The 114,622-nt window shown below is 64.0% G+C and carries 107 protein-coding genes and 6 tRNA genes (2 of these 113 running past the window's edge); 38 read left to right on the plus strand and 75 right to left on the minus strand.

What is annotated here, in order from left to right:
• The 5 genes from R2676_RS08065 to R2676_RS08085 form a co-directional block, all read right to left on the minus strand.
• On the minus strand, positions 1-244 hold the beginning of the coding sequence (locus R2676_RS08065; RefSeq protein WP_206275420.1) for a transglutaminase family protein. It extends 602 nt beyond the left edge of the window; 244 of the gene's 846 nt are visible here — the first part of the coding sequence; it begins with the start codon at positions 242-244; its stop codon lies beyond the left edge, outside the window.
• 58 nt (positions 245-302) lie between these two features.
• The gene (locus tag R2676_RS08070) at positions 303-1,253 is read right to left on the minus strand and encodes an alpha-E domain-containing protein (RefSeq protein ID WP_102065042.1); all 951 of its coding nucleotides are present in this window, start codon (positions 1,251-1,253) and stop codon (positions 303-305) included.
• 82 nt (positions 1,254-1,335) lie between these two features.
• On the minus strand, positions 1,336-2,820 hold the full coding sequence (locus R2676_RS08075; protein ID WP_027677712.1) for a circularly permuted type 2 ATP-grasp protein: 1,485 nt from the start codon (positions 2,818-2,820) through the stop codon (positions 1,336-1,338).
• Between the two features lie 105 nt (positions 2,821-2,925).
• Entirely contained in the window at positions 2,926-5,448 is a 2,523-nt protein-coding gene (locus R2676_RS08080) for a DNA internalization-related competence protein ComEC/Rec2 (RefSeq protein ID WP_206275421.1), read from the minus strand.
• A 9-nt stretch (positions 5,449-5,457) separates the two neighbouring features.
• Positions 5,458-6,270, minus strand: coding sequence for a TatD family hydrolase (locus R2676_RS08085; protein WP_206275422.1), 813 nt, complete (start codon positions 6,268-6,270; stop codon positions 5,458-5,460).
• Between the two features lie 98 nt (positions 6,271-6,368).
• On the opposite strand from R2676_RS08085, the gene R2676_RS08090 reads away from it, so the two are divergent.
• On the plus strand, positions 6,369-6,674 hold the full coding sequence (locus R2676_RS08090; RefSeq protein WP_206275423.1) for a DUF2845 domain-containing protein: 306 nt from the start codon (positions 6,369-6,371) through the stop codon (positions 6,672-6,674).
• Positions 6,675-6,694: 20 nt separating this feature from the next.
• Here R2676_RS08090 and lolD read toward each other — a convergent pair whose 3' ends face one another.
• Together lolD and R2676_RS08100 are read right to left on the minus strand one after the other, a co-directional pair.
• The gene (gene lolD / locus R2676_RS08095; protein WP_206275424.1) at positions 6,695-7,423 is read right to left on the minus strand and encodes a lipoprotein-releasing ABC transporter ATP-binding protein LolD; all 729 of its coding nucleotides are present in this window, start codon (positions 7,421-7,423) and stop codon (positions 6,695-6,697) included.
• The gene (locus tag R2676_RS08100; RefSeq protein ID WP_206275425.1) at positions 7,416-8,666 is read right to left on the minus strand and encodes a lipoprotein-releasing ABC transporter permease subunit; all 1,251 of its coding nucleotides are present in this window, start codon (positions 8,664-8,666) and stop codon (positions 7,416-7,418) included. The genes lolD and R2676_RS08100 overlap by 8 nt, the downstream gene beginning before the upstream one ends.
• Positions 8,667-8,737: 71 nt before the next feature.
• On the opposite strand from R2676_RS08100, the gene R2676_RS08105 reads away from it, so the two are divergent.
• The 5 genes from R2676_RS08105 to R2676_RS08125 all read left to right on the plus strand — a co-directional run bounded on the left by R2676_RS08105 (position 8,738) and on the right by R2676_RS08125 (position 12,420).
• Positions 8,738-9,829 (plus strand): hypothetical protein, encoded by a 1,092-nt coding sequence (locus R2676_RS08105; protein ID WP_206275426.1) that lies wholly within the window; start codon positions 8,738-8,740, stop codon positions 9,827-9,829.
• A 32-nt stretch (positions 9,830-9,861) separates the two neighbouring features.
• A complete protein-coding gene (recJ, locus tag R2676_RS08110) occupies positions 9,862-11,556 on the plus strand; it encodes a single-stranded-DNA-specific exonuclease RecJ (protein ID WP_316857001.1) in 1,695 nt (564 codons plus the stop codon).
• A 178-nt stretch (positions 11,557-11,734) separates the two neighbouring features.
• Positions 11,735-12,064, plus strand: coding sequence for a ferredoxin FdxA (fdxA, locus tag R2676_RS08115; RefSeq protein WP_009238498.1), 330 nt, complete (start codon positions 11,735-11,737; stop codon positions 12,062-12,064).
• A 109-nt stretch (positions 12,065-12,173) separates the two neighbouring features.
• Positions 12,174-12,249 (plus strand) — tRNA-Asn (locus R2676_RS08120).
• An 80-nt stretch (positions 12,250-12,329) separates the two neighbouring features.
• Positions 12,330-12,420 (plus strand) — tRNA-Leu (locus R2676_RS08125).
• A 39-nt stretch (positions 12,421-12,459) separates the two neighbouring features.
• Here R2676_RS08125 and R2676_RS08130 read toward each other — a convergent pair.
• Together R2676_RS08130 and R2676_RS08135 are read right to left on the minus strand one after the other, a co-directional pair.
• The gene (locus R2676_RS08130) at positions 12,460-13,194 is read right to left on the minus strand and encodes a DUF899 domain-containing protein (RefSeq protein WP_206275483.1); all 735 of its coding nucleotides are present in this window, start codon (positions 13,192-13,194) and stop codon (positions 12,460-12,462) included.
• Between the two features lie 155 nt (positions 13,195-13,349).
• Positions 13,350-14,453 carry a YeiH family protein gene (locus R2676_RS08135; protein WP_206275484.1) on the minus strand — a complete coding sequence of 368 codons (1,104 nt, stop codon included), beginning with the start codon at positions 14,451-14,453 and terminating at the stop codon, positions 13,350-13,352.
• A 92-nt stretch (positions 14,454-14,545) separates the two neighbouring features.
• On the opposite strand from R2676_RS08135, the gene R2676_RS08140 reads away from it, so the two are divergent.
• Entirely contained in the window at positions 14,546-15,472 is a 927-nt protein-coding gene (locus R2676_RS08140) for a LysR family transcriptional regulator (protein WP_206275485.1), read from the plus strand.
• Between the two features lie 39 nt (positions 15,473-15,511).
• Positions 15,512-15,587, plus strand: a tRNA-Lys gene (locus tag R2676_RS08145).
• 149 nt (positions 15,588-15,736) lie between these two features.
• Here the strand turns inward: R2676_RS08145 and R2676_RS08150 are convergent.
• The 3 genes from R2676_RS08150 to leuC form a co-directional block, all read right to left on the minus strand.
• A complete protein-coding gene (locus R2676_RS08150) occupies positions 15,737-17,059 on the minus strand; it encodes a 2-hydroxycarboxylate transporter family protein (RefSeq protein WP_206275486.1) in 1,323 nt (440 codons plus the stop codon).
• Between the two features lie 98 nt (positions 17,060-17,157).
• Positions 17,158-17,820, minus strand: coding sequence for a 3-isopropylmalate dehydratase small subunit (gene leuD / locus R2676_RS08155; protein ID WP_206275487.1), 663 nt, complete (start codon positions 17,818-17,820; stop codon positions 17,158-17,160).
• A complete protein-coding gene (leuC, locus tag R2676_RS08160; protein ID WP_206275488.1) occupies positions 17,813-19,234 on the minus strand; it encodes a 3-isopropylmalate dehydratase large subunit in 1,422 nt (473 codons plus the stop codon). The genes leuD and leuC overlap by 8 nt, the downstream gene beginning before the upstream one ends.
• 136 nt (positions 19,235-19,370) lie before the next feature.
• Between leuC and R2676_RS08165 the strand changes: the two genes are divergently transcribed.
• Positions 19,371-20,285, plus strand: coding sequence for a LysR family transcriptional regulator (locus R2676_RS08165; protein WP_206275489.1), 915 nt, complete (start codon positions 19,371-19,373; stop codon positions 20,283-20,285).
• A 15-nt stretch (positions 20,286-20,300) separates the two neighbouring features.
• Here the strand turns inward: R2676_RS08165 and R2676_RS08170 are convergent, their stop codons facing one another.
• The 5 genes from R2676_RS08170 to gudD form a co-directional block, all read right to left on the minus strand.
• Positions 20,301-21,236 (minus strand): aldose 1-epimerase, encoded by a 936-nt coding sequence (locus R2676_RS08170; protein ID WP_206275490.1) that lies wholly within the window; start codon positions 21,234-21,236, stop codon positions 20,301-20,303.
• Positions 21,236-22,444 carry a porin gene (locus R2676_RS08175; RefSeq protein WP_206275491.1) on the minus strand — a complete coding sequence of 403 codons (1,209 nt, stop codon included), beginning with the start codon at positions 22,442-22,444 and terminating at the stop codon, positions 21,236-21,238. The genes R2676_RS08170 and R2676_RS08175 overlap by 1 nt, the downstream gene beginning before the upstream one ends.
• A 93-nt stretch (positions 22,445-22,537) precedes the next feature.
• The gene (locus R2676_RS08180; protein ID WP_206275492.1) at positions 22,538-24,949 is read right to left on the minus strand and encodes a glycoside hydrolase family 31 protein; all 2,412 of its coding nucleotides are present in this window, start codon (positions 24,947-24,949) and stop codon (positions 22,538-22,540) included.
• 10 nt (positions 24,950-24,959) lie between these two features.
• The gene (locus tag R2676_RS08185) at positions 24,960-26,252 is read right to left on the minus strand and encodes an MFS transporter (RefSeq protein WP_206275493.1); all 1,293 of its coding nucleotides are present in this window, start codon (positions 26,250-26,252) and stop codon (positions 24,960-24,962) included.
• Between the two features lie 101 nt (positions 26,253-26,353).
• Positions 26,354-27,724: a glucarate dehydratase gene (gudD, locus tag R2676_RS08190; RefSeq protein ID WP_102065023.1), complete on the minus strand. Its 1,371-nt coding sequence runs from the start codon at positions 27,722-27,724 to the stop codon at positions 26,354-26,356.
• An 84-nt stretch (positions 27,725-27,808) separates the two neighbouring features.
• Between gudD and R2676_RS08195 the strand changes: the two genes are divergently transcribed.
• Positions 27,809-28,564, plus strand: a complete 756-nt coding sequence (locus R2676_RS08195) for a FadR/GntR family transcriptional regulator (RefSeq protein WP_206275494.1) — start codon at positions 27,809-27,811, stop codon at positions 28,562-28,564.
• Positions 28,565-28,873: 309 nt separating this feature from the next.
• Here the strand turns inward: R2676_RS08195 and R2676_RS08200 are convergent, their stop codons facing one another.
• The 6 genes from R2676_RS08200 to R2676_RS08225 all read right to left on the minus strand — a co-directional run bounded on the left by R2676_RS08200 (position 28,874) and on the right by R2676_RS08225 (position 34,978).
• Positions 28,874-29,128: a GlsB/YeaQ/YmgE family stress response membrane protein gene (locus R2676_RS08200; protein ID WP_206275495.1), complete on the minus strand. Its 255-nt coding sequence runs from the start codon at positions 29,126-29,128 to the stop codon at positions 28,874-28,876.
• A 26-nt stretch (positions 29,129-29,154) separates the two neighbouring features.
• The gene (locus R2676_RS08205; RefSeq protein ID WP_206275761.1) at positions 29,155-29,862 is read right to left on the minus strand and encodes a response regulator transcription factor; all 708 of its coding nucleotides are present in this window, start codon (positions 29,860-29,862) and stop codon (positions 29,155-29,157) included.
• 34 nt (positions 29,863-29,896) lie between these two features.
• Positions 29,897-30,097, minus strand: a complete 201-nt coding sequence (locus R2676_RS08210) for a hypothetical protein (protein ID WP_206275496.1) — start codon at positions 30,095-30,097, stop codon at positions 29,897-29,899.
• Positions 30,098-30,275: 178 nt separating this feature from the next.
• On the minus strand, positions 30,276-32,609 hold the full coding sequence (locus R2676_RS08215; protein ID WP_206275497.1) for a CHASE2 domain-containing protein: 2,334 nt from the start codon (positions 32,607-32,609) through the stop codon (positions 30,276-30,278).
• Complete coding sequence (locus R2676_RS08220; RefSeq protein ID WP_206275498.1) at positions 32,602-34,281, minus strand: FecR domain-containing protein; 1,680 nt, start codon at positions 34,279-34,281, stop codon at positions 32,602-32,604. Before R2676_RS08220 ends, R2676_RS08215 begins: the two co-directional genes overlap by 8 nt.
• On the minus strand, positions 34,265-34,978 hold the full coding sequence (locus R2676_RS08225; RefSeq protein WP_027677738.1) for a response regulator transcription factor: 714 nt from the start codon (positions 34,976-34,978) through the stop codon (positions 34,265-34,267). The genes R2676_RS08220 and R2676_RS08225 overlap by 17 nt, the downstream gene beginning before the upstream one ends.
• 583 nt (positions 34,979-35,561) lie before the next feature.
• Here R2676_RS08225 and R2676_RS26160 point away from each other — a divergent pair.
• The gene (locus tag R2676_RS26160) at positions 35,562-35,873 is read left to right on the plus strand and encodes a DUF5818 domain-containing protein (RefSeq protein ID WP_410482485.1); all 312 of its coding nucleotides are present in this window, start codon (positions 35,562-35,564) and stop codon (positions 35,871-35,873) included.
• Positions 35,874-36,211: 338 nt separating this feature from the next.
• Positions 36,212-37,894, plus strand: coding sequence for a M30 family zinc metallopeptidase (locus R2676_RS08230; protein ID WP_206275499.1), 1,683 nt, complete (start codon positions 36,212-36,214; stop codon positions 37,892-37,894).
• Between the two features lie 168 nt (positions 37,895-38,062).
• Here R2676_RS08230 and R2676_RS08235 read toward each other — a convergent pair.
• The 5 genes from R2676_RS08235 to uvrC form a co-directional block, all read right to left on the minus strand.
• Positions 38,063-38,136, minus strand: a tRNA-Cys gene (locus R2676_RS08235).
• 92 nt (positions 38,137-38,228) lie between these two features.
• Positions 38,229-38,304, minus strand: a tRNA-Gly gene (locus tag R2676_RS08240).
• 53 nt (positions 38,305-38,357) lie between these two features.
• A tRNA-Gly gene (locus tag R2676_RS08245) sits at positions 38,358-38,433 on the minus strand.
• Between the two features lie 136 nt (positions 38,434-38,569).
• Positions 38,570-39,145: a CDP-diacylglycerol--glycerol-3-phosphate 3-phosphatidyltransferase gene (gene pgsA, locus R2676_RS08250; RefSeq protein ID WP_206275500.1), complete on the minus strand. Its 576-nt coding sequence runs from the start codon at positions 39,143-39,145 to the stop codon at positions 38,570-38,572.
• Positions 39,146-39,212: 67 nt separating this feature from the next.
• Complete coding sequence (uvrC, locus tag R2676_RS08255; RefSeq protein WP_206275501.1) at positions 39,213-41,186, minus strand: excinuclease ABC subunit UvrC; 1,974 nt, start codon at positions 41,184-41,186, stop codon at positions 39,213-39,215.
• Positions 41,187-41,278: 92 nt separating this feature from the next.
• On the opposite strand from uvrC, the gene earP reads away from it, so the two are divergent.
• Both earP and efp read left to right on the plus strand, forming a co-directional pair.
• Positions 41,279-42,472 carry an elongation factor P maturation arginine rhamnosyltransferase EarP gene (gene earP, locus R2676_RS08260; RefSeq protein ID WP_206275502.1) on the plus strand — a complete coding sequence of 398 codons (1,194 nt, stop codon included), beginning with the start codon at positions 41,279-41,281 and terminating at the stop codon, positions 42,470-42,472.
• 122 nt (positions 42,473-42,594) lie between these two features.
• A complete protein-coding gene (gene efp, locus R2676_RS08265) occupies positions 42,595-43,164 on the plus strand; it encodes an elongation factor P (RefSeq protein WP_027677743.1) in 570 nt (189 codons plus the stop codon).
• A 78-nt stretch (positions 43,165-43,242) separates the two neighbouring features.
• On the opposite strand, the gene nagZ is transcribed toward efp, so the two are convergent.
• From nagZ to R2676_RS08375, 22 genes are all read right to left on the minus strand, one after another.
• Complete coding sequence (nagZ, locus tag R2676_RS08270) at positions 43,243-44,292, minus strand: beta-N-acetylhexosaminidase (RefSeq protein ID WP_206275503.1); 1,050 nt, start codon at positions 44,290-44,292, stop codon at positions 43,243-43,245.
• Entirely contained in the window at positions 44,289-44,732 is a 444-nt protein-coding gene (gene acpS, locus R2676_RS08275) for a holo-ACP synthase (protein ID WP_102064878.1), read from the minus strand. The genes nagZ and acpS overlap by 4 nt, the downstream gene beginning before the upstream one ends.
• Positions 44,729-45,520, minus strand: a complete 792-nt coding sequence (pdxJ, locus tag R2676_RS08280) for a pyridoxine 5'-phosphate synthase (RefSeq protein ID WP_027677746.1) — start codon at positions 45,518-45,520, stop codon at positions 44,729-44,731. The genes acpS and pdxJ overlap by 4 nt, the downstream gene beginning before the upstream one ends.
• Positions 45,517-46,338 (minus strand): DNA repair protein RecO, encoded by an 822-nt coding sequence (gene recO, locus R2676_RS08285; protein ID WP_206275504.1) that lies wholly within the window; start codon positions 46,336-46,338, stop codon positions 45,517-45,519. The genes pdxJ and recO overlap by 4 nt, the downstream gene beginning before the upstream one ends.
• 32 nt (positions 46,339-46,370) lie before the next feature.
• A complete protein-coding gene (gene era, locus R2676_RS08290; protein ID WP_004635627.1) occupies positions 46,371-47,309 on the minus strand; it encodes a GTPase Era in 939 nt (312 codons plus the stop codon).
• Between the two features lie 8 nt (positions 47,310-47,317).
• Positions 47,318-48,088: a ribonuclease III gene (rnc, locus tag R2676_RS08295; RefSeq protein ID WP_027677748.1), complete on the minus strand. Its 771-nt coding sequence runs from the start codon at positions 48,086-48,088 to the stop codon at positions 47,318-47,320.
• Position 48,089: 1 nt separating this feature from the next.
• Positions 48,090-48,458 carry a DUF4845 domain-containing protein gene (locus R2676_RS08300; protein ID WP_206275506.1) on the minus strand — a complete coding sequence of 123 codons (369 nt, stop codon included), beginning with the start codon at positions 48,456-48,458 and terminating at the stop codon, positions 48,090-48,092.
• 62 nt (positions 48,459-48,520) lie between these two features.
• Positions 48,521-49,414 carry a signal peptidase I gene (gene lepB, locus R2676_RS08305; protein ID WP_027677750.1) on the minus strand — a complete coding sequence of 298 codons (894 nt, stop codon included), beginning with the start codon at positions 49,412-49,414 and terminating at the stop codon, positions 48,521-48,523.
• A gap of 30 nt (positions 49,415-49,444) precedes the next feature.
• A complete protein-coding gene (gene lepA, locus R2676_RS08310; RefSeq protein WP_027677751.1) occupies positions 49,445-51,244 on the minus strand; it encodes a translation elongation factor 4 in 1,800 nt (599 codons plus the stop codon).
• Between the two features lie 216 nt (positions 51,245-51,460).
• Positions 51,461-51,736, minus strand: coding sequence for a glutaredoxin family protein (locus R2676_RS08315; protein ID WP_206275507.1), 276 nt, complete (start codon positions 51,734-51,736; stop codon positions 51,461-51,463).
• Positions 51,733-53,244 (minus strand): DegQ family serine endoprotease, encoded by a 1,512-nt coding sequence (locus R2676_RS08320; protein WP_206275508.1) that lies wholly within the window; start codon positions 53,242-53,244, stop codon positions 51,733-51,735. The genes R2676_RS08315 and R2676_RS08320 overlap by 4 nt, the downstream gene beginning before the upstream one ends.
• Before the next feature lie 85 nt (positions 53,245-53,329).
• On the minus strand, positions 53,330-54,427 hold the full coding sequence (locus tag R2676_RS08325; RefSeq protein WP_206275509.1) for a MucB/RseB C-terminal domain-containing protein: 1,098 nt from the start codon (positions 54,425-54,427) through the stop codon (positions 53,330-53,332).
• Positions 54,428-54,438: 11 nt separating this feature from the next.
• Positions 54,439-55,071, minus strand: a complete 633-nt coding sequence (locus tag R2676_RS08330; RefSeq protein ID WP_206275510.1) for a sigma-E factor negative regulatory protein — start codon at positions 55,069-55,071, stop codon at positions 54,439-54,441.
• A gap of 107 nt (positions 55,072-55,178) precedes the next feature.
• Positions 55,179-55,778, minus strand: a complete 600-nt coding sequence (gene rpoE, locus R2676_RS08335; RefSeq protein WP_004635646.1) for an RNA polymerase sigma factor RpoE — start codon at positions 55,776-55,778, stop codon at positions 55,179-55,181.
• Between the two features lie 599 nt (positions 55,779-56,377).
• The gene (fabF, locus tag R2676_RS08340) at positions 56,378-57,610 is read right to left on the minus strand and encodes a beta-ketoacyl-ACP synthase II (protein ID WP_206275511.1); all 1,233 of its coding nucleotides are present in this window, start codon (positions 57,608-57,610) and stop codon (positions 56,378-56,380) included.
• Between the two features lie 113 nt (positions 57,611-57,723).
• Positions 57,724-57,963, minus strand: a complete 240-nt coding sequence (gene acpP / locus R2676_RS08345; protein WP_004635650.1) for an acyl carrier protein — start codon at positions 57,961-57,963, stop codon at positions 57,724-57,726.
• Positions 57,964-58,147: 184 nt separating this feature from the next.
• Positions 58,148-58,897: a 3-oxoacyl-ACP reductase FabG gene (gene fabG / locus R2676_RS08350; protein ID WP_206275512.1), complete on the minus strand. Its 750-nt coding sequence runs from the start codon at positions 58,895-58,897 to the stop codon at positions 58,148-58,150.
• A gap of 14 nt (positions 58,898-58,911) precedes the next feature.
• Positions 58,912-59,841: an ACP S-malonyltransferase gene (fabD, locus tag R2676_RS08355; RefSeq protein ID WP_206275513.1), complete on the minus strand. Its 930-nt coding sequence runs from the start codon at positions 59,839-59,841 to the stop codon at positions 58,912-58,914.
• A 32-nt stretch (positions 59,842-59,873) separates the two neighbouring features.
• Positions 59,874-60,854: a beta-ketoacyl-ACP synthase III gene (locus R2676_RS08360; RefSeq protein ID WP_206275514.1), complete on the minus strand. Its 981-nt coding sequence runs from the start codon at positions 60,852-60,854 to the stop codon at positions 59,874-59,876.
• Between the two features lie 37 nt (positions 60,855-60,891).
• On the minus strand, positions 60,892-61,953 hold the full coding sequence (gene plsX / locus R2676_RS08365) for a phosphate acyltransferase PlsX (protein WP_027677761.1): 1,062 nt from the start codon (positions 61,951-61,953) through the stop codon (positions 60,892-60,894).
• 190 nt (positions 61,954-62,143) lie between these two features.
• Positions 62,144-62,323, minus strand: a complete 180-nt coding sequence (gene rpmF, locus R2676_RS08370; RefSeq protein ID WP_009238536.1) for a 50S ribosomal protein L32 — start codon at positions 62,321-62,323, stop codon at positions 62,144-62,146.
• A 115-nt stretch (positions 62,324-62,438) separates the two neighbouring features.
• Complete coding sequence (locus R2676_RS08375; protein ID WP_206275515.1) at positions 62,439-62,975, minus strand: YceD family protein; 537 nt, start codon at positions 62,973-62,975, stop codon at positions 62,439-62,441.
• A 190-nt stretch (positions 62,976-63,165) separates the two neighbouring features.
• Between R2676_RS08375 and R2676_RS08380 the strand changes: the two genes are divergently transcribed.
• Entirely contained in the window at positions 63,166-63,762 is a 597-nt protein-coding gene (locus tag R2676_RS08380) for a Maf-like protein (RefSeq protein WP_206275516.1), read from the plus strand.
• A 3-nt stretch (positions 63,763-63,765) separates the two neighbouring features.
• Positions 63,766-64,497, plus strand: coding sequence for an SAM-dependent methyltransferase (locus R2676_RS08385; RefSeq protein WP_206275517.1), 732 nt, complete (start codon positions 63,766-63,768; stop codon positions 64,495-64,497).
• A 5-nt stretch (positions 64,498-64,502) separates the two neighbouring features.
• Here the strand turns inward: R2676_RS08385 and R2676_RS08390 are convergent, their stop codons facing one another.
• The 4 genes from R2676_RS08390 to R2676_RS08405 are packed head-to-tail and all read right to left on the minus strand — an operon-like array spanning position 64,503 to position 67,720.
• Positions 64,503-65,615 carry a S49 family peptidase gene (locus R2676_RS08390; protein ID WP_206275762.1) on the minus strand — a complete coding sequence of 371 codons (1,113 nt, stop codon included), beginning with the start codon at positions 65,613-65,615 and terminating at the stop codon, positions 64,503-64,505.
• Between the two features lie 36 nt (positions 65,616-65,651).
• A complete protein-coding gene (locus tag R2676_RS08395) occupies positions 65,652-66,053 on the minus strand; it encodes a Rieske (2Fe-2S) protein (protein WP_206275518.1) in 402 nt (133 codons plus the stop codon).
• Positions 66,046-66,705 (minus strand): HAD-IA family hydrolase, encoded by a 660-nt coding sequence (locus R2676_RS08400; RefSeq protein WP_206275519.1) that lies wholly within the window; start codon positions 66,703-66,705, stop codon positions 66,046-66,048. Before R2676_RS08400 ends, R2676_RS08395 begins: the two co-directional genes overlap by 8 nt.
• A complete protein-coding gene (locus tag R2676_RS08405; RefSeq protein WP_206275763.1) occupies positions 66,686-67,720 on the minus strand; it encodes an RluA family pseudouridine synthase in 1,035 nt (344 codons plus the stop codon). Before R2676_RS08405 ends, R2676_RS08400 begins: the two co-directional genes overlap by 20 nt.
• Before the next feature lie 737 nt (positions 67,721-68,457).
• On the opposite strand from R2676_RS08405, the gene R2676_RS08410 reads away from it, so the two are divergent.
• The 5 genes from R2676_RS08410 to R2676_RS08430 all read left to right on the plus strand — a co-directional run bounded on the left by R2676_RS08410 (position 68,458) and on the right by R2676_RS08430 (position 75,190).
• Positions 68,458-71,496, plus strand: coding sequence for an Rne/Rng family ribonuclease (locus R2676_RS08410; RefSeq protein WP_206275520.1), 3,039 nt, complete (start codon positions 68,458-68,460; stop codon positions 71,494-71,496).
• 194 nt (positions 71,497-71,690) lie between these two features.
• Entirely contained in the window at positions 71,691-72,812 is a 1,122-nt protein-coding gene (moaA, locus tag R2676_RS08415; RefSeq protein WP_206275521.1) for a GTP 3',8-cyclase MoaA, read from the plus strand.
• A gap of 20 nt (positions 72,813-72,832) precedes the next feature.
• Entirely contained in the window at positions 72,833-73,447 is a 615-nt protein-coding gene (gene mobA / locus R2676_RS08420) for a molybdenum cofactor guanylyltransferase MobA (protein ID WP_206275522.1), read from the plus strand.
• Between the two features lie 32 nt (positions 73,448-73,479).
• Complete coding sequence (gene moeA, locus R2676_RS08425; protein WP_206275523.1) at positions 73,480-74,760, plus strand: molybdopterin molybdotransferase MoeA; 1,281 nt, start codon at positions 73,480-73,482, stop codon at positions 74,758-74,760.
• A 151-nt stretch (positions 74,761-74,911) separates the two neighbouring features.
• A complete protein-coding gene (locus tag R2676_RS08430; protein WP_004635681.1) occupies positions 74,912-75,190 on the plus strand; it encodes a hypothetical protein in 279 nt (92 codons plus the stop codon).
• 75 nt (positions 75,191-75,265) lie between these two features.
• Here the strand turns inward: R2676_RS08430 and R2676_RS08435 are convergent, their stop codons facing one another.
• The 5 genes from R2676_RS08435 to pncB all read right to left on the minus strand — a co-directional run bounded on the left by R2676_RS08435 (position 75,266) and on the right by pncB (position 81,307).
• On the minus strand, positions 75,266-76,750 hold the full coding sequence (locus R2676_RS08435; RefSeq protein WP_206275524.1) for a DNA recombination protein RmuC: 1,485 nt from the start codon (positions 76,748-76,750) through the stop codon (positions 75,266-75,268).
• A 12-nt stretch (positions 76,751-76,762) separates the two neighbouring features.
• Positions 76,763-77,764, minus strand: a complete 1,002-nt coding sequence (locus R2676_RS08440) for a 2-hydroxyacid dehydrogenase (RefSeq protein WP_206275525.1) — start codon at positions 77,762-77,764, stop codon at positions 76,763-76,765.
• 19 nt (positions 77,765-77,783) lie between these two features.
• Positions 77,784-79,193, minus strand: a complete 1,410-nt coding sequence (locus R2676_RS08445; RefSeq protein ID WP_206275526.1) for a sodium:proton antiporter — start codon at positions 79,191-79,193, stop codon at positions 77,784-77,786.
• A 135-nt stretch (positions 79,194-79,328) separates the two neighbouring features.
• On the minus strand, positions 79,329-80,048 hold the full coding sequence (locus tag R2676_RS08450) for a LutC/YkgG family protein (protein WP_206275527.1): 720 nt from the start codon (positions 80,046-80,048) through the stop codon (positions 79,329-79,331).
• Positions 80,049-80,137: 89 nt separating this feature from the next.
• Positions 80,138-81,307 carry a nicotinate phosphoribosyltransferase gene (gene pncB, locus R2676_RS08455; protein WP_206275528.1) on the minus strand — a complete coding sequence of 390 codons (1,170 nt, stop codon included), beginning with the start codon at positions 81,305-81,307 and terminating at the stop codon, positions 80,138-80,140.
• A 181-nt stretch (positions 81,308-81,488) separates the two neighbouring features.
• Here pncB and prfB point away from each other — a divergent pair.
• The 4 genes from prfB to R2676_RS08475 all read left to right on the plus strand — a co-directional run bounded on the left by prfB (position 81,489) and on the right by R2676_RS08475 (position 85,940).
• A protein-coding gene (gene prfB / locus R2676_RS08460) for a peptide chain release factor 2 (protein WP_102064856.1) occupies positions 81,489-82,593 on the plus strand; the annotation gives its coding sequence in 2 pieces (ribosomal slippage) (positions 81,489-81,569 and positions 81,571-82,593; 1,104 coding nt in all).
• Between the two features lie 25 nt (positions 82,594-82,618).
• On the plus strand, positions 82,619-83,359 hold the full coding sequence (locus R2676_RS08465; protein WP_206275529.1) for an SDR family oxidoreductase: 741 nt from the start codon (positions 82,619-82,621) through the stop codon (positions 83,357-83,359).
• A 24-nt stretch (positions 83,360-83,383) separates the two neighbouring features.
• A complete protein-coding gene (gene lysS / locus R2676_RS08470) occupies positions 83,384-84,928 on the plus strand; it encodes a lysine--tRNA ligase (protein WP_147214205.1) in 1,545 nt (514 codons plus the stop codon).
• Positions 84,929-85,196: 268 nt separating this feature from the next.
• A complete protein-coding gene (locus R2676_RS08475) occupies positions 85,197-85,940 on the plus strand; it encodes a glycine zipper 2TM domain-containing protein (protein ID WP_206275530.1) in 744 nt (247 codons plus the stop codon).
• Between the two features lie 82 nt (positions 85,941-86,022).
• Here R2676_RS08475 and iscX read toward each other — a convergent pair whose 3' ends face one another.
• The 9 genes from iscX to iscR all read right to left on the minus strand — a co-directional run bounded on the left by iscX (position 86,023) and on the right by iscR (position 92,059).
• The gene (iscX, locus tag R2676_RS08480; protein WP_009238557.1) at positions 86,023-86,217 is read right to left on the minus strand and encodes a Fe-S cluster assembly protein IscX; all 195 of its coding nucleotides are present in this window, start codon (positions 86,215-86,217) and stop codon (positions 86,023-86,025) included.
• A 31-nt stretch (positions 86,218-86,248) separates the two neighbouring features.
• Positions 86,249-86,587 carry an ISC system 2Fe-2S type ferredoxin gene (gene fdx / locus R2676_RS08485; RefSeq protein WP_206275531.1) on the minus strand — a complete coding sequence of 113 codons (339 nt, stop codon included), beginning with the start codon at positions 86,585-86,587 and terminating at the stop codon, positions 86,249-86,251.
• 46 nt (positions 86,588-86,633) lie between these two features.
• Complete coding sequence (gene hscA, locus R2676_RS08490) at positions 86,634-88,499, minus strand: Fe-S protein assembly chaperone HscA (RefSeq protein ID WP_206275532.1); 1,866 nt, start codon at positions 88,497-88,499, stop codon at positions 86,634-86,636.
• Positions 88,500-88,568: 69 nt separating this feature from the next.
• The gene (gene hscB, locus R2676_RS08495) at positions 88,569-89,108 is read right to left on the minus strand and encodes a Fe-S protein assembly co-chaperone HscB (RefSeq protein ID WP_206275533.1); all 540 of its coding nucleotides are present in this window, start codon (positions 89,106-89,108) and stop codon (positions 88,569-88,571) included.
• Between the two features lie 44 nt (positions 89,109-89,152).
• Entirely contained in the window at positions 89,153-89,353 is a 201-nt protein-coding gene (locus tag R2676_RS08500; RefSeq protein ID WP_206275534.1) for a DUF3565 domain-containing protein, read from the minus strand.
• A gap of 10 nt (positions 89,354-89,363) precedes the next feature.
• Complete coding sequence (gene iscA, locus R2676_RS08505; protein ID WP_027677785.1) at positions 89,364-89,684, minus strand: iron-sulfur cluster assembly protein IscA; 321 nt, start codon at positions 89,682-89,684, stop codon at positions 89,364-89,366.
• 26 nt (positions 89,685-89,710) lie between these two features.
• Positions 89,711-90,112: a Fe-S cluster assembly scaffold IscU gene (gene iscU, locus R2676_RS08510; protein WP_004635709.1), complete on the minus strand. Its 402-nt coding sequence runs from the start codon at positions 90,110-90,112 to the stop codon at positions 89,711-89,713.
• 61 nt (positions 90,113-90,173) lie between these two features.
• On the minus strand, positions 90,174-91,391 hold the full coding sequence (locus R2676_RS08515) for an IscS subfamily cysteine desulfurase (protein ID WP_027677786.1): 1,218 nt from the start codon (positions 91,389-91,391) through the stop codon (positions 90,174-90,176).
• Between the two features lie 74 nt (positions 91,392-91,465).
• Entirely contained in the window at positions 91,466-92,059 is a 594-nt protein-coding gene (gene iscR / locus R2676_RS08520; RefSeq protein WP_027677787.1) for a Fe-S cluster assembly transcriptional regulator IscR, read from the minus strand.
• 423 nt (positions 92,060-92,482) lie between these two features.
• Between iscR and R2676_RS08525 the strand changes: the two genes are divergently transcribed.
• Genes R2676_RS08525 through rbsK form a run of 5 tightly spaced genes read left to right on the plus strand, consistent with a single transcriptional unit; the run spans position 92,483 to position 98,111 of the window.
• Complete coding sequence (locus R2676_RS08525) at positions 92,483-93,442, plus strand: sugar ABC transporter substrate-binding protein (protein WP_102064846.1); 960 nt, start codon at positions 92,483-92,485, stop codon at positions 93,440-93,442.
• A 29-nt stretch (positions 93,443-93,471) separates the two neighbouring features.
• Positions 93,472-95,052, plus strand: coding sequence for a sugar ABC transporter ATP-binding protein (locus tag R2676_RS08530; protein WP_206275535.1), 1,581 nt, complete (start codon positions 93,472-93,474; stop codon positions 95,050-95,052).
• Positions 95,042-96,049 carry an ABC transporter permease gene (locus R2676_RS08535; RefSeq protein ID WP_206275536.1) on the plus strand — a complete coding sequence of 336 codons (1,008 nt, stop codon included), beginning with the start codon at positions 95,042-95,044 and terminating at the stop codon, positions 96,047-96,049. The genes R2676_RS08530 and R2676_RS08535 overlap by 11 nt, the downstream gene beginning before the upstream one ends.
• A gap of 18 nt (positions 96,050-96,067) precedes the next feature.
• A complete protein-coding gene (locus R2676_RS08540; RefSeq protein WP_102064843.1) occupies positions 96,068-97,108 on the plus strand; it encodes a LacI family DNA-binding transcriptional regulator in 1,041 nt (346 codons plus the stop codon).
• Positions 97,109-97,145: 37 nt separating this feature from the next.
• On the plus strand, positions 97,146-98,111 hold the full coding sequence (gene rbsK / locus R2676_RS08545) for a ribokinase (protein ID WP_206275537.1): 966 nt from the start codon (positions 97,146-97,148) through the stop codon (positions 98,109-98,111).
• On the opposite strand, the gene R2676_RS08550 is transcribed toward rbsK, so the two are convergent.
• Both R2676_RS08550 and uvrB read right to left on the minus strand, forming a co-directional pair.
• A complete protein-coding gene (locus tag R2676_RS08550; RefSeq protein ID WP_206275538.1) occupies positions 98,108-100,192 on the minus strand; it encodes a site-specific recombinase in 2,085 nt (694 codons plus the stop codon). The two genes, rbsK and R2676_RS08550, sit on opposite strands and share 4 nt — an antisense overlap.
• A 160-nt stretch (positions 100,193-100,352) precedes the next feature.
• A complete protein-coding gene (gene uvrB, locus R2676_RS08555) occupies positions 100,353-102,443 on the minus strand; it encodes an excinuclease ABC subunit UvrB (protein ID WP_206275764.1) in 2,091 nt (696 codons plus the stop codon).
• A 336-nt stretch (positions 102,444-102,779) separates the two neighbouring features.
• Between uvrB and R2676_RS08560 the strand changes: the two genes are divergently transcribed.
• The gene (locus tag R2676_RS08560; RefSeq protein WP_027677795.1) at positions 102,780-103,976 is read left to right on the plus strand and encodes an amino acid aminotransferase; all 1,197 of its coding nucleotides are present in this window, start codon (positions 102,780-102,782) and stop codon (positions 103,974-103,976) included.
• Positions 103,977-104,181: 205 nt separating this feature from the next.
• Positions 104,182-105,453 (plus strand): polyhydroxyalkanoate depolymerase, encoded by a 1,272-nt coding sequence (locus R2676_RS08565; RefSeq protein WP_027677796.1) that lies wholly within the window; start codon positions 104,182-104,184, stop codon positions 105,451-105,453.
• 77 nt (positions 105,454-105,530) lie between these two features.
• On the opposite strand, the gene R2676_RS08570 is transcribed toward R2676_RS08565, so the two are convergent.
• Positions 105,531-106,226, minus strand: a complete 696-nt coding sequence (locus tag R2676_RS08570) for a TetR/AcrR family transcriptional regulator (protein ID WP_027677797.1) — start codon at positions 106,224-106,226, stop codon at positions 105,531-105,533.
• A gap of 140 nt (positions 106,227-106,366) precedes the next feature.
• On the opposite strand from R2676_RS08570, the gene rsxB reads away from it, so the two are divergent.
• Positions 106,367-107,197, plus strand: a complete 831-nt coding sequence (gene rsxB / locus R2676_RS08575) for an electron transport complex subunit RsxB (protein ID WP_206275539.1) — start codon at positions 106,367-106,369, stop codon at positions 107,195-107,197.
• 14 nt (positions 107,198-107,211) lie between these two features.
• Positions 107,212-107,856, plus strand: coding sequence for an endonuclease III (gene nth, locus R2676_RS08580; RefSeq protein WP_206275540.1), 645 nt, complete (start codon positions 107,212-107,214; stop codon positions 107,854-107,856).
• Between the two features lie 60 nt (positions 107,857-107,916).
• On the opposite strand, the gene R2676_RS08585 is transcribed toward nth, so the two are convergent.
• Positions 107,917-108,504 (minus strand): malonic semialdehyde reductase, encoded by a 588-nt coding sequence (locus R2676_RS08585; protein WP_027677800.1) that lies wholly within the window; start codon positions 108,502-108,504, stop codon positions 107,917-107,919.
• Positions 108,505-109,108: 604 nt separating this feature from the next.
• On the opposite strand from R2676_RS08585, the gene R2676_RS08590 reads away from it, so the two are divergent.
• Positions 109,109-110,914, plus strand: coding sequence for a S10 family peptidase (locus R2676_RS08590; protein WP_206275542.1), 1,806 nt, complete (start codon positions 109,109-109,111; stop codon positions 110,912-110,914).
• A 74-nt stretch (positions 110,915-110,988) separates the two neighbouring features.
• On the opposite strand, the gene R2676_RS08595 is transcribed toward R2676_RS08590, so the two are convergent.
• Positions 110,989-111,924 carry a DMT family transporter gene (locus R2676_RS08595; RefSeq protein WP_206275543.1) on the minus strand — a complete coding sequence of 312 codons (936 nt, stop codon included), beginning with the start codon at positions 111,922-111,924 and terminating at the stop codon, positions 110,989-110,991.
• Positions 111,925-112,039: 115 nt separating this feature from the next.
• Here R2676_RS08595 and R2676_RS08600 point away from each other — a divergent pair, with 115 nt between their 5' ends.
• Positions 112,040-112,474 (plus strand): DUF1841 family protein, encoded by a 435-nt coding sequence (locus tag R2676_RS08600; protein ID WP_206275544.1) that lies wholly within the window; start codon positions 112,040-112,042, stop codon positions 112,472-112,474.
• A 67-nt stretch (positions 112,475-112,541) separates the two neighbouring features.
• Here R2676_RS08600 and R2676_RS08605 read toward each other — a convergent pair whose 3' ends face one another.
• On the minus strand, positions 112,542-112,940 hold the full coding sequence (locus R2676_RS08605; RefSeq protein WP_027677804.1) for a c-type cytochrome: 399 nt from the start codon (positions 112,938-112,940) through the stop codon (positions 112,542-112,544).
• Between the two features lie 11 nt (positions 112,941-112,951).
• Positions 112,952-113,317, minus strand: coding sequence for a c-type cytochrome (locus R2676_RS08610; protein ID WP_027677805.1), 366 nt, complete (start codon positions 113,315-113,317; stop codon positions 112,952-112,954).
• Between the two features lie 311 nt (positions 113,318-113,628).
• On the opposite strand from R2676_RS08610, the gene R2676_RS08615 reads away from it, so the two are divergent.
• Together R2676_RS08615 and R2676_RS08620 are read left to right on the plus strand one after the other, a co-directional pair.
• Positions 113,629-114,510 carry an AAA family ATPase gene (locus R2676_RS08615; protein ID WP_065857353.1) on the plus strand — a complete coding sequence of 294 codons (882 nt, stop codon included), beginning with the start codon at positions 113,629-113,631 and terminating at the stop codon, positions 114,508-114,510.
• A gap of 12 nt (positions 114,511-114,522) precedes the next feature.
• Positions 114,523-114,622: the 5' portion of a GNAT family N-acetyltransferase gene (locus R2676_RS08620; RefSeq protein ID WP_206275545.1), read on the plus strand. Its footprint extends 509 nt past the window's final position; the window shows 100 of its 609 coding nt (coding positions 1-100); its start codon is at positions 114,523-114,525; its stop codon lies beyond the right edge, outside the window.

Below are 114,622 nucleotides of genomic sequence, written 5' to 3' on the forward strand. Positions count from 1 at the left end.
GAAACGCCTCGACAACGCCGCGCGCCTCGATGGTGACGTCTCCCGTACGCGTGCCGAGGGTGAAGTGATGGACGACGTTGCCGAAACCGTCGGTGGCGCGCGTGAGGTTGCCGGGCGTGTGGATCTGCCAGCTATCCACCTGCTGCAGCTCGCCACTGCGAGGCGTCAGCCGCAGCTCATGCACGCTATGGCGTAGCGGCTCGGCATAACGGTAGACCGTCGTATGTCGAATTTGGTATTTCACGATGACACGGGCGCGGCCCGAAAGCGGCGCCCCGATGTATGCACAATGCCCTGCAGCGTCATGCGACTTCGAGCGGCACCAGGAAATCCTGACTGATGCCGTTGCCCAGGTCGCCAATCCGCTCCAGGAAGTTGGTCAGCCAGGCATGCAGGCCGACCGAAAAGATATCTTCGATGCGGGCGTACCGCAGGTCGGCGTGCAGTTTACCAGCGCGCCGCTCCGTCTCCGCCGATTGACTGTTGCGCACGGTGGAAAGAATGCTGACCACCTCGTCCATGCTGGCCAGCAGGGAACGCGGCATATCGCTGCGCAGGATCAGCAGCTCCGCCACGCGCGTCGGCGTAATGACGTTGCGATAGATCTTGCGATACACCTCGAAGCCGGACACGGAACGCAGCGTGGCCGCCCAGTGATAGAAGTCGCCCTGCTCGGCGGCCGATTCATCGCGCGTCGGCGTCGACTGGAACTTCACGTCGAGCAGCCGGGCCGTGTTATCCGCGCGCTCCAGGAAAGTCCCCAGCCGCATGAATTGGAACGCGTCATCCGTCAGCATGGTGCCGACCTGCACGCCGCGCGACAGGTGCGAGCGGAACTTCACCCATTCAAAGAATTGCGATGGATCGTCGCGCAGCATGCCTTCGGCAATCAGGCGCTGCACATCCAGCCACGTGGTGTTGATGGTTTCCCACACCTCCGTGGTGAGGGAGCCGCGAACGGCTCGGGCGTTCTCGCGCGCGCCGCGCAGGCAGCTCATGATCGACGACGGGTTGGTCATGTCGCGCACCATGAAGTCGATCACGTCGTCGCGCGAAAGCAGGCCGTATCGGTCGGCAAAAACCCGGGTGAGTTCGGAAATATCGAGCATTGCCCACCAGCCCTGCTCCGCCACTTCGGCCGATTGCGGCATCAGCGAGGTCTGGTAGTTCACGTCGAGCATGCGGGCGGTGTTCTCGGCGCGTTCGGTGTAGCGCGCCATCCAGAAAAGGTGGTCTGCGGTGCGGCTGAGCATGGCGTTCCCTTCTACGTATTCGATATGCGGTGGATCGACTGATCGATTGATCGATGGCCAGGTTGCGTCGCTGCGCGAACGTTCAACGCTCCAGCACCCACGTGTCCTTCGTTCCGCCGCCCTGCGATGAGTTGACCACCAGCGAGCCGGCCCGCAACGCCACGCGCGTGAGGCCGCCGGGCACCATGCGCACGTCCTTGCCGGACAGCACGAACGGCCGAAGATCGATGTGGCGCGGCGCGATACCGGCTTCCACATACGTCGGGCACGTCGACAGCGCCAAGGTAGGCTGCGCGATGTACTGATCGGGGCGGGCCTTCACCACCTCGCGGAAAGCGGCGATCTCCTCCTGCGTGGCAGCCGGGCCGACCAGCATGCCGTAGCCGCCCGCGCCGTGCGTCTCCTTGACGACGAGTTCGCCCATGTGGTCCAGCACGTATTGCAGGTCATCCGGCCGGCGGCACATGTACGTCGGCACGTTGTTCAGAATCGGCTCCTCGCCCAGGTAGAAGCGGATCATGTCCGGCACATACGGATAGATCGACTTGTCGTCTGCCACGCCGGTGCCGATGGCATTGCAAATGGTGACGTTGCCCGCGCGATAGACTGACAACAGGCCGGCTGCGCCCAGCGAGGAATCGGGCCGGAAGACGAGCGGATCGAGGAAGTCGTCGTCCACACGGCGGTAGATGACATCGATGCGCTGCGGGCCCTGCGTCGTGCGCATGTAGAGATGGTCGTCCTGCACGAACAGGTCGTGCCCCTCCACCAGCTCGACGCCCATCTGCTGCGCCAGGAACGCATGTTCGAAATATGCGGAGTTGTACATGCCGGGCGTGAGCACCACTACCGTCGGGTCGGCAATGTTCTGCGGCGAGACGCTGCGCAGCATGTCGAGCAGCATGTCGGGGTAATGCGCGACCGGCGCCACACGATTGCGTGCGAACAACTCTGGAAACAGCCGCATCATCATCTTGCGGTTTTCCAGCATGTAGGACACACCGGAAGGCACGCGCAGGTTGTCTTCCAGCACGTAGAACTCGCCCTCGCCGGCGCGCACGATGTCGATGCCGGCCACGTGCGCGTAGATGTCGCGCGGCACGTTGACGCCGAGCATGTCCGGACGATATTGGGCGTTGTTGTAGATCTGGTCGGGCGGGATGACGCCCGCGCGCAGGATGTTCTGCTCGTGGTAGATGTCGTGCAGGAAGCGGTTCAGCGCATCAACGCGTTGTCGCAGACCGCGCTCGAGCGTGGCCCACTCGCTTGCGGGGAAGATGCGCGGAATGATGTCGAACGGGATCGTGCGCTCGGTGCCGCTGTTCGATTCGTCCTTGTCGCCGTACACCGCGAAGGTGATGCCGACCCGGCGGAAGATCAGGTCCGCCTCGGCGCGCTTGTTCTGCAGCGTTGTGGCGGATTGCGCGCCCAGCCATTCGGCGAAACGTCCGTAGTGGCTGCGAACCTCGCCCTGCTGGACGAGCGCTGCCGGGGCCGGTTCGGCGGCATGGGGACTGCGGTCCCCGTCATGCCAGTTGAGCATTTCATCGTAGAACCGGACTGCCATGCTTTTCTCCCCTGACGGCGCCGCGCGATGTACGCGGCACGTGGTTTTTATAGCACAGCGGTTTTAACCCCCACAATGGGGCCAACCCGTTGTGCCACCAAGTTTTCACGGCTGGGCGTCGAAGGCGCCGGCGGCCGTTGCCAGGGGTTCCACTTCCTGTGCGGAAGACCAGTACCGCGGCCGCATGGCGCGGGCGGTCTGGATGTCCAGCACATCGCCGTCGGTCTGAATGACGACGGCACCGGTCTTGTCCGTGCGCAAACCGTCGATGTCGCGCGCCACGTAGCGCTGCCAAACCTGCGGATGCGGATGTCCGTACCGATTGCGGTAGCCGACCTGGAAAACCGCCACCTGCGGAGAAACCGCGTCCAAGAACGCGCCGCTGGAGCTTGTCTTGCTGCCGTGATGAGGCACAAGCAAGATGTCTGCCATCAGTCGCTCAGGCGTTTCCCCAGCGATGAGCGCGCTTTCCTGGGCGGCTTCGATATCGCCGGTCAGCAAGGCAGCGTGGCGGCCATTGGCGATACGCAGCACACAACTACGGGCGTTGCTGGACACGCGCTCGCTTTCAGCCGGCACGCGGCGCGGGTGCAGCACCTCAAATTCAACGCCGTCCCACGTCCATGCTTGCCCAGCCAAACAATCGGCAAAACCGATGTCTTTGGCATCGGCCGTGCCGCGCAAGGCATGCCCGGGAGGCAAAGACGCCAACATGGTGCGCACCGGCACCGCGCCGATCACCGTTTCGGTGCCACCGGCGTGGTCGCTGTCTTCGTGGCTGACGACAAGCGTGTCGAGCGCTTCCACGCCGTGTGCTCGCAGGTAGGGAGCGATGACACGGGCGGCGGCATCCGCATGGTCGCCGTAGCGGGGACCGGTGTCGAACAGCAGGCGGTGGTTGGCCGTTTCGACCAAGGCCGCCGCGCCCTGGCCGATGTCGAAGGCCACGAGCCGGAATTCGCCGGGCGATGGCAATGGGACGCGCACCAGCGCCAACGGCAAGAGGAGCAAGGCACCCTGCGCGCGCCACGCCCATGCGCGCAGACCACCCGGCAGCAGCAATAGCGCCACCGCAACCATCGACAGCAACACTGCCCACATGGGCGCAACCGGCGCAACCCACACAGACCAGCGCGGCGCCGCCAGCCATTCAAGCCAGACGACCAGCCACCGGAAGCTCGCTTCGGCCAACATCAGAACCGGCTGCGCCAGCGGGTCCGGAAGCGCCGCCCCGATCAGCGCCAACGGCGTCGTCACAAAACTGACCGCGGGAATCGCCAGCCCATTCGCCGCTGCGGAAACGACCGAGGTCTGCTGGAACAGCAGCAACGTCAAGGGCAACAGCCCGAATGTGACCGCGAACTGAATCCGCGTGCCGCCAGCCAGCGTGCGGCGCGTGCGTTCGACCCAGCCGTCTGCGTTGTCGTTGCGATGACCATCGAGCGCCATCTGTGCGGCGATGAAGATGATCGCCACCGCGCCGAACGACAGCCAGAAGCCCGCCGACATGACCGCCCACGGGTCCACCACCGCCACCACGGCCGCCGCCCAGCACAGCGAGAGGCTGGCCGGCACATTGCGATCGGTCAGCCGGGCGATGGCGACGGTAGACAACATCAGCAGCGTGCGCTGCGCCGGCACGCCCATCCCGGCGAGCAGGCAGTAGACGAACGCCGCCAGCATCGCCGCGATGGCGCCCGCGCGTGGTGCCGGCATGCGTAGCGGCAACGGCGTACGCAGCCAGCGCGTCAGTCCGAACGAGCGACGCCACAGCGCCATCCACAACGCTGCAAACAGCCCGGCGATCATCGTGATGTGCAGCCCGGAAATGCTGACGAGGTGGCTGATGCCGGTGCGGCGGAACAGGTCCCAGTCGTCGCGGGGGATGCCGCTCTGGTCGCCCACCACCAAGGCGACGATCACCGCCGCGTAGCGCGCATCGGGCAAGGCATCGAGGATGTGGCGTCGCACGCTGGCCCGCCAGCGTTCCACACCAATGCCGAAACCGGTGCCCGCCTCATCCAGCGCGATGTTCTGTGCGCGCTTGCCTGTGCGCACATAGCCGACGGCGCGGATGTTGTCGGCGAGCATCGCGTATTCGCCATCGAAGCCGCTGGGGTTCGTCAGGCTGTGCGGACGCTTCAGGCGCAGCGTCAGTTGCCAGCGTTGGCCGGGCTGCAGATCGGGGATGCCGGCACGTCGGTCTGGCTTCGCATCTTCCTCGCCCGCGTTGCTCCACGTCCGTGCGCCATACCAGGACAGGCGCACGCGGGGCGGCACGGCATCACCCGCATTGCTGGATTCGATGTGGAAGAGAAAACGCGTGGCGTCATCACCGGTCTGCGGCAGCTCGGCCACCACGCCGGTCGCGATGATGTCCTTGCCTTCCCACGCAGGACTGAGCGCGACGGCCAAGCGCTGCTGCGCGCGCCAGCCGCTCCAGCCAAAGCCCACGGCGATGGTGCTGGCGACGAACAACACAGGAAACAACATCGGCCGACGCCGCGTGACAGCCGCGAGCGACAGACAGAGCACCAGCACGCCAAGCGGCAGCCATACCGGCGGCAGCGTCGCCTGCATCTGCAATGCCACGCAGCCGGCAACAAAGCCGATCAACCCGAGACGCATGTGCGGGCGTCAGGCTTGCAGGAGCGCTGCCAGGCGGGGAATGGCGTCGATGCTGTTGCGGCGTGCCTGGTCGGCCAGCGCCTCAATGGAGATGCCGCGCAGTTGCGCCATCGCGTCGGCAATGCGAGCGACTTCTGTGGGCGCATTGCGCACGGCGCTCTGCTCGCCGAACTGGTCGTCGGCAAGCCAGGCGGGGGCCAGGTCGGGCGCGTCCGTTTCGAGCACGATCGACTCGATCGGCATTTCCTGCGCCAACCGACGCACGCGATTGGCCCGCGAAAACGTAAAGACGCCGCCAAACCCGAGCTTGAAGCCGGAATCGACAAAGCGACGCGCCTGTTCCGGGCTGCCGTTGAATGCATGCGCTATGCCGCGCACGCCCGCTTTGGCGGCGGCGCTGCACACCTGATCCTGCGACTTGCGCACGTGCATCAGCACAGGCAGGTCGAATTCACGTGCGATACGCAATTGCGCGCGGAACACGGCGCTCTGCCGTTCAACGTCGTAATTGGGAATGAAGAAATCGAGGCCGATCTCGCCAACGGCCACGAAACGCGGGTCGTCCATTGACGCAGCGACCTGACGGCGCAGTTCGAGCAGATCGTCGTCACTGGCCTGCGCGGCGTAGATCGGATGGATACCCAGCGCATAACTGCAACCGGCATGCCGATGCGCCAGTGCCCGCACCGTGTCGAAATTCCAGCGTGCCACCGCCGGCACGACGATGTGGTTGACGCCCGCCGCACGCGCCTGCGCGACGACCGCGTCACGGTCGGCATCAAAGTCGCTGGCGTCGAGGTGGCAATGGGTGTCGATCCACATGGTCAGTTCTGCGCTGGAAAAAGCACGCAACGTACCCGAAAGGTGGTGATCCTAGAATCCGCGATTTCTGATATTGGCGCCCGTGCGCGCACAACCCGATGAAAACAGCCCCCTTGACCTGCGCAGCGCTCGCCCTGGCGCTGGCGACCCTGTCCGCCCACGCGGAAACCCTGCGCTGTGGCACCGGCTATATCGTCAAAGCCGGCGACAACAAGGCCGACGTCCTGCAGAACTGCGGGGAACCGGTCATGCGCGACACGTTCTGCAGCGCGTCGCGCAACGACAGTTCCTGCGGCAACATCGAAGAATGGACGTACAACCCCGGACCAGGCCAGTTCATGACGACGCTGCGCTTTGTCGAGGGCCGGTTGCAATCCATCCGCTACGGCAATCGGGTGCGCTGAAGCGCAGCGTCGCGCGGCCATCAGCGCTCCTGGTGCAGATGGCCGTCGCGCAGGCGGAAGATGCGGTCGCAACGGCCGGCCAGCTCGATATCGTGCGTGACGATGACGAAGCTGGTGCCCAGCGTGCGCGTGAGTTCCAGCATCAGGTCAAACACTTCACCGGCGGTGTGATCGTCGAGATTGCCGGTGGGCTCGTCAGCCAGCACGCAAGCCGGAGACCCGACCAGCGCGCGCGCAATCGCCACGCGCTGGCGCTCGCCGCCGGACAGCTCGCCCGGACGGTGTGCCGTGCGCGGGCCCAACCCCACGCGTTCGAGCATCGCCTGAGCGGTGTGACGCGCTTGCGCCTCTTCCACGCCGCGGATGCGCAGCGGCATTGCGACATTGTCCAGCGCCGTGAATTCGGGCAGCAGATGGTGGAACTGATAGACGAAGCCGAGCGCCTGGTTGCGCAGCATATTGCGCTCGCGCTCCTTCATGGCCGTGAACGGCTTGCCGAGCAGCGAGACGCGGCCCGACGTCGGCTCGTCCAGCCCGCCCAGCACATGCAGCAGCGTGCTTTTGCCCGAGCCCGACGCGCCGACGATGGCGACTTTCTCGCCTACGCCGATGCGGATGTCCACACCCTTGAGCACATCGACGTTCAGGCCGCCCTGGCGGAACGACTTCGACAGCCCTTCGGCCTGCACTACCACACCGTGCGGCGCCGCGGCCGGCGCTTCCATGGAAGTCATGACGGCCTCACTCATAGCGCAGTGCCTCCGCCGGGTTCACGCGCGAGGCGTGCCAACTTGGATACAGCGTCGCCACCGACGCGAGGATGAAGGAAATGACGCCAATGGTCGCAATGTCGTTCACGCGGGGGTCCGAGGGCAGTTCGCTGATGAAATAGATGTCACGCGGCAGGAATTGCACGTGGAAGAGACGCTCGATGAACGGCACGATCACGTCGATGTTGTAAGCGACGAGCGTGCCGAAACCCACGCCCAGCAACGTGCCGATAAACCCGATCGCCACGCCCTGCACGATGAAGATCTTCATGATCGACGCCGGCTGTGCGCCCATGGTGCGCAGGATGGCGATGTCGGCCTGCTTGTCCGTCACCGTCATCACCAGCGTCGACACCAGGTTGAACGCCGCCACGGCGATGATCAACGTGAGGATGATGAACATCATCTTCTTTTCGGTCTTCACGGCGGCAAACCAGTTGCGGTTCTGGCGCGACCAGTCGCGGATATACAGCTCGCCGGACAGCGTGCGCGACAGGGCTTCGGCGACCTGCGGGGCGCGGTCCATGTCGACCAGCTTCAGGCGCACGCCGGTCGGGCCATCGAGGCGGAACAGGCGTTCGGCGTCTTCCATGTTTACGAGTGCCAGCGAGCTGTCGAACTCGTAGTGGCCCGATTCGAAGATGCCCGTCACGGTGAACTGCTTCAGGCGCGGCAACACGCCGGCCGGGGTGATGGTGCCCTGCGGCGCCACCAGCGTGACCTTGTCCCCCTGATGCACGCCCAGGCCATTGGCGAGCTGACTGCCCAGGGCGATGCCGAATTCGCCGGGTTTCAGATCGTCGATCGCGCCCGACTTAAAGTCCTTGGCGATGTCCGACACCTTCGGCTCGTCCGCCGGCGACACCCCGCGCAGCAGCACGCCGCGCACCGCCTCGTCGCGCGTGATCATGGCCTGCGCGCCCACGTAGGGCGCCGCGCCGATGACTTCCTTGTTCTGCATCGCCTCATTGGCGGTACGCTGCCAGTCCGGCAGACTGTTCGGCGCCATCACTTCGATATGCGCCAGCACCGACAGCATGCGGTCCCGCACTTCCTTCTGGAAGCCGTTCATAACCGAAAGCACGATGATCAGCGCCGCCACCCCCAGCGCAATGCCGAGCATGGAAATGAGCGAAATGAAAGAGATGAAGCTGTTGCGGCTGGCGCGCTTGCTTGCGCGTGTATACCGCCAGCCGATCTGCCATTCGTATGGAAGTTTCAAAGGGGGTTCCCCGTGGGTGTGATTTGTCCGGCTCACTGGCCAACGAGCCGGAAGTTTACAATCTCGGAGCCATGATTCCTGAACTCACCCTGATTGTCCCGTTTTGCGCGCCCGCTGCCGAGGTGGCCGACGACGCTTACCGTCAATTGACCTTGCCGGGCCTGGAAAGGTTGCTCGCGCGTGCGCGCGAGGCCGAGCGCGAGCGCCACGACGACGCCTACCTGCCCACGCTGCCACACGAGCGCTGGCTGGCCAAGCACGCCGGGCTGCCCATTTCCCCGTTGCCCTCGGCGCCGTACATGCGCCTGGCGGACGGCGGCATCGCCGACACGCGCACGTGGGCCTGCCTGCAGCCGGTCCACATCCACGCCGCCCGGGACCATCTGGTGATGCTCGACCCAGCCCAGCTCCGCCTGGAAGCCGCCGACGCCGACGCCCTGCGCGCCGCCATCGCCCCCCTGGTCGAGGAGATGGGGATCACGCTCGACGCCACGCACGCCGCCCGCTGGTACGTCGCCGATTCGCCCTTTGGCGACCTCATTGCCGCCGCGCCGCAGCGCGCCACCGGCCACAACATCGACATCTGGATGCACAAGGGCGAGCAGGAGCGCGCCTGGCGCAAGTTCCAGAACGAGATCCAGATGACGTGGTATGACCACCCCGTCAATCAGGCACGCGAGGCGCGCGGCCTGCTGCCGGTCAACTCGGTCTGGCTATTCGGCCAGGGCGCGCTGGTCGATGCCCGCCCCATTGCCGAGCGCATGATCGGCGCTGATCCGTTCTTCGCCGGCTTGTGCCACGCCGGCAACGCCACCGAGCTGTGTGCCGAAACCTTGGCCGCGGTGCCGTTCGACGACACAAGCGCCGCCGCGCTGCTGGGCGACGCCGGCAAGCCCTATCTTTCCGCCGACTGGTACGACTGGATCGAAACCCTGCGCGCCTACGATCGCGACTGGTTTTCCCCCGCCGCCGATGCGCTGGCCGACGGCCGCATCGGCGCCGTCTCGCTCGTGCTGACCGGCGACTCGCATTACGCCCACTACCGCGTCATGCGCCGCGAACTCGCCAGTGGCGCGTTCGGCTGGGTGCGCCGCTTGAGCCATCCACTGAGTCGCCCTCGCACCTTGCGCGACGCGCTGTCCCCGCTTTCCATGGCCGCTTGAGCCTGCCTGAGCCCGCCTGAGCCCGATTCCGCATGACCCGCATCGCTGTCCGTTCGCATTCCCCTGACGCCGCCACCACGTTGGCCGGCCACGGCATCCATCCCGTCCTCGCGCGCATCCTCGCCGCCCGCGGTGTCGCGCGGCCCGACGAGCTGTCGACCGAGCTGACCGACCTGCTCCCGCCCACGCAACTCAAGGGCATTGACGACGCGGCGCGCTACCTGGCCGACGCTATCGCCGCCAACAAGCGCATGCTGATCATTGCCGACTACGACTGCGACGGCGCCACCGCCTGCGCCGTGGGCGTGCGCGGCTTGCGCATGCTCGGCGCACAGGTCAGCTACATCGTCCCCAGCCGCTTCGAGTACGGCTACGGCCTGTCGCCCGAAATCGTGGCACTCGCCGCGCGCGAGAAGCCAGACGTACTCGTCACCGTCGACAACGGCATCGCCGACGTGGCGGGCGTGGCGGCCGCCAACGCGCTGGGTATCGACGTGGTCGTGACGGACCACCACATGCCCGGCGCGCAATTGCCGGACGCGCGCGTGATCGTCAACCCGAACCAGCCGGGCTGCGGCTTCCCGAGCAAAAATCTGGCGGGCGTTGGCGTGATGTTCTACGTCCTGCTGGCCCTGCGGGCGGAATTGCGCAAGCGCGGTGTGTTCACGCCGCAGGATCAGCCGCGCCTTGATGCGTTGCTCGACCTGGTGGCGCTCGGCACCGTGGCCGACGTGGTCAAGCTCGACGCCAACAACCGCCTGCTGGTCGCACAGGGCCTCAAGCGCATGCGCGCCGGGCGGATGTGTCCGGGCATCGCCGCGTTATTCCGCGTGGCCGGCCGCGAGGCGCGTCGCGCGTCGACGTTCGATCTGGGCTTCGGCCTTGGCCCGCGCCTGAATGCTGCAGGGCGCCTGGCGGACATGTCGCTCGGCATCGAATGCCTGCTCACCGACGACTACGACCGCGCCATGTCCATCGCCGCCGAACTCGACGGCATGAATCGCGAGCGCCGCGAGATCGAAGCCGGCATGCAGCAGGAAGCGCTCGCCATCCTAGACAGCATGAACGCCATCGACGGCGCGGGCCGCCACACCATCGCGGTCTACAACGAGACGTGGCACCAGGGCGTGATCGGCATCGTCGCGTCGCGTATCAAGGACAAGTTTCACCGCCCCGTCTTCACCTTCGCGCCCGGCGACGATGGTGTCATCAAAGGCTCGGGCCGCTCGATTCCCGGCTTCCACCTGCGCGATGCGCTGGACGCCGTTCACAAGCGCAGCCCGGGGCTGATCGTCAAGTTTGGCGGCCACGCCATGGCGGCGGGGCTCACGCTGCGCGAAGACGGCTTCGAGACATTCGTCGCCACCTTCGAGGCCGTCGGCCGCGAATGGCTGACCGAGGCCCTGCTCTCGCGCGTGCTCGAAACCGACGGCGAAGCCGACCCGGAATGCTTCACGCCGCAGTTCGTCGAGTTGCTCGAAACCCAGGTCTGGGGTCAGGGTTTTCCGGCGCCGAGCTTCTGCGGCGAGTTCGATGTGCTGTCGCAGGCCGTGCTGAAGGAAAAGCACCTCAAGCTCAAGCTCGGCCGGGGCAAGCAGCATTTCGACGCCATTTGGTTCAACCACGCGGAGCCGCTGGGCGCCTCGGCCTATGTGGCCTACCGGCTCGACAACAACACATTCAACGGCATCACGCGCGTGCAGATGGTGATCGAGCATGCGCAATAGCGGATTGGCCAAACCTTGCGCCTGCGCATAAACACATGCCAAAACTGTCTGACCGCGCACGGATGACACAGCGGTCAGCGACAGCCGGTGCGTTACAATGCGGGATTGCCGGCATGGAGACGCACAAGCATCCGTGACCGCGCGCCCCACGAATTCCTAGCATCAACTTCCAAGCGAAATGACTCACGTCGTTACCGAAAGCTGTGTCCGCTGCAAGTACACCGACTGCGTGGACGTCTGCCCCGTCGACTGCTTCCGCGAAGGCCCGAACTTCCTGACCATTGATCCGGATGAATGCATCGACTGCGCCGTCTGCGTGGCCGAGTGCCCGGTCAACGCCATCTACGCCGAAGAAGACGTGCCTGCCGATCAGCAGAAATGGATCGCCATCAATGCAGAGCTGGCGCAAGCCGGCTGGCCGTCCATCACCAAGACCAAGCAACCCTTGCCCGACGCCGACGACTGGAAGGACGTGAAAGACAAGGAGCAGTACCTCGACCGCGGCTGAACGCGTTGAGCGAACTTGCCCGACACACTTTTTGTCGTGCATCGCAAAAAAGGTGTTGACGGGCAGATCGGAAACTAGCTAGAATTCATTTCTTCGCTGCTACAGCGATTCCCCGATAGCTCAGTCGGTAGAGCGCCGGACTGTTAATCCGTAGGTCCCTGGTTCGAGCCCAGGTCGGGGAGCCAAAATAACAAAACGCCTCGCTTCGTGCGGGGCGTTTTCATTTGTGGCATCGGTGTCGTGTATTGTTTTGCACCCGCCCCAAGCCCGAGTGGTGAAATTGGTAGACACCGCGGACTTAAAATCCGCTGCGCCCTAATCGGCGCGTGCCGGTTCGATCCCGGCCTCGGGCACCAAATCCTCTCTTCGCTTCTTCCCTCTTCCGCTTGAGTGCCTTACGTCGCGCAGCACCCGTGCGTCTTCGGTGCGTCTTCATATTCGTCATGACGGCGCACCCATGACATCGGGCCGGTCTCGTTGCGGCCGAGCGGCGCGCGATCAAGCAGCAGCAGTGTGCCGACCATGTCTTCCAAGCCGCGCGCATACGTCGAGTACGTATGGAAGACGTTGCCGGCCTCGTCCTTGTAGAACGCGCTCATCCCAGGCAGTTCGTCGTGAGCCTCTTCGCGTGGCGTGGCCGTGTAGTTGTAGTCGACCGAGCCGCTTGCCAGTTCGTCCTGCGAGAAACTCACGCGATAGTCGTGATTGAACGTCGAGCCGAACGACGACACCCACGGGAATCGCCAGCCCATGCGTTTCTTGTACGCCGCGATTTTGCCCATCGGCGCACGCGAGACCGCAACGAACGTCACGTCGTGGTGGTTCAGATGCGTAAGCATTCCGCCAACATGATCGGACAGGAAAGAGCACCCAGGGCAGCCCGCATCCCAATCGGGACCGAGCATGAAGTGATAGACCATCAACAGGCTGCGGCCGTCGAACAGCTCGCCAAGCGTCTTCCTACCTTCCGGCGACGCGAACACGTATTCCGTATCGACCTTGACCCACGGCAGCGCCTGACGCTCGGCATTGATGGCGTCGCGCAGATGGATGGCCTCTTTCTCGCGGGCCAGCAGCGCCCGGCGTTGGATGAGCCATTCATCTCTTGAGACTACGGGATGCGCTTGCATGGTCGCCCCTTTGTCGAAGACACAGGACTTCATACTAGGTGGCCGCGCACGAATGAAAAGCCGCAGCGCACAAGTCGGCAATCGGATGCGACTTGCACGCCATGGAGGCGAACTTGCCGCCCCCCCCCCCCCCCGCTCACCGCTTCGGGGCCTGATCAACCTACCAGCCAACGCACGCCCACATTGATGAGCGCGCCGCCGCCCACCAACCCAATCCACAACACCGCAGCGCACAGCAGCGGACGCACACCGGACTTCAGCAGCATCGGCACATGCGTTTGCGTGCCGATGGCAAACATCGCGCAAGCCAGCATGGCGGTGTCGATGGCGTCGATGGGGGCGTGCCATGCAGCGGGGATCGCGCCGGCGGAATTCAGCAGCGTCACGATCAGCAGGCCCACCGCAAACCAGGGCATCGCCTTCCAGGCATGGCCGGCGGCCTTGCGAAGCGCACCCTCGGAAGGCGCCGAACCGGAAGCCGGCGCTTCAGCAGGCGTCGTGCATGCCAGCACCACCAGCAGCGGAGCCAGCGCCAGCACGCGCACCATCTTGCTGACCACGGCCGCGTTGGTGGCGTCGTCGCCCAACGGACGCGCAGCGGCAATCACCTGCGCGACCTCGTGCACCGTCGAACCGATGTAGACGCCGAAGTGTTCCGGCGAGACCGCCCCGCCGGCATGCGCGACAAGCGCGTACAACCACGGATACAGAAAGATGCCAACCGTGCCGAACAGGACGACGCTGGCGATCGCTACGGCCGTCTCACGCGGCGACGCCTTCACCGCGGGCGCAACGGCCAGCACGGCCGCAGCCCCGCACACCGCACTACCCGCCGCCACCAGCACGGCTTGCGAACGCGTGAGGCGAAACCAGCGCGTGCCGATCCACGTACCGGCGAGCATCGTCGAGGCCAATACCACCAGAGGAATCACCACGCCCGACGTACCCAGATCCTGGATCTGCGCAAGCGTCAGCCGGGCGCCGTAGAGAATCACGCCGGCCCGCAGCAGCGTATGGCGTGCAAACTGGATCGCCGCCGGGGTCAGCCAACGTTGATGCCCCGGCACATGGCCCACGGCCATGCCGAGCAGGATGGCAAGCGTCAACGCGCTCAACCCCAGATGCGCCGCCCACGGCATGGCCCCAAGCGCTACGGCCACGCCTGCACAGGCGAACAACACCGTCACGCTGGCAAGCGTCCGCCCATCGAACCCCGCCGCCATACTCGAGGGTGCCAGCTGTTTCTGCGCAATCGTCATCACATCCGCCTTGCTTATTCGATATGTGCATAACGATATGCGGACCGTGATAACATGTAAAACAGGTAATTTTCGTAATTCCAACCACTTTTATGGATAGCAAAGCGCCTCGCGTCACATTGCGGCAGTGGGCCGTCTTCGCCACCATTGCCCAGAGTGAGACGACCACTGCTGCCGGAGAAGTCCTGGGTCTGTCGCAATCCGCTGTCAGCGCGGCGCTGGCCGAGCTGGAATCCACGCTCGGGCATCCGCTGTTTGACCGGCATGCGCGGCGCCTGCACCTGAATGCGCTGGGCCGGCAGCTTCTGCCGCAAGCACAGGCGCTGCTCGACCACGCCGATGCGCTGGAACACGCGACCGCCCAGCCGAACGTGCGCCTGAAGCTGGCCGCCAGCAGCACGATCGGCAACTATGTGCTGCCCGCCCTGCTCGCTGGCTTCCGGCATGAGATTGCGCCCAATAGCCAGCTCGACGTGCTGATCGGCAATACGCAGGACGTGGTCGATGCGGTGCAGCGTTTCGAGGTCGACATCGGCCTGATCGAAGGCACGTGCCGCGGCGAGGCGCTCGAAATCGAAACGTGGATCGACGATGAGATGGTGATCGTGGCGGCGCCGGGGCACCCGCTCACTCAAGGGACGGAACCTGTCTCACACGCAGCGCTGCGCGAAGCGGGCTGGCTGATGCGCGAACCGGGCTCCGGCACGCGCGAACTGGTCGACAGCCGCATCGCTTCGGTGGTCGGGCCGCTGCACGTGGCGCTCGAACTCGGGCATTCCGAAGCCATCCAGCGCACGGTGGCTGCCGGCTACGGCATTAGCTGCCTGTCGCGCCACGTGGTGGCCGACGCATTGCGTGACGGCCGCCTCGTCGAGGTGAACAGCGGCCTGCCGCGCATCGCCCGGCCACTGCTGATCGTGAGCCACCGGGACAAGCATCCGACGCACGGGCTCACGCAATTCATCGACGTGCTGCGCAGTCACAGCGCCGATTCGAAAAAAATTCGCGCAAAGGACTAGCGCGATCCAAAAAAGGTTGATATAGTCTCGTTTCTTCGCGGGGCGTTAGCTCAGTTGGTAGAGCAGCGGACTCTTAATCCGTAGGTCGAGTGTTCGAGTCACTCACGCCCCACCAGAATATGGAAGGCCCGACAGGCAACTGTCGGGCCTTTTTCATTTGCGCAATTTGCGATGCGCTTGCGCGCCGCGGTGCGCAGACAACAAAACGGCCGACACGCTGCGCGCCGGCCGCTCATTCTTCGGACTTACCCTCGCCTTTCTTGCTCAGTGCAGCACCTTGAGCAGGATCGTCGCGGCTACCACCATCGCAGCCCCGCCGATGCGGGTCGAGATCTGCGCAAACGGCATCAGCCCCATGCGATTCGACGCCGACAGAATCGCCACATCGCCCGTGCCGCCCAACCCGCTGTGGCACGCCGTCACGATGCCCGACTCCACCGGATACATCCCCAGCCATTTGCCGACGAAGAAGCCTGACGCCACCAGCGCCAGCACCGTCGCCGCGCAGATCGCGAAATAGCCGGGCGTGAACGCGGCCAGCAGCTCTTTCCACGAGACGAACAACGCGCCAAGGCCGACAAGAATCGCGAACGTCAGATTGGTCGAGACGAACTTGTACATCTGGTAAGCGCCCAGCTCCATGTTCTGCGGGAGCACCTTCGACACCTTCAGCAGCGCCGCACTGACGATCATGAGAATCGGGCCGGGAATGCCGGTGAAGTGCGACAGCAGCGCACCGAAGATGAAGAACGCACAGCTGATCAGCAAGCCGGCGCCCATCAGGCCCAGGTTGAGCGGCGCGTCGGTGCGATCGTTGGCCAGCAGATCGGCGTCGTTGCCGGATTTGACGAGATCGCCATGGCCGGTCAGGTGCGGCCGCTTCCCCCCCACCGACTTGAGCACGCCGCTCGACAGGATGGCGACAACGTTACCGAGCAGCGCCGCCGGCACCAGCATCGCAATCAGCTCCGCCTGCGGCCGGCCGAGAATCTCGGAATACCCGATCGACAGCGGCAGGATGCCTTCGCCAATGCCGCCCCCGACGATCGGGATGACGATAAAGAAGAACGTGTGCTTGGGGTCGTAGCCGAAGAACAGCCCGACCGTCACGCCCGCCACGATGGCCGCCAGCGTGCCGATCAAGAGCGGAATGAACATCCGCATGAAGCCCTGCACGAGCACGCGATGGCTCATCCCCAGGATGCTGCCCGCCACCAGGCACGCGATGTACAGATATTGCAGGTTGGCCGTCTTCATCGTCGTCGTGAGCGCCTTCAACATCTCGGGGTCGATCACCTTGTAGCCGACCAGCGCGGACGGCACGAACAGACAAAGAATGGCCGCCCCGCCAATGTGCTTGAACACCGGCAGCCGCGCACCGATTTCGCCCAGCAGGAAACCGAGCAGCATCAGCACGGCCAAACCGCCGATCATGTCGTCGGGCAACTTCTTGTTGAGCGCCGCGAGCAGCGTGATGGCGGCAATCGCGGCGTACACGGGAAGAGGCAACGGCCCGATCCTGTAGCCGCTGAGCGTGCGCCAAAGGCTCGCGCGCGTGTTCTCCTGCGCCCGAATGGATGCTTCCATGATGTCTCCTGATCAGCCGCGCGGCGCGCCTCGTCTTCACGCGAGGTGGACTGGCGCCGGCGTTGCTGTGTGAGGTTGCGAAAACGTGCTGGGAAAATTCAGAGGCTGCCGCTCGGCGCCATGGCAGCCAGACGTGCGCGAGTGGTAGCCGCGATGTCGCGCAGCCACGGGCGCGTCTTCCAATGCGCCTGCTGGAAGGCGTCGATGTCGCTCCAGCGTGCGAGCGTCGCGCCGATCATGTCGAGCCCGTGCAGGAACATGTGGCGGTGGCGTTCGGACAGCGTGAACGACGCCTCCACGCTATGGCTGCGCAGGGTCATCGATTCCACGTCGATGGCGATGCGGCTCGTGGCCGCGTCCGACACGTCGGCCAGGATGCTTTCCACCGTCGCCTCGTCGAGCATCACAAGCAGCAGGCGGTTGTTCATGGCGTTGCTGTAGAAGATCTCGCCAAAGCTGGGCGCGATGACGGCGCGGATGCCGAATTGCTGCAGCCCCCACACCGCGTGCTCGCGGCTGGAACCACACCCGAAGTTGCTGCCGCCGACGAGGATGGACGTGCCCTGGTACGCCGGCTGGTTGAGGACGCAATCGCTGCGCAACTGGTGATCGGCGTCGTAGCGCAGGTCGTAGAGCAGGCCCCTGTCGAGCCCCGATTTGTCGATGCCGCGCAGGAATTGCTTGGGCATGATCTGATCGGTGTCGAGGTTGGGCGTGGGCAGCGGTGCGGCCGTGCCTTCGATGCGTTTGGTGTCAGACATGGGCAGCCTCCGCTTGCGCCGGTTGCGATTGCAGTTGACGGACGTCGACGATGCGACCGGTAATGGCAGCGGCCGCCGCCATGGCCGGGCTCATCAGATGCGTGATGCCGCCCCGCCCCTGACGCCCTTCAAAGTTCCGATTCGTGGTCGAGGCGCAGCGCTCGCCAGGAGCGAGAACGTCGTCGTTCATGGCAAGGCACATCGAGCAGCCCGGCTGGCGCCATTCAAAGCCGCTGGCGATCAGGATGTCGGCAATCCCCTCTTGCTCGGCCTGCACACGCACGGCGCCAGAACCCGGCACGACCATGGCGCGCACGCCCTGCGCCACCTTGCGGCCCTTGACGATGCCGGCCACGGCGCGCAGGTCTTCGATGCGCGCGTTCGTGCACGAGCCGATGAACACGCGCTGCACGGGCACGCCCTCGATGGCGGCGCCGGCCTGCAGGCCCGTATAGCGCAATGCCCGGGCCGAGGCGTCCTCAACGGCCTCGGGGTGCGGAATCTTGCCAGTGATGGGCATCGCCTGATCGGGGCTGGTGCCCCATGTCACGTACGGGGCAACGTCGCGCGCGTCAAAGGCGTGCTCGACGTCGAAATGCGCATCCGCATCGCTGAACAACTGCCGCCAATCCGCCAGCGCGGCGCTTACATGGGTATGCGCCACGTCGCGCGCATGTTCGAGCACGTAGCGCGTGGCCTTGGCGTCGGGCGCGATCAGTGCGCCGCGTGCACCGGCCTCGACGGCCATGTTGCACAGAGTCATGCGCGCCTCCATCGAAAGCGCGGCAATGGCACTGCCCGTGAACTCGACCACGTAGCCGCGCGCGCCCTGTGCGCCGATGCGGCTGATGATGTGCAGGATCAGGTCTTTTGCCGTGGTGCCGATGGGCAGTTCGCCTTCTACACGGATGCGCATGTCCTGCGCCAGCCGGTAGACCAGCGTCTGTGTGGCCAGCACATGCTCGACCTCCGACGTGCCGATGCCAAAGCCGAGCGCACCGAACGCGCCGTAGGTCGTTGTGTGGCTGTCTCCGCAAAGCACCACCATGCCCGGGCGGATCATCCCCAACTCGGGCGCAATCACATGCTCGATGCCCTGCAGCGCATCGTTGGTGTCGAACAGGACGATGCCGTGTTCGCGGCAGTTCTTTGCCAAGTTGGACGCCTGCAGTGCCGACGCCGGGTCCTGGATGACCCGCACGCGCACCGGGTGCGTGGGGATGATGTGGTCCACCACGGCCATGTGCTGGCCCGGCACGGCCACCGTGCGGCCCGCTTCCGCCAAGCCGGCGAAGGCTTGCGGGCTGGTGTACTCGTTCATGATGTGCAGGTCTGCGTAGAGCAGCACGTTCTGCGCATCGAGCTGGGCAACGGTGTGCGATTCGACCAGCTTCTGATACAGCGTCTTCGCCATGCTTCCTCCCATTCGCGTGGCCGGCCCACCCGCCTGACTGAAGGCGACCCGGGCCACTGGCGAGACGAAGTGTAGACATGCAGAACGGTTTTATAATTGGCGCGAAAATTTATCTATTCTTCATCTGACTTGAATAATGGATCGCGTATCGGATCTGGAGTTTTTCACCCAGCTCGTCAAGCAGGGTTCGCTGGCCGCGCTGGCGCGCGAGCTTGGCGTGACGCCGCCGGCCATCACCGCGCGCCTGGCGCAGTTGGAAAAGCGGCTTGGCGTACGGCTGCTGAACCGCACCACGCGGCGGCTGAGCGTCACCCACGAAGGCGAAATCTATCTGGCGACCGGCGCACGCCTGCTCGAAGAGCTGCAGGAACTGGAGCAGGTGGTCTCCAGCAGCCGGGGCACGCCCAAGGGTCTGCTGCGCATCAACGCCACGTTCGGCTTTGGGCGGCGGCACGTGGCGCCCGCCATTGTGGAATTCGCGCGGCGGTATCCGGAGGTGGAGGTGCAGCTTGAACTGACCGACCGCTCCGTCAACCTGACCGACAAGGCATTCGACATTGGCATCTGGTTCGGCACGGTGCCGGATTCACGCATGGTCGCGCGCAAGATCGTGAACAACAAACGCATGCTGTGCGCCTCGCCCGATTACCTAGAGCGTGCCGGCATGCCGCAAGTGCCGCGCGATCTGCAGTCACATCAGTGCATCGCGCTGCGCGAAAGCGACGCGGCTTACGGCACGTGGTACCTCACGCGCGGCAGTCGACAGGAAACCATCAAGGTGCGCGGCGCGCTCAGCACGAACGACGGCGAAACCGGCGTGCTCTGGGCGCTGGCCGGTTACGGCATCCTGATGCGATCGGAATGGGACATCCACGAACACGTGCGCGCCGGCCGGCTCGTGCCGGTGCTGGCGGACTGGGCGCTGCCCGTGGCGGACATCTTTGCGGTGTACCCGGAACGCGCCAACCTGTCGGCCAAGGTCAGCGCGTTTATCGACTTCCTGACGGACTGGTTCGGCAAGGAAGCCGCGTGGGCGGACGCACGCCGGTAACGCGGCGCGGCATTTTCAGGCCGTTGTTTCGATGCGCAGTTGCATGCGCATGCGCACCGTCTCGCCAGGTGCCAGAGCGCGCAGGCCGGTGCCTTTCCACCCCTGCGCCGCCAGATTGATCGCATCGGCCACGTGCGAAATCGGCTCCAGGCAGAAATACGGCTGCCCGTGCGGCGCGTGGAGGATGAAGTGGTCGAGCGGGTCATCGGCGCTCAGGGTCAGCACGCCGCCCGCGCGGGACACCACGGCACGTCGCTGCCATTCGCTGTAGTAGACGCTGAGCGCCGCATCGGGCAACGCGCGCGCCTGGTGGAAATCTTCCCGCGGCGTGATCGGCTCGCGGCGGACGGCAACTTCACCGGCGTCGGTCGGCCACATCGTCGCAGCATCGAACTGGACGCGCGTATCGGCCGTGCGCACGAAATATGGATGGAAGCCGCCGCCGGCCGGCATGCTGCTGTCGCCATCGTTGCGCAGCGTCATGACGGCATCCAGTCCGGATTCAGTCAGCACCAGCGTTTGCGTCGCGGTGAACGGCCAGGGCCAGTTGTCTGGCTCGGGCACATAGCGCAAGCCGAGTTCGATCGACGACGCTGTCACCTGCTCCACCGTCCAGGCACGCGCATGCGCCAGTCCGTGCATGGCGTGGGCCTGGCCGGGATGCGGCGCGAGACGGATCGCGCGGCCGCTCCATTCAAAGCGCCCGTCGCGGATGCGGTTGGAGAACGGCAGCAGCGGATAGCACCCGGCCTTGGGCCATGCCAGCCCCTCGAAGCCGTCGCGCAGGGACTCGGCCGACATCGGCGCCAACCAGTCGACACGCTGGCCGCCCTCGCCGGCCGACGCCAGCGAGGCAATGCGGCCACCGGCGGCCGGCGCGACGACCATCGTCAACGCGCCGGCCTGCAGCGTATGCACTGGGCCGGGCGCAAGCCAGGTCTGGCTATGCATCAGAACGAATGCCGAATGCCGACCATGCCCACAAACTGGCTGCGTCCATTCGACGGCGTACCGTTCTGCGAATCGCCCACCGACGCCACCGCATCGACGATGGAGGTGCTCGTCCCGGAAGCGCGCAGCGTCTGGCCATTGGCGCGCTGATACGCCTGGATCGCGTAGAACGCGGTGCGCTTGGACAGCGAATACAGCTGCTCCATCGAGAACTGGTTGTACTTGGCCGGCGAGCTGATGCCGTTGCGCGCCTTCTCGGCCGTGTAGCTGTAGCCGAAGGCGAGCCGTAATGCCGGCGTCAGATCGTAGGTGGCAATCGCGCCCACCGTATTGAACGTGGCCGATTGCGTGAACAGCGACAGCGCGCCCGGCTTGTACTGAACATTCGAGTAGTTCAGGCCAACCATCAGCTTGCCGAACGTATAGCGCGCTGCCGTGGCGATGAGCTGCGCGGAGTCTGCCGTGGCATAGCCGGCGTTGACCGGCGAGTTGTTGGCGAAGGTTCCGACGTTGCTAAAGTTGCCGGCCGTCGTGCCGCTCGACACGTTCTTCAGGCGCGTATAGCCGACGCCCCACGAGAAGGCCTGGTAGTCATAGCGCAGCGCGGTGCTCACGCTGCTGCCGTTCGAAACACTGCCGGCTTGCTCGCCAAAGCCGTACTGCACGCCCGCCTGCAGACCGCCCCACACCGGCGTGCTGTAGGTGATGGAATTGTTGAAGCGCAGCGTGGTGTCCAACGCGTCCACGTCGCCCGGGTGTGCGCCGGTGGCACCCGTCAGCACGTTGGTCGGCCCCAGCGATGCGACGTACTGGAAGTAAGGCGTGTACGCACGGCCCAGCGTGACCTGGCCATAGTTCGTGTTGCTCAGGCCGACGTAGGCCTGACGGTTGAAGATGACCCCGGCTTGGGCTTGTTGACCCGTGTCGGCATTGAAGCCGCTCTCCAGCCGGAACAGCGCCGTGTTGCCACCACCCAGATCTTCCGTGCCGTACAGGCCGAACTTGCTGGCCAGCAAGGCACCCGAGTTGATGTAGGTGTTGGAGTGCCCGCCTTGATTGCTCGAATAGGCAAAGGCGTTATCGACGACGCCATACAGCGTGACCGACGTTTGCGCTGCAGCATGCATCGACACGCCCGCGCAGAGCAGCGCTGCCGATGCGTAGACCGGGCGGATCGAAAGGGAACGTTTGGCTCGTGTGGTTTTCATCGTTGTTATCTCGGAAATCTCCTGCACCAAGGGAACACTGCGCATCACCGTGCCTCTGCGGACCCGATCGTCATGCGCAGCAAAAATGCGGCACTAGGCCAGCAATTGCAACGTCAGGCGGCGCCAGCCACCCACGACAACGGTTTCCAGCACGCGGGCATGCGGCGTCTGCACCGGCCGCGCATCACCGGCGGGCAGGTGAATCTCCACCGTGTCAGCCGGCGTCGGCATCTTGCCTTCGCGCGATACGTGCAGCGTGATGGATTGCGCGTCTGACACCGCACGCACGCTCCAGCGGCCCTGCTCGCCGTTGCGCCACGCTTCGGTTTCGCCATCGTCTTCAACACTGCCGCCAGCGGTCTCGCCAACACCCTGCATGGGCACGACAAGGAAGCCGCGTTGATCGGCGCGCCGGTCGAAATGCTGCTCCGCCACGTTCATCGCGATCACCCCGCCTTCGCGAATCAGCATGACGGGTTGGTCCCACGGCGAAGGCAGCGTGACGGTCTGTCCGCCCTCGAACGCCTCGCCGCTCCAGTACGAGACCCATCGCGCGCCGGCCGGCAGATAGACGGTGCGCTCGGTCTGCCCTTCGTCCACCGTCGGCGCCACCAGCAGCGACGAGCCGATCATCATGTCGTCGCACTCGGCGTAGCACCGGCGGTCGTGCGGAAACTCGGCAAACGTCGGGCGCAGTACCGGCTCGTAGGCCTGCGTGGATTGCCACAGCAGTTCGTACAGATACGGAATCAGCCGATAGCGGAGCTTGATCAGCGAGGCAATCTGCGAGGTGACCTGCGGATACATCCACGGCTCGTTGACGGTCTTGTCGTCGTTCCACGAGTGGATGGAGAAGCGCGGCAGGAACACGCCAAAGGCCACCCAGCGCACCAGCAGCTCGGGCGACGGCGCCGGGCCGGCAAACCCGCCGATGTCGTGCCCGATGTTCGAGACGCCCGACAGCGCCAGCCCCAAGCCCATCTTCAGGTTGTAGCGCAGCGTTTCCCATGAGGTGTAGTTGTCGCCGGACCAGGTCTGCACATAGCGCTGCATGCCGACACCGCCCGAGCGCGACACCAGGAACGGCCGACGCTGCGGTGCAAATTCGAGCTGTGCTTCGCGCGAGGCGCGCATCATCAGCATGGTGTGCAGCACCTTGGCTTCGCGGATGGGCGTCTTCTTGCCGAACCCGTGAGCGAAAGCGTCGGGCGTCCAGACTTCGAACTCGTTGTTGTCGTTCCAGGTGGACGCCATGCCGTATTCGAGCAGCGCGCTCTTGACGTTGGCCTTCCACCAGTCGAGCGTTTTCGGGTTGGTGAAGTCGAGATACGCGCCAACTTCATCCCAGAATTGCACCCACGCCGGCTCGCCGTTTGCGTCGCAAATCAGCAAGCCGGCTTCTCTCGCTTCTTCAAACTTCGGGTGATCGCGCAGCAGGCACGGCTTGATGTTCGGGCACAGGCGAATGCCCGCGTCCAGATAGCTCTGGACGAAGCCGCGCGCATCCGGGAATTTGTCGGTGTTCCAGTTGAAGACGTAGCGCTTCGGCCCGATCGACGTATAGCCCGACGACAGATGGAACGAATCGCAGAGGATGTCGTGCTCACGACATCCCTTGATGAACTCGGCCATCTGTTCCTGCGCGTTGGGCGCGTCGGTGTACGTCATCGTCGAGCCGGAATAACCGAGGCCCCATTTCGGCATCCACGCGGGGCGGCCAGTCATCCACGTAAAGCGGCGCGTGGCGTCGAGCGGCGTGTCGGGCGAGGCGATGAAGTAGTAGTCGAGATCGCCATGCGGCGCGACAAAGTAGCGATAGAGGCCGTGATAGTTGTCCAGCTCGCGGCCCATGTCGAAGCTGCAATCGGACAGCGTGTCGTAGAACAGCCCGAAGCCGGTGCGGTTTTCCGGCTGCCACGTCACGTAGAACGGGATGTGCTTGTACAGCGGATCGGTCGTGCGGGCGCTGTAGCCCATCGCGTCGATGTTGCGCATCTCATAACGCTGGTGCGCACGATTCATGTCGCCGGCGCGCTCGCCCAGGCCGAAGTACATCTCGCCGGGTTCGCGGCGCACGTAGTGGTAGACCTGCTCGTCCCAATAGCCGAAGTTGTAGGCCTGCGTGGGCCGATCGTTCAGCACGGTCTGCCACCCGCCTGCGCCGCGGATCTGCCATGTGCAGAAGCCGCCTGCCAGGGCGACGCTCAGGCGAATCTTGCTGGTTTCCACGCGCAGCGTGTCGGCATCGCTGTGCAACGCAAATGCGGGCAGCGCGAAGCCGCTCAGGTCGCGGCGGTCACGCCCTTCGAGCGGCGTGTCGTCACCGCCGGGGGCGATCGACCACGTGGCCGGGCCGCGCAGGTAGCCCTGCGGCAGCACGAGCACGCGGATGATGTCCTCTTCCAGCACGAAGAGTTCAATCGCAGCGCCGGCGCTGCTGGCCAGCCGCAGCCGGTTGCCTTCATGCGCCTGGACTTCGAATCGGGGGGGATTCAACATGGACATCGGTTTCAACTCAGTTTGAAGCAGACAGACGCATCTGACGCGCGGCACGTTCTTCATGCGACTGACCGCGAATCAGAACAATCAACAACGCCGCGCCGATCAGATCGAACGCGCCGAGCAGGCCGAACAGCGGACCATAACCGACCTTGTCAGCCAGCGCGCCCACCAACAGCGAGAAGCCCAGGCCGCCGATCCACGCCGCCATGCCGGCAAAGCCGCTGGCGGTGCCGACCTCTTCCGGATCGAAGACGTCCGCCGACAGCGTGTTGACCAAGCCGGAGATCATCTGGTGCGCAAAGCCGCCCACGCAGAACAACGCAATCGCCGTGTAAGGAGACGCCACGAGCCCGACGCACGCCGGACCGATCATCATGAACGCACCCAGCACAACGCCGCACACACGCGACCACACCAGCGGAATGCGGAAACGCTTGATCAGGAACGGCGACAGGTAACCGCCCACCAGGCCGCCCAGGTCCGCCGCCAGGAACGGCAGCCACGCGAACATGGCGATCGCTTTCAGATCGAGATGGCGTTCGTTCACGAAGTACAGCGGAATCCAGAAGCTGAACGTCTGCCAGGCCGGCTCGGCGAAGAAGCGCGCCAGCGCAATCGCCCAGAAACGGCGGGACGTCACGACGTCCTTGACCGGGCGCTTGCCGCGCTCGGCGCTCACGGGGCGGAGCTGTCCGCCGATGATCTTTTCGCGCTCGGCAGCGGACAGCGCGGCGTGGTCTTTCGGCGAACGGTAGAACGCGAACCACAGCGCGGCCCACAGGAAGCCGATGGCGCCGGTCACCACAAACGCCGACTGCCAGCCGTAACGCAGATGCAGGAAGACCACCAGCGGCGGCGCCAACATCGCACCCAGCGAGGTGCCCGAATTGAACCAGCCGACGGCGACGGATTTTTCCTTGTCCGGGAACCATTCGGCCACGGCCTTCATGCCCGACGGAATGGCAGCGGCTTCCGTCAGCCCCATCAAGGCACGAAAACCTGCCAGCGACAGCCAGCCGGTAGCGCCCGCGTGCAGCACGCCGGCAAACGACCACAACACACCAAACAGCGCAAAGCCGATACGCAAACCGACCAGGTCCACGATAAAGCCGCAGACCGGCTGCATGATCGTGTAGCCGACCTGGAAGGCCGCCACCACGTAGGAATATTGCTGGGTGCTCATCCCCAGCTCGCTCTTGAGGGTGGGCGCCAGCACGCCCAGCGAGTTACGCGCCAGATAGTTGACGATCGTGCCCAGGCACACCAGCACGATGATCCACCAGCGCAAGCCCTTGATGGTCTTCACGGTGTTGTCTCCGATATTTTTTTATTGGTTACCGATCTACGAGGCGGCGTGCCACGACGTGCGCCGCCTCGGGTTCCGCCGTAGCGGTCAACGGTCAACAGTCAACGCACCATGCAGGGGCGCTTGTTGTCGAACTGCCAGTTGGGAATGAGTTGGCGCATGGCGATCGCGTCGTCGCGCGCGCCCAAGCCGTGCTGCTTGTACAGCGCGTGAGCCTTTTCCAGTTGCTCCATGTCGACCGTGACGCCCAGGCCCGGGGCGGTCGGAACGGCAATCTCGCCGCCGACGATCTGGAACGGTTCGCGCGTCAGGCGCTGTCCGTCTTGCCAGATCCAGTGCGTATCGATGGCCGTGATGTTGCCCGGCGCGGCCGCGGCCACGTGCGTGAACATCGCCAGCGAAATGTCGAAGTGATTGTTGGAGTGCGAACCCCAGGTCAGGCCCCAGTCGTCGCACATCTGCGCCACGCGCACCGAGCCCTGCATCGTCCAGAAATGTGGATCGGCCAGCGGAATGTCGACCGAGTGCAGCTGAATGGCGTGACCCATCTGGCGCCAGTCCGTGGCGATCATGTTGGTGGCCGTGGGCAGGCCGGTGGCACGGCGGAATTCCGCCATCACTTCGCGGCCCGAGTAACCGCCCTCGGCGCCGCACGGGTCTTCTGCGTAGGCCAGCACGTCGTGCTTGTCGCGGCACAGGCGAATGGCCTCCGCCAGCGACCACGCGCCGTTCGGGTCCAGCGTGACGCGCGCCTCGGGAAAGGCCTCGGCCAGTGCCGTCGTGACGACCATTTCGTCATCGCCGCTCAACACGCCGCCCTTGAGCTTGAAATCCTTGAAGCCATAGCGTGCATGGGCCGCCTTGGCGAGGCGCACGACCGCCTCCGGCGTGAGCGCTTCTTCGTGGCGCACACGGGTCCAGTCGTCCGTGGCATCGCTGCCGTCGGCGTAATCGAGGTCGGTGCGTTTGCGGTCGCCCACGAAGAACAGGTAGCCGAGCACCGGCACCTTGTCGCGCTGTTGCCCCTGCCCCAGCAGCGCCGCCACAGGCACGCCGAGGTGCTGGCCGAGCAAGTCGAGCAGCGCGCTTTCCAGCGCCGTCACCGCATGCACGGTGGTGCGCAGGTCGAAGGTCTGCAACCCGCGGCCGGCAGCGTCGCGATCGGCAAATTGGCGTCGCACGCTGTTCAGGACGTTGTTGTACGCACCGATCGGTTGTCCGACAACCAGCGGCGTCGCATCCTCGATGGTCTTGCGGATGGACTCGCCGCCCGGCACTTCGCCCACGCCGATATGACCTTCGGAGTCCTCCAGGAGGACGATATTGCGGGTGAAAAACGGGCCGTGCGCGCCACTGAGATTCAGCAACATGCTGTCGCGGCCCGCCACGGGAATGACCTGAAGGCGGGTCACGCGCGGCGTGCGAACTGCGGATTCGGTAGCAGGGTGATTGATTGTCATCACGTATGTCATCAGTCGTCGTACAACATGGATGCGACTATAATTGACACATTCGCGCCGAACCACCCCTGGTAAACCCGCCCTCCCGGAGACCGCATGCCCACCGTCAGCTCGCCCGCAACGCTCGTGCGCCGCACCCAAAGCTTGGCGGACGTGGTGGTGGACCACGTCAAGGGGCGCATTGCCAGCGAATCCCTGCGGGTTGGCGACAAGCTGCCCACGGAATCCGCGTTGATGGAAGCGCTCGGTGTGAGCCGCACGGTGGTACGTGAGGCGATTTCGCGCTTACAAGCCAAGGGGCTGATCGAGACGCGTCACGGCATCGGCAGCTTCGTCCTGCCGCCGCGGGTCGACAACAGCATTCCGCTGGGCGATGCGTCGACGATGCGTGACATCTTGAGCATGCTGGAATTGCGCGTCGCCATTGAGACGGAATGCGCCGGCCTGGCCGCACAGCGCATCTCCGCGGCCGAGATCGAGGCGCTGCGTCTGGCGCTCGAAGCCATTGAGCAGGACCAGGCGGAGGGCAACGACAGCGCCACGTCCGACCTCCAGTTTCATCTGAGCATTGCCCGCGCCACCGGCAATGAACATTTCGTGGGCGCCCTCGCCCAGCTCGGCAAGACGCTCATTCCCCGTACGCGAATGGGGCTGGCGCAGGTCGGCTACCTGAACGCGCCCGAACTGCGCGCCACGGTCAACCGCGAGCACCACAGCGTCTTCGAAGCCATTGCACGGAAAGATCCCGAAGCCGCTCGCGCCGCAATGCGCATGCACCTGTCAAATAGCCGCGAACGTCTGCGCCGTGCGCATGAAGCGGCGGGCACGCAAACGTCCGTGGCAGGTAGTTGAGCCCGGCAACACGACCCTCGGTTGTACGACGTCTTACTAGTGGCGCAGCAGCCGTCGCATATCCGCCGATCTCCGCGCTGTTGATAAAGATTTGCATTCGCCCGCTCTCCGCCACGTAACCTGAGCTTGCACCGACCCCTCGTGGGTGCGCTCCGGCCGCGGAAGAGAGAGCCGCGGCCTTCTTGGCCCTGATGCTGCTGTCCCGAGTGTCAGGGCGTTTCTTTTGGCGGCGGGCGTTCGAGTCTCCTCCCCGCTGCACCAACAAAAAAAAGCCCCGACTTTGCGGGGCTTGACTCTGAAACGACCGACTCAGCGTTCGCGTGCCAACACGTGATAGCCGGCCAGCAGGATGATCGCACCCACCATCGCGCTGACAAACCCAGCCAATTGCCCCGGCTCATACCAACGCATCAACTGACCGAGAAAAGCCGCTGCCAGTGCGCCGGCAATGCCGACCATGATGGTGAGGATGAAGCCGCTTGCGCCGCAGCGTGGCGTTACCCACCACCGCGCCACAAGCCCGGCCAGAAAGCCGATGAGGATGGTGATACAGAGCAATTGCATGGCAGTGGCTCCGCGGGTCGAGGCGGTCAGTGCGTTGCTTCGGCGTCGATCACGCGCTCCAGGCAGAAGCCCTGCCCGTAGATGGCGCGCAGGCGCAGGCCGTTCTCGGCGCCCAACAGCAACTTCTTGCGCAGGCGCGAGACATGCGTATCGAGCGTGCGCGAATACGGGCTCAGCTCCCGGCCCCAAAGGGCCAGTTCGATGTCGGCGCGCGAGAGAATCCGTCCCGCATTCGCGAACAGCAACAGCGCCAGCTCAAACTCACGCGCATGCACCGACACCGAAGCATCGCGCAGCCGGATGGAGCGGTTCTGCCGATCGAGCGTGTATGGCCCCAGATGAATCTCCGACGCCCGCACGGCGCGGCTCACGGCAAAGCGGCGAATCAACGCATCGAGCCGCGCCAGCAATTCTGGCGGACGGATGTCGCCTTGAAAGCAAAGGTCAGCGCCGTGGTTGAGCGCGTCTGCGGTTTCGGTATCGGCTTGCCCGTCGGCGAGATAGACGATGGCCATGCCGGGCCCCACGCGTTCGCGAACCGTGCGCACCAGCGACAGGCCTGGCATGTCGTGCGCATGCGCACCGACCATCAACAAGTTGATGCCGTGCAAGTCGATGGCTTCAAAAACCTGGCGAGAGAGAAACAGCGGCACACATTCAAAGCGCGTGGGCCGCAGCGCCGTGTGGATCGCCTGCTGGCGGGCGAGGTGCGTGTCGATCAGGCCGATTTTCATGGCTCGGGGTTGTAGTGGACGGCGTGCGGCGCGGTCAAGCGGCGGCGTGACGATGATGCTGTGCATTGCTGTCGTCGCCACTGCCGCCGCGCCACATGGATACATGCCAACCAGCCAGCCAGAAGCCTTCGAACTGCGGCGGGTTCCCGTTACCGCGCAGGGCGTGATGCAGTTGCGCGCGAATGCATTCGTAATCGCATTCAGTCAAAACATCGGTTGCAATCTGGCTCAACATACGTGGCGCCTCGGGCGTGTCTGTGCTCGGTTTTTTCCAAGGTGCCGTCGTCTCTCGACCGGTGTATCACCGGTGCATGCTGTGCGGGTCGGCCAATGAACTGTAGGGCCGCCGCCGTGCCGAAATGCAAATGATTGAAAAGGAAATGTGGCAAAGGCCACACGAGACCGTCGTGGCCTCAGGCGTCGTGGCGATGCGCGACGCGCGGCAGCCACAGCGTGAAGGTCGACCCCAGGCCGGGTGCGCTCTGCACAGCAATGCGGCCGCCATGCCGGTCGACCACCGTCTTCACGAATACGAGACCCAAGCCGCTGCCGGCGGGCGCATTGGCCGCGCCTTCATGCAAGCGATGAAACGGCTGAAACAGCCGCGGCTGATCGGCAAGGGCAATGCCGGCCCCCTGGTCCGCCACGGCCACCGAGAACATGGCTTCGTCCTGCTCCACCGTCACCGTCACTACGGAACCGGCCGCACTGAACTTGATGGCGTTGTTGAGCAGATTCACCAACGCGCGCACCAGCAAGCGCGGTTCGCCCCGCACGGCCGCTTCAATGTCGGCCACCACGCGCACTTCCACCTGATGACGATTCGCCAGCGGCCAGACCTCATCGGCGGCATCGAGCACGAGGCCCACGAGATCCACGTCCACCAGCTTGAGCGTTTGCGATTCGGCGCGCGCCAGGTCGATGAAGGCATCGGCCAACTCCAGCGTGCGCGACGACAGCTGCTCGATGCGAGACAGCAGCACCTCGCGGTCCAACGCGCGCGACGCATCGCGCTGCAGCTCAATCAGGGCGAGGATGGCACTCTGCGGCGAACGCATGTCGTGCGAGATGAACCGCAGCGCTTCTTCGCGATGGCGCTCGGCCTGGCGCACCGGGGTGATGTCGGCAAAGCTGACGATGATGTCGACGGGGCGCCCCGCTTCGTCCCGCAATGCGGCGGCGTGCATCAACATCGAGCGGCCGTCGTGCGTCTGCAGCTCGACGGGTTCGAGCCCCGTGGGATCGGTGAGCCAGCGCGCCCAGTAGTGTTCGCCTGCGGAAGGGTCGGGAAACGCCCGCGCCAGCAGCGAGGGCAGGTCGCGCAACGCGGCCGCGCGGTTCTGGCCGGGCGTCTGCGACTGGCCGGCCAAGTCGGCGCTGCGCCCGTTGGCGAGGCGGATCGTGCCATCGTGCGTGCAGACAACGGTGGCATCGGGCAGGCTCTCCAACGCATCGGCCAGGAAGCGACGCAGCCCGCGCAGCTTGTCCGTAAGAGAGGCTACGGCATCCATATGTGCGCCCAACGTGCGGCCAGGGCGTGCCAGCGGAGCGGTCTCGGCCAGCAGGCCGGGCTCGCGCGCCAGGCGCTGCATCTCGTCGCGCAGAAAACGCAGCGCGGCTTCCTGCTGGCGCCAGCTCCACAGCGGATACAACACCAGCGGGCCAACCAACGCGGCAAAGGGCGGCAACCAGCGGTTGCCGAACACCAGCGCCCCGATGGCACTCAACAACAAGACAGCCGCCCCCGCCAGCGCCACGGCAAGCGCCATACGCGGCGTCAGCCAACGCACGGCAAACGCGGTCATCAACAAAGGAAGCAGCGTCATCGCCCAAAACACGCCGGGCGACACCGGCAGGATGGCGCTGCTGTCGAGCACGGTCTGCGTGGCATTGGCCAGCACTTCCACGCCGCTCATCGTGCGCGACGGCGGTGTCGCAAAAATATCGGACACCCCGGATGCCGTGGCCCCGATCAGCACGAGCTTGCCGGCCAGCGCATCGGGCGCCACGTGGCCGTTGAGCACGTCCAGCGCGGGCACGTGCCGATACGTACCGGCCTGCCCGGCAAAATTCAGGCGGATATGCCCACGCCGCGTCCAGCCGGCCGCATCGGTCTCCACATCGGCCAGCGCCGGCACGGAGGCTGGCGAGCGCAGCGCCTGCCCCGCAAGCTGCACGGCCAGATGGTCCAGCAGATGCGCGCTCGGCCCCTCCGCCAGATACATGCCGCGCACCACGCTGTCTGCATCGGGCGCCGCATTGATATGCGCGACGGCGGCATTGATGCCGAGAAACGGATAGTGATACACGCGCCCCTGCTCCGTGCGCTCGGGCAGCGCGGGCAGGATGACATGCCCGGCTTGCCGGATGGCCTCGATCAATGCGCGATCGCCTTCAGGGTGCGCGAGATCGGGTTCGATCAGCAGAATATCGACACCGATGGCGCGCGGCCGGGCCTGCCCGACGCGCGCGATCAGATCCGCAAGACGACTACGCGGCCACGGCCAGCGCCCCACCGCGTCAAGGCTCTGGTCATCGATGGCAACGATGACGATGTCGTCGCGCGGCGCGTGCCCATGCAACGTGACGACCGCGTCGTACAGCGCCGCGTCGAGCCGCGCGACCACGCTCCAGCGCACAGCGCCCAACGTCAGCAGCGCAGCCAGCGCCACCAGCACACCCCACTCCACCAGCGCGCGCGCCCCGAGGCTGCGCACCGCGGATTGGGCGGGTGCGGATTCAGTCATTGAGAAGGAGATTGCCGTCGCCGCTCTGCACCGGGCTGCGCGCGGAGTCGCCAACGAAGGAGCCGACGTCAATGCGCTGCGGCTTGGCGTAGACCACCGACGCGGCATCGCCCAGGTCTACGCCGGTGCGGATGTAATACACGCCGGAGGGCGGCCGCGGAAGGGTCGCCTCGTTGCCTTCGCTGACGATGTCGACGATGGGCTTGGCGAAGCTTGTGTCGCCCGCCAGTTGCACACGCGTGCGCGCGCCCGACGCCACAAGCTCGGGCGACAGCGCAGACCAATGGGCATGCAGCTTGCCGTCATCGCCGGCGTCCACGGCGGCAGTCGGCGCGGCATCAAGAGGAATGTCGAGCACGCGGAAACGCTGGGCATCGCTCCACGGGCCGGTTTTACCGTCCGCGGCCACCGAGCGCACCCGCCACCACCATGTGCCGGCCGTCAGCGGCCTGACCAGGCGCACGTCCTTGCCGTGCTGCTGAATGACGGGCGACGCAAAGGTCTCGGCATCGCTCACTTCCAGGTCGTAGCTGCCCGCGTCGGACACCATCGCCCACGCGAATGCCACGTCGCCGCTGCGGTAGGTCCGGTCGCTGGCGGGCTGGATCGTGTACGGCGCTTCCGGATGGAGCCGCACCGTGAACGGCCGCGTGGCCGATTCACTCGTCAGGCCAAGGGCGTCAACGCTCTGCACGACGAGTATATAGTCGCCGTCCTCGTCGCCGCACAGCGTTGCCGCCGGGGCCTTGCTGGATTGATAGGCGGTGAGTTCCGTCAGCGCGGCGTCCCGCGCCACGGCGGCGCGATACCCGACCGCGCCCTTGACCGGCTGCCACGTCGCGCGCAGGCACGGCGTCTGCACAAGTTGCGGAATGGTGTCGAGCCTGGGCGCCGCCGGCAGCGCGGTCCGCTTGAGATGTCCCGCCGAAGCCACCACGCCAAAGCCGGCCTTGACCGCTTGCTTCTGACGACCGGCGCTTGTGGCGACCTCACCTTCCAGCACGGAACTCGTCGAACCCGCTTCGCTGGCCTGCACGCGGAAACGCGTACCGCGCACGCCCGTCACGAGCGCCGGCGTGGAAATCTCGTAGCGGCCGACGCCGCTCTTCTTGGGCGCGACGTTGGATTCCGCTTCGCCCTTCTTCACGTGCACGCGCACATCGATCAGCCCGGCACGCGCAAACGCCCGCACACGCGACAGCGCAACGTGGCTGCCCGGTGGCACCGTCACGCGTGTGCCGTCGTCAAAGGCCAGCGTCACGGCGCCTTTGTCGCCGGTGTCGATCTGTGCGTCTTCTGCGAGCTTCGTACCAGCCTGCAGGGGCTTACCGCCGGTGGTTGCATCGCGTGCAAACACGACCTGCGCCGTCGCTGGCACGACCGGAATGCGATCGAACGGAATCCGGAGGAGCGAGCCGGGCTGAAGCCGATACGGATCGGCGACATGGTTGCGCTGCTGCAGGAGGCGCCAGCCTTGGACACTGTCCATGTAACGTTCAGCGAGGCTGATCAACGTGTCGCCCGGCTGCACCCGATAGACGAAATCGGAACCGTCCGCGCCGGAAGGCTGGGCCATCGCCAGCTGCCAAACGCCGCCAAAAAGAACGAACGCGCCGACAAACGCGGCGCGCCCAATCAAACCACCCCAAATTGCTTCAGCTTGCTTCGCCATCTTCCTGCGTGGTTTCCAGCCGATAGCCATGCGAATACACCGAGACCAGCCGCACGCCATTCTTCTGATTGAGATCGAGTTTGAGCCGCAGCTTGGAGATATGCGTGGCCAGGGTGCGCGAATCCGGACCGATGCTGCGGCCCCACACTGCCTGCTCGATCAGCTCGCGCGGCACCAGCTTGCCGACATTGCGGAACAGGTACAGCCCCAGATCGAACTCGCGCGGGGACAGCTCGACCTGCGAGCCATTCAGTGTCAGCACGCGACCGACTGGGTCCACCGCGTACGGACCGACGCGAATGCGTTCGAGCGATTCACTGGTGCGCGGCGCGGCACGACGCAGCAGCGCACCGACGCGCGCCACAAGCTCGGCGCGGCGCACCGGCTTGACGACGTAATCGTCGGCGCCAGCGGCCAGCCCGCGCACCACGTCGTCTTCGAGCGAACGGTTGGTCAGAAACAGCACCGGCAGCGCCGGGCCGACCGTCTGCCGCACCCAGCTCACGAGCTGGATGCCGCTGATATCGGGCAACTGCCAGTCAAGCAGCAGCAGGTCGAACGTTCGATCCCGCAGCGCCTTGACGAAGGCATCCCCGTTACTGAAACTCTCGCATTCGTATCCCGACGAAACCAGGATTTCGCGGATCAAATCCGATTGCGCCTGGTTGTCTTCTACCGAGGCAATTCGTATCGCCATCTGGACTGCCCTTTCCCCGTGATGGATCCGGCCCCATTGTTACCGCCGGGCCGTCGCTTCGTGGAATGCCGGTTCGGCCCGTTCTCATCGTGATCGGGTTCCAGCCGGAACATCGTAGTTGCACCATCAGCCCCGTCCGGTACGGTCCGGACCCGCGCCCAGGCTCATATTCGGAGTCGCCGGAACAGCTTCCACACCGACTTGAGCCCAGGCCATCCTAGAAGGCTACCCCCGCGGCATTGCAAACAATTGTGAAAAACCCCGCGCCTTGGCAGCGGTTTGTGCCGTTCTATCATTTTTTATTGCGACAGAACAGGGTGTGCCCGGCGCCGGGGTAGTAGGTACACGCCCGCACCTGCTGTGATCGAGCGGAGTGCCTCTGGACACCACTCTCCGGGCAAAGCGGTTCAAGCTTACTCCACCTGGGCCAGTCGGCTGGAACGATGCGTTAGCGGGCCTCCGAATATCCAGACTGGTGCGACACCGCTGCATGTCATATTCCTTCCGCCAAAATCCGCCGGCGCATTAATTGGCTTACATCAGACAAAATCATCCCCAGTCAAATCAATAAATCGTTATCGCCATGCACTGTTCTCGTTTTTTCTCGCACTTATTGGTCTCTACGTTATTGACCGCATGCAGCCCTCCCTCGCCGGCTTCAGACATCACGCTGCAAGGCACACTCAGCCAAGTTGGAAATGTTCCATTTAACTACCTCGCCGTGCGAACGGAGGACGGTGCGCTGTGGAAGCTTGATGTGTCGGACGAAAATGCGCTGCTTCCACTCGTCAACCAACGCGTAATTGTTTCGGGCACACCGGGCGGCGACACAACGTTTTCAGCCCTGTCACAGCACACGCTCCACGTTCGCAGCATCGAGCCAGTGAAGCGTTGAGGTGACCGCCCATCGCGCCCCCGAACGGGGCAGCATCCCCACTGCAACAAATTTCCGACTGACATAGTTGACTGCGCACGGAAGCCGCGGGCCCGCCGCGCTAACGAACCGCCCCCGGATCACAACAATTTTTGTTAATTTAAATAACTAATGACAATCAAGACGATTAAATAAATTTCACGCCCGCTTATTTGCAATTATTTTCAAAAATATCGACACCCCACTCCCTAGAGGCTCGATAAAATCCGCCCTCGCCTTATCAGCAATAGGCAGTCAAGGCCAGCATCCTCATTTTTTATTCAAGGCGCCAACCGTGGCACCATTTTTAGGGGCGGATTATGCGTTTCAAGCATCGGCAACCAGCGGTTGCCCTGGGATTAGCCATCATCATGGCCGCCTGTTTGGCAGCTTGTGGTGGCGGCGATGACAGCACGGCGAAGTCAACCACGCCTGAGGGCAACACCGGCACCACAACGCCGACCAAGCCACAGAACGACTTCCAAAGGGCCTGCACCGACTGTGCCGCAGCTGACGACGCAACGTACTCGGGCTCAGGCGTAGGCATCTGGTCTGTAGGAAATACGGGCGCCACAGCCAAGGCAGCACAAGTCAACATCACCATGGCAGGCGGTCTCTCAGGCGAGGATGTCCGCGTCGTCTACACCAACCCGACCGACACGCCTGCGCCATTCTCCATGTTCGTCAAGGCATCCGCCGTCAACCGCGCGTCTGTGCGGAGCGTGCAACCGCCCAAAGCGACGGACGGCGAGATCCGGGCGCGCATCCAGGAATTCAACCGCTCAGGCTTTGCCAAGCTCCTCGGCCCACGTGCGAGCGAATCGCAAATGGGTATTGCCGGCGTGCGGACGCAAGCCTCGACCGTCTATGCGGTCAACGATCAACGTCAGTGGAACGATATGAACGGTGTGGCCCGAACCGCCACGCTGGTCAAGCAGCAGGCCGCCGCAGACGGAAAGATGATCAACCTGTGGGTCGAGCACACTGAGCTTGCGCCGGACCGAATCACCCAAGCCATCATCGATCGGATGCTGGACACGTATGCCCGCCCCGGGGGCGTCTACGACATGCTGACAGCCGTGGGCGGGCCGCTATGGGGCGATCAACGTTACAACAATCTGTTGGCCCCGAACCAGCCGATCGACCTCGTCCTGCTCAACTTCGACCAAAACGCCAAACCGTTCGGCATGGTCGGCTACTTCCATGGGCTGAACAGTTTCCTGCAGAGTAGCGCCCCGAAGAGCAACGAATCGGTGTCGCTCTACCTCGATACGGAGACCATGTATTTGGGCGGAAGCTTTGGCTTGCAGGCGTCGCTCATGACGCTGGCACACGAAGGCATGCATATGCAGAACTTCTATCGCCGCGCCGTCCTGAACGGACCGGAATTTGCATTCGACACCTGGCTGGAAGAGCAATCGGCGATGATGATGGAGGATTGGGCTAGCTCCAACGTGGACGCCACCTTCAACAACGTGCGCGACATTCGCATTCCGGGCTTCGTAGCGACGACTGGCTACACATGCCCGTTGACGACCTTTACCAGCGGTGACGACGAGCTGTGCGACAGCTATTCAGTGAATGGGGCTTTTGGCGGATTCCTGAATCGCCAGCTCGGCCTGGGCTTCTACAAAGATCTGCTTACGCGTATGGACAGCCCAGACTCCAAAACCGTACTCGACAATGCGATCAAGGCGGCACGCGCGGATTCGAGTTTCAGCACAGAAGCAGAGCGCTTCGCTGTGACGATGGCGTCGCTGATGCCTTCTAGCGGTGGAGCCTCTCGCTACAGCTTCCCAGCGCGTGCAGAAGGTGGCTTCAAGGTGCCGGCCGTCAATCTCAAACCCTTCCATGCGGTTCAGAGCCTGCCGACATCGCCCGCTACGCTGGCGCCGTATGCCGCGTTCGTGTCGCCGCGGGGTTCCGTGACGGGTACGTACGCCGACACCATCACCGTGCCGCCGGGGACGAATGCGTGGGTGGTGATCCAGCCGAAGGAGTAAGCCACACCGCACCAAAAAGAGCAGCCTTGCCGGGCTGCTCTTTTTTTTGCACAGATATCCACCACTGTCGCTTGCTGTGCGCCGGCATCACGCCAACGCCGTAGCGATACGGCAGCCGCATACGTGAAAAACAAAAAGCCCCGAACCAGTCGGGGCTTTTTTTCATTCTGGAGGCGGAGGCCGGAATCGAACCGGCGTACACGGCTTTGCAGGCCGCTGCATAACCACTTTGCTACCCCGCCAGGGGCTCAGCACCGCATTGTAGCAATTCATGAAGAACCGCGTGTTTGCAGTGCCGATAAAGAAAAAGGGAAGCAAGGCTTCCCTTCGGGATTGGAGCGGGAAACGAGGCTCGAACTCGCGACCTCAACCTTGGCAAGGTTGCGCTCTACCAACTGAGCTATTCCCGCGTAACCGGTTATGCCGCCGCGCCATCACATCAACACGGCCACATATTTAAAACTGGAGCGGGAAACGAGGCTCGAACTCGCGACCTCAACCTTGGCAAGGTTGCGCTCTACCAACTGAGCTATTCCCGCATTTTTGGCTATCAGCACTGCCGTACAACCTTTGTGCTGCCAGACCGTTTGCGTCACATCACTGCAACGCGAGAACGAGATTATGGCAAAGAAGAATCGTCCTCGTCAACACTTTTGCGCAAGAGTTTTTACAGGCTCATTTCGCGCGCTCGCGGATCTGCGGCCACGCGAGCTTCATGTAGTACGCCATCGACCACAGCGTGAGCACCGCCGCCACGTAAATGAGCCACGTGCCCCACACCTGCGCGTCAATCATGTCCAACAGGCGGCCTTCGAACAGCAGCAGCGGAATGGCGATCATCTGGAAGGTCGTCTTCAGCTTGCCGAGGAAGTTCACGGCCACGCTCTTCGACGCGCCAATCTGCGCCATCCATTCACGCAGGGCAGAGATGGTGATCTCGCGGCCGATGATGACGAGCGCGATGACGTCGGACACGCGCCCCAACGACAGCAGCACCAGCAGCGCAGCGGCCACCATCAGTTTGTCGGCGACCGGATCGAGAAAAGCGCCGAAGGCGGACGTCTGGTTCCAGCGGCGGGCAAGAAAGCCGTCGAACCAATCCGTGAGGCTTGCGACGATGAAAAACACCGCGGCCGTCAGGTTCTTGGCGGGCAACGCTATCCAGGTGTCCGGCACGTAGAACACGCCCACCACCAGCGGGATCATGGCCACACGCAGCCAGGTCAGGAGGATCGGGAAGTTGAAAGGCATGGCAAATCGAGAGGACAACCGCCGCGCAAGCTCCAACCTACGCGGCAAGATGGGGCATTGTCGCCGATCAATGCAGCTGACGGTAGATTTCTTCGGCCAGCGTCTGCGAGATGCCTTCGACCGTGGCGAGTTCGTCGACGCTCGCGGCCATCACGCCACGCAGGCCGCCGAAGCGCGCCAGCAACCGCTGCCGACGCTTGGCGCCGATGCCTTCGATCTCTTCCAGCCGCGACGTGTTGCGCGCCTTGGCTCGCTTGGCGCGCATGCCGGTGATGGCAAAGCGGTGCGCTTCATCGCGAATCTGCGCGACCAGCATCAGCGCGGCGCTGCCCTGACCCAGCTCCAGTGACGGACGGCCATCGGCAAAGATCAGCGTTTCCAGGCCGACCTTGCGCCCCTCGCCCTTGGCCACGCCGACGAGCAATCCAATATCCAGCCCCAGCTCTTCAAACACCTGGCGCGCGACTTCCACCTGCCCCTTACCGCCGTCGATCAGCACGATGCTCGGCATGTTCGGCGTGTCTTCGCCAGCCTGCTCAACGATCTTCTGGTAGCGCCGCGTGAGGACCTGCCGCATGGCCGCGTAGTCGTCACCGGGGGTGATGTCCTGGATGTTGTAGCGACGGTATTCGCTGTTTTGCATGGCGTGGCTGTGAAAGACCACGCACGACGCTTGCGTGGCCTCGCCGGCGGTGTGGCTGATGTCGAAGCACTCGACGCGCAGCGCCGCAAGGTCTTCCAGATCGATGCCGATGGTCTCGGCCAGCGCGCGCGTACGGGCCTGCTGGCTGCCTTGCTCGGAAAGCCGGCGCATCAGCGACAGCTCGGCGCCCTTCTCCGCCATCTCCAGCCAGGCGCGACGTCCGCCCTGCGGCTGGCGCACAACCGAAATGCGACGCCCGGCCTGCTCGGCCAGCGCATCGATCAACTCGGTTGCATGAATCTGATGGCTGACCACCAGCACCGGCGGCACGAACTGATCGAGATAGTGCTGCGCAACGAACGCCTCGAGGATGTCGCTGGCCATGCGGTCGGCATCGCGTGATGTTTCTGCGGCAGCGTCGCCGCCGGCCTCGACATCCACGCCGACGATGGCGGCGCCCTCCTCAACGTGCGTGGGGAAGTAAGCCTTGTCGCCCAGATGCCGGCCGCCGCGCACCATCGCGAGGTTCACGCAGGCGTGGCCGCCCTTGATGGCAACGGCCAGGATGTCGATGTCGCTGGCGTGGCCGACCTCTTCCACCGACTGCTGCTTGAGCACCGTCGACAACGCGCCGATCTGGTCGCGCACGATGGCGGCCTGCTCGAACGCCAGCGATTCGGAATAGCGCTGCATCTTGTCCTGCAGCGTCTGCATGACCTCGTCCTGGCGGCCCTGGAGGAAACCGGCCGCGTTGGCGACGTCGCGCGCGTAGTCCTCCGGGCTGATCGCCTGCACACACGGGCCACTGCAGCGATGGATCTGATGCAGGAGGCACGGCCGCGTGCGGTTGTTGAAGACGGTGTCTTCGCACGTGCGGAGCTGGAACACCTTCTGCAGGATCTGCATGCTTTCACGCACCGCATGCGCGCTCGGAAACGGGCCGAAGTACTGGTGCTTGCGATCGGTCGCGCCCCGGTAATACGCCATGCGCGGATAGGCGTGATGCGTGAGCTTCAGATACGGATACGACTTGTCGTCGCGAAACAGGATGTTGTAGCGCGGCGCCAGCGCCTTGATGAGGTTGTTCTCAAGCAGCAGCGCTTCGGCCTCGCTGCGCACGACGGTGGTGTCGATGCGTGCGATCTTCGCCACCATCATCGCGATGCGCGGCGAAAGCAGCGTTTTGTTGAAATAGCTCGACACGCGCTTCTTGAGGTCGCGTGCCTTGCCCACGTAGAGCACGTTGCCCTGCGCATCGAAGTAGCGATACACGCCCGGCAGATTCGGCAGGCGCGCGATGTGCGCTTTCGCGTCGAATTCGGGCACGTTGGCGGGCGCGCTGGGCTCGACGCTCTCGGGCGTCTCGGGGGGCTGGGGTTGCGTGGGGTCGGACGACATGGCGTTCGCTGTATCAGAGGCCGTCAGTGTAGAACAAGCTGCCGACTACAATGTCGGCCCGCCCTTCTTCGCTGCCCGACTCGCCTTCCTGCATGCGCACCATCACATCCTGGGATCTCTTCTGTCGCGTCGTCGACAATTACGGCGACATCGGCGTCTGCTGGCGCCTGGCCCGCCAGCTTGTACAGGAGCACGGCCATACCGTCCGCCTGTGGGTCGACGATCTCCGTTCGTTCGAAAAGATTTGCCCCGCAGTCGACGCTCAAGCCGACGCGCAGCGCGTCTCGGGCGTCGATATCCGCCAATGGACTGACGACGCGCAGGTCGCCAATCTCCTCGCCGCCGATGCGCACCCAGGTTTGCACGACGTGGTGATTGGCGCGTTCGCATGCGCCGTTCCGGAGCCCGTGCTGACGCTCATGGCGGAGCGGGCGTCGGAAGGCGCAGCACCGGTTTGGCTCAATCTGGAATACCTGAGCGCCGAGAACTGGGTGGCCGAGCATCACGCGATGCAATCGCCACATCTGCGGCTGCCGCTCGTCAAACACTTCTTCTTCCCCGGCTTTGCACGCAACACCGGCGGCGTCCTGCGGGAATCGCATCTTGGCGCGCAACGCAAAACGTTCGAGGCGAGCCCCGCCGCGCACCAGGCGTTGTGGCACCGCCTCGGCGTCGACGACCTGGTGCACCACAACCCCGACGCCCTGCGCGTAAGCCTGTTCGCTTATGCCAACCCGGCCCTGGCGGCGCTGGTCTCCCAATGGGAAGCCTCGCCCCAACCGGTGATCTGCCTGGTGCCCGAAGGTTTGGCCGCCCAGCAGATCGCCGAGCTCATGGGCGATGCCGGCGCCGCCAAGACGGGCGCGCGCTGGACGCGCGGCAACCTCAGCGTGGCAGTCGTGCCGTTCGCCCCGCAGGAGCACTATGACCCGCTGCTGTGGGCATGCGACATCAATTTCGTACGCGGTGAAGACTCCTTCGTGCGTGCTCAGTGGGCGCTGAAGCCGTTTGTCTGGCACATCTACCCCCAAAGCGACGACGTACACCTCGTCAAGCTCGACGCATTTCTGGCGCGCTATACGCCAGCCCTGACAGACGCCGATGCCAAAGCGCTGATCTCGTTCTGGCACGCGTGGAATGGTGCGCCGGCGTCACTCGACTGGAACGAGTTTGTCGCCGCCGCGCCTCGCCTGCGCGTACGGGCCGTCACCTGGGAGCAAAGCTTGATGCAACTGGGCGATCTCGCCGCGAATTTGGTGGCATTTTGCGAAAAACAGGTAAAATAGCGGGCTGATCTGTATGCGACCCCCGGCTCTGACCTGGTTCGCGCGGCCCGGAGGGTATCGCGCGGTGCTTCGTTGCTTGGCGCGCATCGAACCCTCTTACTCTCAGGAACTGTGAAATGGCTTTGAAAATCGCGCAAGAACTCCGCGCTGGCAACGTGTTCATGATCGGCAACGACGCAATGGTCGTGCTCAAGACCGAGTACAGCCGTTCGGGCCGTTCGGGCGCCGTCGTCAAGATGAAGTACAAGAACCTGCTGACGGGCGCAGGTGGCGAGTCGGTGTTCAACGCCGATGACAAGATGGACCAGGTCATCCTGGAGAAGAAGGAAGCCGAGTACTCCTACTTCGACGGTTCGATGTACGTGTTCATGGACCCGGTCACGTACGAACAGTACAACGTTGAGCCCGCCGCCATGGGTAGCGCGCTGAACTACCTGCAAGACGGCATGAAGGTCGAAGTGACGTTCTACAACGAGAACGCCATCTCGGTGGAACTGCCGACCACGGTTGTCCGCGAAATCGTCTACACCGAGCCGGCAGTCAAGGGCGACACGTCGTCGGGTAAGGTGCTGAAGGCAGCTCGCATCAACGACAACGAAGAATTCGTGATCATGGTGCCGCTGTTCTGCAACATCGGCGAGAAGATCGAAATCGACACGCGTACCGACGAGTACCGCAGCCGCGCCAAGTAAGCTGGCGCCGCAGCAAGAAGAAAGGCTCCCTTGGGAGCCTTTTCTTTTGCCAGCACGCTTTGTGCGTTTCTGGGGCTACTACGCGATGAGCTTCGCCTCGCGCAACGTGCGCAGCGCCTGCCTGTAGGCCGATTGCTGCTGCAACTTCGCCCAGTCCTTCACGGCCCGGCCGCCAAACAACCGGCGCACGCGCCGCTGCGATGCCTTGCCCATGGGCACGTCCAGCTCGCCGAGCAGCTGATCGGCCTTCTCCGGCGCATTGCAGATCAGCACCATGTCGCAGCCGGCCGTGAGCGCCGCGCGCGCCCCGTCGACCACCGTGCCGGCCACGCTCGCGCCTTCCATGCTCAGGTCATCGCTGAAGATCACGCCGTCGAAGTTGAAATGCGCGCGCAGCATGTCCTGCAGCCAGAAGCGAGAGAAGCCTGCCGGATTCGGGTCGACGGCCGAGTAAATCACGTGTGCCGGCATCACCGACTGCAGACCGATCCCCATCCAGCCGTAGGGCTGCGCGTCGTCGGCAAGGATGGCCTCCAGCGGGCGCTCGTCCACAGGCACAGCAATGTGCGAATCCGCCTGGACGTAGCCGTGACCGGGGAAATGCTTGCCGCAATTGGACATGCCGGCCAGGCGCAAACCTAGCGTGAGATGGTTGGCGAGCATCGTGACCACGCGCGGGTCGCGATGGAACGCGCGATCGCCGATCACGCTGCTGCTGCCGTAGTCCAGATCGAGCACGGGCGTGAAGCTGAGGTCGATGTCGCACGCGCGCAGTTCTGCGGCCAGGACATAGCCGCAAGCCGTGGCGGCGCGCGTCGCGGCCAGCACATCGGTGTCCCACAACTTGCCCAGCGCGCCCATGGCGGGCAGGTGCGTAAAACCGTCGGTCTTGGCGCGTTGCACGCGACCGCCTTCGTGGTCGATGCAAATCAGCACGTCGCTCCGAATCGCCCGAATGGCCTGCGTGAGCGCGATGAGTTGCGCGCGCGATTCGAAGTTGCGCGCAAACAGGATCACGCCGCCCGTCAACGGGTGGGCAATGCGGCGGACGTCGTCGGGGCCGAGTTCCAGGCCGGCAACATCCAGAACGATCGGGCCGGGGTGCTTCTGCTTCTTGGTTTGAGTCATGCGGAGGATTTCGTTTGCAACTCGGCAACGGCGAAGGCGACTGCGTAGTCGCGCTCGTCCGTCACACTGATCTGGATATGAAGGCCGTGCTGCGCAATCCAGTCGGCCAGTTCGCCGCTGTAGCGCACCACCGGTTGGCCGGAGGGCAAGTTGAGCGTCTGTACCGCACGCCACGTCATGGGCCAGCGCATGCCCAGGCCGATGGCCTTGGACACAGCTTCCTTGGCGGCAAAGCGCGTGGCAAGAAACGCGAGGCCACGGCGCTCTGAACGCGCCTTGCGGGCATGGTAGACGCGCAGCTCATCGGGGCCGAGTACCTTTTCGGCGAAGCGGCCGTTGGTCCGCTGCATCACGCCTTCAACGCGCTCGATCTGGATGATGTCGGTACCGATGCCATAAATGGCACCGGACACCGAGGCGGCTGCGGCCCGTTCGCTCATACAGGCACGCCCGGGTGTGCCGCGGCAGGCGTCGTGGATGACAACCGCGCCGCAACCATGATCGCCTTCATCTCGCGCACCGCGTTCTGCCAGCCGGCAAACACAGCATGCGCAACGACAGCGTGCCCGATGTTGAGTTCATGGATGCCGGCGATGGCGGCAATCGGTTGCACGTTCGTGTAGTGGAGGCCGTGGCCTGCGTTCACGCGCACGCCCCAGCGGATGCCCTCTTCCACCGCGGTCTCGATGCGGACAAGTTCTGCCCGCAGCTCGGCATCGTCGGTCGCTTCGGCATAGCGGCCCGTGTGCAGTTCGATGACAGGCGCGCCGGCAGCTGCAGCGGCCTCGATCTGCGCCGCATCCGGATCGATGAACAGAGACACGCGGATTCCGGCATCGGCCAGTTGCTTGCAAGCGGCTTGCACCTTGGCAAAACCGCCGACAACGTCTAGGCCGCCTTCGGTGGTCACTTCCTGACGGCGCTCGGGCACGAGGCAGACATCCTGCGGGCCGACGTCGCATGCGATGTCGAGCATCTCCTGCGTGACCGCGCACTCGAGATTCATGCGCGTGCGCAATTGCGGCCGCAACGCGCGCACATCGGCATCCTTGATGTGGCGGCGATCTTCGCGCAGGTGCAGCGTGATGAGATCGGCGCCGGCTTCTTCAGCCAACAGCGCCGCGGCGATCGGGTCCGGGTACGTGGTGCCGCGCGCGTTGCGCAGTGTGGCGACGTGGTCGATGTTGATACCCAGGTCGATGATTCCCGGCGAGGCATGAAAGATCATAGTTTCTGCAAGTCGATCAGGATCTGGCGCGTCGAAAGCGGCGTGCCATGCAAATGATAATGCAGCAGGAAACGCATCAGGCTGCGGCTTTGCTGCGCGGTCGTGGGGCGTGAGGCGTAGTCGTCGTGTTCCATGTCGATCAGCGTCTGGCCGCGCAAGACAGGCCAGGACGACGGATCGCTGGGCAGCGTGCGCCGGATGCCGCGCTCGGGGTGATAGACGTATTCAGCATCGGCCTGCACGGGTTCGCCGTCGATGCAACGGTCGAGCTGCGCGGCAAAGCCGGTCTCGCGCAGCAGCACACGTTCGAACGCCCGCAGCGTGAAGGCCGCGGGTTCGCCATGGGCAAGCTTATTGAGGGTCTCGACGTAATGCGCGAACAGGACCGGGTGGCCGTCTTCGCGGGCGACGAACTTGACGAGCAGTTCGTTCAGATAGAAGCCGGACAGCAATCCCTCTCCGCCCAGCGGCAGCATGCCGCCGACCCACTCTGCGCGCGTGAGCGTGCGCACATCACCGCGCCCGCTCCAGGACAGCGACAGCGGCTGGAACGTCTGCAACACCGCACGCAGCGCCGAATGCGGCCGCTTGGCCCCTTTGGCGACCAGCGCCATACGCCCGTAGTCCGGCGTGAAGACGTCGATGATGAGGCTGGTTTCCCGATACGGGTAACTGTGCAACACGAAGGCCGGCTGCCCAGCAACACGCGTCTCGGAACGCCCGGCAGGAAAGCTCTTGCGCGGCGCGGCGCCAGCAACGCCTTCCTCGGCCAGCCATTCCGCGGCCTCGTCCGGAATCGGATCGGATCGTCCCGCCATCGAGCGTGTGTAGAAGTGGCGCGGCTAGGTGGTTATTCGTAGCCGTAGGCGCGCAGGCCGGCTTCGTTGTCGGCCCAACCGCTCTTGACCTTGATCCAAACCTCCAGATACACCTTGCCGTCGAACAGTTTTTCCATGTCCATGCGGGCTTCGGTGGAGATCTGCTTCAGCTTGGCGCCCTTCGCACCGATGATCATCGCCTTGTGTGCGTCGCGATCGACCAGAATGGTCACGAACACGCGGCGCAGGCGGCCTTCGGTTTCGAATTTGTCGACGATGACGGTGCTGGAATACGGCAACTCGTCGCCCGTCCAGCGAAAGACCTTCTCGCGAACGATTTCGGCGGCCAGGAAACGCTCGCTGCGATCGGTCAGCGCTTCCGGGTCGTACATCGGCTCACCTTCCGGCAGATACGGGCGCACGATGCCGAGCAGCCGATCGATGTCGTCGCGGTTCTTGGCCGACATCGGCACGATTTCGGCAAACGGAAACACCTGCGCCATGTCCTGCAGGAACACGGCGACCATCTCGGCGCGCGTGTACGCATCGAGCCGATCGACCTTGTTGACGATCAGGATCACGGGCGTCTCGCGCGGCAGCAGCGAGAGCACCTTTTCGTCATCCGGGCCGTAGCGGCCGGCTTCGACCACGAACAACACCGCATCCACCGACGTGAGCGTGGACGTGACCGCGCGGTTCAGCGAACGGTTCAGTGCGGTGGCGTGACGGGTCTGAAACCCTGGCGTATCGACGAAGACGAACTGGGCGTCATCCGTCGTCTGAATGCCCGTGATGCGGTGGCGCGTGGTCTGCGCCTTGCGCGATGTGATGCTGACCTTCTGGCCCACAAGGGCGTTCATCAGCGTGGATTTGCCGACGTTCGGCCGCCCGACAATGGCGACCATGCCGCAGCGGAACCCCTCCGGCACGCCAGATTCTGGCTGCGGAGGCTGCAATGGGGTGTCGCTCATTTACCTGATTATTCCTTCAACCTGAGAGACAACTGCGGATCGGGCGGCGTGGCCTGCTTGCGCGTCTTGCCGGTGCGCTCGGCGCGGCTGCGCTTGACGAGCTGCGGCACCAGGCGATGCGCCTCTTCCAAGGCCAGCTTGGCCGCCGATTGTTCGGCCGCGCGCCGCGACGCCCCGTTGCCGGAGACGCGAATCTCCAGCTTGGGGATCGAGCACTCGACCTCGAATTGCTGATTATGCGCCGCGCCGTGGGTGGCCACCACCGTATACAGCGGCAACGCAATCTTGTGACCTTGGAGGTACTCCTGCAACAGCGTCTTGGCGTCCTTGCCAAGCGTGCGCGGGTCGACCTGTTCAAGGATCGGGATATAGAGCTTGCGGATCAGCGTGCGGGCGGCATCGAAGCCGCCGTCGAGGAACACTGCCCCGAAAATCGCTTCCAGCGCATCGGCCAGGATAGACGGACGGCGGAAACCGCCGCTCTTCAACTCGCCTTCGCCCAAACGCAGGGCATCGGGCAACTGCAACATCTGCGCGATCTCGTACAGCGCTTGTTGCTTGACCAGATTGGCCCGCACGCGCGAGAGATCGCCTTCATCCAGCTTGCCGAACATGCCGTAGAGCATGTCCGCGACGGCGCAGTTCAGGATCGAATCGCCCAGAAATTCCAGGCGCTCGTTGTGCATCGCGCTGTGGCTGCGATGCGTGAGCGCCTGCTGCAGCAACTCCGGTTTGCTGAAGCGGTAGCCAAGACGTTGCTGTAGTGCATCCAGACTCATGTCAACGCTGGGTCCCCGAATAGGTGATCACCAGACCGATGGGGCCGTACAGCGGCACTTCACGCTTGTACGAGAAACGCACCGCCTGAATGGAGCCACCGCCGTCCAGCACTTCGAGATCTTCGCCCTTGATCGACGTGATGTCGTCGATCGCGGCCTGCTTGTCAAAGGCGGCGGCCACCTCTTCGCGCGTGCTGGCACGTTCGCGCGCCTGCTTAACAGCACGCGTGATGGCCTGGTATTCCATCAGGCTCGGCACAGACCGAATGGCGGGCAGCACAAACGTAATCAGCACGATGATCCCAATCAGGATGCCAAACATCGTAATCCCGCGCGACGGGCGTTTGAGACCGATTTGACGAATCCGCATTGCATTTCCCCCGTTTTGCAATTGCCGAGTTTTATTAAGATATCTTTGCGTCACTTATCGGGTCAGTGAAAAGCACCGATCCGTTTCAGGTCACCGAGATTCATCCAGATGAAGAACGCCTTCCCGACAATGTTCTTGTCCGGCACGAAGCCCCAGTAACGGGAATCCGCGCTGTTGTCGCGATTATCGCCCATCATGAAATAGTGACCTGCAGGTACCTTGCAAGTGAAGCCGGTCTGATTGTATGTGCAGTTCTCGCGGAACGGAAAATCGTCCGGGCCGGAGACATAGGCCGGGCGGTCCGCGTCGTTCAGGATGTTGTGCGTCACGTTGCCCAGCGTCTCCTGGTACTGCTTCGAGTAGGTCAGACGCTCCCCATCAAGGTAGTCGGACTGCGGCGCGTAGGTCGCCGGCTGACCGTTCACCGTCAGACGCTTGTTGTCGTACTTCACCACGTCACCGGGCACGCCGATCACGCGCTTGATGTAATCCATCGACTCGTCTTTCGGATAGCGGAAGACCATCACGTCGCCACGCTGCGGCTGGTTCAGCTCCACGATCTTCTTGTTCACAATGGGCAAACGAATGCCATACGTGTACTTGTTGACGAGGATGAAATCGCCGATTTGCAGCGTCGGAATCATCGAGCCCGACGGAATCTTGAACGGCTCGATCACGAACGAGCGCAGCAGGAACACCGCGGCAATCACCGGGAAGAAGCTGGCCGTGTATTCCAGCCACCAGGGCTGGCGCAGCTTGTCTTCGGCCAGTTGCAAACGCGCTGCGCCGATGTCGCCACCGCCGCCGTACTGCGCCTGCACCTGCGCGCGCGCATCAAATTCAGCGAGTGCCGCAGCCGCGGCCGCCTGACGTTGACGCTGGAACACGAGCTTGTCGGCCACCCACGCAATACCGGTGAGCACGACGAGAACAAACAGAATCAGGGCGAAGTTCATGGAGGAGAGATCGTCCGAGCGATGTCTGGATTATTTTTCTTCGACGCGCAGGATGGCCAGGAAAGCCTCTTGCGGAATTTCAACGGTGCCAACCTGCTTCATGCGCTTCTTGCCCTCTTTCTGCTTCTCGAGGAGCTTCTTCTTGCGCGAGATATCACCGCCGTAGCACTTGGCCAGCACGTTCTTGCGCAGCGCCTTGACGTTCTCCCGTGCGATCACGTTCGCGCCAATGGCAGCCTGGATCGCCACGTCGTACATCTGGCGCGGAATGATCTCGCGCATCTTGGCGGCTACTTCGCGACCACGGTACGTACTGTTCGAACGGTGGACGATGATGGACAGCGCATCGACCTTGTCGCCGTTGATTAGGATGTCGACCTTGACCACGTCCGACACGCGGTATTCCTTGAACTCGTAATCCATCGACGCATAACCGCGCGAGACGGATTTCAGCCGATCGAAGAAGTCCAGCACGATCTCGCCCATCGGGATTTCGTACGTCAGCTGGACCTGGCGGCCGTGGTAGCTCATGTTGATCTGCGAGCCACGCTTCTGCTCGCACAGCGTGATCACGGCGCCCACATAGTCCTGCGGCATGTACAGATTGACCGTGACGATCGGCTCGAGAATCGCCTCGATCTTGCTCGGATCGGCCGGCATCTTGGCGGGGTTCTCCACCTGCACCATCGTGCCGTCGCGCAACTGCACCTGATAGACCACCGTCGGCGCAGTGGTAATCAGATCCATGTCGAATTCGCGTTCCAGGCGCTCCTGCACGATCTCCATGTGCAGCAAGCCCAGGAAGCCGCAGCGGAAGCCGAAGCCGAGCGCCTGCGACACTTCCGGCTCGTACTGCAACGACGCGTCGTTGAGCTTGAGCTTTTCGAGCGATTCACGCAGCGCTTCGTATTGATTGGCTTCCACCGGATACAGACCGGCAAACACCTGCGGCTTGACTTCCTTGAAGCCCGGCAGCGGCGCTTCCGCCTTGCGCGGCGCCACGTGCGTGATGGTGTCACCCACCTTGGCCGCCTTGAGTTCCTTGATGCCCGCAATGACGAAGCCCACCTGCCCCGCCGACAACGATTCACGCGGCACCGACTTCGGCGAAAACACGCCCACCTGCTCCACCAAATGCTGCGCACCGGTTGCCATCAGCAGGACTTTGTCCTTGGCGCGCAGCGTGCCGTTCACCACGCGCACGAGCATCACCACGCCGACGTAGTTGTCAAACCACGAGTCGATGATCAGGGCTTGCAGCGGCGCAGCCGGGTCGCCCTTCGGCGCCGGCACTTTGGCGATCAGCGCTTCGAGCACGTCCGCCACGCCCACGCCGGTCTTGGCAGAGCAACGCGTCGCATCGGTGGCGTCGATGCCGATGACGTCTTCGATTTCCTGGATCGCGTTTTCCGGATCGGCTGCAGGCAAGTCGATTTTGTTGAGCACCGGCACCACTTCCACGCCCAGCTCAATGGCGGTGTAGCAGTTGGCGACGGTCTGCGCTTCCACACCTTGCGAAGCATCGACCACCAGGAGCGCGCCCTCGCATGCGGACAGCGAGCGGCTGACCTCGTAGCTGAAGTCGACGTGTCCCGGGGTATCGATCAGGTTGAGGTTGTAGACCTTGCCGTCTTGAGCCTTATAAGACAGCGCGGCGGTCTGCGCCTTGATGGTGATGCCGCGCTCCTTCTCGATGTCCATCGAGTCCAGCACCTGGGCCTCCATCTCGCGGTCGGAGAGCCCGCCACACAACTGGATGATGCGGTCGGCCAGCGTCGATTTGCCGTGGTCGATGTGGGCGATGATCGAGAAATTACGGATATTGTCCATCGAATGCGTCGAAAAGCGCCCATCCCGGGCGCGTCTGCCGGGAGCGCGAGCGGTTCCGGCAAGGCCGGCGCGCGTTGGCTGCGCCGGCGGGAGGTATTGGGTTCCAAGCCGAGGTCGCGGCACAAGAATCGTGCACTGCAAAAATCGGCGCTAACAGGCGATTTTACCGGATTTCAGTGGGCTTCCCGCGCCTCTTTTTGCGGCAGCGGCGTTACCTCAGTTGCGCGCACTTTGTGCTGCGAGCCACGCTTGCACAGCTTGTACATCGAGAAAGTAGTGGCACAGCTCACGCGCATCTTCCGGCGGGGTTTCCGGCGCGCCGGTCATCAGCACGGGCACCAATTCATCAAACCGGGCCTCCAGCGCAGGGTCGCTGTCGACGTCCACTTCGTGCAGCACAAAAGAAAAACCGCGCCGGAGAGGTTCCAGCGCGTTTTTCATGTCCTCGCACAAATGGCAGTACCTGCGGCCGTAGAGCGTCAGTTCGATCACTGGCCGCTACCCGAGCGGGCCGCGCTCGGGCGCAGCGTCACGACCTGCGTGGCGTCACCGCGGCGTACAAACACGGCAACCATGCGGTTCTTGTCCAGCTTGGCGACCACCTCGTTGAACTGCTTGGCGTTGGTGACATCGGTATCGCCCACGCGCAGGATCAGATCGCCCGGGCGAATGCCGACACGCGCCGCCGGCCCTTCCGACACCTGCACCTCAACGCCGCTCTTGGTCTTGAACTCGCGACGCGCCCCGTCGGACAAGTCCGCCACCACGAGCCCCAGGGCATTCGGCTTGCCCGGGCCCTGCTGGCTGTTATCAGGCTGCGCGCCCTTGGAGCGCTGCGCCACCTTCGTATCGGCCTGCAACTCGGCGACCGTCACGGTCAAATCGCGCGTTGCGCCCTTGCGCCAGACCTGCACGGTCGCGCGCGTGCCCGGCTTGGTCTCGCCGACCTGGCGTTGCAGATCTCCCGCCTTCTCGATATCGCGGCCGTTGTACTTCAAGACGATGTCACCGGCCTCGATGCCGGCCTTGTCCGCCGGACCGCCCGATTCGACATTGCCCACATAGGCGCCCCGCGCGCGGCCCAGACCGAGCGACTCCGCAGCGTCCTTCGGCACGTTGTCGATTGCCACGCCGATGCGGCCCCGCGTCACGCGGCCCGTTGCCTTCAACTGCTCTGCCACGCGCATCGCCTCGTCGATGGGAATCGAAAACGAGATGCCCATGTAGCCGCCGCTCTGGCTGTAGATCTGGTTGTTGATGCCGATCACCTCGCCGCGGAGGTTGATCAGCGGGCCGCCCGAGTTGCCTGGGTTGACCGCCACGTCGGACTGGATGAACGGCAGGTAGTCGCCCGTATCGCGCCCCTTGGCCGACACAATGCCCGCCGTCACCGTATTGTCGAGACCAAACGGAGACCCGATCGCCAGCACCCACTCGCCCACGCGCACCTTGTCGGAGTCGCCGAGCTTCAGGCTGGGCAACGCCGTCGCCTCCACCTTGACGAGCGCCACATCGGTGCGCTTATCCAGGCCGATCAGCTTGGCTTTGTATTCGCGCTTGTCGATCAGCGTGACGTAGATGGTTTCCGCGCCTTCCACCACATGCGCGTTGGTCAGGATGTAGCCATCACCCGAGATGATGAAGCCGGAACCGACACCGCGGCTTTGTTCTTCTTCCTGTTGCGGCGGCGGATTGCGGCGCTTCTGGCCCTGCCCGGGCATGCCAGGCATCGGCACACCGAAGAAGCGGCGGAAAAACTCGGCCATGTCGTCATCACTCGGACCACCCTGCTGCATACGAACCTTTTCGGTCGTGCGGATGTTGACGACGGCGGGGCTGACCTTTTCGACCAGATCAGCAAAATCGGGCAAGCCATACGTGCCCGTGGCCACGCTACCCGTGGCGTTCTGCGCGTGGGCCGGCACCAGGGCGCTTCCCACCGCCACAGCGGCGGCAACGCACAGCAGACGCAAGGCATGAACGGATCGAGCGGTACGCATGAAAGCTCCCCGGAACAAGAACAGATAGAGAAATGGTACTGAGTGCGACCACGCCGCGCACCCCAGGCGGGTGCCGGCTCTCTGGCTACTGCGGCGCGCTGGCCGGCTTATTGGTCGCGTTGGCGGACACCGGCTTATAGTCGACCGCGGCGCCAAACTGCTTGATGGTAGCAAACGGGACTTCGCCTACAACCGTCAGCCAGAAATCGGCAACGCGTCGCACCATCACGTGCGTGGCGCCTTGCGAGATGAAGCCCTCGCGACGCGTGCGTTTTTCCGACACGGGCTCGATGAAGAGCGACAGCCCCGCCAACCCGTCGCTGAACACGACCTGCTGGACCTCGAAACCAGCACTGTTCTTGCCGGCCGGCGCAATGTCGCCCAGCGGACGGCGCACCTCACGGATCTTCTGGAAGCCCTTGACGGGGTTGCCGATTGTCCAGCCTTGCTCAGTCAGATTGGTCGGCTGCGTCACGATCTCGTACTGATTCCAGCCGTTTAGGTTCTTGAACGCAGCGACGATCTTCTGCTTTTCCGACGGCACACCCAGCTCGACTTGCGAGAAGGCGACCTGCTCAAGCACCTTGCCGTCTTCACCGATGGTCTGGGCACGCATGAGCAAGCCACTGTTGCGTTCCGCCCAGATACGGTACGCATAGCGGTAGCCGTCCTTCGGATCGAGCTGGAAAACTTCGCAATCCATGCCTGCGACGCGCTCCGAGGGCAGATGACGCATGTCGTATTGATCGAGCACATCGCCATTGGTCGTAGCGAGCAACGCCGGGAAGCTGTCCTTGTGCTCCTGCTTTTCCGTCACAACGAGTTTGACGTCGTAAATCAGGTTCCGGACGACGTCGTTCTGGCGCAGCATTTCACGCTGCTTGCCGTCCAGCGCTTCGACGCGCTCGTACTCGTTGTTGAAGAGATCAGCGTAGTGCTGGATGCGAGTGGAGTGCATGCCGGTGCCACGCTGGTATGTGAGCGTGCCGACATAGTTCTGCTTGAGGGCCGCGCGATGGATTTTGGCCAGCCACGAGGCAGCCTCCTTGCGCGGCATGGGATCAGGCTGCGGTTGAGCAGCTGTCGCCAGCGCCGAAACACACAGAAGAAGAAAAACCGACCGACGAACGGCCTGCAACTTGCGGGCGCCTGCCCCGGCAACGGGGTGCCACACCTTCGACATGGATGCCCGCATTATTCCTGATTGGAGTCCTGGGTGTTCGCCACCCCGTTGGCCACTGCACGCAGATACGGAACCACCATACCGTTGGTCGCCGATTGACGGTGAGCGCTCAGGTATTCGTCGAGGCGAGCGTCGCGGATCATCGGCGTACTGTCAGTTGCCGCCACCGTTAGCGGCTGCGCACCGGCACCTTGCGTCGCCTTGGCGACCAGCGCAGGAGAGCCGTCTGCGCCATCGGCAGGACCGCGCAGTTGCGGCACGACGACCCAGCTAACGGCCGCCACCGCCGCCGCCACGGCAGTCGTGGGCATGATCCGGCGGACCCAAGCGGGGCTGACCAGGAAGCGATGCCTCTCTTGGGTTTTCGCACGCTGCGCAACAGCCGGCACCAGCAGATGAGGCTCGGCGTCGAGCTTGGCCGAGAACCGGCCGAGAAAATCTTCAGAGGAACGTGTGTTGAGCAAATCTTCCGACCGAAGCACGTCGCCGATCAGTTGATATTCGCGCCAATGCGCCGCGCCCTCGCCATCCTTGGCAAGGTCGACTGCAGCCGCCACTTCGTGCGCGGCAACTTCACCGTCCATCAAGGCAGAAATACGTTGTGCGAACTCCGCTTCTGCCGTTTGCAATTGAGCCTGACCCATTTCCCGACCCCAAAAACTCCAACGTCCAATCAACGATCCGAGAGAAGACTTCCCGAGGCTTCACCGTTTGCAGCCGCATGCGGCCGCCGGCTTGTCATATCGGCTGGCTACCACCGTTTGCCCTCCACTGTTCCCAGCAGGGGGCGCAATTTCTCGGCAATCGCCTCGCGCGCCCGGAAAATGCGGGACCGGACCGTGCCGATCGGGCATTCCATCGCTTCAGCGATTTCCTCATAGCTCAGACCCTCGATCTCCCGGAGTGTGATTGCGGTACGCAGTTCTTCGGGCAGCGCTTCCATGGCACGGTTGACCGTTTCGGCCACCTGCTTGGTGTGCAGCATGGAGTCTGGCGTATTGATATCCCTTAGTAGCTCACCGTCGGCAAAAGTTTCAGCCTCTTCGGTGTCGATGTCGCTGGACGATTCGGGGCGCCGACCCTGGGTCGCCAGGTAATTCTTGGCCGTATTCACGGCAATGCGATACAGCCACGTATAGAACGCGGACTCTCCCCGAAACTGGGGTAACGCACGGTAGGCCTTGATAAAGGCATCCTGTGCCACATCCTCGACTTCGGCCGGGTCACGGATCAAACGCGAGACGAGCCGGATGATCTTGCGGTGGTACTTGACCACCAACAGCTCAAACGCTCGTTTATCGCCTTGCTGGACGCGTTCGACAAGGATCTGGTCGGCTTCGCGTTCACTCACGGATTCTTCACCTGCAGTGTATCGCCTTGAATTTTTGTGACTTGGAAACGTTGTATTTTACCTACGACACACCGGACACCTGGGAAGCCAACTGCGGCGGCCCCAAGCGCAACAAACTCCGCATACGACGTAACGTCCCGGCTGAAAACCACGGTGGCATCAGCACAAAGATCTGTGGACACCACCCGTGACGCGCAACCCCAAGGACCAAGACGCGCTCGCCGAGTGGCCATGACCATAACAGAGGCACATTTTGGAGCGCTTCTGGCGCGATCAGTCGGACCTGCCACACCGCTTGACCGGGTTCTCCGTCTCCTTTGAGACGAGCGCGCCACATCAGTTCCATTGCATGCGGCGAGCGATTCACGAGCAGTGGAACGGAGGCCGCCACCGCCAGGCCGCTGATGACGGCCCAGGTGATCAGCGGCAATGCGAGACCCCACGCAGTGACCACCCATACGAGGACCGCGCAAACAAGACTGGCCATGCTGATTCGACCAATTGCGCACAGCCGCCGATACGGCGCGGCAAAAACGATCTGCTGAACAACCAAGACAAAAACGAAGCGGCACGCGCGTCTGCTACGTGCCGCCTTTACCTTACGGGCGCTTGAAAACCAGCGTGCCGTTGGTCCCGCCGAAGCCGAAGTTGTTCTTCACGGCCACGTCGATCTTCATGTCACGCGCGGTGTTGGCGCAGTAATCGAGATCGCACTCGGGGTCCTGATTGAAAATGTTGATGGTCGGGGGCGACACCTGGTTGTGCAGCGCCAGCACCGTGAACACCGACTCCAACCCGCCCGCGCCGCCAAGCAAGTGGCCCGTCATGGATTTCGTGGAGTTCACGACGATCTTGCCTGCATGATCGCCGAACGCCGCCTTGATGGCTTCGGACTCGTTCTTGTCGCCCAGCGGCGTGGAGGTGCCGTGTGCATTCAGGTAATGAACCTGATCTGCATTCATGCCGGCATCGCGCAGCGCGTTCAGCATGCAGCGGCGGGGACCATCCATGTTCGGTGCGGTCATGTGGAACGCGTCACCGCTCATACCGAAGCCGGCGACTTCGGCGTAAATCGTGGCGCCGCGAGCCTTCGCCGACTCGTATTCTTCCAGCACCATCACACCCGCACCTTCGCCCAGGACGAAGCCGTCGCGGTCCTTGTCCCACGGACGGGAGGCCGTAGCCGGATCATCGTTGCGCGTGGACAGCGCACGGGCGGCAGCAAAACCGCCGATGCCCAGCGGTGAAACGGTCGACTCGGCACCGCCGGCCACCATTGCGTCGGCATCGCCCGCCTGGATGAGGCGCGCGGCCAGACCAATGCTGTGCAGACCAGTCGTGCAAGCCGTGACGGCCGCCAGATTCGGCCCCTTCAGGCCAAACATGATGCTCAGATGGCCGGAAATCATGTTGATGATCGAACCCGGCACGAAGAACGGCGAAATACGGCGCGGACCGCGATCGACGTAGGTCTGGTGCGTATCTTCGATCATCGGCAGGCCGCCGATACCGGAACCGACCAGCACGCCGATGCGCTCCGCATTGGCTTCGGTCACTTCCAGCCCGCTGTCCCTGAGCGCCTGCACGCCGGCAGCAATGCCGTAATGGATGAACGTATCCATGTTGCGGGCTTCCTTCGCCGGGATGTATTCCTCGGCGTTGAAACCCTTCACCTCGCCGGCGAAATGCACGGCCAGGTTCGACGGATCGAATTTGGTGATGGTGGCGATCCCGGACTTGCCGGCGACCAGATTGGCCCACCCCTCGGCGACCGAGTTCCCTACCGGAGAGACCAGCCCCAGGCCGGTTACGACTACGCGACGACGGCTCACTATGCTTTCCTGCAACTCTGTATCAGCGACAAAGGCCACAGAAAACGCGCCACCCGGTCAAACCGGACAACCGCCCTTTCTGTGGCCCGCGATGTCAAGAGATCGATTGACGCTTACGCCTTGACGTGGGCGGTCGCGTAATCGATGGCTTGCTGCACCGTGGTGATCTTCTCGGCTTCTTCGTCCGGGATTTCCATACCGAACTCGTCTTCCAGAGCCATCACCAGCTCAACCGTATCGAGCGAATCCGCGCCCAGATCGTTCACGAACGACGATTCGTTCTTGATGTCTGCTTCGGCCACGCCGAGTTGCTCAGCAACGATCTTCTTAACGCGTGCGTCGATGTTGTCCATTTAACCCTCCAGGGAAGTATTCGACAAAAAGTGCGCGCATTCTAGCAGGTTTGCGCGACGAAAAACCGCGCCGGAAACCATGCAAAAAATGCGCCAAACATGAAGCTAAAAGCCAGTTAAATCGGCGATCGCGCAGGATTTGCTGATGCGCAAAGCTCCGCACACCGCCGCCGGGACGGCTTCCTTATCCCATGTACATGCCGCCGTTGACGTGCAGCGTCGAGCCGGTAATGTAGCCCGCCGCCGGTGACGCCAGGAAGGCAACCGCGCTGGCGATGTCTTCCGGAGCGCCCAGGCGGCCCAGCGGAATCTGCGCCTTCAGCGCGGTATGCTGCTCTTCGGACAGGACCTTCGTCATGTCGGTGTCGATAAAGCCCGGTGCGATGCAGTTGACCGTGATGTTGCGACTGCCGATCTCACGTGCCAGCGCGCGGGCCATGCCCTCTACGCCCGCCTTGGCCGCGGCGTAATTGGCTTGCCCCGGGTTGCCGGCCGAGCCCACCACCGAAGTGATGTTGATGATACGGCCACCGCGTGCCTTCATCATCGGGCGCAGCACGGCGCGCGACAGGCGGAACACGGCGGAGAGGTTCGTATCGATGACGGACACCCACTCGTCGTCCTTCATGCGCATCGCCAGGTTGTCCTGCGTGATGCCGGCATTGTTGACGAGGATGTTCAGGCCGCCGTGCGTCTTGATGGTTTCGTCGATGACGGCCTCGCAGCGCGCGGCGTCATTCACGTTGAGCACCACGCCAGCGCCCTTGACGCCGGCTTCGGCAAAGTACGCCGTGATGGCTTGCGCGCCGGCTTCCGACGTGGCAGTACCGACCACCGTCGCACCCTGGCGCGCCAGTTCCAGCGCGATGGCACGACCGATGCCGCGCGAGGCACCGGTGACGAGCGCAACCTGATTGTTCAATGCTTGGGTCATACGAATTCCGTTGATTATTTGAGTTGGCCCAGCACGGCTTCCAGCGACGCCGGATCGAAGATCGCGTCACCGACGATCTCACCATCGATACGCTTGACCAGGCCAGCCAGCACCTTGCCCGGGCCGCATTCGACCACGCGCGTGATGCCGTCACCCTTCATCTTCTGCACGGTCTCGACCCAGCGCACCGGCGATGCTGCCTGGCGCACCAGGGCGTCCTTGATGGCTGCCGGGTCGCTCACGACAGCAACGTCCACGTTATTGATGACGGGAATTACGGGGACGGCGACCGTCACGTTGGCGAGATACTCGCGCAGACGGTCCGATGCCGGCTTGAGCAGCGACGAGTGAAACGGTGCCGAGACCGGCAGCGGCAGCGCACGCTTGGCACCCTTGGCCTTGGCGATTTCGCAAGCCTTCTCGACAGCCGCCTTGGCACCAGCGATCACCACCTGGGCCGGCGCGTTGAAGTTGACCGCTTCGACCACGCCCGCAACCGAAGCTTCGGCGCATGCGGCCCGCACGTCATCGTCCGACAGGCCGAGGATCGCAGCCATGCCGCCCTCGCCCACCGGCACGGCTTCCTGCATCGCCTTGGCGCGGAAACGCACCAGCGGCACAGCGTCTTTGAACGCGATGGCACCCGCGGCGACCAGCGCCGAATACTCGCCCAGGCTATGACCAGCCACGACGGTCGGCGTCGGGCCGCCAGCAGCCTGCCATGCGCGATAGACAGCAACAGCGGCCGTCAGCATGACGGGCTGCGTGTTGGTGGTCAGGTTCAGCTCTTCAGCCGGGCCTTCGGCAATTAGCTTGCCGATGTCCTGGCCCAGCGCGTCGGACGCCTCGGCCAGCGTGGCGGCCACGGCCGGATGATCGGCAAACGCGTTGAGCATGCCGACCGATTGCGAACCCTGGCCGGGGAAGACGAAAGCGAATGTCATGGCTCGTATTGTTCGTTCTGGAAATTCGTCGATCAGAAGCGCAGCAGCGCAGCGCCCCAGGTAAAGCCGCCGCCCACGCCTTCGAGCATCACGTGCTGGCCGCGCTGGATGCGGCCATCGCGCACAGCAACGTCGAGCGCCAGCGGAATCGAGGCCGCAGACGTGTTGCCATGCTCATCGACGGTCACGATCAGGCGCTCGTTCGAGAGGCCCAGCTTCTTGGTCGTGCCCTGCATGATGCGGATGTTCGCCTGGTGCGGGATCAACCAGTCGACTTGTGAGGCATCGAGTTCCGCTGCTGCCAGGGCTTCACGGGCGACCTTGTCGAGCACCGTCACAGCCAGCTTGAAGACGGCCTGACCATCCATGTACAGGAAGGCGCTACCTTGGATTGCGCCTGCCGCCACGTTGCCCGGCACGCACAGAATGTTGGCGTGGCTGCCGTCAGCATGTAGCGCCGTCGACAGGATGCCGGGCTCGTCAGAGGCTTGCAGCACCACAGCACCCGCGCCGTCGCCAAACAGAACGCACGTGGTGCGATCGTTGAAATCGATGATGCGCGAGAAGACTTCCGAGCCAATCACCAGCACGTTGCGGTAGGCGCCCGAGCGGATGAATTTGTCGGCCGTCGCGAGCGCGTAGACAAAACCGGAACACACGGCCTGTACGTCAAATGCAGCGCACCCGTTGGTGATGCCGAGCTTTTGCTGCACCAGGCACGCAGTGCTCGGGAACACGAAATCCGGCGTGGACGTTGCCACCAGAATCAGGTCGAGTTCGGAGCGATCGAGGCCGGCAGCTTCGATCGCGCGCTCGGCAGCCTTCACGGCGAGGTCGCTGCACGTAACGTCGGGCTCGGCAAAATGACGTGCTCGGATGCCGCTGCGCGAGACGATCCAATCGTCGCTCGTCTCGATACCCTTTTCGGCCAGTTGGGCCGCCAGTTCGTCATTGGTGACCCGCTTGGGCGGCAGGTAGCTGCCCGTACCGATGATCCTTGCGAAACGTGTCATGTGCGGTGGGGTGAAATCTGACTCGGGGGCGACGCGTTCAAGCAGCGTCGGCGGCCGGAGCGGAAGTGGAGACCGGCGCAGCGCCCGCTGCGTCATGGTGCGATTCGAACGCCTGCGCAATGCGGGCGATCACGCCGTTGGCCGCGGCGTCGTAGGCACGCTTGATGGCCCATTCGAACGCGTAGGCATCTGCCGACCCGTGGCTCTTGATGACCAGCCCACGCAGACCGAGCAGCGCGGCGCCATTGTAGCGCCGATGATCGACACGCCGTTTGAAGCGCGTCAATACCGGCAGTGCCACAACGGCAAGCAGCTTGGTGAACCACGAGCGGCTGAATTCCTGGCGCAGCATCTCGCCGATCATCTTGGCCAGGCCTTCGGTGCTCTTGAGCGCCACGTTACCGACAAAACCGTCGCAGACAACGATATCCGTCGTGCCCTTGAAGATGTCGTTGCCTTCAACGTTGCCGAAGAAATTGAGATCGGAGGCGCGCAGCAACTCACCGGCCTGCTTGACGACCTCGTTGCCCTTGATGACTTCTTCGCCGATGTTGAGCAGGCCGACCGTCGGACGCGGCTTCTGCTCGACCACCGACACCATCGCCGAGGCCATCTGCGCAAATTGCAGCAGATGCTCGGGCTCGCAGTCGGCGTTGGCACCGAGGTCCAGTACGGTCGTGCCGGCACCCTTCTCGTTCGGGATGGCGGTGGCAATCGCCGGGCGGTCAATGCCGTCCAGCGTCTTGAGCACGTAACGCGACACGGCCATCAACGCGCCGGTGTTGCCGGCGGAAACGCACGCCTGAGCGGCGCCTTCCTTGAGTTGATTGATGGCCACGCGCATTGAAGAATCTTTCTTCTTGCGCAGCGCGACCTCGACCGGATCGTCCATCGACACCACCTCGGAGGCGGGGACGACGTGGACGCGCGGGTTCGCGGTGGCGTGAAGTCGCTTGAGCTGCGCCGCGATGGCATCGGGCTGCCCGACGAGCAGCATTTCGACGTCTTCGTGTGCGGCGAGAAAATGGATCGCTGCAGGGATTGTCACGCCAACGCCGTGATCGCCACCCATGCAGTCGATGGCAAGCTTGATGGTCATGCGAGTCTGAGTTGCGGTTTCACGTGCGGCTCCGGCCGTTGGCGCGCGTATGGTACACAAACCCGTACACGCATTGCCGAATTTCGCTCAACAAAAAAGCGGCAAATTGGCTTGCCGCTTTTTCGCTTGCATCATGAACCTGTGCGTTCAGACCAACCCAACACGCTTGCCAGAAAACTGGCAAATCGCATCAGTCGTTCTTGGTCTTCACAACCTTGCGGCCACGATAGTAGCCGTTCGGGCTCACGTGGTGACGCAGGTGCACTTCGCCGGTGGTCGGCTCGACAGCGATCGGGGCCGCGGTCAGGAAATCGTGCGAACGATGCATGCCGCGCTTGGACGGCGACTTCTTGTTTTGTTGAACAGCCATGACTGACTCCTAAGCAATTTGATCGATTTTATCACATCACACGGAGCCGGAGCGTAGCCATTCCGGTAGGCGTGTGAAACGTACTGCCATCAGCGCGCGCAATACTCGCGCACGCCTAATGTTTGGTCTTCAGGTTGGCCAGCACCGCGAACGGCGACGGCTTCTTTTCAGCTTCAGCCTCTTCCGGCAACACCTCATCCGGGCAGACGGCATGACGCGGCGACACCGGCAGCGCCAGCAACAGCTCGTCTTCGATCTGCGTGATCAGATCAAAGTGGCGCGAGCCGACGATGACGTCAGCCTCGTCGTCATCCAGCGGAGCGGCATCTGCCTCGGCTTCCGAACGCATGACTTCCAGGCGCGTGCGCACCGGCAGCGGCTGCTCGTACGCCTTCAGGCATCGCTGGCATTGCAGCCAGACCGCACCGTCCACTTCCAGATCCACGAAGAGACGCTGACGCGGCAACTGACCGGCGGAGGCCTCCTCGCGCACCAAGCCCTGCAATCGCCAATGGAACTGCGTATCGGCGTCAGCCGGGGCATCGGCGGCCTGCTCGGCCAGCAGGCGCGGCATGTCGGTCAGACGGACTGCACCGCTTGCCGGCTCACCCGCGCGAATGAACGCGAAAAGATCGAATGTACGAAAATCCACGAATCGAACCTATTGAACGCGTTGCTGTTGGTGCGCGAACCGGATCGACCGCCTGCAGCCATCACACCTTGCGCCGGGGCGCCCGGTTTGCGACACTGCGCGGCCAAACCGCGAAACGCGGGATTATAGCGGGCAAAAACCTCTGGCGTCAAAAGGATTTGCTCAAAATCCACTGCATCTTCAAGCACTTATGACTTCTGCATCGCGTCCGCCGCTCATTCTGGCCTCCAGCTCGCCATATCGGCGGGAATTGCTCGAACGCCTGCGCCTGCCGTTTGAGATCGTGGTACCCAACATTGATGAGACGCCCGCCCCGGACGAGTCACCCGACCAGACCGCACTGCGCCTGGCCCGGCAGAAGGCGGAGAAGGTGGCTGCAGACTACCCCGGCGCGCTCGTCATCGGCTCCGACCAGGTCGCGACGCTTGATGGCAAGCAGGTCGGCAAGCCCGGCGACCACGCCCGCGCACTGGCGCAACTGCACTGGATGCGTGGACGCACCGTCACATTCCACTCTGCGTTGTGTCTGTACGACGGCCGGACGGGGCAACACCAGAGCGAAGACATCCGCACCCTGGCCACCTTCCGCGACCTCTCCGATGAGGAATTGGACGCTTATCTGCACCTGGAACACCCGTACGACGTTGCCGGAAGCGCCAAATCGGAAGGCCTCGGCATCGCCCTGCTCGAACGCGTGGAATCGTCCGACCCGACGGCGCTGGTGGGTCTGCCGCTGATCGCCCTGACCAGCATGCTGCGCAACGTTCACTACCCGCTCTTCGTCTGAACCATGGCCGGTACGCTTTACCTCATTCCCAATACGCTAGGCTCGCGCGATGCGGCCGACCCGCTGCCTGACGTGATTCCGGCGGGCGTGCAGCAGATCACCGCGCAACTCAACTATTTCGTCGCCGAACATGCCAAGACGGCGCGTGCGCTGCTCAAAAAGCTGGCCGAGACGACGCCGCTGGCACGCCCGCTGCAGGAAATCACCATTCGCGAACTGAACGTCAAAACGCCGGAATCGGAACTGGAAGCGCTGCTGGCCCCGGTGGTTGCCGGCCAGGACGCGGGGCTGATGTCGGAGGCTGGTGTGCCGGCGGTGGCCGATCCGGGCGCGAATCTCGTGCGTCTTGCACACCAGCGCGGCGTGCGCGTAAAGCCGCTGGTGGGGCCGAGTTCGATTCTGCTGGCGGTGATGGCGTCCGGCCTGAACGGCCAGAGCTTTGCATTCAACGGCTATCTGCCGGTCGATGCGGCCGAGCGCAAGACCAAGCTGCGCGCACTGGAACAGCTTTCGCGCTCAGCCGCCCAAACGCAGGTGTTCATTGAAACGCCCTACCGCAATGGCGCGTTGCTCGAGGCCATTCAGGCCGGTTGTGCGCCAAGCACGCTGCTGTCGATTGCAGTGGATCTGACACTGCCCGGCGAGCAGGTTGTTACGCTGCCCGTGAGCGACTGGCGCGCCGACCGCATGAACCTGCACAAGCGGCCGGCGATTTTCTCGTTGCTGGCGCGATAGCGCGCTTATTCCTTCATCAAGAGCTTGAGCTGGCCCGTCGCGGCCAGCGCCTTTACCGCGCCGGCGCCCATTGCCGTACCGAGCTTGCGTGCCACGCGCGAGGCGAAGTTTTCCTTGACGGTGTAGTCGACCACGTCCGGCGCCTTGATGACGCTGCGCGCGACAAAGTCTGCACTGCCGATCGCGTCGGCCAGCCCAAGGTCGACAGCCTTGGCGCCCGTCCAGAAGAGGCCGGTGAATAGCGTCGGATCATCCTTCAGACGGTTGCCGCGCCCCTGCTTCACCACGTCGATGAACTGCTGGTGCACCTGGTCCAGCATCTCCTGCGCGTATTGCTTCTGCTGCGGCGACACGGGCGAAAACGGATCGAGCATCCCCTTGTTCGAACCGGCCGTGAGCAGGCGGCGCTCCACACCCACCTTGTCCATCAGACCGGTAAAGCCGAAACCGTCCATCAGCACACCGATCGACCCCACGATGCTGGCCTTGTCGACATAGATTTTGTCTGCAGCCGCGGCCACGTAGTAACCACCCGACGCGCACATCTCCTCGACCACCACGTACAACGGAATCTTCTTGTACTTGGCACGCAAGCGGCGGATTTCATCATTGATCATGCCGGCCTGCACCGGCGAGCCGCCCGGCGAATTGATCTTCAGGATCACGCCGACCGTGTTGTCGTCCGCAAATGCGGCTTGCAACGACGCATTGATGTTTTCAGCGCTGGCATTTGTGTTGGCTGCAATTTCGCCGTCAAGCGTGACAACGGCCGTGTGACGGCCCGTGCTGACGGTTTCGCCCTCGAGACTGGCGAATGCATAAATGAGGATCCCGATCAGGCCGAGCGTCACGAAGCGGAAAAAGATGCGCCAGCGGCGCGCTGCCCGTTGCTCGCGGATGGTCGCCATCAATACCTTTTCGAGCACTTCTCGCTCCCAGCCGCCGGCTTGCGCGGACGCTGCTGACGCAGATCCCGACGCGGGCTTGCCTGCTGCCGGGTTGCGCAATTCAGCTTCGAGCGGATGATCCGCATGCTGAGTGACCTCCAGCGCTTCTGGTTTGCCCGCACCCTCGTTGGGCGCGTCTTCGGGGCCTTTCGGCGGAATCGAGTCGGTCATAGACAAGAAAAACGATCGAGATGAAGAACTGCGCGACTAGGCAGACGGAGTTGGCGCTGGCGCGGGAGCCGGTGCGCGGAATAACGCATCCGGCTGCCACCAGACTGCCCCGTCTCGCTCGGCAATCTCCAGCTTGGATAAATGCGAACCTCGGCACGGCCCGCCGACGCACCGGCCAGTATCCGGCTCGTAAATGGCGCCATGCGTAGCGCACATCAAATACAGGCCCGAGCTTTCGAAAAACTGGCCTTCTTGCCAGTCCATTTCCATCGGCACATGCGCGCACTGGTTCAGATAACCATGGACGTCGCCCGCGTAGCGGACGACGAACGCGCTGACGAGGCGGCCCCGCACCTCCACCTGAAACCGGACACCCAAGCCGCCGTCTTCCAATGCCGAGCTTTCACATACACGAACGGGTTCGACCATGTCAGGCATGCTGCGTCAGCCAATCGTGCAAATCGGGAACCGACTTGGCGGAATACAGCGGCGCAAGCGAGTCCAACACATCGGCCGGGTGCGCACCGTACGTGACGGCCACGCCAGCGGCACCAGCATTGGCTGCCATCTGCAGATCGTGCGTCGTGTCGCCGACCATCAGCGTGCGCTCGACTTCCATGCCGAGGTCGCGCGTCAGTTCGAGCAGCATCGCGGGGTGCGGCTTGGAGAACGTCTCATCGGCGCAGCGGGTGTTATCGAACACGCCCGTCAGATTCGTGGCTTCCATCGCGCGTTGCAGGCCCACGCGGGACTTGCCCGTCGCCACAGCCAGCAGATAATTCTGGCGGCGCAGCGCTTCCAGCATTTCACGTACCCCCGGAAACAGCACGAGATGCGCGTCGCGGCTCAGGTAATGGAAGCGATACCGGTCAGCCAGCTTGCCGTAGTCGGCCGGATCGAGCGTCGGGACGGCATATTCGAGCGCGTCCCGCAGACCCAGCCCGATCACGTGGCTGGCACGTGCGTCGTCAGGCACTGGCAGATTGAGATCCCGGCACGCAAGTTGGATCGATCGGGTGATGGCCGACGTCGAATCCATCAACGTGCCATCCCAATCGAAGACGATCAGATCAAAACGCTGCTGCGGCATCGGAATCGGGGCCCTGGAAAGCGTTAAGGAAGTCGGCGCACTCAGCAGGCAACGGCGCAGTGAACGTGACGATTTCGCCGCTTTGCGGATGCGTCAGCTGCAAGCGATGGGCGTGCAGGAACATCCGTGCCAGTCGCGGCGAAGCATTCGCGCGCGACAGCGCCTTGTTTAGGGCGAAATCGCCGTATTTGTCGTCGCCCAGGATGGGGAAACCGGCGTGGGCCAAATGCACCCGGATCTGGTGCGTGCGCCCTGTCTTCAGTTCGGCCTCCAGCAACGTGTATGGGCCAAACACGCCAACCTTGTTGAAGATCGTATGCGACGCTTGCCCATCGGCCTGGACGCGCACGCGGCGCTCGCCTTCCGGTGTGGTGTACTTGTGCAGCGGCGACTTGATGTGTTGACGCTTGTGGGGCCAGACGCCCTTTACCGCCGCAAAGTACCGCTTGTCCAATTGGCCTTCGCGAATCTGCTCGTGTAGCGCCACCAGCGCAGAGCGTTTTTTGGCAAGCAGCAGCACGCCCGACGTTTCGCGATCGAGGCGGTGCACCAGTTCAAGGAACTTGGCCTCCGGGCGCGACTGGCGCAATTGTTCAATCACGCCGAACGCCACCCCCGAGCCGCCGTGCACGGCCACCCCGGCGGGCTTATCGATTACCAAAAGGTGCGTATCTTCGTGAAGGATGGTGAATTCTGCTGCCGGAACCGCACGCGGCGCTTCGGCCTGCTGGGCAATGCGCAGCGGCGGAATGCGAACCAGATCGCCGAGTTTCAGACGGTATTCCGCGTCGATGCGGCCCTTGTTGACCCGCACCTCGCCGGAACGCAGGATGCGATAAATATGGCTTTTGGGCACGCCCTTGGCCACGCGCATCAGGAAATTGTCGATGCGCTGCCCTTCGGCGTCTTCACCGATTTCAACATAGGCGACTGATTTGCCGTCGAGCGCATCGCCGAGTGTGCCACGTCCGGCCTGTTGAATGCGGCCATCAAATGGATGGCGTAACTCATTCATTTTCAATATAATTTTCTCGCTGGACAGTCGTTTAGGCGCCAGCAACAGCCGGTCGGAACGAAACAACAGGTATTGTACACAGCCACCGTTTCGGTCCGGAACGTGCCGATCAATCGCCCACTTGTGTTACAAAGCTAATCACGTGGCCGGATGCATCGGCACGAAAGCAGCACGCACCGCTGTCCCATCGCGCAAGACGTGAACCAAAGATCACGTCGGCAACGTCGGCCAGTGTAGAACGAGCAGCTGGTAGAACAGAATTCAAAGGCGGGCGCCACATGGTTCATCCATACGGCGCCCGCTTGGTGAAAGAAGCCCTTGCCGCACCAGACTGGTGCCGGCCGGCTGAATATCCGGTTACCGCGTTGCCATGGCGGTCCGGCGGCAAAACTCTAAAAAGCAGCACGCCGCCCGATTTGCCCCGCCGCGGGTTTCGTCCGGACAGGCCGTCCGTCAATTCGCTCTTTGTGGTCGCTTCACGCGACTCGCCGCCGCCGGCCCGCCTGCAGATGCAACGGGCCCGCGGCACGAGTGACAGGACGCGCAACTGGACGCCAACCGCGTCCGCGGACTCCGCCCTGCCATCCATGATGACGCGTGGAATGCCCTCATTTCTTTCGCTCGTGCCCCGTCGCGCCTTTTTGTTGGCCGACACCTCGGCAATTCGTTGACCACCCGCTCCGCCTTCGCGTGCTCCATGAAGCGCCGTGCTTGCACGGCATTGGAGTGAGGTTGCAATGAAACGCATGTTGTTCAATGCGACGCAGCAAGAAGAATTGCGCGTCGCCATTGTCGATGGTCAGAAACTGATCGACATCGACATCGAAACCGCCGGGCGCGAACAGCGCAAAGGCAATATCTACAAGGGTGTCATCACCCGCATCGAACCGTCGCTGGAAGCGTGCTTCGTCAATTACGGCGAAGAACGGCACGGTTTTCTCCCCTTCAAGGAAGTCGCCCGCGCCTATTTCAAGGAAGGTGTGGACGTGCGCAATGCGCGCATCCAGGACGCACTGCGCGAGGGCCAGGAGCTGATCGTCCAGGTCGAGAAGGAAGAGCGCGGCAACAAGGGCGCGGCCCTGACCACCTTCATCTCGCTGGCCGGCCGTTACCTGGTCCTGATGCCGAACAACCCGCGCGGCGGCGGCGTGTCGCGCCGCATCGAGGGCGAAGACCGTCAGGAACTGCGCGAAACCATGGCGCAGCTGGAAGTGCCGGACGGCATGAGCATCATCGCCCGCACCGCCGGCATCGGCCGCTCGGCTGAAGAGCTGCAGTGGGACTTGAACTACCTGATGCAGCTGTGGAAGGCCGTTGACGGCGCTGCCGTCGACAACAAGGCCCCGCTGCTGATCTATCTCGAATCCAGCCTGGTGATCCGGGCGATTCGCGATTACTTCCAGCCGGATATCGGCGAAATCCTGATCGATACGGACGATATCTACGATCAGGCCCGCGCTTTCATGAGCGTGGTGATGCCCGACAACATGAATCGGGTGAAGAAGTACCGCGACGACGTTCCCCTGTTCTCGCGTTTCCAGATCGAACACCAGATTGAATCGGCGTATTCGCGCATGGTGATGTTGCCTTCGGGCGGCGCCATCGTGATCGACCACACCGAGGCGCTCGTCGCCATTGACGTAAACTCGGCGCGCGCCACCAAGGGCGCAGATATCGAGGAAACCGCTGCCCGCACCAACCTCGAAGCCGCCGACGAAATCGCCCGCCAGCTTCGCCTGCGCGACTTGGGCGGCCTGATCGTGATCGACTTCATCGACATGGAGTCGAGCAAGGCGCAGAAAGACGTCGAAACCCGCCTGAAAGACGCGCTGCGCCACGACCGCGCCCGCGTTCAGATGGGCAAGATCAGCCGCTTCGGCCTGATGGAGCTGTCGCGCCAGCGCCTGCGTCCGTCGCTGTCGGAAGGCTCGCACGTCACTTGCCCGCGCTGTAACGGCACGGGTCACATCCGCGATACCGAATCGTCCGCCCTGCAGGTGCTGCGCATCATCCAGGAAGAGGCGATGAAGGAAAACACCGCCGCGATCCACTGCCAGGTGCCGGTGGAAGTGGCCGCGTTCCTGCTCAACGAGAAGCGCCCGGACATCAACCTGATCGAGACGCGCTTCAAGGTCAATGTGCTGCTGATCCCGAACAAGCATCTGGAGACGCCGCACTACAAGCTGGAGCGCCTGCGCCACGACGATCCGCGTCTGGACGACGACAAGGCCAGCTACAAGATGGCCGAAGAGGCCGCCAAGGAGCTGGAAGCCGACACCGCGTACAGCACGCGCAAGGAAGCCGCCAAGCCGCGCCAGGAAGCCGCCGTCAAGGGCATCACGCCGGACCAACCGGCGCCCGTGTCGGTGCCGCGCGCCGAGCGTCCGGCGCGTGCCGAAACCGCTCCCGCACCGCAGGCGCCGGCTCCGGTGCCTGCCCAGGGTGGTTTTGTTTCGTGGCTGAAATCGCTGTTTGGCGCCAAACCGGCCGAACCGGTGGTGGCTGCGCCGGTGGAAACGCCGAAGCAACGTGCTGAAGAAGGCAACCGCCAAGGCCGTGGCAATCGCCAGGACCGTGGTGGCCGTGGCCAGCGCGGCGAACGTGGCGAGCGCCAAGGTCAAGGTCAGGGCCAGAACGGTCGTGATGGCAACCGCCAGGGCCGTGAGCGCAACGAAGCCCGCGAAGGTCAGCAACAGGGCCAGCGCGAAGGTCAACGTGACGGTCAGCGCGGCAACCGTGATCGCAACCGCCAGCCGGCCCAGGTCGAGGGTGCTGTTCGCGAGACGGCTGAAGCTCGTCAGCCGCAACAAGGTCAGGATGTGCGCGCCGAGGGCCAGAACCAGGGCCAAGGTCGCCGCGAGCGCAATCAGGAACGTCGCGAGCGCCAACCGCGTGAGGGCCGTGAAGCCCGCGAGGGTCGCGAGCCGCGTGAGCCTCGTGAAAGCCGTGAGCCGCGCGAAAATCGTGGCGAACGCGATCAACAGGCCAAGGAAGCCGCAGCCGTGGCCGCCGAAGCCCTGATCGATCAGACCGCTGCGTCGCAAGTGCCGCAACCGCTGCTCGACACCGCTGCTCCGGCAGAAGGCATCGCGGGCGAAGGCGTGACGCCGGGCGCGGAAGGCAACGGTGAAGGTGAAGAGCGCCGTCGCCGTGGTCGTCGTGGCCGTAACCGCTATCGCCGTGACCGCGAGGGCGCGGAAGGCGTCCGCGCCGAAGGTGAAAGCGAAAACGAAAGCGCCGAAACCGCAGACGAAGCCGTCGCCGAAATGCATGCCGAGCCGGTGCTGCCGGCAACCGTGACGGAACCTGTGCAGACGACGTCGTTTGCCCCGGTTGAGAACCCGGCTCCGGTGGTACACGAGCCCGTGCATGCCGCAGAAGCCGTGGCGCCTGTGTCGGCCCTGCCGCAAGTACAGCCGACGGAACCCGCGCTGGCAACGGCTACCGCAGCAGCGCCCGCGCCGGAAGCGACTGTGGCAGTGGCGGCGCCTCAAGAAGCCATCGTGACGGCCTTTGCCGAAGTGCCGGCTCCGGTCAGCACGATTGCCCAGGCTTCGCCGCTGCCGATCGAGACGCTGCAGAGCGTACTCGACAACGCCGGCATGACTTGGGTCCACACTGACAGCCAGAAGCTGCGTGCGTCGCAAGAAGAAGCTGCGCGCACTGTCGCAGCCCCGCGCGTGCCCCGCGAGCGCAAGCCGCTGCCGCCGATCCAGCACGGCCCGATGATCCTGGTCGAAACCAACCGCCCGGCGGGTGGCGCAGACCAGCAATAAGCATCACATTGGCGGCGGGTAACCCACACCCGCCCCGATGCCTTGCCTGAGGGGCGGCTTCGGCCGCCCTTTTTCCTGTGCGGGACACGCAGGGGCTGAACTGTGCTCCCCGCATCAAACAGGGGCTGCGCTACACTCGTCCTTGTATCGAGCGCGATCGACCTTTCCTGTGGATTGACGCGCCGCACCACACCATGACTGAAACCGTCATCCCCCTCTACGATCTGCGTGATGGCCAGCACCATCGCGCCACGGTGCCCACCGTGCCCAATGTGCTCGTCCCTGCAGAGGGCAGGCTGACGGATACGCGCGGCCGCCGGCTGCACGATTTGCGTATCTCCGTGACGGACCGCTGCAACTTCCGCTGCGTCTACTGCATGCCGAAGGACGTGTTCGACAAGGATTACCGCTTCCTGCGGCATTCCGAGTTGCTGTCGTTCGAAGAGATCGAGCGCATGGCGCGGCTGTTCATCGAGCACGGCGTCGAGAAGATTCGCCTGACCGGCGGCGAACCGCTGCTGCGCAAAGACATCGAGCGTCTCGTCGAAATGCTCGCGCGCCTCACCACCGCCGAAGGCAAGCCGCTGGACCTCACGCTCACGACCAACGGCGCCCTGCTCGCCCGCAAGGCGCAATCGCTCAAAGACGCGGGCCTGAGCCGCGTGACGGTGAGCCTCGATGGCATCGATGATGCGACCTTCCGCCGCATGAACGATGTCGACTTCGCCGTGAGCGAGGTGCTGCACGGTATCGAAGTCGCGCAGAACGTGGGCCTCGCGCCGCTGAAGGTCAACATGGTCGTCAAGAAAGGCGACAACGAAGACCAGATCGTGCCGATGGCGCGCCACTTCCGCGGCAGCGGCATCATCGTGCGCTTCATCGAATACATGGACGTGGGCACGACCAACCATTGGGACATGCGTTCCGTCGTGCCGTCGGCCGAAGTGATCAAGCGTCTTTCGTCCGAGTTTGCGCTCGAGCCGGCGTCGCCCAATTACAGCGGCGAAACGGCCGAGCGCTGGCGCTATGTCGACGGCGCCGGCGAGGTGGGGGTGATCTCCAGCGTGACCCAGGCGTTCTGCCACGATTGCACCCGCGCGCGTTTGTCGACCGAAGGCAAGCTGTATCTCTGCCTGTTCGCCACCGAAGGCTTCGACCTGCGCGCGCTATTGCGCGGCGGCGCGACCGATCTGGAACTCTCCAACGCGATCCGCTCTGTCTGGCAGGGCCGCGCCGACCGCTATTCCGAATTGCGTGCGAGCGGCAAGGCCCAGCCGGCCGGCCGGCGCATCGAAATGTCCTACATCGGCGGGTGAATCCGCCAGCGTTCAACGACATGATTCCGACATCCGACATTACCGGCCTGATCCTGGCCGGCGGCCGGGGCAGCCGCATGGGCGGCGTCGACAAGGGCCTGCAGACGTTTCGCGGCGCGCCGATGGCGATGCACACGCTGATGCGCCTGTCGCCGCAGGTGGGCCACATGCTGATCAACGCCAATCGCAACCTCGCGGCGTACGAATCGTTTGGCGTGCCGGTGGTGGCGGATTCGGTGCCGGACTTTGCCGGCCCCTTGGCCGGCATCCTGGCCGGGCTGGAGCAATGCCAGACGCGCTACCTGCTGACCGCGCCGTGCGATTCGCCTTTCGTGCCGACCGACCTAGCCGCCAAGCTCTCGCAGGCAATGGAAGAAGCCGACGCGCGCATCGCCATGCCGGTGACGATGGAGCCGGATGCGCAAGGGGTACCGCGCAGGCAGGTGCAGCCTGTCTTCTGTCTGATCGATGCGCTGCTGGCCGACGACCTGATCGTCTATCTGCAAGGCGGGGGCCGCAAGATCGAAACCTGGACGGCACGTCATCCGACAGTCGACGTCGTGTTCGACGACAGCGCCGCCTTCGCCAACATCAACACGCTGGAAGAACTGCACCAGCTGGCCAAGCACCGCTAGAGCGCCAACGCCACCGATCCCTCATCGACGTCATGACCACCCTCGCCTCCGTCGTTTCGTGTCTGTCCGATTACGATCCGAATGCCCTGCCCGTCGCGCAAGCGCAAGCCATCATGCGCGACTTCGTGCAGCCCGTGACGGGCGTTGCCCGCGTGCCCATTCGCAGCGCGCTGGACCGCGTGCTCGCTGAAGACGTGCTGTCGTCCATCGACGTGCCTTCGCACGACAACTCGGCGATGGACGGCTTCGCCTTTGCCGGCGCGGAACTGGCCGGCGACGCAGGCGAAGTCTCATTGCGCGTGATCGGCACGGCATACGCGGGGGTCGCCTTTGACGGCGCGCCCGGCGCGGGCGAAGCCGTGCGCGTCATGACCGGTGCCGTCATGCCGGCGGGCTGCGATACGGTCATCCCGCAGGAGTTCACGCAAGGCGATGCCAACACCGTCCGCTTTGCCCGCGATGCCGTGCGCGCCGGCGACAACCGCCGTCTGCGCGGCGAAGACCTCGCGCGTGGCAGCGCCGCACTGTCCGCCGGCCGAACACTGCGCCCGGCCGATATCGGTCTGCTGGCCTCGCTCGGCATCGCCGAGGTGTCGGTGCGCCGCAAGCTGCGCGTGGCGTTCTTCTCGACCGGCGACGAGCTTCGCTCCATTGGTGAACCGCTCGACGCCGGTTGCGTGTACGACTCCAACCGCTACACGCTGCACGGCATGCTTTCGCGCCTGGGCGTGGAATTGCTCGACATGGGCGTCGTACGCGACGACCCGGCGGCGCTCGAAACCGCCTTCCGCACCGCCGCCGAAAACGCCGATGCGATCATCACTTCGGGCGGTGTCTCCGTCGGCGAAGCGGACTTCACCAAACAGATGATGGCCAAGCTCGGCGACGTGACGTTCTGGAAGATCGCCATGCGCCCGGGCCGACCGATGGCGTTCGGACGCATCGCGTCAAATGGCCACAGCGCGTTCCTCTTTGGCTTGCCCGGGAACCCGGTAGCGGTGATGGTGACGTTCTATCACTTCGTGCGTGGCGCGCTGCTGCGCATGATGGGCGCCACCGACGCCGGCGCACCGCTGGTGCCGGCCGTGAGCGCCGCCCCGATCCGCAAGCGGCCCGGGCGCACGGAATATCAGCGTGCAATCGCCGCGCTGAACGATCGCGGCCAGCTCGAAGTCCGCCTGACCGGCCAGCAGGGCTCCGGCGTGCTGCGTTCCATGAGCGAAGCCAATTGCTTCGTCGTGCTCGCCCACGAACAGGGCCAGGTCAACGCCGGAGACAGCGTGCAGGTCCTGCTATTCGACGGTCTCGTCTAGGCGGCGTGGCGACAGCGGCTTTTGTGCCGACAGCAACACCGCATGCTGTCGGTTTTTTGCGTCACCTCCGGGCTGCGGGTATCGGCGCACCGGTCGATTCGCTACACTCTGCGCCAGTTTGATTGTTTCGGATTTGAGCCTGAGCACTGCCATGATGACCAAGGAGATTGCGTATCTTCACCCGGCCCATACCGCCCGCGCGCTGGTACTGGTGTATCTCTGTTTCTCGCTGCCGGTCGTGGGGCTGTTCTTCTTCGTCGGCTTTGTCCGCTACGGTGAACTGCCGACGATCGTCGTGCTCAGCGGCCTGATTCTCAATGCTTTGGTCGGTTTTGGCGCGCTGTGGCTCGCCTGCCATGCCTACAACTGGGTCGCCGAGCGCTTTGGCGGCATCGAGATCCTGCTGCGCGACGTGCCGGAAGAAGCCTGATCGCTTCCGAGGTCCACAAAGAAGGGGCGGAATATCCGCCCCTTTTCTTTTGCTGATGGCCCGGTTAGACCGGTCTTAATCGCCCTCGATTTCCTCGTCCGGCGGCACGGCGGTCTCCAGCCCCAGCACGCTCTGCGCAGAATCGCTCGGCAACGCCTCCACGGCCTTGAGCTTGCGGTTCATCTGTCGCGTACGCACCTCGGCCTGCTCGATGTTGCTGACGGCGCGCTCCAGCGTTTTCTTCGTCGCGGCCAGCACGTCGCCAAACTTCCCGAACTCGCTCTTCACGGCACCGAGCACTTGCCAGACTTCGCTGGAGCGCTTTTCCAGCGCCAGCGTTCGGAAGCCCATCTGCAGACTGTTGAGGATCGCGGTGAGCGTGGTCGGGCCCGCCACCGTCACGCGGAACTTGCGCTGCAGTTCGTCCGTCAGGCCCGGGCGGCGCAGCACTTCTGCGTAGAGGCCTTCCGTCGGCAGAAACAGGATGGCGAAGTCGGTCGTAGCCGGCGGCGCGATGTACTTCTCGTGGATGGTCTGCGCCTCCTTGCGCACCGCGCCTTCCAGCTCGCGGCTCGCGCTGGCAGCGGCTTCGGCATCGGCACGTTCCTGTGCGTCGAGCAGGCGCTCGTACTGCTCTTTCGGGAACTTGGCGTCGATCGGCAGCCAGACGGTGGCATCGTGATCGGCATCGGTCTTGCCGGGCAGGCGGATGGCAAATTCCACGCGCGCACCCGTACCGTGCACGGTCTCGACGTTCTTGTCGTACTGCTCGGGCGTCAGCATCTGCTCCAGCAGCATCTCGAGCTGGACTTCCCCCCAGGTGCCGCGCGTCTTCACGTTGGTCAGCACCTTCTTCAGGTCGCCCACGCCCTGGGCCAGTGCCTGCATTTCGCCCAGCCCGCGATGGACCTGTTCAAGCCGATCCGACACCAGCTTGAACGATTCGCCCAGGCGCTGCTCCAGCGTGGCGTGCAGCTTTTCATCGACGGTGCGGCGCATCTCGTCGAGCTTGGTCGCGTTGTTCGCCTCGATGTCCTTGAGCTTCTGCTCCAGCGTGGCGCGCACCTCGGCCAGACGGCGCTCGTTGCCCTCGCCCAGTTGGGCGAGCTGCTGCTGCATCGTCTCGCCAAATCGACGCAGCGCGTTGCCCTGCTCTTCGCGTGCCTGCTGGGCTTGCTGCTGCAGGTTCTGACGCACGGCCTCGAGCTGCTGCGTGTTCGTCTCGGTCAGCTTGGTGAGCTGCTGCGCGAACGTGTCGATCTGGTTGTTCTGCAGCGTGGCGACGCTGGTGAGCTGCGTGGCCAGCACCTGCTGGAACTGCCCCAGTTGTTGCGTGACGTCGCTGCGGCCGATGCGCGCCGTCTCGGCGATTTCGCCGCGCAGTTCGCGTTCGATGCGTTCGTTGCCGCGCGTGAGTTCCCGCATGAGCCCATCTTGCAGCGCCGCGAGCATCGGCGATACATCGCTCTGCGCCGGGCGAGACACGCCGCGCCAGATCAGCACGCACAGCGCGACCACCACGGCCACGCCCAGCAACGTCAATAAAGCCAACCAGTCCATATCAGCGTTCGGTCAGGAGGATGCGCGCTGCGCCAGCGCATCCGGGTTCAACAAGTTGGGCGGCTGCCCCGCGCGCGGGCCGAAGCCCAGCGCCGCGATAAGGTTGTCGGCCGCCAGGTTGGCCATGCCGAGGCGCGTGCCCAAGGTGGCACTGGCAATGTGCGGCGTGAGCGCGACGTGCTCGGCGTCCAGCAATGCCGGATGCACCTTAGGCTCACCTTCGTACACGTCCAGGCCGGCGGCAAAGATGCGCTTCTCCGCCAGCGCCTGCGCCAATGCGGCGTCATCGACGATGCCGCCGCGCGCGAGGTTGACCAGCGTGGCGGTCGGCTTCATCTGTGCCAACTCGGCCGCACCGATGGCGTGATGGCTTTCCTTGGAATACGGCAGCACCAGCACGAGGTGATCAGCCTGCCTCAGCAAATCGTCCTTGCTGACATAGGTGGCGCGCGTGCCCTGCTCGACTTCGGGCGAAAGCCGGCTGCGGTTGTGATAGATCACGCGCATCGAGAAGCCGCTCGCGCGCCGCGCCAGCGCCTGGCCGATGCGGCCCATGCCGAGAATGCCCAGCGTGCTGCCATACACCTCCGCGCCGAGGAACATGTCGTAAGTCCACCGCTTCCATTGCCCCGAACGCAGCCAGCGCTCTGACTCGGAGACGCGGCGTGCGGCGGCCATCAGCAAGGCCCACCCGAAATCGGCGGTGGTCTCGGTCAGGATGTCCGGCGTGTTGGTGGCCAGGATGCCCGCGCGCGTCATCGCGGCAAGATCGAAGTTGTTGTAGCCGACGGCCATATTGCACACCGCACGCAGCGTCGGCACGCGGCTGATCAACTCGGCGTTAATGGTGTCGGCCGCGTTGGACAGCAGGCCCACGCGGCCTTGCAGCCGCTCGGCCAGCGCTTCGGGCGGATACTCGATGTCCGCCTGGTTGTCGATCACGTCGAAGGTCTCGCGCAAGCGCTCGAGCACTTCGGGAAACATCGCGCGGGTGACAAGGATTCCGGGTTTCATACGTTCAGCACACGTTCGGTTAGCGGAAGAAGACGAAGGTCATCAGAACGAAAATCGGCAAAAGAATGCACACGGACCACAGCATGTAGCCAAAGAAGCTCGGCATCTGCAGACCGCGGCTTTCGGCGATGGCCTTGACCATCAGGTTGGGCGCGTTGCCGATGTAGGTGTTGGCGCCCATGAACACGGCCGCGGCGGAAATCGCGGCCAGCGTGGACGCGCCCTCGCTCATCAGCATGGAGGCGTCACCGCCGGCGGTGTTGAAGAACACCAGATACGTCGGCGCATTGTCGAGGAACGACGACAGCAACCCCGTCGCCCAGAAGTACATCGCGTTGTTCGGCTGGCCCGCGCTGTCGTTGACGAGATGGACGATGCCTGCGAACGGGCCGTCCACGCCGGCCTTGAGCATGGCAATGACCGGCCCGATGGTGATGAAGATGCCGGCAAACAGCTTGGCGACTTCCAGGATGGGCTCCCAGTTGAACTCGTTGCCGGCGCGTGCGCTTGCCGGGGTGAGCCACAACGAAAACAGCGCGATGGCGACCAGCCCGATGTCGCGCACCACGTTCTGCAGCAGCACCTCCGTGCCCATCACGTAGAAGACGATGCCGGGCTTCCACAGCCCACTCATCAGCACGAGGCCGAGAATGCCTGCCAGCAGTACAAAGTTGACGTTGCCCTCGAAGCGCAGCGGGCCTGCATCGTCCGGCGTGGCGTCGGTGATGTTGGGCAGTTCTTCCTTGCCCGTGCGATAGAGGTAGCTATCGATCAGGAAGAAGATCGCCAGCAGCAACACCCACATCGTCAGCGTCTGGCGCCACAGATGCTGCGTGGTCCAGAAGAAATCGACACCTTGCAGGAAGCCGAGGAACAGCGGCGGATCGCCCAGCGGCGTGAGCGCCCCACCGGCATTGGCCACCAGGAAGATGAAGAACACGACGACGTGCGCCCGATGCCGGCGTGCCTCGTTGGCGCGCAGCAAAGGCCGGATCAGCAGCATCGCGGCGCCGGTCGTCCCCATGATGCTGGCCAGCGCCGTGCCAAGCGCGATCAACCCCGTATTGAGCTTTGGCGTGCCATGCAGATTGCCGCGAATGCAGATACCGCCCGCAACAACATACAGAGCGGCGATCAACGCGATGAAGGGAATGTATTCAGCAAGAGCCGCGTGATTGACGGAAGCGATGGCCGCCTCCGTGCCAAACGCGATCCCGAACGGCACCAGAAGCGCCAACGCCCAGGCCGCTGCGATCTTGCCGTAATGGTCGTGCCACAGCTTGGGCACGAGGAGCGGTGCGATCGCAATCGAGAGCAGGATGCCCGCGAATGGCACACCCCAGAGCAGGGACAATTCCGCGCCGTTCACATCAGCGGCGCGCGCCAGGCCACAGACAAACAGGAAGACAAGGGGCCAGAGGCGTTTCACGTCGGCGTTCTCCTAAGCGCGGGCGCAGCAAACGCCGCCGCGCCACAAACAAAGACGCCAGTGTAAACGCCCGAGGTCTGTTGCCTCCTAAACGTCCACGGATGTTTGATGGGCCAACGCGCCCAGGACGCCGCGTCAGGCGGTCGTCACAACAATCACGTGCACGCGATACGGGCCATGTGCACCGAGCACGATGGTCTGCTCGATATCGCCCGTGCGCGACGGCCCGCTGATGACGTTGGTGGCGCGCGGCAGCTCGCCCCGCTCTGCGCGCATCAGCGCATAGGCGTCTTCCAGCGTGGCGACGATGCGCGACTGCGGAACCACGGCGATATGCGTCTCGGGCAGCAGCGCCGTGGAGGCGACATTCTCCGGCCCCGACAGCAGCATCAGCGAGCCCGTCTCGGCAATTGCGCAGAAGCAGCCCGTAATGCCGACGAGATCGCCGTGTTCCCGATCGGCTTGCGCCTCACGCACGGGCGGACGGAATTCGATGCCGATACCGGCCGCCGCCCAGTCCAGCGATTGCAATGTCGTCCAGGCCACGGCTTGCGGCTGGAGGTTCAGCCCCGACAAGTAGCGGGCCACCGCGCCCGGCACGTCGGACAGCGCCTCCACCGACTCCAGCGTGGAGGCCATCTTCAGCGCCTGCTCGGCAAAATGCGCGGCCAGATTTTCCGGCACCGGCGGGCGCGGGCCGGCAGGGTGGCGCGCGAGGTAATCCGCCACGGCGTCGCGCTCACCCTGCGTCGGTTGCGCGGGACGATGCTGCGCATTGCGGATGCGGGCAAAGATGGCGTCGCGTGCGCGGCTCGTGTCGAGCGGGTCGACGGGGGTGTCCGGTTGTGATTCCATGGCGGCTCCGAAAGATCGATCGATTATACGAGCCGCTTTCCGCGCGATCCGCCACGGCCGTTGAAACTTATTCGGCGCCGGCGTGAGCCTTATTGCACGCCAAAGACCTGCTTCAGATACGTGAGGTAGGCCGGATCGTCGCACATCGTCTTCTCCGGCGCGTCCGATAGCTTGGCCACCGGTTGGCCGTTGCAGCGGACCATTTTGATGACGATCTGCAGCGGCGTGTAGCCCAGGTCGTTGGTCAGATTGGTCCCGACGCCGAACGCCAGCTTGCAGCGACCGTGGAAACGCTCATACAGGCCGATGACCTTGGGCATGTCGAGGCTGTCGGAGAAGATCAGCGCCTTGGACTTCGGCTCGGCGCGCATGTCGTCGTAATGCTTGAGCATGCGTTCGCCCCACTCGAACGGGTCGCCGGAATCATGGCGAACGCCGTCGAAGAGCTTGCAGAAGAACATGTCGAAATCGCGCAGGAAGGCGTCAAAGCCGTAGGTATCCGACAGCGCGATGCCAAGATCGCCGCGATATTCCTTGGCCCACGTTTCCAGCGCAAAGGTCTGGGAATCGCGCAGGCGCGGGCCCAGCGCCTGGCAGGCCTGCAGGTATTCATGCGCCATCGTGCCGAGCGGCGTCATGCCGTGCTTCATGGCGAAGTGGACATTGCTGGTGCCGGCGTACTGGGCGCCCAGCTGCGCACGCGTCTCCAGCAGCACATGCTCGTGCCAGGTGTGCGAAAAGCGGCGGCGCGTGCCGTAGTCGGCAATGCGGCAGTCCTCCAGGCCGGGGCGCTTGAGCGACGCCAGCTTGTCGGTCAGGCGGCGTTTGCCCTCCTCCCACTGCGGGTGCGTCTGCGTGCGGCTGAAGAACACCTCGTTGACGATGGCCAGAACCGGCACCTCGAACATGATCGTGTGCAGCCACGGCCCCGCGATGACGATCTCGATCTGCCCGTCGTTGCTCGGTGCACGGCGCACGTCGATGTACTTCTCGTTGAGATGGAACAGGCCGAGAAAATCGACGAAATCGCTCTTGATGAAGCGCATGCCGCGCAGGTAATCCAGCTCCGGATCGGTAAAGCGCAGGGTGCAAAGGTGGCGGATCTCGGCGCGGATCTCTTCAATGAACGGCACCAGATCGACGCCCGCGTTGCGGCACTTGAAGCGGTATTCGACGTTTGCACCGGGAAAGTGATGCAGCACCACCTGCATCATGGTGAATTTGTACAGGTCGGTATCGAGCAGCGAGCGGATGATCATCGGACAGCGCCAAAAGCCATGTGGACTGGTCGTCATGCTAACCGAAGCGAGGCGGGACGCCTGTGGCCGCCACAGAAATCCCGCCGCGCCCGTCCGGAAAATGGCGGTTTTGACGGTCTACGCGGGCGGAAAACCCCTTGATTCCGCTATAATTTCCGGTTTCCGACCGGATTTTTGCACCATGGAAGCAGAACGCCTTAATGCCATCCAGAACACGTTGGCCGACCTGAAGTCGCGCGCCGACGACCTTCGGAGGTATCTTTGACTACGACGTCAAATCTGAACGTCTAGTTGAAGTCGATAAAGAACTCGAAAACCCCGAGGTCTGGAACGATCCCAAACGCGCCCAGGAACTGGGCCGCGAGAAAAAGTCGCTTGAAACCGTCGTGCTGGCATTGACCAAGCTCGACGAAGACCTCACCGGCGGCGCTGAGCTGTTCGAGCTGGCCCGCGAAGAAGGCGACGACGACACCATCGAAGCCATCGAGGCCGACACCGCAGGCATGCGCGCCATTGTCGAAGACATGGAATTCCGCCGCATGTTCTCCGGCCCGATGGACGCCGCCAACTGCTTCATCGACATCCAGGCCGGCGCCGGCGGCACCGAAGCGTGCGACTGGGCATCGATGCTGCTGCGCCAATACCTGAAGTACTGCGAACGCAAGGGCTTCAAGACCGAAGTGCTGGAAGAGTCCGAAGGCGACGTGGCCGGCATCAAGAGCGCGTCGATCAAGGTCGAAGGCGAATACGCGTTTGGTTTCCTGCGCACCGAGACCGGCGTGCACCGCCTGGTGCGCAAGTCGCCGTTCGACTCGGCAGGCGGGCGCCACACGTCGTTCTCGTCGATCTTCGTGTATCCGGAAGTCGATGATTCGATCGAGATCGAGGTCAACCCGGCCGATCTGCGCGTCGACACCTATCGCGCTTCCGGCGCGGGCGGTCAGCACATCAACAAGACCGATTCGGCCGTGCGGATTACGCACATCCCGACCGGCATCGTCGTGCAATGCCAGAACGACCGCTCGCAGCACCGCAACCGCGCCGAAGCGATGACGATGCTGAAGTCGCGTCTGTATGAGCACGAACTGCGCAAGCGCCAGGCTGCTGCCGACGCGCAGGAAGCCGCCAAGACGGACGTAGGCTGGGGCCATCAGATCCGCTCGTACGTGCTGGACCAAAGCCGCATCAAGGACCTGCGCACCAACGTGGAAATCTCCAACACGCAGAAGGTGCTGGACGGCGACCTCGACCCGTTTATCCAGGCGAGCCTGAAACAGGGCGTCTGATCCGCGCCCAACCTGAGCGACTGCCATGTCTGACACGTCCCTGTTCATCCTGACCGGTGCCTCGCGCGGCCTGGGCGCCGCGCTGGCCCAGGCGCTGATGCAACCTGGCCACCGCCTCATCTGCGTCGCACGCGGCGATAACGCCGAATTGCGCGCGCAGGCGGCAGCCGTCGGCGTGACGCTCGACTGGCACCAGGTCGACCTGTCCGACGCGCATGCCGCCGAGGCCTGGATGACCAAGACGCTCGCCGCCCTGCCCGCTTTTGCCAACGTGACGCTGGTGCTCAACGCCGGCGCGGTCGAGCCGATCGGCACCATCGATACGCTGCGTGCCGATACGCTGCTGCCGCACCTGCAGTTGAACCTGGCCGGCCCGATGGCGTTGACTGCTGCCCTGCTGCGCGGCACCGCCGCGTGGAACGCGCAGCGCCGTGTGCTGGCGATCTCGTCGGGCGCAGCACGCCGGCCGATCGCCGGCTGGGCGGCGTATTGCACCGGCAAGGCGGGGCTCGACATGTTCGTGCGCGCCATCAACGCCGATGGCGACACCAGCGTGCGCGCCGTGGCGCTGGCCCCCGGCGTGATCGACACCGACATGCAACGCACCATCCGTGGCGCCGACTTTGCCGGCGTGCAGCGCTTCCGCGATCTGCACGCGCATGGCGAGCTGGTCTCGCCGCAAGACGCCGCCGCGCGCATCGCCGCCTACCTCGTCCGCCCCGACTTTGGCGCGACCGAGCTGGACGACCTGCGCAACATCGCCTGAACCGACATTCCTCTCATCACCATCATGACCGAACAGAACAACCCGGCCGAATCGAATACCGCGGCCGCCGTGCCGGCGCAGGACGACAACAAGATCATCGCCGAACGCCGCGAGAAACTCGCGGAGATCCGCCAGCAAGGCGTCGCGTTCCCGAACGATTTCCGCCCGACGCACCATGCCGGTGATCTGCAAGCCAAGTACCGCGAGCTGGAACAGGCCGCCCTGGAAGCCGAACCGGTGCAGGTGGCCATTGCCGGCCGCATGATGCTCAAGCGCGTGATGGGCAAGGCGAGCTTTGCCACCGTGCAGGACAGCACCGACCGCATCCAGTTCTACATCAGCCGCGACGCCGTGGGCGAAGACGTCTACGCCAGCTTCAAGAAGTGGGACTTGGGCGATATCGTGGCCGCACGCGGCACGCTGATGAAGACGAAGACCGGCGAACTGTCGGTGGCCGTGACGGAACTGCGCCTACTCTCGAAGAGCCTGCGCCCGCTGCCGGGCGACTACTACGGCCTGGCCGACCAGGAACAGAAGTACCGCCAGCGCTACGTCGACCTGATCGTCTCGAAGGAAACGCGCGACACGTTCCGCGCCCGCACCAAGGCCATGGCGTCGCTGCGCAACTTCATGGCCGGCAACGGTTTCATGGAAGTCGAGACGCCGATGCTGCACCCGATTCCGGGCGGCGCGGCAGCCAAGCCCTTCATCACGCATCACAACGCGCTGGACATGCAGATGTTCCTGCGCATCGCGCCCGAGCTGTACCTCAAGCGCCTGATCGTCGGCGGCTTCGAACGCGTGTACGAGATCAACCGCAACTTCCGTAACGAGGGCGTGTCGCCACGACACAACCCCGAGTTCACGATGATGGAGTTCTACGCGGCCTACACGGACTACCGCTGGCTGATGGACTTCACCGAGCAGCTGATCCGCCAAGCGGCCATCGACGCCTCGGGCACCGCCACGCTCACTTACCAGGGCCGCGAGCTGGATCTGGCCAAGCCGTTCCATCGCCTGACCATCTGCCAGGCAATCCAGAAGTACGCGCCGCAATACACCGACGCGCAACTGGCGGATGTCGACTTCCTCCGCGCCGAGCTCAAGAAGTTCAAGATCGACACCAACGCGCCGCAATTCCTGAACGCCGGCGTGGGTACCCTGCAGCTTGTGCTGTTTGAAGAAACCGCCGAGTCGCAACTGTGGGAGCCGACGTTCATCATCGACTACCCGGTCGAAGTGTCGCCGCTGGCGCGCGGCTCCGACACGCTGCCCGGCATCACCGAGCGCTTCGAGCTGTTCATCACCGGCCGCGAAATCGCCAACGGCTTCTCGGAGCTGAACGATCCGGAAGACCAGGCCGAACGCTTCCGCAAGCAGGTCGAACAGAAAGACGCCGGCGACGAAGAAGCCATGTTCTATGACGCCGACTACATCCGCGCCTTGGAATACGGCATGCCCCCGACCGGTGGCTGCGGCATCGGCATCGATCGTCTGGTGATGCTGCTCACCGACAGCCCGAACATCCGCGACGTGATCCTTTTCCCGCACCTGCGCCGGGAAGACTGATCGGTTCGGTCGATCGCCTTCGAAAGACGCCCCTTCGGGGGCGTTTTTTGTTGCCCCCGAAGGCGCAAAACGCGCGCCCACCCCGCTATTTGTAACATCGCCCCGCTTCCACAAACTGTATCAAATGTCGGTAAACACCTGATTTTTAAAGGAAAACTCTCGGTACAGATGCTTACAAATTAAAACGGCATCCGTTTGGGCGATGAACCACACTGTGATCATCGAGAGGCCGCAACATGAACCAATCACGGGCCGCAGGAGAACGAAGATGAACAACAACATCCAACCGAACCAAGGTCAGCAATACGGCGGCACGTCGCCGGGTCAAGTCCCGTCGTCGTCGCGACGCATGCATCCGCTGATGACGACGGCCGCTGTCGCCGTGATCATCGCCAGCCTGACGGCAGTGGCCGCCATTACCGGCGTGCTGCCCACCTCGAAGGCGACGCAGGGCAGCACGGACCCGAATGTGGCAGCCCAGTCGGCAGCGGCCATGCCGGGCGCTTCGGCCCCGATGGCGCTGGCTGCACCGGGCCAGACGACGCAACCGAACCAGGCTGCTCCGTATCCGGCACAAAACGTCGCGCCCGCTCCGGCGCGCGTCCGCGAGCCGTCGTACGCCGAGCGCGCCCCTTCGGCCAACCCGAGCTATGCGCAAACCCAGCCGCGCCAGTCGGCCAGCCCCTATGCCGGCCATGTGACGTCGGTCACCCCGATCACCACGCAAGGCAAGGAAACCGGCCTCGGCATGATCGGTGGCGCTGTGGTGGGCGGGCTGCTGGGTAATCAGGTTGGCCGAGGCAATGGCCGTACGCTGGCGACAGTCGGCGGCGCCTTGGCAGGCGGTTACGGCGGCCACGTGGCAGAAAATTACTACCACCGCGATACCGAGTACCGCGTGAACGTTCGCATGGACAACGGCACGACGCGCAGCTTCATGTACAAGGCTGCCCCGGGCTTCCAGGCAGGCGAACGTGTCCATGTCGAGAACGGGACGCTGGTGGCCGGTTAATCCGGCGTCGCCTTCGCCCAAAAGAAAAACCGGCCGTCGGGCCGGTTTTTTCATGCGCATGCGTTTTATTGAGGCTACGCGCTTATTCCGCTTCGTCGATCCAGGCTTGCTGGATGGCTTCGAGGAATTTCTCGCCGCCACGTTTGTGGTCGTCGTCAAAGCCTTCCAGGGTGACGACCTTGTTGTGCAGGTCGACAAAGTTCAGGCGCGTCGGATCGACGTCAGGGTATTTGTCGTACAGCGCTTCCGCGATCTGCTGGATATCGTTCCATTTCATGATGGGCTCCCTCCTCCGCTGGCCGGTCGGCTCAGTGGTTTTCCTTGGCGTGGTTGATCGTGTACTTCGGAATCTCGACGGTCAGGTCCGTCTCCGCCACCTTGGCCTGACAGGACAGGCGCGAGTTCGGCTCCAGGCCCCAGGCCTTGTCGAGCAGATCCTCTTCCTTCTCGGTCGCCTCATCCAGCGAATTGAAGCCCTCGCGCACGATCACGTGGCAGGTCGTGCAGGCGCACGACTTCTCGCATGCATGCTCGATCTCGATGTCAGCGCCCAACAGCGCATCGCAGATGGTCGTGCCGGGCTTGGCTTCGATCACGGCCCCTTCCGGGCAGTATTCGACGTGAGGAAGGACGACGATGTGTGGCATGAAGAAACTCGTTCGATAAGTGTGTTTGGGGAGATGCGATCGGCGATCAGCCGAGCTCCTCGATACGTTTGCCGGCGAGCGCCTTGCGAATGCCGCGGTCCATGCGGCGTGCGGCGAATTCGTCGGTGCCATGCGAGAGGGCATCCACGGCGTCCTTGATGGCGCGGTGGTCTTCGCTCTGCATGGTGGTGCGCAGTGCGGCGATTTCGGTGTCGATGGCGGCACGCTCCTCGGGCGACAGCAGATCGCCATCGGCGGCCAGCGCCTGCGACAGCGCCTCCAGCAGGCGCTCGGCCTCAACACGCTCCTCCGCCAGCGCTCGACGGCGCATGTCGTCTTCGGCGGACTGGAAACCTTCCTGCAGCATGCGCGCGACATCGTCATCGGCCAGACCGTACGACGGCTTGACAGTGATCGACGCTTCCACGCCCGACACCGTCTCGCGTGCGGACACCGACAACAACCCGTCGGCATCGACCTGATACGTCACCCGGATGCGAGCAGCGCCGGCCACCATCGGCGGGATGCCGCGCAACTCGAAACGCGCCAGCGAACGGCAATCGCTCGCGAGTTCACGCTCGCCTTGCAGCACGTGGATCGCCATGGCCGTCTGGCCGTCCTTGAACGTGGTGAATTCCTGCGCGCGCGCGACGGGAATCGTGCTGTTGCGCGGGATGATCTTCTCGACCAGGCCGCCCATCGTCTCGACACCCAGCGACAGCGGGATCACGTCGAGCAGCAGCCAGTCTTCGCCCGGCGCACGGTTGCCGGCCAGCAGGTTGGCCTGCATGGCAGCGCCAATGGCGACCACTTGGTCCGGATCGAGGTTCGTGAGCGGCGTGCGGCCAAACAGCTGCCCCACGGCACGACGGATGATCGGCATGCGCGTTGCGCCGCCCACCAGCACGACACCCTTCACGTCTTCCACTGTCACGCCTGCATCGCGCAATGCGCGGCGCACCGGCGACAGCGTCTTTTGCACGAGATTGGCGGTCAGTTCGGTGAAGGTCTCGGCGGTCAGCACGAGATGCACGGTCTCGCCGGTGGAGAGCATCGCGTCAATCTCGGTGCTGTCAGCGGTGGAGAGCCATTCCTTGGCGGCGCGCGCCTTGTTCAACAGCAGGCGCGTGTCTTCGGCCGAGAGCGGTTGCAGACCGGCTTGCTCGACGATCCAGCACACGACGCGCTGGTCGAAATCGTCACCGCCGAGCGCGGAGTCGCCGCCCGTCGACATCACCTCGAACACGCCCTTGGTGAGCTTGAGCACCGAGATGTCGAACGTCCCGCCGCCCAGGTCATAGACGGCGTAAATGCCTTCGGCGGCGTTGTCCAGGCCGTAGGCGATGGCAGCCGCGGTCGGCTCATTCAGCAGACGCAGCACATTCAGGCCGGCCAGCTTGGCGGCGTCCTTGGTGGCCTGGCGCTGCGCATCGTCAAAGTACGCCGGCACGGTGATGACGGCGCCGACAAGCTCATCGCCGAGCGTATCTTCCGCGCGCTGCCGCAGCGTGGCGAGAATCTCCGCCGACACTTCCACCGGGCTTTTCACGCCGGCCACGGTCTTCAACTGCACCATGCCGGGCGCGTCGACAAAGTCGTACGGCGTGTTCTCGATGTGGGCGACATCCTTCAGGCCGCGCCCCATGAAACGCTTGACCGAGATGATGGTGTTTTTCGGGTCGCGCACGGCTTCGGCCTGCGCCTTGTAGCCGATGTGGGCGCCGCCCGAGGGCAGATAGCGCACCACGGAGGGCAACAGCGGGCGCCCCTGATCATCGGGCAACACTTCCGGCACGCTGCTGCGCACGGAAGCCACCAGCGAGTTGGTCGTGCCCAGATCGATGCCGACCGCCAGACGGCGCTGGTGCGGTGCGGGCGATTCGCCAGGTTCGGAAATCTGCAGTAAAGCCATGGGGATGTCTCGATTGCGCGGATGGGCTGCCTGCCGGGGCAAACCCAACATTGTCGCAAATTCTGGGTTCTAGTCGTCCAGCCGGTCGATAGCCTCGGCGGTGTCGCGTTCGATCTTTTCGATGAACATCAGTTGGCGCACGGCATCGGCTGCCGCCGCGGTGTTGCCATCGTTACCGAGCAGGCCGGACAGCGCCTGATAACGCGTACGTTTTTCCTTGCGCAGCATGGTCAGCAAATCGTCCAGCGCATCCACGTTGCGCTCGGCCTTGGCGTCGCCGAGCGTTTCGCGCCATTCCATTTGCTGCATCAGAAACGCAGGCGGCATGGCCGTGTTGTTCTCGGCCTGCACGTCGATACCGCGCAGGTGCAGCAGATACGTCGCCCGTTTGAGCGGATCACGCAACGTCTGATAGGCCTCGTTGGCCCGCGTGGCCCATTGCATGGCGACGCGGCGCTCGGCGTCACCTGCGTGGGCGTAACGATCGGGATGCGCCTGCGACTGCACGGTGCGATAGGCAGCGTTCAGCGCGTCTTCGTCGACCTCGAAGTGTTCGGGCAGGCCGAAGAGGGAAAAATGCGTGGCGTTTGCGGACAAACCGGAATTCATGAATAAAAAAAGCGGCCGCGCCGCCTCGTGTTCCTTCGTGTTCCTTATTCGACCGGCTCACCCCGGTCGCACTTCAGGCACTCCACCACCGCGCCGATCTTGCTGGCCCGCCCGGCGTGGGTTTGTGTCCAGGGCCGCAGCTGCCAGGGCGGATCGTGACGCATGTGCTGCCCATGTCCGCAGGCGAGACGGGCGACCCAGTGGCCCTCCTCGTCCCGCTCGAAACCGACAATCGCTTGCTTCAATGTGCCCCGCTCACACGCGGAACGACTCGCCGCAACCGCATTCGTCCTTCACGTTGGGATTGTTGAAGCGGAAACCTTCGTTCAGCCCTTCACGTGCGTAGTCCAGCTCGGTGCCGTCGATGTACGGCAGGCTCTTCGGATCGACGATCACCTTGACGCCGTTGGATTCGAAGACCTGGTCTTCGGCGGCAATCTCATCTGCGTATTCGAGCTTGTAGGCGAGGCCCGAACAGCCCGTGGTCTTCACGCCCACGCGCAGGCCCACGCCCTTGCCACGGCGGGTCAGGTAGCGGGAAACGTGCTGCGCGGCCTTGTCGGTCAGGGTGATCATGCTGCGTCCTTTCTATCCAAACGGGCTCAAGCAGCCTTCTGCTCGGCCGAACCGTGCTTTTCCTTGTAGTCGGCCACGGCCGCCTTGATGGCGTCTTCAGCCAGGATCGAGCAGTGGATCTTCACCGGCGGCAGGGCCAGCTCTTCAGCGATGGCGGTGTTGCGGATCTCCAGCGCTTGGTCCAACGTCTTGCCCTTCACCCATTCCGTCACCAGCGACGACGAAGCGATAGCCGAACCGCAGCCATAGGTCTTGAACTTTGCGTCTTCGATCACGCCCTGCTCGTTGACCTTGATCTGCAGCTTCATCACGTCGCCGCAAGCCGGCGCGCCGACCATGCCGGTACCGACCGTGTCGTCGCCCTTCTCGAACGAACCGACGTTGCGCGGGTTTTCGTAATGGTCCAGAACTTGGTTGCTGTAAGACATTTCACACCTCTTTCAATCGTTGGCTGGCGCGGGGGCGCCTGTTATTCGTCAAACGCCGCGCTCAGTGCGCCGCCCATTGAATGCTGTTCAGATCCACGCCGTCCTTGTACATCTCCCACAGCGGAGACAGGTCGCGCAGCTTGCCGATCTTGCTCTTGAGCAGCTCGACCACGTAATCGACTTCTTCTTCGGTCGTGAAACGGCCCACCGTGAAGCGGATCGAGCTGTGTGCCAGTTCGTCGTTGCGGCCCAGGGCGCGCAGCACGTACGACGGCTCCAGCGAGGCCGACGTGCAAGCCGAGCCCGACGACACGGCGACGTCCTTGATCGCCATGATCAGCGACTCGCCTTCCACAAAGTTGAAGCTGATGTTGAGGTTGTGCGGCACACGGGCTTCCATGTCGCCGTTCACGTACACCTCTTCCATCGTGTTCAGGCCGCGGTACAGGCGATCGCGCAGCATGCGGATGCGCTCGTTCTCGGTCGCCATTTCTTCCTTGGCGATGCGGAAAGCCTCACCCATGCCGACGATCTGGTGCGTGGCCAGCGTGCCCGAACGCATGCCGCGCTCGTGGCCGCCGCCGTGCATCTGCGCTTCGATGCGGATACGCGGCTTGCGTCGCACGTACAGCGCGCCGATACCCTTCGGGCCATACGTCTTGTGTGCCGAGAACGACATCAGATCAACCTTCAGTTTCTGCAGGTCGATTTCCACCTTGCCCGTCGCCTGCGCAGCATCGACGTGGAAGATCACGCCCTTCTCGCGGCAGATTTCGCCCAGCGTTTCGATGTCTTGAATGACGCCAATCTCGTTGTTCACCATCATTACCGAGGCGAGGATGGTGTCGGGGCGGATCGCTTGCTTGAAGACTTCGATGTCGATCAGGCCGTTGTCCTTCACGTCCAGGTACGTCACTTCGAAGCCCTGGCGCTCCAGCTCACGCGTCGTGTCCAGCACAGCCTTGTGCTCGGTCTTGACGGTGATGATGTGCTTGCCCTTGCTGCTGTAGAAGTTCGCTGCGCCCTTGATCGCCAGGTTGTCGGACTCGGTGGCACCGGACGTCCAGACGATTTCGCGCGGGTCGGCATTCACCAGCGCGGCAACCTGCTCGCGCGCGGTCTCGACCGCCTTTTCGGCTTCCCAACCAAACGGGTGGCTGCGCGAGGCCGGATTGCCGAAACTCTCGCGCAGATACGGAATCATCTTGTCGACCACACGCGGATCCACCGGCGTCGTCGCGGAATAGTCCATGTAGATGGGAAGCTGCAGGGTGCTCATATCTTGTCTGCCTTATGTGGGGGGCGATGTTCTTGTGTGACGCCGGCGTCGTGGCCAGCAGCACGCTGGCGCAATTACGACTGCGCCAGACTGAAAACGGAGTTGACCAGCGGGGCGCGCTTGACCGGTTCGGCGGCGACCGAGGTGGCGGCGGGCGCGTCGACGGTGCGTGCGCGTGCCGGAGCACGTTCGCGGCGAGCCGGACGCGCTTCACGCATGTCCTGGATCACTTCGGGCTGACGCTCGCGTTGCTGATCGACCAGGTTCTGCAGCGACACCGAATCGAGATACTCGACCATCTTCTGATTGAGGGTGGCCCACAGGTCGTGCGTCATGCAGCGGCCCGTATGGCCGCCGACATGCTCTTCGCCGCCGCAGTTGCCCTTCCCGCCACATTGGGTCGCATCGAGCGGCTCATCCACGGCAATGATGATGTCGGCAACGGTCACGTCGTCGGCACGGCGCGCGAGGCTGTAGCCGCCGCCCGGACCGCGCACGCTCTCCACGATTTCGTGGCGGCGCAGTTTGCCGAACAGCTGCTCCAGATACGACAGCGAAATTTTCTGACGCTGGCTGATGCCAGCCAGCGTGACCGGGCCCTGCTCCTGGCGTAGCGCCAAGTCAATCATGGCGGTGACCGCGAAGCGGCCTTTGGTGGTCAATCTCATGGCGTCGGGGAAATACCTGATCGTTTTGCTCAAGTATAAAGGAACCCGACAAAATCGGTCAACTAAGGTGTCGGGGGATTCCGCGTCGCAGCAAGGGGATTTGCAGAGCCCGAAAAACGGGGTGGCCACGCGGCAGGCCGTATTGTGGACTAAAACAATCAACCACGTCCGATAGGGCTATCCAGCCGTTCCCGCAGCGCAACTTGGATGTCGTCTCTGGCGCCGAGTCACTGCGGGTTTTTCCTTATGCGGTGAAAAGCGCAATTTCGTTGACATCTGTTACGCGGTAGCCGAGACTGTTAGATACGCAAACGTTTGCGAAGAGCGAGGCGCGATTGCCCTTAGGAATGCCTTACGGCGTGACATGGCAGCGACGCCTCGCACCCACCCGCCCCAGACAGGCCTCTTCCTGGAGGAGACACCATGGATATCCGCCGTCGCCGCGCCTTGCACCTTGGCGTGGGCTCTGCTGTCGCTGCTGCTCTGCCGTTCCCGTTTTCGCTGGCGCACGCCGCCAACCAGCCTCCCAAGGTTGCGCTGGTCATGAAATCGCTCGCCAACGAGTTCTTCCTCACCATGGAGAACGGCGCGCGCAAGCATCAGAAGGACCACGCGTCGGAGTACACGCTGCTGACCAACGGCATTCGCGACGAAACCGACACCGCCGGGCAGATCCGCCTGGTCGAGCAGATGCTCGTCGCGCGTGTGGACGCGCTGGTGCTGGCGCCGGCCGACTCCAAGGCGTTGGTGCCGGTCGTCAAGAAGGCCGTGGACGCGGGCATTCTCGTCATCAACATCGACAACCGGCTCGACCCGGCGGCGCTCAAGGAAAAAGGCCTTAACGTGCCTTTCGTGGGGCCGGACAACCGCAAGGGTGCGCGACTGGTGGGCGACTTTGTTGCCAAGTCGCTCAAGCCCGGCGATGCCGTGGGCATCATCGAGGGCATTCCGACCACCACCAATGCCCAGCAGCGCACCGCCGGCTTCAAGGACGCGGCCGAAGCCGCCAAGCTGAAGATTGCCGGCGTGCAGTCGGGCGAGTGGGAAATCGACAAGGGCAACAAAGTGGCGGCCGCCATGCTGCGCTCCGAGCCCAACCTGAAGGCGCTGCTGTGCGGCAACGACAACATGGCGATCGGCGCCGTATCGGCGGTGCGCGCGGCCGGCAAGCTGGGCAAGGTGCTGATTGGCGGCTATGACAACATCGACGCCATCAAGGCCATGCTGGCTGACGGGCGTGTGATTGCGACAGCGGATCAGCACGCCGACCAGCAAGCCGTCTATGGCATTGAGACCGCCCTGAAGGCGTTGGCCTCCAAGACGCCGCAGGCGAAGCTGTCAGGTGTCGTCGAGACACCGGTCAACCTCGTCACGCGTTCCTGATCCTACAGACCGGCCAGCCGCCGCCAGCCATGTCTGCCGCTTACGAACCGCGCACGCCGCTGCTGCGCGTCTCCGCGCTCAGCAAGCACTACGCCGCCCCCGTGCTTCGAGATATCGATCTCGACGTGCACGCGGGCGAGGTGCTTGCGCTCACGGGAGAGAACGGCGCCGGCAAGAGCACGCTCTCCAAGATCCTCTGCGGGCTGGAGACGGCGACTTCCGGGTCGATGACGCTGGCCGGCGCGCTGTACGCACCCCATTCACGCAACGCGGCCGAAGCGCTGGGCGTACGCATGGTGCTACAGGAACTGAGCATGGTGCCGACGCTGACGGTGGCCGAAAACCTGTTCCTTGGCGACCTGCCCCGGCGGCTCGGTTTTGTGGATCGCTCTGCGTTGCGCCAGCGGGCCGAACAAGCGCTCGCGCGCGTCGGCCTAGACCTCGACCCGTGGACGCCCGTCCAGACGCTCGGCATCGGCCACCGGCAGATGATCGAGATTGCCCGCGCGCTGGCCAGCGCATGCCGTGTGCTGATCCTCGACGAGCCGACGGCAATGCTGAGCGCGCACGAGAGCGCCACGCTATTCGAGCGCATCGACGCGCTGCGCCGCGAAGGCGTGGCCATCATCTACATCTCTCACCGCCTGGACGAACTCGCGCGCATTGCCGATCGCATCGTCGTGCTGCGTGACGGCAAGCTCGTGACCGATGCGCCGGCTGCGACGGTTACGCAGGACGCGCTGATCCAGGCGATGGTCGGCCGCGACGTGGCCGCCGCATCCGAAACGCAACGCACCACGCGCGCGCCGTGGCCCGGTGACGGCTCACCGGCGTTGCGGGTGACCGGCCTTACGCGTGCGCCGGCCGTGCGCGATGTGAGCTTTGACGTCGCGCCGGGGGAAATCTTCGGCATCGCGGGGCTGGTCGGCGCGGGGCGCACGGAACTGCTGCGGTTGATCTTCGGTGCGGACCCCGCAGACGCGGGCACCGTCGAAGTGGGCTCGCCGCTGGCACCTGCGCGCATCCGCTCGCCCGGCGATGCGGTACGCCACGGCATCAGCCTGCTCACCGAAGACCGCAAGGACGAAGGCCTGATGCTGAGCCTGCCCATCGCCACGAACATCGCACTGGGCAACATGCCGGGCGTCACGAAGCGCGGATGGCTGCAACCCGCGCAAGAGCGTGCGCTGGCGCAGCGGCACATCGGCGCCCTGCGGGTCCGGTGCGCGGGTCCGGAGCAGCCGGTGGGTGAACTGTCCGGCGGCAATCAGCAGAAGGTGGCCATCGCCCGCTGGCTGGAGCGCGACACGCCCGTGCTGCTGTTCGATGAGCCCACGCGAGGTGTGGACGTGGGCGCCAAGTTCGACATCTACACGCTGCTCGAGGCGCTGGCGGCGCGAGGCAAGGCACTGGTCGTGGTATCGAGCGATCTGCGCGAACTCATGCAGTTGTGTGACCGCATCGGCGTCATGCGCGCCGGGCGGCTCACCCACATCTTCCAGCGCGGTGGCTGGAGCCAGGACGCCCTGCTCGCCGCCGCCTTCGGTGAACCGGAAGAAGCCGAGTCACCAGCACCTCAATCCCCCTCGGAGACCGCTGATGCGCTCTGATTCCACCCTGCCCCCGACGCCGCCCGCAGGGACCGCCGGCACGCGCGCGGCGCTGGGCATGTCGCTAGGCACCATCGGCGGGTTGCTCGCTGCGCTGGTCGCCATGCTGGTGCTGTTCGGCACGCTGTCGCCGACGTTCTTCTCGCTGCCCACGTTCACAACCATCGCCAACGAGATCCCCGACCTGCTGGTGATGGCGGTGGGCATGACGTTCATCCTGATGATCGGCGGCATTGATTTGTCGGTGGGCTCGGTGCTGGCGCTGTCGGCTTCGGTGCTGTCCGTGGCCATGACCAAGTTCGGCTGGGGCTTGCTGCCCGCAGCGCTGGCGGGCGTGGCGCTGGCCACGGCGGCCGGCATGCTGACCGGCGCGGTCACGGTGCACTGGGGCATTCCGTCGTTCATCGTGTCACTGGGCGTGCTGGAAATGGCGCGCGGCCTCGCCTATAGCCTCACCGATTCGCGCACCGTGTACATCGGCAGCGCGGTCGACTGGCTGGCCAACCCCATCGCGCTGGGCATTGCGCCGTCGTTCCTGATTGCGATTGCCATCACGGTGGTGGGCCAGATCGTACTGGTGCGCACCGTGTTCGGCCGCTACCTGGTGGCCATCGGCACCAATGAAGAAGCTGTGCGGCTGGCGGGCGTGAACCCCCGCCCCTACAAGATTGCGGTGTTCGCGCTGATGGGGCTGCTCTCGGGCCTGGCTGCGCTGTTCCAGGTGTCACGCCTGGAAGCCGCCGATCCGAACGCCGGCGTGGGCATGGAGCTGCAGGTGATCGCGGCCGTGGTGATCGGCGGCACGAGCCTGATGGGTGGGCGCGGCTCGGTCGTGCGCACCCTGTTCGGCGTGCTGATCATCTCGGTGCTCGAATCGGGCCTTGCGCAGATCGGCGCCTCCGAGCCCACCAAACGCATCATCACGGGCGCGGTCATCGTCGCGGCCGTGGTCATGGATACCTATCGCAGCAAGCGCAACCGCAGCAAGCACCATTGAGAGACAGAGGAGATCGTCATGGCAACCATCAAGGACGTGGCCGCACTGGCCGGAGTTTCGTTCACCACCGTCTCGCACGTCATCAACAACACAAGGCCGGTCAACGCCGAAACGCGCAAGCGCGTGGAAGAGGCCATCCGGGCCACGCGCTATGTGCCCAGCGCCGTGGCGCGGTCGCTCAAGCACCGCACCACGCGCACGATCGGCGTGCTGGTGCCCACCGCCACCAACCCGTACTTTGCGGAGCTGGCGCGGGGCATTGAAGATGTGTGCGCTGCTGCCGGCTACAGCGTCATCCTCTGCAACTCCGACGACGACCCCCGCAAGCAGCGCGACTACCTGCGCGTGCTGATGGAAAAACGCGTCGACGGCATCATCGTCAGCAGCGCCGGCCCCGACACGGCATTGATCGAAGCGCTTGGCGAATCCGCCCTGCCCATCGTGATGGTCGACCGCCCCACCGAAGGCATCCAGGCCGATCAGGTGCAGGTCGACCACGAAGAAGGCGCCTATATTGCGACCAAGCATCTGCTGGAACTCGGCCACCGCCGCATCGCCTGCATCAGCGGGCCGTCGTCGCTGAGCGTGACGGCAGAGCGCCTGGCCGGTTTCCACCGCGCGCTGCGCGAAGCCGGCGTGCCGGAAGCCTCTGCCCGCATTGCCGAAGGCGATTTCACCAGCCCCGGCGGCTACCGCGCCGCGCGCCAACTGCTGACCGAAGGCGAGATGCCCACCGCGATCTTTGCCGGCAACGACCTGATGGGCATCGGGGCACTGCGCGCCGCCGCCGAATTGGGCATTCCCGTTCCGAAAACGCTGTCGGTGATCGGCTTTGACGACATCGAACTGAGCCGCTACGTCTACCCGGCGCTGTCCACCGTCGGCCAGTCGATCCGCCAACTCGGCGAGACCACCGCGCAGACGCTGCTCGAGCATCTCGGCGACAACGCCCTGCGGCATCCCGTGGAGGAGCCGCGTGCGCGCCGCATCGTGCTGCCGCCGCGCCTGTCTCTGCGCGAGTCGACCGCCGAGCCTGAGCGCCCGGCACGCGCCGCCTGATTCCGCATTCCTTTCACGCTTTCAACGTAGTCCCGACATGGTGGCCAAGCGCCCTTCCGCCTCTTCCGCGCACCCCGCTGCCGACGTGCTGATCGTCGGCAGCCTGAACATGGATCTCGTGATCCGCACGCCCCGCTTGCCGCGTCCCGGGCAAACGGTTGCAGCCCCTGCGCTGGAAACCATCCCCGGCGGCAAGGGCGCCAATCAGGCCGTGGCAGCCGCCCGCCTGGGGGCCCGCGTCGCCATGCTCGGCTGCGTGGGGGATGACGCGTACGGCACCGCGTTGCGCGACGGCCTGCGCCGCGAAGGCGTCGACACATCGATGGTGTCGGTGCACGCCGGGGCGGCCACCGGCATCGCGTGCGTGACCGTGGCCAACAGTGGCCAGAACACCATCGTCATCGTGGCTGGCGCCAACGAATTGCTGACGCCCGCCATGATCGAAGCGCAGCGTGCCGCATTCGAGCGCGCGCGCGTGATCGTCTGTCAGCTGGAATCGCCACCGGATGCGGTGGAATGCGCGCTCAAGCTGGGGCAGCGGCTCGGCAAGACGGTCATTCTGAATCCGGCGCCCGCGACCGGCCCATTGCCGACACCGTGGATCGCGGCCTGCGATTACCTCATCCCGAATGAAACCGAAGCCGCGTTGCTCACGGCCCGGCCGGTGGATTCGCCAGAAGGCGCGCTGGATGCCGCAGCGGATCTCCACGCGCAGGGTGCACGACGCGTGATTGTCACGCTGGGCGCGCGCGGCGTTGCTTTTGTGGACGGCGACTCGCGCCTGCTGATGCCCGCCCCGGTTGCACAGGCCATCGACACCACCGCTGCCGGCGATACGTTTGTCGGCGCATTGGCTGCGGTTCTGGCAGAGGGCGCAGCGCCCAGTGCCGCCATCGCGTTTGGGCAGGCTGCGGCGGCCGTGTCGGTCACGCGGCTTGGCGCGCAGCCATCCATTCCGTTCCGCAGCGAGTTGGGCGCACCTGTCGCGCCCGCAGCCCACTAGACCGGCGTGCTGGTGCTCGGCGGCGTGCTCGCAGTCGGGGCACGCGGCACGAGCAGGCACAGCGGATCCCGCAGGATGCGGCGCCACACCGCGCCCGTCACGCGCTTGCGGTCGACCCCGCGCAGGTTGCGCGAGCGCATCGCCATGTTGAAGGCCAGCGCAAACGAGACCAGAACGTTCAGCACGCCCATCAGCGCAATGCCGGCCACGGCCAGCCAGAACGCAGTGGTATGCATCACGCTCGGCCCCAGCACGCCCACGGCAGTGGCCACCGCCCCGGTCGACAGCGTGACGTGACGCACCTCCATGTGCGGGCCGAAAAACGACAGGATCTCGGGGCCCAACCCGAGCATGAAGCCCAGCGACACGTTGGCGACAACGCCCGACAGATTGCGCTTCCAGAAGCTCGCAATACGCTGCGCGCCCTGCGTGCCGACCATGAACCGCAGGCGCCGGTGGTAGGCAATCACGTCGTGCACACGGTGCAGCGCAAACCAGTTGTCGGCCCAACCTGCCGCCAGGCTTGATGCCCACAGCAGTACGCCCGTGAAGATGGCGTACAGCGGCGTCGGTCCAAGAATGGAAAACGAATCGATGGTCGCCATCGCCTTCGCTGCCGAAATCAGATCCGCATGAAAGAACCGCCCGGCCAGCCACTGCACCACAAAAGCCACCGGCGCCACTGCTACAAGGTTGCCCGCAATCGCTGCCGCGTTGGAGCGGATCATGGCGACGGTATCGTCGACAAAGCGGTCGAGCCCTTCCGGACGGCTCACCTGGTCGAGCCGGTGTGCCAGCGCGGGCGCCGTCATGGCGGGCTGCTTGGTCGCCAGCGTGAAATGCGCGAAATGGATGCCGAGAAAGCTGACCGCATAGTTGATCGAAGCGAGCAGCCCTTCGGTAAAGCGCGACAGGTGCGCTCCGGTGATGAAGAACTTGATGTACACCGTAGCCGCCGTAATGACGCCGCCGCCGGCCGCCGCCTTCACCATCGCGCCGTATTCCTTGCCGTCGCGCGTAATGTAGTGCTCGCCGCTCTCAGCAGACCGCTCGACCACCTTGCGCGCCAGATCGGCAAACGTGGAGCGGATCAGATACCCCACGCTGCGGCGGTGCTGGCTGGCCGACACCAGCTCGGCCGTCATATGCACGAAGCGGCGTGAGCCCTGCGTGTCCGCCCACGCCGTCAGCAGCAAATCGATGCGGCCCAGCCACGCTTTCATGCGCTCGACCTGGAACACGACTTCCACTGAGACGCCGTTCTCGTCCAGATGCTGATACACGCTCGCCGTGGCCGTTCGGCAGCGGTCCAGCACAGCGCGGAAATAATTGAGCTCCTGCAGGAACTGCTCCGGGCTCGCCAGTTCGGCGTTGGGCCGCTCAAGGAAGATCGCATTGGCTGCGTCGGCCAGCAGATAGAACGGCGAGTCCGTCAGTTCCGCGTGGTCCATGCGACTGCGGATGCCGCGCGACAACCCGGCCGCGCGCACCTGGCTGATCAGGATCTGGATACCGATGCCGAGGCTGCGCTCCAGCCGTGTCTGGCCCGCCGCGTGCTCGTCTTCCGTCATTCCGGCACGGAACAGCGCGTAGAGACGCGTCACCAGTTCGTCGTCCAGTCCATCGACCCACTGCGCGTCGGTCGGCCCCACAAACATCAGCGCAAACAATGTCGCCAGCTGCGGCTGATTGGGTGCAGGCGGCAGCAGGCGCGCCTGCCAGCGATCGAGCAACTCGCTCCAGAACCCGGAGCGTGACGACAAGCCCGTATCGCACAGCAGCGACACCGGATCGTTGTCCTGCACGATGCTGCGCAGTGTCCGCCCGACACGTTCTGCCAACGCCGGATTGTTCTCCAGTACCTGCAGCAGATAACGCAGGCGGGCATAGCGCCAGGACTCCGACGCGGCCCCCGCTGGCCGATCCGCACGACGCAACCAGTAGGTCAGCTCGATCAGCCATTCGTTGCGCTCGGCCAGACTGCGCGTGGGCTCGAACTGCGCCAGGATGGCATCGAGTTGATGGCTGGCGTGCCGGGACGCGCGCCACTTGCGCCACGGGTTAAGCAAAAAATTGAACATCGAACTCCCTTGATGGCAGACGCGTGCAGCAGGCGCTGCAGCAGGTGCCGGCTCCCCGGTCAGGCAACGCGCACGGCCCGAATTTGATCTGAAATGATGTCAACAGCAACCCCTGCCACCTGCAACGAGGTGGCGGGGTTTCAAGCGGAGGCCGCGCGGTTCAGGCGGCCGGAACGATGTGGTCTTCGCCGCTCGCCCCAAAGAGCTGCGACTTGAGCTTGGCAAGCTGATCGCGCACCGCCGCCGCCTTTTCGAATTCGAGATTCTTGGCGTGGTCGAGCATCTGTTTTTCCAGGCGCTTGATTTCCTTGGACGCCTGCTTCTCGCTCATGTCTTCGTACTTGGCGGCCTCTTGCGCGGCCTTCAGTTCCGCGCGCGCATCGTCGACGTTGTACACGCCGTCGATGATGTCCTTGATGCGTTTGACCACGCCGCGCGGTGTGATGCCGTGCGCCTCGTTGTGGGCGATCTGCTTGGCACGGCGGCGCTCGGTTTCGTCGATCGCCTTCTTCATTGAATCGGTCATGCGATCCGCATACAGGATGGCGGTGCCGTTCACGTTCCGCGCCGCGCGGCCGATGGTCTGGATGAGCGAGCGCTCGGCGCGCAGGAAACCTTCCTTGTCCGCATCCAGGATCGCCACGAGCGATACCTCGGGAATGTCCAGCCCCTCGCGCAGCAGGTTGATGCCGACCAGCACGTCGAAGGTGCCCAGTCGCAGGTCGCGGATGATCTCCACGCGCTCGACGGTGTCGATGTCCGAATGCAGGTAGCGCACCTTGATGCCGTTCTCCGAGAGAAACTCGGTCAACTGCTCGGCCATGCGCTTCGTGAGCGTCGTTACCAGCACGCGCTCGCCAGCCTCGACGCGCAGGTGGATCTCAGACAGCAGATCGTCGACTTGCGTCGTGGCCGGGCGCACCTCGATGATCGGGTCGACAAGGCCCGTGGGGCGCACGACCTGCTCGACGACTTCCGTGCCCGCCGTCTTCTTTTCGTAATCCCCCGGCGTGGCGGACACGAACGTCACCTGCCGCATCTTGGTTTCGAATTCGGCGAACTTGAGCGGCCGGTTGTCGAGCGCAGAAGGCAAGCGGAAACCGTATTCGGCCAGCGTTTCCTTGCGCGCGCGGTCACCGTTGTACATGCCGTTGAGCTGGCCGATCAGCACGTGTGATTCATCCAGGAACATCAGCGCATCCGGCGGCAGGTAATCGACCAGCGTCGGCGGCGGCTCGCCCGGCGCAGAGCCCGACAGGTGCCGCGAATAGTTTTCGATGCCCTTGCAGAAGCCCAGCTCCTGCAGCATCTCCAGATCGAAGCGCGTGCGCTGCTCCAGCCGCTGCGCTTCCACCAGCTTGTTTTCCTTGTAGAAGAAATCGAGCCGCTCGCGCAGTTCGGCCTTGATGGTCTCGATGGCGCGCAGCACGGTCTCGCGCGGCGTCACGTAGTGGCTCGACGGGTACACCGTGAAGCGCGGAATCTTTTGCCGCACACGGCCCGTCAGCGGATCGAACAGTTGCAGCGATTCGACTTCGTCGTCGAACAACTCCAGGCGCACCGCCATTTCCGCATGCTCGGCGGGGAAGATGTCGACCGTGTCGCCGCGCACGCGGAACGTCCCGCGCTGGAAATCCGTCTCGTTGCGCGTGTACTGCATGGCGATCAGGCGTGCGATCACGTCGCGCTGGCTGACCTTGTCGCCCGCGCGCAGCGTCAGGATCATCTGGTGGTATTCGCTCGGGTTGCCGATACCGTAGATGGCCGAGACAGTGGCCACGATCACCACATCGCGGCGCTCCAGCAGGCTCTTCGTCGCGGACAGCCGCATCTGCTCGATGTGCTCGTTGATCGACGAATCCTTCTCGATGAACAGGTCGCGCTGCGGCACATAGGCCTCAGGCTGGTAGTAGTCGTAGTACGAGACGAAGTATTCGACAGCATTGCGCGGGAAGAACTCGCGGAATTCCGAATACAGCTGCGCCGCCAGCGTCTTGTTCGGCGCAAAGACAATCGCCGGACGCCCTACCTGCGCGATCACATTGGCCATGGTGAAGGTCTTGCCCGAGCCCGTCACGCCCAGCAGTGTCTGGTACGACAGGCCGTCTTCGATGTTCTCGACGAGCTGGCGGATCGCCTCCGGCTGGTCGCCGGCCGGCGGATACGGCTGGTACAACTGGAACGGCGAGCCCTCGAAAGTCACGAACTTCGACTCGTCGTGCGGGCTGGGGACTTGGCTCAGATCGGTCATGGCGGCGGGTGGGATGGCAGCGCGGGAAGTCGACAAAGTGACTTGCACGTCCTCAGCAAATAAGGGCGGCAGCGGCAATTGCAACCAATCGTCTAGTGTAGCGCGCGGCCCGGGCAATCGTTTGGACACCGCGGCGCGCGCATCTGTACCGCCCGTCAAAACGCTTTAGGCACCTGTTCTGCAAGGATTTTTCGGGCGATTAGAGCGTGTATTCGGTACAATCCATCTTCGTGCGCGCCTCGTTGTACATCCGGCGCCGGGCGAGCCGCCCCGGAGTCTGCGCCGCACCGCCTGCAAGATCCCACCGAATTCCGAACCAACCGATCGAGACATCTCATGTCGCTTTTCTCTGCCGTCGAACTGGCCCCGCGCGACCCCATCCTGGGCCTGAATGAAGCTTTCAACGCCGATACCCGCAGCACCAAAGTGAATCTGGGCGTGGGCGTGTACTTCACCGACGAAGGGAAAATTCCGGTGCTGCGCGCCGTGCAGGAAGCCGAAAAGGCCCGCCTGGCCGCCGCCGCCCCGCGCGGCTACCTGCCGATCGAAGGCATTGCCGCCTACGACCAAGCCGTGCAGAAGCTGCTGTTCGGCGCTGAATCGCCCCTGATCGCCGAAGGCCGCGTGGTCACCGCGCAAGCCCTGGGCGGCACCGGCGCGCTGAAGATCGGCGCCGACTTCCTCAAGCGTCTGTACCCGAACGCCAAGGTCGCGATTTCCGACCCGAGCTGGGAAAACCACCGCGCGCTGTTCGAGTCGGCCGGTTTCGAAGTGGTCAACTATGCCTACTACGATGCCCCGTCGCACGGCCTGAACTTCGCCGGCATGATGGATTCGCTGAACAGCTACGCGCCGAACACGATCGTCGTGCTGCACGCCTGCTGCCACAACCCGACCGGCGTGGACATGACCACCGAGCAGTGGAAGCAGGTCGTGGAAGTCATCAAGGCCAAGAACCTGATCCCGTTCCTCGACATGGCCTACCAGGGCTTTGCCGACGGCATCCAGCAAGACGGCCTGGCCGTGCGTCTGTTTGCCGAATCGGGCCTGCCGTTCTTCGTCTCCAGCTCGTTCTCGAAGTCGTTCTCGCTGTACGGCGAGCGCGTCGGCGCGCTGTCGATCGTGACGACCAGCAAGGACGAAGCCACGCGCGTGCTGTCGCAAGTCAAGCGCGTGATCCGCACGAACTACTCGAACCCGCCGACGCACGGCGGCACGATCGTCGCCAGCGTGCTGACGAGCCCCGAGTTGCGGGCGATGTGGGAGCAGGAGCTGGGCGAAATGCGCGACCGCATCAAGTCGATGCGCAACGCGCTGGTCGACAAGCTGGCCGCCAAGGGCGTGAAGACCGACTTCTCGTTCGTGAAGGCCCAGCGCGGCATGTTCTCGTACTCCGGCCTGACCTCGGCGCAAGTAGATCGCCTGCGTACCGAGCACGGCATCTACGCCGTGTCGACCGGCCGCATTTGCGTGGCCGCGCTGAATACGCACAACATCGACGCCGTGGTGAATGCCATCGCTGATGTCCTGTAAGGTGCGGTAGGCGTCACGCCTCACGGGCAATTGCAAAAAGAAAAGCGGCTTCGGCCGCTTTTTTGCTGCATCGGACTAGACTGACACGGGCGCATCATAGAAGCAGCGCAACACTCCGTTATCAGGGTTTATGCTGCATCGCAGTAACCTGCACCCAGGTGCATAATCGTTTGCGTCGCCTTCGCCACCAGAGATCGGTCCAGCCATGCTTTACCAGCTTCACGAATTCCAGCGCGCCCTGCTCAGCCCCATGACGGCTTGGGCCCAGGCAACTGCCAAGACCTTCACCAACCCCCTGAGTCCGTTGTCCCTGATGCCCGGCGCGCAACGCTACGCTGCGGGCTATGAGCTGCTGTATCGCCTGGGCAAGGAGTACGAGAAGCCGGAATTCGGCATCCGCTCCGTCAAGTCCAACGGCCGCGACATTCCGATCGTCGAGCAGACCATCATCGAGAAGCCGTTCTGCCGCCTGATCCGCTTCAAGCGCTACGCCGACGACGCCGAGACCATCAAGCTGCTCAAGGATGAGCCGGTCGTGCTGGTGTGCGCACCGCTGTCGGGCCACCACTCCACGCTGCTGCGCGACACCGTGCGCACGCTGCTGCAGGATCACAAAGTCTACGTGACTGACTGGATCGACGCCCGCATGGTGCCGGTCGAAGAAGGTGCGTTCCACCTGTCGGACTACATCAACTACATCCGCGAGTTCATTAACTACATTGGCGCCGACAAGCTGCACGTGATTTCGGTGTGCCAGCCGACGGTGCCGGTGCTGGCCGCCATCTCGTTGATGGCCTCGGACGGCGAGAAGACGCCGCGCACGATGACCATGATGGGCGGCCCCATCGACGCCCGCAAGAGCCCGACCGCCGTCAACTCGCTGGCGACGAACAAGTCGCACAGCTGGTTCGAGAACAACGTGATCTACACGGTGCCGGCCAACTATCCGGGCCACGGCCGCAAGGTGTATCCGGGCTTCCTGCAGCACGCCGGCTTTGTGGCGATGAACCCGGACCGCCACCTGTCATCGCACTACGATTACTACCTGAACCTGGTCGAAGGCGACACGGAAGACGCCGAGGCCCACGTGCGCTTCTACGACGAGTACAACGCCGTGCTCGACATGGCCGCCGAGTATTACCTCGAGACCATCCGCGACGTGTTCCAGGAATTCCACCTGGCCAACGGTACGTGGGTGGTGGAAGGCAAGCCGGTGCGCCCGCAGGACATCAAGAGCACCGCGCTCTTCACCATCGAAGGCGAATTGGACGACATCTCGGGCAGCGGCCAGACCGAAGCCGCACATGGCCTGTGCACCGGCATTCCGAATGCGCGCAAGCAGCACCTGACGGCACCGAAGTGCGGCCACTACGGCATCTTCTCCGGCCGCCGCTGGCGCGAGCAGGTGTATCCGCAGTTGCGCGATTTCATCCGCCGCTACGAAGAGAGCACACCGCGCATCAAGGCGGTCGCCTGAGCCGGAGCCACCCAACAAAAAAGCCTCGCAACAGCGAGGCTTTTTGTTGGCCAACGGCTCCTTCTGGGCGCAGTCGATCAACCCCGGGGCCGGTCGAGATACGCCAGCAGCATCTTGATATGCAGCTGCGCGAAGGCTTCGTGCTCGTCGGCGGAGGCAATGTCGCGCCCCACCACCGCGCTGATCGTGTACCGGTTGGACAGCACGTAATAGCCCAGCGCCGAGATCGTCAGATACAGACGCGACACATCGACGTCGTCGCGGAAGATGCCGGCGCGCTGGCCGCGCTCCACGACACCACGCAATACCTCGATGACCGGGTTCACCAACTCGACCAAGTGCGGCGACGTCTTCAGGTGCCGCGCCTCATGCAGGTTTTCGCTGTTGAGCAGACGGATGAACTCGGGGTTCTCGTAATAGAAATCCCAGACGAACCGTGCAAGCTGGATGACCGCTTCGCGCGGGTCCGACGACTCGATCTGCACCTGCTCTTCCGCCTCCTTGAAGCGGAAATACATGTGCTCGAGCACGGTGAGGAAGAGTTTTTCCTTGCTGCCGTAGTAGTAATACAGCATGCGCTCGTTGGTCTCGGCGCGACGGGCGATGGCGTCGACGCGCGCGCCGGCAAATCCACCGCGCGCAAACTCCTCGATTGCAGCAGCAAGGATGCGTCGGCGCGTGCCGGCGGGGTCGCGACGCGTGCGGGGTGCGGCGGATTCGCCATGAGCATCGGCTTCGATGTCGACAAGCGGCGCGGCTGGGTGAGACGGCATGGCACCTCGGTCCGTTTAGAACGCAGGAATTATGTCATAGGGTTAAGACATGCCCGCGGTATGGCATGTCAGGGCATGCACCGCTTGCGCGGGCGGCAAATCGGCGATAATGGCAGGCTATTCAAACGATCAATCCCATCGTGGTTTCCTTGGTCCCCGCAGTGGCCGCAACCTTGGCCGACCGGCTCGAAAACCTCCTGCCACAAACGCAATGCACCAAGTGCGGCTACAACGGCTGCCGCCCCTACGCTGAAGCCATGGCCAGCGGCGAGGCCCTCCCCAACCGCTGCCCACCCGGCGGCGCGGAAGGTATTCGCCGGCTGTCCGACGCACTTGGCCGCACGGGCGACCTGCTGCCGCTGGACCCGTCCAACGGCATCGAACAGCCCCGCGCCATCGCCGTCATCGACCCGGAACGCTGCATCGGCTGCACGCTGTGCATTCAGGCGTGCCCGGTCGACGCCATCGTGGGCGCGCCCAAGGCAATGCACACGGTGCTCGAAGACTGGTGCACCGGTTGCGACCTCTGCGTGCCGCCCTGCCCCGTCGACTGCATCGACATGCGCCCCGTCACCGGCGACCGCACAGGCTGGGATGCCTGGAGCCAGCAACAGGCCGATGTCGCACGAGACCGCTACGTCTTCCGCAACGCGCGCCTGAAGCGCGAACAAGCCGAGAACGAAGCGCGCCTCGCCGCCAAGGCCGCGGCCAAACTCGCAGCGGTGAGCGCCGAGCAACCCGCCGATGACGCTGAACTCGCCGCCCAGGCGCGCAAGAAGGCGATCATCCAGGCTGCGATCGAACGGGCGCGCCAGAAGCAGGCCGAGATGGCCGCGCGCGGGCAAGGTCCGCGCAACGTGACCAACGTGTCGGCGGATGTGCAAGCGCAGATCGACGAGGCCGAAGCGCGCCGCAAGCGCATCGCGAGCCAGATCGAGCGCACCGCCACACCCGACGCAGACAAACCCTGACCCCGGCCCCGACGATGAATCCCGCCAAGCGCCACGCCATCTTCGAGACACTGCGCGAAAACAACCCGACGCCGACCACCGAGCTGGAATACACCACGCCGTTCGAGCTGCTGATTGCGGTACTGCTGTCCGCGCAGGCAACCGACGTGGGCGTGAACAAGGCGACGCGCAAGCTGTTTCCCGTAGCCAATACACCCGCCAAGATGCTGGCGCTCGGCGAGGAAGGCATCACCGAATACATCAAGACCATCGGGCTGTATCGCACCAAGTGCAAGCACATCCTGCAGACGTGCCGCATCCTGGTCGACCAATACGGCGGCGAAGTGCCGCGTGACCGCGCCGCGCTCGAAGAGCTGCCGGGCGTGGGCCGCAAGACGGCCAACGTGGTGATGAACACGGCCTTCGGTGAGCCGACCATCGCGGTCGACACGCACATTTTTCGCGTCGCTAATCGCACGGGGCTGGCGCCGGGCAAGAACGTCCTTGAGGTCGAGCTGAAGCTGCTGAAGGTGGTGCCGGAAGAGTTTCGGCAGGATGCGCACCACTGGCTGATCCTGCATGGGCGCTATGTGTGCAAGGCCCGCAAGCCCGAGTGTTGGCATTGCGCCATCGAGCCGCTGTGCGAATTCAGGCCGAAGACCCCAGCGCCGAAGGAATGAAAAACGGGGACCGCACCGTCTGATGCGCGTCCCCGTTTTCCTTGCGTGACGGATCGTGGCTTAAATGATCTTGCACGCCTCTTCGAACGACAGACGCGGGTTGCGCGGGTGCAGCTTCTCGGCGTCACCGTAGCCGATGTTCATGATGAAGTTGACCTTCCACTGGCCATCGGGGAAGAACGTCTCGTTCACCTTGTCGGCATCGAAGCCGGCCATCGGGCCGCAGTCCAGGCCGAGCGCACGGGCAGCAAGCACCAGATAGCCGCCCTGCAGCGAGCCGTTCATCAGCGCGGCCGCATTGATCTTGGCCTGGTCGCCGGCGTACCACGAGCGCGCATCGGTGTGCGGGAACAGCTTGGGCAGTTGCTCGTGGAATTGCGTGTCATACGCAACGATCACGGCCACGGGCGCCTGACGGGTCTTTTCCTGATTGCCGGCCGACATGCACGGAATCAGGCGTTCCTTGGCGGCAGCGCTCTTGACGAACACGAAGCGGGCCGGCGTGCTGTTGGCGGCGGTCGGGCCGTACTTTACGGTGTCATACAACGTGTGCAGCAGTTCGTCATCGACCGGCTTGTCCAGCCACACGTTATGCGTACGGGCTGCGTGGAACAGTTGGTCCAGCGCGGACGGTTCAAGCATCGGCATTGCAAGGTGCTCCGGAAAAAGTTGAGGAGCGCATTGTAATGCGCCGTATCCGCGCGCGCCGGACACCCACACGCTCCGGATGGGCGCCCCGCCTTCCATCGGCAGGCCGGTGGCTTTAGAAGAAACGGCATGCCTTCTTTGTATTTAATCGCATCTGCCGCGATGCATCTGCATCAACATGGTCATTTTTACAGTGCATCGCACACGATAAAAAACAGCCCTTTACAACGGTTTCCTTACGAACTACTTTTTCGTTCGTCATTGCATTACCCGCAGAGTTGGACGTATCGGATTCGCGCCCGAGTTAAAGCAGGCGCGTAGCCGCATTCATCCCAACGCTTTTGCACGGACGTTGCAGACTTTGCGCAAACGCGCTGGGGGCTTGACTCCAGAGCCGTTCTATTTTTGAAATCCGATGGGATTTCAGGGGCCTCTTTTGCCAAACAAGAACCGATTGCATTCATTTCCGCAGACAAGTCGGGAAATCAGAATATTCGTTTCGCGTCGCATAGAAATTACAAAACGCAAATCGAATATGGAGCCCACTTAAAACCACACGTTTTAAGTGATGGTGTTCGTCACCCTGAAAAAGGCCATTATCGCCATGAAAAAATCCAGGTTATCGACCGGTGATTTTGCAGGATTGTCCCGGACCCTCGGTGTATCGTTTGCGGCCGCAGCGCTGTCCGCGGTGCTGCTGGCAGGTTGCGGCGGTGGCGACTCGTCCGCCGCGGCCAACCCGAGCGGCGTTGCCACCAACGCCGGCAACGCAACCACGCAACCGGTGACGGCCGCCGTGCCGCCCGACCAGCCTTACGTCGACCCGAACGTCTACGGCACCGGGCCCAACGACGCGCTTGCTGCCGATCCGGGCGAAAGCGCGGCCATTACGCACCACACGGTCACGATCGGCGGCAAGAGCATCGCCTACACCGCCACCGCCGGCCACCTGACGACCATCGACCCCGTCACGTCGCGATCCAACGCGACGATGTTCTACGTGGCGTACACGCAGGACAACCCCGATCCGGCAAAACCGCGTCCGGTGACGTTCTTCTATAACGGCGGCCCGGGCTCCTCGTCGGTGTTCCTGCTGCTGGGCTCGTTTGGGCCGAAGCGTCTGCAGTCGTCGTTCCCGAACTTCACGCCGCCGGCACCGTACAAACTGCCCGACAACCCGGACAGCCTGCTCGACCGCTCCGATCTCGTGTTCATCAACCCCGTGGGCACCGGATACTCGGCCGCCATCGCACCGGCCAAGAACAAAGACTTCTGGGGCACGGACCAGGACGCGCGCTCCATCGATCGCTTCATCCAGCGTTATCTGACGAAGAACTCGCGTTGGAACTCGCCCAAGTTCCTGTATGGCGAGTCGTACGGTACGGCCCGAAGCGCGGTGCTGTCGTGGGTGCTGCATGAAGACGGCATCGAGCTGAACGGGATCACGCTGCAATCGTCGATCCTCGACTACGCGAATGCGCTGTCGGCCGTCGGCACCTTCCCGACGCTGGCCGCAGATGCCTTCTACTGGAAGAAGACGACGCTCAACCCCGCGCCGACCGACCTCGACAGCTACATGGTCCAGGCCCGCAACTACGCCGACAACACGCTCGCACCGCTGGCCCAAGCCCCGAGCGCCGCAGACGGCGGCTTCGTCAACGTGCGCCTGAACCTGAACCTGTCGACGGCGCAGACGATGGGTTCGTACATCGGCACCGATCCGGTCTCGCTGATCCAGACGTTCGGCAATCCGGCGGCGCTGGGCAATGTGCCGTCGCAGAACAACAACCCGCCGTACACGTTCTTCCTGACGCTCAACCCGGGTATCCAGATCGGCCAGTATGACGGCCGCGCCAACTACACGGGCCAAGGCATCGCGCCGTTCATCCTGCCGAATTCGGGCAGCAACGATCCGTCGATCTCGAACATCGGCGGCGCGTACACGGTGCTGTGGAACAGCTACCTGAACACCCAGCTCAAGTACACGTCGACCTCGTCGTTCATGGACCTGAACGACGCCGTGTTCAACAACTGGGACTTCAGCCACATCGACCCGACGGGCGCCAACAAGGGTGGCGGCAACACGCTGTACACCGCTGGCGACCTCGCCTCGACGATGAGCCTGAACCCCGACCTGAAGGTGCTGCAGGCCAGCGGCTATTTCGACGCCGTCACGCCGTTCCACCAGACCGAGCTGACGCTGGCGCAAATGCCGCTCGACCCGACGCTGAAGGCGAAGAACCTGACGATCAAGAATTACCCGTCGGGCCACATGATCTATCTGAACGATGCGTCGCGCACCGCGCTCAAGGGTGATCTGGCTTCGTTCTACGATGGCGTGATGGCCGATCGTCCGGCCCTGATGCGGGTGCAGAGCCTGCAACGCCTGCCGGGCGGCCCGAAGAAGTAATCGCCTCAGGCAGAAGGCAAAACCGCCCAGTTCACGCTGGGCGGTTTTTTGTTGGCTGGACTGTGGATTCGGCTTCAGGCCATGTCGTCTGCACCGTGGCCGGCGGGCTTCGCATCCGCCCGCGTAAGCCACAGCACGCCCGCCAGAATCAATGCGCCGCCGGTCATCTGCATGGGCGCGATCGACTCGCCGAGCAGCAATGCCGCCAGCAGCACCGTCACCACCGGCTCCAGCGTCGACAGCATCGACGCCTGCGCGGCCCCCAACTTCTGCAGGCCAGCAAAGAACGTCAGGATGGCCACCACCGTCGACAAGCCGGCAATGGCCAGCGCCGCGGCCCAGCCGCTGAACGTGCCCGGCAGATGCGCCGGCGCACCGAGCAACGCCATCCCCGTGTACACGACGGCCGCAGCGGTACAGATGACGGTCGTGCACGCCAGTGGATCGAGCCCGCGCGTGACCCGTGCACCGACCGTGATGTAGATCGAGTAAATGACCGCCGAGGCCACACCCAGCCCGATGCCGAGGAGGCTCCCGCCCGACAGGCCCGCACCACCCACCGTCAGCCCCGCCCCGACCGAGCACAGCACCAGCGCGATGATCGCCGTGGGGGTCAGCCGCTCGCGCAGGAAAATCGCCGCCAGCACCGTCACGAACATCGGATACAGATACAGCAGCAGCGCCACCAGGCTGGCCGGTGCGTAGTTCAACGCCGTGAAAAACGCGAACGACTGCCCTGCATAGCCAATGCCACCCATTGCCGCCAGCCCCGCCACGCGCGACCACGGCGGTATGCCGATGCGGCGGACACGCATCACGACCATCAGCGCCGCGGCCGCGATCACAAAGCGCACGATCAGCAGACCGACCACGTTGGCGCCACTCGCATAGGCGTAATGCGTGAAGATGGCCATCGCGCCGAAGGATGCGGCGGACACGGCGATCAGCAGCACGCCGAAGAGCTTGTCGGCGGCGCGTGCTGCGAGGAGGGAATCGGCGGCTTGTCTCATGAGGGGCGGCGTTTTTGTTGGAATCGACCTCTGCGGGAGCGGGCGCCATTGTAGCGTTGCCATCTCGCGAAGCTGCCCGGCAGGCATCGAGGCGCGCCGGTACAATGCCGGGATCATGTTCAGTCCCTCCCGCGACGAAGTCCGTCAATTCTTCTGCGGCGCGTGGCGCAAGCACCGCCAGGCAGAAATCCTCACGCCGCTCGAAGCCATGGCGCTCGACTGGATGCTGCAGCATCCCGAGTACCACGACACCCTGGAAGCCGGCGAAGAAGCCCTCGCCCGCGACTACACGCCGGAAAGCGGCCAGAGCAACCCGTTTCTTCACCTGTCGATGCACCTGTCGATCAGCGAGCAGGTATCGGTGGATCAACCGCGCGGCATTCGCGCCGCTTATGAGGCATTGGCGCAGCGGCTCGACTCCCCGCACGAAGCCCAGCATCAGGTGATGGAATGCCTGGGCCAGATGCTGTGGACAGCGCAGCGGACCGGCCTGCCGCCCGACGGCGATGCCTACATCGAATGCGTGCGCAAACGCGCCACGGCCCGCTGAACCTGACGCTCTGACGCCAACAAAAAACCGCTCCGAAGAGCGGTTTTTATTTACCGGCGATGCCGCATTACTTCTTGAGCACCAGCGAGCCCGGCAGCGATTCGATGTACGCGGCAATATCCTTCAGCTCTGCCTGCGTGAACGGACGCGGCTTGCCGTCGGCACCGATCGTGGCAGGGTTGCTGTTGACCTGGCCGGCCATGATGGCGTTGCTGCGGCCCACCAGCGGGTTGTTGCTGGTCTGGTAGGCCAGCAGCGCGTGATAGATGTAGTCGCCGTGCTGGCCGGCGAGCTTCGGATAGTCCGGCGAGATCGGGGCATTCAGGCCAGCACCGTGGCAGGCCGCGCAGGCGCCCTTCTCCACCAGTTGCTTGCCCTTTTCCAGATCAGCAGCCTGCGCCGACACGGCGGCAGCCAGCATCAGCGCGCCCAGATTGAACGAGATTGCGAGCGAGATCTTCTTCATATTCTTCCTCGTCACTTCTGGGGATTGTTTTGGGTGGCAGGCGTCTGCGCTGCGTAGTAGGCGGCCAGGTTGGCGATGTCCTGATCGGTCAGCGAGCCGGCGATGGCGCGCATCGTCGGGTGCTTACGGTCACCCTTCTGGTACGCATGTAGCGCGCTTTCGATGTACTTGGCGTTTTGGCCGCCCAGATAGGGCACGCGATACACCTCGGGGAACGACGTCTTGTAGTCGGGGATGGCATGGCAGCCGATGCACATGGCGACCTTGTTCTCGGCGGCGGCAGCGTTGCCCTGAACGTCGGCAGCGGCGGCGCTGTTGGCTGCGGCCAGTGCGCCTAAAGTGCCCAAGGCGGCCACCATGGTGAGGATCTTTTTCATCTCGTTCTTAAGCGTGGAGTTTCAGAATCCTGCTCGCCCTGCCGGCTTGGCTCGTCTCAGCCGGCTGTCTCGCTGGGCGCATTCACCCGCCGTTGGCAACAAGCCAGAAGACGGTCATTTGAGGTGCGTCAAACCGGCGCATTGTACCGCACCGTTTTTTTGCCAGTCCAGTTAGGGCTCCCGTGACTTGACAGCAAGGAATGGCACGGCGCGGCCGCCCTCAACCCGCCCCGCTCACGCTCGGCGTCAAACACCCAAATGCTCTTATACTGGCCGTTTCCAAATCTTTTACCGCTCAGTAGGCTTGCACGATGAACACCACCACCTCGCCTGCCCCATCCGACCAGCGCACCCGCTTCGAAGGCTCCGACCAGTACGTCGCCACCGATGACCTCAAGCTCGCCGTCAATGCGTCGATGACGCTGCAGCGCCCGCTGCTCATCAAGGGCGAGCCGGGCACGGGCAAGACCATGCTGGCTGAGGAAGTGGCCGCTGCGCTGGGCATGCCGCTGCTGCAGTGGCACGTGAAGTCGACCACCAAGGCCCAGCAGGGCCTGTACGAATACGACGCCGTCTCGCGCCTGCGAGACTCCCAGCTCGGCGACGACAAGGTGCACGACATCCGCAACTACATCGTCAAGGGCGTGCTGTGGCAGGCCTTTGAGGCGGATGAACCTGTCGTGCTGCTGATCGACGAGATCGACAAGGCCGACATCGAGTTCCCGAACGATCTGCTGCGCGAGTTGGATCGCATGGAGTTCTACGTGTACGAAACGCGCGAAACCATCCGCGCCAAGCATCGCCCGCTGGTGATCATCACGTCGAACAACGAGAAGGAATTGCCCGACGCGTTCCTGCGCCGCTGCTTCTTCCACTACATCAAGTTTCCCGATGCCGAGACGATGCAGGCCATCGTCGATGTGCACTACCCGGGTATCAAGCCCGCGCTGGTCAAGGCTGCGCTGGATGCGTTCTACGAGATGCGCAACCTGCCGGGGCTGAAGAAAAAGCCGTCGACGTCGGAGCTGATCGACTGGCTCAAACTACTGCTGGCCGAAGACATTCCGCCGGAATCGCTGCGCAGCCAGGACAAGAACGCTGCGATTCCGCCGCTGCACGGGGCGCTGCTCAAGAACGAACAGGATGTGCACCTGTTCGAGCGCCTGGTGTTCATGAACCGCGCCAATCGCTGAGCGAGCCCCGCCATGCCGCGCCTGATCGAGCCCGTCACGCTGTCCGGCCAGCACGCCTGGCTGGAGCCGCTCGGCCCCGAGCACGAGGACGAAGTGCGCGCCGCGGCCGCTG

The sequence above is a fragment of the Ralstonia flatus genome (assembly GCF_958439105.1).
GTDB classification, from domain to species: Bacteria; Pseudomonadota; Gammaproteobacteria; order Burkholderiales; family Burkholderiaceae; genus Ralstonia; species Ralstonia flatus.

Bases quoted from the DNA above. Each gene is read 5' to 3' on its own strand.
- R2676_RS08070 (WP_102065042.1), bottom strand. From the start codon at position 1,253: ATGCTCAGCCGCACCGCAGACCACCTTTTCTGGATGGCGCGCTACACC.
- R2676_RS08075 (WP_027677712.1), bottom strand. From the start codon at position 2,820: ATGGCAGTCCGGTTCTACGATGAAATGCTCAACTGGCATGACGGGGAC.
- R2676_RS08080 (WP_206275421.1), bottom strand. From the start codon at position 5,448: ATGCGTCTCGGGTTGATCGGCTTTGTTGCCGGCTGCGTGGCATTGCAG.
- R2676_RS08085 (WP_206275422.1), bottom strand. From the start codon at position 6,270: ATGTGGATCGACACCCATTGCCACCTCGACGCCAGCGACTTTGATGCC.
- R2676_RS08090 (WP_206275423.1), top strand. From the start codon at position 6,369: ATGAAAACAGCCCCCTTGACCTGCGCAGCGCTCGCCCTGGCGCTGGCG.
- lolD (WP_206275424.1), bottom strand. From the start codon at position 7,423: ATGAGTGAGGCCGTCATGACTTCCATGGAAGCGCCGGCCGCGGCGCCG.
- R2676_RS08105 (WP_206275426.1), top strand. From the start codon at position 8,738: ATGATTCCTGAACTCACCCTGATTGTCCCGTTTTGCGCGCCCGCTGCC.
- recJ (WP_316857001.1), top strand. From the start codon at position 9,862: ATGACCCGCATCGCTGTCCGTTCGCATTCCCCTGACGCCGCCACCACG.
- fdxA (WP_009238498.1), top strand. From the start codon at position 11,735: ATGACTCACGTCGTTACCGAAAGCTGTGTCCGCTGCAAGTACACCGAC.
- R2676_RS08130 (WP_206275483.1), bottom strand. From the start codon at position 13,194: ATGCAAGCGCATCCCGTAGTCTCAAGAGATGAATGGCTCATCCAACGC.
- R2676_RS08135 (WP_206275484.1), bottom strand. From the start codon at position 14,453: ATGACGATTGCGCAGAAACAGCTGGCACCCTCGAGTATGGCGGCGGGG.
- R2676_RS08140 (WP_206275485.1), top strand. From the start codon at position 14,546: ATGGATAGCAAAGCGCCTCGCGTCACATTGCGGCAGTGGGCCGTCTTC.
- R2676_RS08150 (WP_206275486.1), bottom strand. From the start codon at position 17,059: ATGGAAGCATCCATTCGGGCGCAGGAGAACACGCGCGCGAGCCTTTGG.
- leuD (WP_206275487.1), bottom strand. From the start codon at position 17,820: ATGTCTGACACCAAACGCATCGAAGGCACGGCCGCACCGCTGCCCACG.
- leuC (WP_206275488.1), bottom strand. From the start codon at position 19,234: ATGGCGAAGACGCTGTATCAGAAGCTGGTCGAATCGCACACCGTTGCC.
- R2676_RS08165 (WP_206275489.1), top strand. From the start codon at position 19,371: ATGGATCGCGTATCGGATCTGGAGTTTTTCACCCAGCTCGTCAAGCAG.
- R2676_RS08170 (WP_206275490.1), bottom strand. From the start codon at position 21,236: ATGCATAGCCAGACCTGGCTTGCGCCCGGCCCAGTGCATACGCTGCAG.
- R2676_RS08175 (WP_206275491.1), bottom strand. From the start codon at position 22,444: ATGAAAACCACACGAGCCAAACGTTCCCTTTCGATCCGCCCGGTCTAC.
- R2676_RS08180 (WP_206275492.1), bottom strand. From the start codon at position 24,949: ATGTCCATGTTGAATCCCCCCCGATTCGAAGTCCAGGCGCATGAAGGC.
- gudD (WP_102065023.1), bottom strand. From the start codon at position 27,724: ATGACATACGTGATGACAATCAATCACCCTGCTACCGAATCCGCAGTT.
- R2676_RS08195 (WP_206275494.1), top strand. From the start codon at position 27,809: ATGCCCACCGTCAGCTCGCCCGCAACGCTCGTGCGCCGCACCCAAAGC.
- R2676_RS08200 (WP_206275495.1), bottom strand. From the start codon at position 29,128: ATGCAATTGCTCTGTATCACCATCCTCATCGGCTTTCTGGCCGGGCTT.
- R2676_RS08205 (WP_206275761.1), bottom strand. From the start codon at position 29,862: ATGAAAATCGGCCTGATCGACACGCACCTCGCCCGCCAGCAGGCGATC.
- R2676_RS08210 (WP_206275496.1), bottom strand. From the start codon at position 30,097: ATGTTGAGCCAGATTGCAACCGATGTTTTGACTGAATGCGATTACGAA.
- R2676_RS08215 (WP_206275497.1), bottom strand. From the start codon at position 32,609: ATGACTGAATCCGCACCCGCCCAATCCGCGGTGCGCAGCCTCGGGGCG.
- R2676_RS08220 (WP_206275498.1), bottom strand. From the start codon at position 34,281: ATGGCGAAGCAAGCTGAAGCAATTTGGGGTGGTTTGATTGGGCGCGCC.
- R2676_RS08225 (WP_027677738.1), bottom strand. From the start codon at position 34,978: ATGGCGATACGAATTGCCTCGGTAGAAGACAACCAGGCGCAATCGGAT.
- R2676_RS26160 (WP_410482485.1), top strand. From the start codon at position 35,562: ATGCACTGTTCTCGTTTTTTCTCGCACTTATTGGTCTCTACGTTATTG.
- R2676_RS08230 (WP_206275499.1), top strand. From the start codon at position 36,212: ATGCGTTTCAAGCATCGGCAACCAGCGGTTGCCCTGGGATTAGCCATC.
- pgsA (WP_206275500.1), bottom strand. From the start codon at position 39,145: ATGCCTTTCAACTTCCCGATCCTCCTGACCTGGCTGCGTGTGGCCATG.
- uvrC (WP_206275501.1), bottom strand. From the start codon at position 41,186: ATGTCGTCCGACCCCACGCAACCCCAGCCCCCCGAGACGCCCGAGAGC.
- earP (WP_206275502.1), top strand. From the start codon at position 41,279: ATGCGCACCATCACATCCTGGGATCTCTTCTGTCGCGTCGTCGACAAT.
- nagZ (WP_206275503.1), bottom strand. From the start codon at position 44,292: ATGACTCAAACCAAGAAGCAGAAGCACCCCGGCCCGATCGTTCTGGAT.
- acpS (WP_102064878.1), bottom strand. From the start codon at position 44,732: ATGAGCGAACGGGCCGCAGCCGCCTCGGTGTCCGGTGCCATTTATGGC.
- pdxJ (WP_027677746.1), bottom strand. From the start codon at position 45,520: ATGATCTTTCATGCCTCGCCGGGAATCATCGACCTGGGTATCAACATC.
- recO (WP_206275504.1), bottom strand. From the start codon at position 46,338: ATGGCGGGACGATCCGATCCGATTCCGGACGAGGCCGCGGAATGGCTG.
- era (WP_004635627.1), bottom strand. From the start codon at position 47,309: ATGAGCGACACCCCATTGCAGCCTCCGCAGCCAGAATCTGGCGTGCCG.
- rnc (WP_027677748.1), bottom strand. From the start codon at position 48,088: ATGAGTCTGGATGCACTACAGCAACGTCTTGGCTACCGCTTCAGCAAA.
- R2676_RS08300 (WP_206275506.1), bottom strand. From the start codon at position 48,458: ATGCGGATTCGTCAAATCGGTCTCAAACGCCCGTCGCGCGGGATTACG.
- lepB (WP_027677750.1), bottom strand. From the start codon at position 49,414: ATGAACTTCGCCCTGATTCTGTTTGTTCTCGTCGTGCTCACCGGTATT.
- lepA (WP_027677751.1), bottom strand. From the start codon at position 51,244: ATGGACAATATCCGTAATTTCTCGATCATCGCCCACATCGACCACGGC.
- R2676_RS08320 (WP_206275508.1), bottom strand. From the start codon at position 53,244: ATGCGTACCGCTCGATCCGTTCATGCCTTGCGTCTGCTGTGCGTTGCC.
- R2676_RS08325 (WP_206275509.1), bottom strand. From the start codon at position 54,427: ATGTCGAAGGTGTGGCACCCCGTTGCCGGGGCAGGCGCCCGCAAGTTG.
- R2676_RS08330 (WP_206275510.1), bottom strand. From the start codon at position 55,071: ATGGGTCAGGCTCAATTGCAAACGGCAGAAGCGGAGTTCGCACAACGT.
- acpP (WP_004635650.1), bottom strand. From the start codon at position 57,963: ATGGACAACATCGACGCACGCGTTAAGAAGATCGTTGCTGAGCAACTC.
- fabG (WP_206275512.1), bottom strand. From the start codon at position 58,897: ATGACCCAAGCATTGAACAATCAGGTTGCGCTCGTCACCGGTGCCTCG.
- fabD (WP_206275513.1), bottom strand. From the start codon at position 59,841: ATGACATTCGCTTTCGTCTTCCCCGGCCAGGGTTCGCAATCGGTCGGC.
- R2676_RS08360 (WP_206275514.1), bottom strand. From the start codon at position 60,854: ATGACACGTTTCGCAAGGATCATCGGTACGGGCAGCTACCTGCCGCCC.
- plsX (WP_027677761.1), bottom strand. From the start codon at position 61,953: ATGACCATCAAGCTTGCCATCGACTGCATGGGTGGCGATCACGGCGTT.
- rpmF (WP_009238536.1), bottom strand. From the start codon at position 62,323: ATGGCTGTTCAACAAAACAAGAAGTCGCCGTCCAAGCGCGGCATGCAT.
- R2676_RS08380 (WP_206275516.1), top strand. From the start codon at position 63,166: ATGACTTCTGCATCGCGTCCGCCGCTCATTCTGGCCTCCAGCTCGCCA.
- R2676_RS08385 (WP_206275517.1), top strand. From the start codon at position 63,766: ATGGCCGGTACGCTTTACCTCATTCCCAATACGCTAGGCTCGCGCGAT.
- R2676_RS08390 (WP_206275762.1), bottom strand. From the start codon at position 65,615: ATGACCGACTCGATTCCGCCGAAAGGCCCCGAAGACGCGCCCAACGAG.
- R2676_RS08395 (WP_206275518.1), bottom strand. From the start codon at position 66,053: ATGCCTGACATGGTCGAACCCGTTCGTGTATGTGAAAGCTCGGCATTG.
- R2676_RS08400 (WP_206275519.1), bottom strand. From the start codon at position 66,705: ATGCCGCAGCAGCGTTTTGATCTGATCGTCTTCGATTGGGATGGCACG.
- R2676_RS08405 (WP_206275763.1), bottom strand. From the start codon at position 67,720: ATGAATGAGTTACGCCATCCATTTGATGGCCGCATTCAACAGGCCGGA.
- R2676_RS08410 (WP_206275520.1), top strand. From the start codon at position 68,458: ATGAAACGCATGTTGTTCAATGCGACGCAGCAAGAAGAATTGCGCGTC.
- moaA (WP_206275521.1), top strand. From the start codon at position 71,691: ATGACTGAAACCGTCATCCCCCTCTACGATCTGCGTGATGGCCAGCAC.
- mobA (WP_206275522.1), top strand. From the start codon at position 72,833: ATGATTCCGACATCCGACATTACCGGCCTGATCCTGGCCGGCGGCCGG.
- moeA (WP_206275523.1), top strand. From the start codon at position 73,480: ATGACCACCCTCGCCTCCGTCGTTTCGTGTCTGTCCGATTACGATCCG.
- R2676_RS08430 (WP_004635681.1), top strand. From the start codon at position 74,912: ATGATGACCAAGGAGATTGCGTATCTTCACCCGGCCCATACCGCCCGC.
- R2676_RS08435 (WP_206275524.1), bottom strand. From the start codon at position 76,750: ATGGACTGGTTGGCTTTATTGACGTTGCTGGGCGTGGCCGTGGTGGTC.
- R2676_RS08440 (WP_206275525.1), bottom strand. From the start codon at position 77,764: ATGAAACCCGGAATCCTTGTCACCCGCGCGATGTTTCCCGAAGTGCTC.
- R2676_RS08450 (WP_206275527.1), bottom strand. From the start codon at position 80,048: ATGGAATCACAACCGGACACCCCCGTCGACCCGCTCGACACGAGCCGC.
- pncB (WP_206275528.1), bottom strand. From the start codon at position 81,307: ATGATCATCCGCTCGCTGCTCGATACCGACCTGTACAAATTCACCATG.
- R2676_RS08465 (WP_206275529.1), top strand. From the start codon at position 82,619: ATGTCTGACACGTCCCTGTTCATCCTGACCGGTGCCTCGCGCGGCCTG.
- lysS (WP_147214205.1), top strand. From the start codon at position 83,384: ATGACCGAACAGAACAACCCGGCCGAATCGAATACCGCGGCCGCCGTG.
- R2676_RS08475 (WP_206275530.1), top strand. From the start codon at position 85,197: ATGAACAACAACATCCAACCGAACCAAGGTCAGCAATACGGCGGCACG.
- iscX (WP_009238557.1), bottom strand. From the start codon at position 86,217: ATGAAATGGAACGATATCCAGCAGATCGCGGAAGCGCTGTACGACAAA.
- fdx (WP_206275531.1), bottom strand. From the start codon at position 86,587: ATGCCACACATCGTCGTCCTTCCTCACGTCGAATACTGCCCGGAAGGG.
- hscA (WP_206275532.1), bottom strand. From the start codon at position 88,499: ATGGCTTTACTGCAGATTTCCGAACCTGGCGAATCGCCCGCACCGCAC.
- hscB (WP_206275533.1), bottom strand. From the start codon at position 89,108: ATGAATTCCGGTTTGTCCGCAAACGCCACGCATTTTTCCCTCTTCGGC.
- iscA (WP_027677785.1), bottom strand. From the start codon at position 89,684: ATGATCACCCTGACCGACAAGGCCGCGCAGCACGTTTCCCGCTACCTG.
- iscU (WP_004635709.1), bottom strand. From the start codon at position 90,112: ATGTCTTACAGCAACCAAGTTCTGGACCATTACGAAAACCCGCGCAAC.
- R2676_RS08515 (WP_027677786.1), bottom strand. From the start codon at position 91,391: ATGAGCACCCTGCAGCTTCCCATCTACATGGACTATTCCGCGACGACG.
- iscR (WP_027677787.1), bottom strand. From the start codon at position 92,059: ATGAGATTGACCACCAAAGGCCGCTTCGCGGTCACCGCCATGATTGAC.
- R2676_RS08525 (WP_102064846.1), top strand. From the start codon at position 92,483: ATGGATATCCGCCGTCGCCGCGCCTTGCACCTTGGCGTGGGCTCTGCT.
- R2676_RS08530 (WP_206275535.1), top strand. From the start codon at position 93,472: ATGTCTGCCGCTTACGAACCGCGCACGCCGCTGCTGCGCGTCTCCGCG.
- R2676_RS08535 (WP_206275536.1), top strand. From the start codon at position 95,042: ATGCGCTCTGATTCCACCCTGCCCCCGACGCCGCCCGCAGGGACCGCC.
- R2676_RS08540 (WP_102064843.1), top strand. From the start codon at position 96,068: ATGGCAACCATCAAGGACGTGGCCGCACTGGCCGGAGTTTCGTTCACC.
- rbsK (WP_206275537.1), top strand. From the start codon at position 97,146: ATGGTGGCCAAGCGCCCTTCCGCCTCTTCCGCGCACCCCGCTGCCGAC.
- R2676_RS08550 (WP_206275538.1), bottom strand. From the start codon at position 100,192: ATGTTCAATTTTTTGCTTAACCCGTGGCGCAAGTGGCGCGCGTCCCGG.
- uvrB (WP_206275764.1), bottom strand. From the start codon at position 102,443: ATGACCGATCTGAGCCAAGTCCCCAGCCCGCACGACGAGTCGAAGTTC.
- R2676_RS08560 (WP_027677795.1), top strand. From the start codon at position 102,780: ATGTCGCTTTTCTCTGCCGTCGAACTGGCCCCGCGCGACCCCATCCTG.
- R2676_RS08565 (WP_027677796.1), top strand. From the start codon at position 104,182: ATGCTTTACCAGCTTCACGAATTCCAGCGCGCCCTGCTCAGCCCCATG.
- R2676_RS08570 (WP_027677797.1), bottom strand. From the start codon at position 106,226: ATGCCGTCTCACCCAGCCGCGCCGCTTGTCGACATCGAAGCCGATGCT.
- nth (WP_206275540.1), top strand. From the start codon at position 107,212: ATGAATCCCGCCAAGCGCCACGCCATCTTCGAGACACTGCGCGAAAAC.
- R2676_RS08585 (WP_027677800.1), bottom strand. From the start codon at position 108,504: ATGCCGATGCTTGAACCGTCCGCGCTGGACCAACTGTTCCACGCAGCC.
- R2676_RS08590 (WP_206275542.1), top strand. From the start codon at position 109,109: ATGAAAAAATCCAGGTTATCGACCGGTGATTTTGCAGGATTGTCCCGG.
- R2676_RS08595 (WP_206275543.1), bottom strand. From the start codon at position 111,924: ATGAGACAAGCCGCCGATTCCCTCCTCGCAGCACGCGCCGCCGACAAG.
- R2676_RS08600 (WP_206275544.1), top strand. From the start codon at position 112,040: ATGTTCAGTCCCTCCCGCGACGAAGTCCGTCAATTCTTCTGCGGCGCG.
- R2676_RS08605 (WP_027677804.1), bottom strand. From the start codon at position 112,940: ATGAAGAAGATCTCGCTCGCAATCTCGTTCAATCTGGGCGCGCTGATG.
- R2676_RS08610 (WP_027677805.1), bottom strand. From the start codon at position 113,317: ATGAAAAAGATCCTCACCATGGTGGCCGCCTTGGGCACTTTAGGCGCA.
- R2676_RS08615 (WP_065857353.1), top strand. From the start codon at position 113,629: ATGAACACCACCACCTCGCCTGCCCCATCCGACCAGCGCACCCGCTTC.